Source organism: Luteimonas sp. A534, assembly GCF_054072805.1.
In genome coordinates this window covers 113539-228442 of the sequence record NZ_JBSVRR010000001.1, presented here as the reverse complement: position 1 = coordinate 228442, position 114904 = coordinate 113539, and the positions used below count along the sequence as shown (strand labels likewise).

Here is a 114904-nt window from a genome sequence, read left to right as displayed (position 1 = left end):
CCGCGGAGTGGGAAGGCAAGCCGAACAAGCTGCCACTGCTCGAACGCTGAGCCGCCGGAGCGCGTCTGCGCGCAGGTTGCCCGCCCGCAAAAAAGGAACGCGGCCGTGTCCGGGCCGCGCTCCGGGGTCCTGCGCCCGCGACGCGCGTTACTGCGCCAGCCCTGCGCGCAGCGTTGCGATCACGCGCACCGCGTCCGCGCTGGTCGCGGGCACACCGCGCGGATCGACCGCGGACACGTAGGCGCCCTCCCCCGACTGTGACACCCGCACCAGGAACCGGCTGTCGCCGGCGTCGATGTCGTAGGTGCCCAGCAGCTGCGCCTTGCTGACCACGGTGACGCCCTCGATCCCGGCCAGCAGCGGCTCGACGCGCTGGAACACGTCGTCGCGCGGGGCCGCCACGTTGAAGCCGCTGTTCGAGGCCTGCGCCGCGGGCGCCGCTGCCCCCATGGTCGAGCGGGTCACGCTGGACGTGCCCGCCTCCGGCACGGCCATGGCCGAGCTGGTGTCGGGGCGGTCGAGGTCGGGCGGGACCTCGAGCGGGCGGTCCTGCGGGGCAGGCGCGTACAGCGCGCTGTCCTTGCGGAACCAGCTGCAGCCGGCGGTGGCGATCAGGGCGGTGACGATGGCGACCGCGATGGCCGGGCGGAGCATGGAACGGGAAGGCTGCATGGATGTCTCCTGGGAAAACGGTTCAGGCCGCAAGCGCGTCGCGACAGGTCTGTTCGAGTGATTCGAGGCCGGCGGCGATCGCGTCCGCCGCCGCCACGTGGGCCGCCGACAGCGGCAGCAGGGGCAGGCGGATGCCGTCACGGTGGCCGAAGCCGCGCCGCGCCAGCAGTGCCTTGACCGGGATCGGATTGGATTGGATGCCGCAGAAGTCGATCAGGTCGGCAAGCCGAGCGACAAGCGCATCGCAACCCACGGCGTCGCCGGCCCGGGCGAGATCGCACAGGCGCCGGAATGCGACCGGCGCCGCGTTCGAAGCCACCGACACCAGGCCGTCGGCCCCGGCCAGCATCGAGCGCGCCGCGGTGCCGTCGTCGCCGCTGAGAATCGAGAAGCCCGGCCCGCCCAGCGGCAGGAGCGCGCGCACGCGCGCTTCGTCGGCGACGGCCTCCTTGATGCCGACGATGGCGGCGTGGCCCGCCAGTTCCCCCACCGTGTCGGGCTGCATGTCGCAGCCGGTCCGCGGCGGCACGTTGTAAAGGATCACCGGAAGGGCGCCATCGTCGGCCACCGCACGGTAGTGCGCGAGCAGGCCGGCCTGCGTCGGGCGCACGTAGGGCGGCGTGACCACCAGGGCGGCGTCGGCACCGCAGGCGGCGGCCAGGCGGCTGCGCTCGATGGTGTGGGCGGTCCCCGACTGCCCGGTGCCCGCGATCACGGGCACGCGACCGGCAACGTGCTCGACGGCAGCGCGCAGCAGGGCTTCATATTCGGCCACGGTCAGCGCGGCGGCCTCTCCCGTGGAGCCGGCCACGACCAGGGCCTGGGTGCCGCCCGCAAGCTGGGCGTCGACCAGGCGCAGCCATGCGTCGGTATCGGGTGCGCCGGCGGCCGTGAACGGCGTCGCCAGCGCGGTGATGCTGCCGGAAAGGTGCAATCTGGGCCTGCTTGGGGGAGCCGTGTGGGAGGCCGCGCGAGGTCCGCGCAGCGCCATGATCTTACTTGCGGCCTCGAAGCACGGGCAAGTATGCTGGCTGCAGCCTCAGGGCGGCCACAGCACCCGCGTCCAGGGCCCGCACGGCAGCCGGACCCGGCTCCCCCGCCATCGCAGCACCTCCGTGGACCCCGCTTTGACCGACACCGATACAACCCGGCCCTCGCCGACCGAGAACCACCTCCTGATCAACGCCTATACGACGCATCCGCGCTCGCCCCTGCTGGCGGTGTCGCGGCGCATCGCCGACAGCGGCTGCAACCTGGTCGACACCCGCCTGTCCACCGTCGGCCGCGATGTTTCGGTCACCGCGCTGGCCACCGGCTCCTGGGATGCGGTCGCGAAGCTCGAAGCCATGCTCTCGCGCCTGGAGCGCGAAGAGGGCCTGAAGCTGGTCTGGTACCGCACCGGCGCCAAGCCCGTGCAGTCAAACCTGCTGCCCTACATCGTGGAAGTGGTGGCGTCGGACAAGCCCGGCATCCTCTACCAGCTGGCCGATTTCTTCGACCGCCAGGGCATCACCATCGAAAGCCTGCACTGCTCGCGCTACCGCGCGATGCAGACAGGCGCCGACATGTTCTCGGCCCAGGTCACGATCGGCGTGCCGGCAGACATGCACATCGCCGCGCTGCGCGACGATTTCCTCGAGTTCTGCGACCACCTCAACCTCGACGCGATCATGGACCCGATGAAGTTCTGAGCGCGCAGGGATGGACATGAACGAAGGCGACACGCTCGACCGCAATATCCTCAAGCTTCCGCTGCAGCTCTCCGGCGGCGCTACCGCCACGCTGGCCGACCACGCCGGCCGCTGGCTGGTCCTCTACTTCTATCCCAAGGATTCCACGCCCGGCTGCACTACCGAGGGCCTGGACTTCAACGCCCTGCTCCGGGAGTTCGAATCGCTCGACGCCGGGGTGTTGGGCGTGTCGCGTGACTCGGTGAAGTCGCACGACAACTTCTGCGCGAAGCAGGGCTTCGCGTTCCCGCTGGTGAGCGATACCGACGAAGCCCTCTGCCGCGCCTTCGACGTCATCCGCGAGAAGAACATGTACGGCCGCAAGGTGCTGGGCATCGAACGCAGCACCTTCCTCATCGACCCCGACGGACGCATCGCGCGCGCATGGCGCAAGGTGCGCGTCCCGGGGCATGCCGCAGCCGTGCTCGAGGCGCTGAAGGACATCCGCGCCCGGTGATCCCCTGCCACGCCATCCCGGACGGACCGACACCACGATGAACCACGGCAAGCGGATCTACGTGCTCGACACCAACGTGCTGATGCACGACCCCACGGCGCTGTTCAAATTCGAGGAGCACACCGTCTACCTGCCGATGCAGGTGATCGAAGAGCTCGACAACGGCAAGAAGGGCACCACGGAGGCGAGCCGAAATGCACGCCAGGTCAGCCGCTTCATCAACGAACTGATCGAGTCCCAGGGCGCCGACCGCATCGCCTCGGGACTGAGGCTGGAACGCCCGGGCGGCCTGCAGCTGCGTGGTGCCGGTGCCAGCGGAGTGCTCCGCTTCCAGACCACGGTGCCCAAGGAGGACAAGACCTCGTTCGGCGCGGTCGCGCCCGACAACCGGATCCTCGGCGCGATCCTGGACCTGAGCCGCGATGACTCCAACGACCCGGTGGTGTTCGTCTCCAAGGACATCAACCTCCGCATCAAGGCCGCGATTGCCGGCATCCCCAGCGAGGACTACGAGAACGACCGCGCGCTCGACGATTTCAGCCTGCTCTACACCGGCGCCACCGCGCTGCCGGAGGATTTCTGGCAGCGCCACGGCAAGGACCTCAAGTCCTGGACCGACAAGGGCCGCACCTATTACGAACTGCGCCACGAGGAAGACGACGACTGGCACCCCAACCAGTACCTCTACCTGCCGGGCGACGAGGAAGCCGAGTTCCGCGTGGCCTCGGTGGAAGGCGACCGCGCGGTGCTGCAGATCGTCGACGACTACCGCAGCCACCAGCACGCGGTCTGGGGCATCGTTGCCCGCAACCGCGAGCAGAACTTCGCGCTCAACGCGCTGATGGATCCCGAGATCGATTTCGTCACCCTGCTCGGCACCGCGGGCACCGGAAAGACCCTGCTCGCCTTGGCCGCGGGCCTTGCGCAGACCATGGACGCGCAGCGCTACCGCGAGATCATCATGACCCGCGCCACGATCAGCGTGGGCGAGGACATCGGCTTCCTGCCCGGCACGGAAGAAGAAAAGATGACGCCCTGGATGGGCGCGCTGACCGACAACCTCGAAGTACTGCTGCCGCACAACAAGGAAGGCGGCAGCTGGGGACGCGCCGCCACGAACGACCTGCTGGCATCGCGCATCAAGATCCGTTCGCTCAACTTCATGCGCGGCCGCACCCTGCTCGACCGCTGGCTGATCCTGGACGAAGCGCAGAACCTGACGCCCAAGCAGATGAAGACCCTGATCACGCGCGCGGGCCCCGGTACCAAGATCGTCTGCCTGGGCAACGTCGAACAGATCGACACGCCCTACCTGACCGAGACCACCTCGGGCCTGACCTACGCCGTCGACCGCTTCAAGCACTGGGCGCACAGCGCGCACGTGACCTTGCGGCGGGGGGAACGCTCGCGCCTGGCCGATTACGCGTCCGAGGTGCTTTAAGGGGCCCTGGCTGGGTGGGGGCGGAGAGTGTGTGGGTACTCCGCCGGCTGAGCACGTGGTGCTCTTTATGCCGGCTGCGTACCCACACACCCTCCGCTGCCATCGACACTGCGGGCTGGAGGGGAAGTCAAAAGCAAAGGCAAAAGCAAAAGCAAGAGCCAAGGGCAAACGCAAGGGCAAAGGCAAGGGCAAAGGCAAGAACAAGGGCGACAGCAACTGTGAACGTTCGCCTGGACCATGCCCTTGTGGGAGCGGCTATAGCCGCGATCGGCGAGCCGCGGCGATGAGTCGTACACCGCCAGCCCTGAGCCGCGGGTCGCGAACCGCAAAGCGCAAAGCGCGAGCCGTGAGCCGTGAGCCGTGAGCCGAAGCATTCGCCGCTATAGCGGCTCCCACAACAGCTGCCCTTACGACCGCGAAGGTGTACCCATGGCAGGTTGATGGGTACGGAGTGGGCATCAAGAGCAGCTTTGCTGCGACGCCCACGGAGTACCCATCGACCTGCCACGCCGCAGCGCACTGCTTGGCCGCCTGTTGCTCTCCTAACGGCGGACCGCGAACCGCGAACCAAAGCAATCGCCGCTATAGCGGCTCCCACAACAGCTGCCTCTGCGACCGTCCACGCCCTGAAGGCCAGCCAGTCAATCGTTGACCGCAGGCTCCACCGCGTCACGCCCGGCCTCGATGTGGAGCAACGCCTCCGACAGCGTCTTGAAGTAGCTGCCCGGATCATCCCGACCCACGATGTCGGCACGTACCAGCTTGCGCAACACTCCCATGCTGGCGCCGTTGAGCAGCACCGTCACGCCCCGCGCGCGCAGGCTCGCGATCGTCGACTCCAGGCGCTTGAGGCCCGTTGCATCGATGAACGGAACCCGCTCCAGGCGCAGCGCCACGTAGCGCGGCGGCGCCTCGCGTGACCATGACAGCGCGCGTTCGAGCGAATCGACCGAGCCGAAGAAGAACGGCCCGTCGATGGAATACACCGCCACGTCCTTCGGCAGGGCGGATAGCCCGGCCTCCTCGAGTTCCTGCCGCAGGCTGGCCTGGTGATGCTCGACCACCTCCACCGCCAGGCTCATCCGGCGCATGAACTGCATCATCGCCAGGATCACGCCGATGTTCACCGCCACCACCAGGTCGGTGAGGATCGTCAGGCCGAAGGTGATCAGCAGGATCGCAACGTCCGCCCGTGGCGCGCGGCGCACCATGCGCAGGAAGCGTGGCGCCTCGCTCATGTTCCAGGCGACGACGAACAGGATCGCGGCCAGTGCGCTCAGTGGAACCCTGCCGGCGTAGGGCGCGATCACGAGCAGGATCAGCACCAGCAGCAGCGCGTGCACGACGCCGGCGATCGGCGCGTTGCCGCCATTGCGGATGTTGGTCGCGGTGCGCGCGATCGCGCCGGTGGCGGCGATGCCGCCGAACAGCGGCGAGACGATGTTGGCGATGCCCTGGCCGATCAGCTCCTGGTTGGAGTCGTGCTTCGTGCCGGCCATGCCGTCGGCCACCACCGCCGACAGCAGCGATTCGATCGCGCCGAGCATGGCGATGGTGAACGCGGATGGCAGCAGCAGCATCACGGTATCGAAGCTCATCGATGGCACCGCGAAGGTCGGCAGCGCGCGCGGGATGGCGCCGAAGGTCGATTCGATGGTGGCGACGCCGGGCAGGTCGAATGCCGACACCACCAGGGTCGCCGCGATCATCGCCAGCAGCGGCCCCGGCACCCGTGACAGGCCGCGAATGCGCGGTCCGTAGAGCGCGAGCGCCAGGCTCCCGAGTCCAAGCAGGGTGGTCGCCAGGTGCAGTTGCGTGAACGAGCGCAGCAGCTGCCAGGCCTTGAGGTAGAACGGGCCCTCGCCCGGCAGCGGCAGGCCGAAGAAGTACTGCCACTGCCCCACCCAGATGATCATTGCGATGCCGGCGGTGAAGCCGACGATGACGGGATCCGGGATGAAGCGGATCACCGCGCCCAGGCGCGCAAGGCCCATCACGACCAGGATGACGCCGGCCATCAGCGTCGCCACCAGCAGGCCGCTGACGCCGAACTGGGCGACCACGCCGGCGAGGATGACGATGAAGGCGCCGGTCGGGCCAGCGATCTGCACCCGCGAGCCCCCGAACAGCGACACCGCGATGCCGGCGATGATCGCCGTGTACAGCCCCTGCTCCGGCTTCACGCCCGAAGCGATCGCGAAGGCCATTGCCAGCGGCAGCGCGACCACGCCGACGATCAGGCCGGCGACGATGTTGCGCGGCCAGTTGCCGGGACGCAGCAGGCCGGCGCGCCTGGCTTCCAACAGGGCGATCACGCGTCGCCCTCCGCCTTCAGGCGCACCCCGCGGCCGCCGGCGGGGCTCGGGCTGTTATCACCGATCAGCTCGACACCGGCGCTCTCGAGCGCCCCGACCACTTTCGTCAGCGAACCGATGACGCCGCGCACATCGCCGCTGCTCGCCTCCATGCGCTGGATGGTGGGCACGGACACGCCGGCCAGGCCCGCCAGGGTGCGCTGGTCGATGCCGAGCAGGGCCCGTGCGGCCCGCATCTGGGCAGAGGTGATCATCGGCTGACTCCAATCTGGAACATGCTTAATGATATCTACGATATCAACTGAGCTATATTGTACTGCAGCCTTGGTTCACAGGCCCTGGCAGCTCCCCACCGCTGCGTGCGCCCCCGTATCCTTGCCCACGACGTTCCAGGACACCGCTCCCATCACCATGACCCAGCCCATTTCCGCACTCGCCATCGCCGGCTCCGACTCCGGCGGCGGCGCCGGCATCCAGGCGGACCTCAAGACCTTCGCCGCCCACGGCGTCCACGGCCTGTCGGCGATCACCGCGCTCACCGCACAACACACCCGCGGCGTGACCGCGGTGCACGTGCCGCCGGTGCGGTTCCTGCGCGCGCAGATCGACGCCTGTTTCGACGACTTCGCGATCGGCGCGGTCAAGCTCGGCATGCTGGCCTCGGCCGAGGTGATCCACGCGGTTGCCGACGCGCTCGAGGTGCATCGTCCCGCACAGCTGGTGGTCGACCCGGTGATGGTGGCGACCTCCGGTGCGCGGCTCCTGGAAGAAGACGCCCTCGAGGCACTCCGCACGCGCCTGTTGCCGATGGCGGGCATCCTCACCCCCAATATCCCCGAGGCCGAACTACTGCTTGGCTGTCGCATCACCGATGCCGCGGACGCGGACGCGGCGCTGGACGCGCTGCTCGCACTGGGCGCCGGCGCGGTGCTGCTCAAGGGCGGTCACCTGGACGAGGGCGCCGAGGTGGTCGACCGCTATGCCGATGCGGGCACGCGCACCGCCTTCCGCGGCCCGCGCATGCGGGTGGACGGACACGGCACCGGCTGCACCCTGGCGTCGGCCATTGCCGCCAACCTCTGCCGCGGCCGCGGCATGCGCGAGGCCTGCAGCGAAGGCGTGGACTACATCCGCGACGCACTGCGCCAAGGCGTGCGCCCGGGGCGCAGCGACGTGCTCGTGCTCGGGCACTTCGCCGCGCGCCGACCGGCATGACGTCCGGCACCGAGGCGCGCGCCGAAGACGCGACGGGCCTGGCCGACACCACCATCGCGCTGGAGACCAGCGACGGCCACCACTACGAACTGCTGGCCTGCATTCCCGACGCCCCGCAGCGCAGCCTGCTCTGGCTGCCGGCACTGGGCGTTGCCGCGCGCCACTACCAACCGTTCGCGCAGGCGCTGGCACGGCGCGGCGTGGCCGTGTTCCTGCATGAGTGGCGCGGCCACGGCAGCAGCAGCCTGCGTGCCGGCCGCACGTGCGACTGGGGCTATCGCGAGCTGCTCACGCGCGACATTCCCGCCAGTGAAGCCGCAGTCGCCGCCGCAACGCCCGGGCTACCCCGCATCGCCGGCGGGCACAGCCTGGGCGGGCAGCTCGCGTGCTGCCGCCTTGGCCTGGATCCCGATGCCTTCGAAGCACTGTGGCTCGTCGGCAGTGGCGCGCCGTACTGGCGTGCGTTCCCTTTGCGGCACAGGCTGTGGCTACCGCTGGTCTACCGCCTGCTGCCGTGGCTGGCCGAACGCGCCGGCAGCCTGCCCGGCCGACGCCTCGGCTTTGGCGGCAACGAAGCACGCGGCGTGATGCGCGACTGGGCCGGCACCGCCACCAGCGGTCGCTACGCCGCGGTGGGCCTGGGCGACCTGGAGCCCGGGATGGCGGAGACCGATGCACATGTGCGCGCGGCGCTGCTCGAGCATGACTGGTTCGCGCCGGCCTCCTCGTTCGACCAGCTGCTGTCGAAGCTTCCACGTGCCGGCGCCGACGTCGTGACCCTGGGCAGCGACGCGCTGGGCGTGCCCGCCGATCACTTCGAATGGATGAAGTCACCCGCAAGCGTGGCCGACTGGCTCAGCCAGTAGCGCCGCGACGCCACGCGCTCCGCCCTCACGGGCGCGCGACCACCTCGGCCCTACCCTGCGCCGGCATGGATACCCGGATCATCATCTGTCTCGATCGCCTGCGGGGAACTGCGGGGAGAAGCGGGCGCCGTGGCCGCTGAAGGCGACAGCGCGCAGGCGATCTGGACGATCGGCCACTCCACGCGCCCCTTCGAAGAATTCCTTGCCCTGCTTGCGGAGCATCGCGTCGGGGCGATCGCCGACGTGCGCCGCTTCCCCGGCTCACGTCGCCATCCCTGGTTCGCCAGCGAAGCACTGGCCACCAGCCTGCCTGCCGCCGGGATCGAGTACGCATGGATCCCGCAGCTTGGCGGACGCCGCCGCGTCGTGCCGGGTTCGATCAACACCGGCTGGCGCAATGCGTCCTTCCAGGGCTATGCCGATCATCTCGAGAGTCCGGAATTCGCCGAAGGCCTGGGCACCGCCCTGGCCCTGGCCGCCCGGAAGCGCACGGCCCTGATGTGCGCCGAAGCGGTCTGGTGGCGCTGCCACCGCGCGCTGATCTCGGACGTGCTGAAACTGCGCGGCCTGGAGGTGTTGCACATCCTCGCGGCCGGCAAGGCGTCGCCGCACCCGTACTCCTCCGCGGCGCGGGTGGTCGACGGGCGCCTGGACTACGGTCCGACGCAGGGCAGCCTGCTCTAAACGGCGGGAGGCGCCGGAGTGTCGTCCTCGTAACCGCGCGGGTTGCGCGACTGCCAGCGCCACGCATCGCGGCACATGGCATCGATATCATGCTCCGCCCGCCAGCCCAGCAGCTCTTGCGCCAGCGACGGATCGGCGTAGACCTCGGCCACGTCGCCGGTCCGGCGCGCGACGATGTCGCAGGGCACGGAGCGCCCGGACGCGCGCTCGAATGCCTGCACCAGCTGCAGCACGCTCACGCCCCGCCCCGTGCCGAGATTGACGGTGAAGCCGTGCTCCCGGCGCTCCAGCGCGTCGATCGCGTCGGCGTGCGCACGCGCCAGGTCCATGACATGGATGTAGTCGCGCACGCCGGTGCCGTCCACCGTCGGCCAGTCGCCGCCGAACACGCTGAGCTTCGGGCGCAGCCCCACCGCCACTTGGCAGATGTAGGGCATCAGGTTGTTGGGGACGCCACGCGGGTCCTCGCCGATCAGCCCGGACTCATGGGAACCAACGGGATTGAAGTAGCGCAGGAGCGCGGCCCTGAATGCGGGCTCGGCCGTGCACAGGTCCCCGATCAGCTGCTCCATCACCAGCTTCGTGCGCCCGTAGGGGTTGGTGACGTCGAGCGCGGCGTCTTCGCGTACCGGGACCTGCTCGGGATCGCCATAGACCGTGGCGGATGAACTGAACACCAGCCTGTTCACACCAGCCGCCTGCATCGCCTGCAGCAGGTGGATGGTGCCGGCGATGTTGTTGTCAAAGTAGTCCAGCGGCCGCTCGCAGGATTCGCCCACGGCCTTCAGCGCCGCGAAGTGCACGACCGCGTCGAAGCGCCCCCCGGCCAGCAGCCTGTGCACGTCCTCGCGACTGCGCAGGTCCACCTGCTGGAATTCCACCGGCGCGCCGATGATGCGCTGCAGCCGTCCAAGCACACCCGGCGAACTGTTGCTGAAGTTGTCGGCAACCACCAGCTCGTGCCCGCGCCCGGCCAGCACCACGCAGGTATGGCTGCCGATGTAGCCGGTACCGCCGAAGACCAGAATGCGCATGCGAGTCCCGCCCCCGGATGAGGGCTCCATTATCCATCACCCGAGGCCACTGCCGCGGACATCGATGATCGTTCCGCGTGACCCATGCGACGACCGTTCTACGTTGTACATGGCATCGTCAACAAACGGGGACCCCAGATGCGCATGTTCAGGCAAGTGATCGCGGTGCTGCTTTTTGTCGCGCTGGCCGCATGCGCCAGCGGTGGCGGGCTGGCCGAGGCGCCACCGGCGCCGCAGCAGGCCTCGGTACAGGACTACGCGATCGGCGTCGACGATGTGGTGCAGGTCACCGTCTGGCGCAACCCGGAACTCGGGATCGTCGTGCCGGTGCGACCGGACGGCAAGATTTCAGTCCCGCTGGTCGGCGACGTGATGGCGGGCGGACTCACGCCGAGCCAGGTGGCGACCGACATCCAGGAGAAGCTGGGCACCTTCGTCCGTGATCCCCAGGTCGCGGTCATCCTCACCGACCTTCGCAGCCACGAGTACCTCTCGCGGGTGCGGGTGACGGGGGCCGTGCGCCAGCCGGTCTCGATCCCCCACCGGCAGGGCATGACCGTGCTCGACGCGGTCCTGGCGGCGGGCGGCGTCAACGAGTTCGCAGCGTCGGACCGCTCCAGCCTGTACCGGAAGACCGACGGCGAAACCCGGAGCTATGCCATCCGCCTGGACCGGATCATCAACCGCGGTGACCTGTCGACCAACTTCACGGTCGCACCCGGCGACGTCATCACCGTGCCGGAGCGCGCGTTCTGATGCAGCCGAACACACTGCCCGTTCCACAGCGGTCCCCCAGCCAGGGGGCCGCCACCCCGGATGTCCTTCCGATCGACTATGCCAGGCTCCTGTTCAAGGAAGGACGCCGGCGCGTCATTCCCCTGTCGCTCATTTTCACCGTGATCGCGGTGCTGACGTTCCTGCTGGGCATGTTCGTCATCCGGAGCCAGTACCAGGTCTCGGTCACGATCCTCGCGCAGGAAAGCGACATCATCGGGCCGCTGCTCGAAGGCCGTGCCGTCCCGACCGGCGTGACCGATCGCGTCGGCATGGCGCGCCAGATCATCTACAGCCGGAAGGTCCTGTCGGAAGTCGTCGCGATCGGCGGCTGGGACAGCGAGGGCGAGCTGAGCCCGGTGCAGAGGGACCGCCTGTTGGAAGAAATCCGCGGACGCACCCTGGTCACCAGCCCGCGCCCCGACCTGGTCCAGATCACCTATCGCGACAACGAACCGGAGCGCGCGTATCAAGTAGCCGATGCCATGGGTTCGCTGTTCATGAGGGAAACACTGGCCACCAAGGAACGCGAGAGCCGGGAGGCCTACGAGTTCATCGACAAGCAGGTGCAGGCATACCACCGCAAGCTCACCGATGCCGAAGACAACCTGCAGGAGTACCGGGCCAACGACATCGATGCGCAGCCCGGCAGTGCGGTCGACGCCAACTCGCGGATTTCCGCCCTGCGCACGCAAGTGGAACAGACGCGCATGGCGCTGCTCGAGCAGGAGTCGCGCGAATCCTCCATCACCTCGCAGCTGTCGGGTGAATCCGCGGTCACCTCGGTACAGACGCGCGAGACCCTGCATCGGAGCCGCCTCATCGAACTCCAGGCCGAACTCGATCGGCTGCTGCTGACCTTCACCGACCGCCACCCCGACGTCGTCCGTGTGCGGCACCAGATGGAAGACGTGCAGCGCCAGCTCGAGCAGGAGCGCCGTCGCGCCGCGTCGGGGGTGGCCAGCTCCGCCAGCGAGGACTCCCGTGCAAACCCGCTGTACCAGGAGCTGCGCAGCCAGCTCGCGCAGGCACAGCGCGACGTGGTGGCGACGCGCTCGCGGATGGCCGTCGCGGAAAGCCTGCTCAGCGGCGAGCTCGACCGCAGCCGCCGGATCGCCGCATCGGAAAGCGCGCTCGCGGAGCTGACCCGGGACTACGAGGTCAATCGCGAGATCTACCAGGACCTGCTGCGCCGCCGCGAGAACGCCCGCGTCTCGATGGGGCTCGACCAGGCGAACCGCGGCCTGACGCTGCGCGTGCAGGATCCGGCGACGATGCCGCTGCTGCCGACCGGCCTGCGCTTCATGCATATCGCCGGCGCCGGGTTGCTGATGGCGATCGCCGTGCCGCTGGGCCTGCTCTGGCTGCTGGTGCGCTTCGATCCGCGCGTGCGCAACCCCCGGCTGCTTGAATCGAAGATCCGCTACCCGCTGCTGGCGACTATTCCGGCCTACCCGTCGCCGCGCGAGCGCCGCAGGCAGCTGCTCAACGTCGGCATCGGCACCATGCTGGTGCTGTCGGTACTGCTGCTGTACCTGCTGACCTATGTCCAGAAGATGTCCCACGGATGAGCGACACCAGAGCCACCACACCCAATGCCATGGAGCAGATCGTGAATGCACGTCGTGATGCGCTGGACACTCCGGCGCCGGATGAAGCGGGCTCCCGCTCCATCATCCGCACCGACTCGGGCCTTCAGCCGCTGACATCGCGCGCGCTCGAGGATCGCAAGCTGATCCACCGCAACGATTCCGTGCGCTCGCAGGCGGACGCCTTCCGCGGCCTGCGCACCAAGCTGCTCGCGCTCGGCCAGGATCGCAACTTCATCACCCTGGTCGCACCCGTGCAGCCCGGCTGCGGCGGCAGCTTCGTCGCGCGCAACCTCGCGGCGGCGTTCGCCTTCGACGACACCAAGTCCGCGCTGCTCGTCGACTGCGACGCCCTGCATCCGACGCAACACACGGCGCTGGGCGTCGATGTCGCCAGCGGCGGGATGATGGACTACCTCGATGGCAGCATCACCGACCTCGGCGCCATCCAGTACGACACGAGGCTGCCGAGGCTGTGCCTGGTTCCGAGCGGCACGCCGCGCGAAACGACAGGCGAGTATTTCAGCTCCGGCAACATGCGCATGATGATCGACTCCCTGCGCGGCACCCAGTCCAACCGGTATGTGATCCTGGACGGCCCGCCGACGCTGGACTCGCCCGATGCCAGGATCCTGTCCGACCTCGCCGACCTGATCATCGTGGTGGCCGGGTACGGGCAGGTCACGGTGGACCGCATCGAGGACGCCGCCTCGAACTTCGATCCCGACAAGCTCGCGGGCGTCGTGTTCAACAACATCTACTGACCGGTCCCGCGTGACGGAGGCGACACCATGAGAACCCGCAGGACCCGCCTTTCAGCCTTGTGCGCGGCGATCCTTGCCACGGCGTCCTTCCATGCGCACGCGGTCCGCATCGACTATTCGCTCGATGCCGGCGTCGAGCGCAATGACAATATCCTCATGTCATCCACCGACCCCGAGGAATCGAGCGCACTGCGCGCGGGCTTCGGATTCGTGGTCACGCAGGAGAGCTCGACCGTCCAGGCCAATTTCGGTGGCCGCCTCGAATACTGGAACTACATCGACGGCCCCCAGTCCAACGCCTTCGAATCCACTCTCTCCGGCCGCCTGAACTGGTCCATCCTTCCTGAAACGCTCAGCTTCACGGTCGAGAACAGCCTCGAGATGCGGCCGATCGACCGGTTCGCGGCCGACACGGTCGACAACCGCCAGCGGGTGAACGTGCTGGCGCTTGGGCCCAACGTGGATTTCAACTGGAACCAGGCGGTTCGCGGGCGGGCCGAGCTGCGCTGGATCGACAGCCAGGCCGAGGAAGCCGATGCGCTCGAGTCGCAGCGGGTCAGCGCCGCACTGCACGCCATCCGCACCCTGGATCCGACCAGCAGCCTGACGCTGAGCCTGCGCGGCCAGGACGTCGACTTCAGGAACGACACGATGGCCCGCGACTATCGTCGTTATGACGGCTACATGCGCTACGACAGGCAGCTCTCGCGCCTGGGTTTCGGCTTGATCGCGGGCTACACATGGGTCGATTACGCAGACGGCGATTCCACCTCGCATCCGCTCTTCCGCGCCCATGCCGAGTGGGCGATCAGCGCGCGTACCGCCCTGTCGCTCAGCGCCGAACACCAGCTGACGGATGCGTCGGATTCGGCGATCGGAGGTATCTCCGTTGCCTCGACCGTGCCAGACAGCCTGTCCGGCGGATCCTTCGTGGTCGATCCATCGATCTATGAAGAAGACCGGATCGAGCTCACGTGGGCCTACCGCCACGACCGGGTCGGATTCACCGTAGGACCCTATTACGAGCGCGTCGATTTCATCGATGCGCCTTCCGTCGACGAGACCCGTCGCGGCGTGGTGATGCAGCTGACTTACCGACTCGCGCCGACCTGGGACCTGCGCACGTTCGCGGATGCCGCGCGTACGGAATTCCCGGACCTGGGCCAGCGAACGGAAGACAGGCGCTTCGGCCTCGGCGTGGGCAAGACGTGGTCGCGCCACTGGAGCAGTGCACTGGACTATGTGCACTACGCGCGGCGCGATGACGGGCCGGTCGGGAACAGCCGCCAGAACGTGTGGTACCTGACCGTGACCTATCGCAACCGCTGAGGCACGCCGGCGTCATCGTCGCCCACGGGATGATGCGACTGCCCGGACCGGGTCGTGGCGTGTCCGAACCCACCCCGCTCGACACGGTGTTTCCCGAGGCCACATCACGATATTCCCACCCAGCGCTTGACTCCCGGGCCGCATTCAGCGTGTAGTTCGCGGGACGACGCTCCTGTCGCCCATGCTCCGCGCCGTCTTGTCAGGGGAAAGACGACACGTTCGAGGGAGTCCACCCGCGCCGCGACCACGGCCCGGGCCGGCCACTTTCGATCGGGAGGAAGACAGGGACGCCGCCGACTTATCTCCGCGCAGGCGGCCCCAGGCGTTCCGGAAGGACTTCCCCATGACACCCGTTTTCCGCGTTTTATGCCTGCCGGCACTGGCCGGCCTGCTCTTAACCCTGGCCGGCTGTTCGGCCCAACTCCAACCAGACACCGCATCATCCGATGAACCGCCGCAAGCCGGCGTGACCCGAGCCACGGCTCCCGCGCCACCTCCACCTTCGATGGCAGGCGCCCCCGTCATCACCAGTGCCGTCACGAACCCCATCCTGTTCGTCACCCAGGTTCCCACGCTGGGCGGCGACCCGTTCGCCAGCCGACTGTCCACGTTTGCGAACCACCTGCCGACCATGAACTCGACGCTGCGCGGCGGCGACCTGATGATCCGCTACGCCAACGGCACGCTGCGCAACCTGACCCGGGATGCCGGCTACGGCATGGAAGGCCTGCAGGGTGCGAACGCCATCGCAGTGCGCGAGCCGACGGTCCACTGGAGCGGCACCCGCGCCATCTTCAGCATGGTGATCGGCGCGCCCACGCAGCGCTACGGGTCGACCAGCGGGAAGTGGCAGCTGTACGAGGTCACCGGCCTCGGGCAGAACCAGACGGCCAGCGTTACCAAGGTCGCCGGGCAGCCGGCCAACTACAACAACGTTTCGCCGCTCTATACGAGCGACGGCGCCATCCTGTTCACGTCGGACCGCCCACGCCTCGGGGAAGCCCACCTTTATCCGAACCTGGACGAATACGAAAGCACGCCGACCATCACCGGCATCTTCCGCCTCGATCCGTCCACGGGCAGCCTGACCATCCTCAACCACGCCCCCAGCGGGGTCTTCAGCCCGACCATCGACAGCTACGGCCGCGTCATCTCCACGCGCTGGGACCACCTGCAGCATGACCAGCAGCAGGATGGCTCGATCGACCTCGGCTACACCTTCGACCCGTTCAACTATTCCAGCGAGGCATCCAACGCCACCAGGCTCGGCCTGTTCCGCGACACGTTCCCGGAACGCAGGCAGCAGAACAACGGCCCATACGGGCGGGTCACGGGGCATACCTACAACCTTTTCACGCCCTGGCAGATGATGCAGGACGGCACTCACGAGCTGACGCTCAACCACATCGGTCGCCACGAGCTGGTGGGTGACTACACCTACCTGCCGCGCGCATTCATGGACGACAGCGCGCTGTCGGACAACGTCAACCTCGCCAACTTCGCCAACCGCAAGCACATCCGCATGGACGGCGGCATCTATCACATCCGCGAAGACCCGCTTTCGCCCGGCACCTACTACGGCATCTACGCCCGTGAATTCGCGGAGGGCAGCACCAACCAGATCGTGCGCTTCAACGGCGCACCGACGCTCAACGCCGAGCAGATGGTGATCACCAACGCCAGCCCCGCGCCCGTCACCGGCGGCCTGCCGGGAGGCCGCTTCCGCAACCCCTTGCCGCTGACCTCGGGGGACATGGTGGCCAGCTACACGCCGGACGCGACGTTCGGCGGCTCCTCGTCGCTGCGGCTGCACCAGCTCCAGGCCAACGCAGCGGGCATGTTCGTCGCCGGCACCGCGCTGACGCCCGGGATCAACAAGACGGTCTCGTGGTGGACGGACAGTGCGTCGCCACGCGTGTACAGCGGCCACCTCTGGGAGATCGAGGCCGTAGAGGTGGTGGCGCGGACGCCTCCGCCGGCGACGGCCCTCCCCGAGATCCCCGCGCCCGAGCGCGCGGTCCTCGCCGCCGAGGGCATCAACGTGGAAGCCTTGCGCGCCTGGCTGCTGAACAACGACCTGGCCCTGATCGTGACCCGCAACCAGACCAGCCGCGACCGCGCTGATACCCAGCAGCCATACAACCTGCGGGTCCCCGGGGGTGAAAGCACGACCCGCGGCAGCGGCCGGGTCTACGACATCGCGCACTACCAGATCGTGCAGGCGAACCTGGTGCGCGCCTACGGCAACAACATCAACGGGCGCCGCCCGGTCGCGCAGCCGATGTCGGTGCCGGGCAACCTGGCGAATCCCGGAGGCCCGGCGGGCAGCGTCAGGATCGCCGCCGACGGGTCCACCGCCGCCTTCGTGCCCGCACGGCGCGCACTGAGCTGGCAGACGGTCGATCCCGATGGAGAGCCGGTCGTGCGCGAGCGCGTGTGGCTCACCATGCAACCTGGCGAGATCCGGACCTGTGCCGGCTGCCACGGGGAGAACAGCCGCAACCAGGCCGGCGAGCCGGCCCCGGTCAACCAGCCGCAGGCCCTGCACGCGCTCATGCGCCACTGGAAGCAGACCCATGGCAACGGGCCCGACATCCGCCACGGATCAAGGCCGCTCCTTCCTCCGCCGACCTAGGGGCTCACGCAACCAGCCCGGGCCACCACGCCTGGGCTTTCTTGTCCGTGCCACGCCTCCGCCTTCCGGAATCCCGGCGGGGCCGGTCCGGATTGGACAGCAGTTCGCGTTCGATATGGACGAGGGACGAAATGGGCTGCACACGCAGTGCAGGCCGAGCGTCCCCGTTCATCCGGTTCCGGTTCGACGCAGGGGGGGAAATGGCCAGGGGAGAATCCAAGAGTCTGCCGCACACCATGCCGCTGGCAGAGGGTGCCCAGGCTGGCCGCATGCCGCGGCTGATGCGCGGCACCGCCGCACGCTTGCGCACGCTGATCGTGCTGTCCGAAGCGACGCTGCTCATCTGTGCGGTCTTCCTGGCCGTGTACCTGCGCTACATCGCGCACCCCGATCCATTGCAGACCTACGCCACGCTCTCCCTGCAGGCCGTGCGGGCAGGCGTGTTCGCCGCAATGATGATGCTCGGCATGACCGCCATGGGCATGTACCAGACCCATCTGCGGGACACCTGGTTCGGTGCGGTCGCACGCCAGGCGGTCGCATTCCTGCTGGGTACGCTGGCCCTGCTGGTGCTCTACTACATCGTCCCGACGGTGCAGATAGGCCGCGGTGTCCTGGCGCTGGCACTGACCCTCGGCTTCCTGCTGATCACCGCATTCCGCTTCCTGTCCGCACGCCTGGTCGATGTCGAGACGCTGAAACAGCGCGTGCTGGTGATCGGTGCAGGACAGCGGGCCGCGCTGATCGAGCAGCGCTTGCGCCGCCGCGCCGACCGCCGTGGCTTCAGTCTCATCGGCTACGTGCCCTACGGACCCGAAAGCCCTGCAGTGGATGCCGACAAGATACTCACGATCGGCGTCCCCCTGTCGCAATGGGCGGTGGCCCACCAGATCGACGAAATCGTGTTCGGCCCGGATGACCGGCGCGGCTCCCTGCCCATGGAAGACCTGCTGCAATGCAGGCAGGTCGGCATCAAGATCATCGACCTGGTGTCATTCTTCGAACGCGAAGCGGGCAAGATCAAGCTCGCCCTCGCGGATCCGTCCTGGCTGGTATTTTCAGGTGGTTTCAACGGCTCCCCGTTACGCATGCTCAGCAAGCGCGCGTTCGACATCTTCGTCGCGGTCGCGATGTTCGCGGTGATCTGGCCGCTCCTGCTCCTCACGGCGGCCGCCATCTGGATCGACTCCGGCCCGGGACAGCCGATCCTGTACCGCCAGGAGCGGGTGGGCCTGCTCGGCACCGCGTTCCAGCTGGTCAAGTTCCGCAGCATGCGCACCGACGCGGAGAAGGACGGCGTCGCCCGGTGGGCGGGCAAGGGCGACAATCGCATCACGCGCGTTGGACGGTTCATCCGGCGCACGCGGCTGGATGAGCTGCCGCAGCTGTGGAACATCCTCAGGGGCGACATGAGCATCGTCGGCCCGCGGCCCGAGCGGCCCGAGTTCGTGTCGGAGCTCGACGACTCGGTGCGCTACTACCGCCTGCGCCACTGCGTGCGTCCCGGGCTCGCGGGCTGGGCGCAGCTGCGCTACGCCTACGGGGCGTCGAAGCAGGATGCGGAAGAGAAGCTGAAGTACGACCTGTTCTACGTCAAGAACCACAACCTGCTGTTCGATCTGCTGATCCTCGTGCAGACGTTTGAAGTGGTGATCTTCGGGCGAGGAGTGCGCTGAGGCGGACCACGGGCCCGCGGCGTGGTCACCGCGGTAGCAGCGAGCGCAGCGTCCGCTTGCCGGCGCTCGGCAACAGGCGGAACAGTCGTCGCCGCAGCGCGCCGTCCGGCCCCAGCGCCCACGCCTTGCGTACAAGCGACCAGCCATCACGATAGCACCCGCGCCAGACGCAGCTCTCCGCGTTCTTGATGTAGGCGGTCGCCAGCGCCTGCCTGCGCAGGTCTTCGGGAACCCGACCGATGGCGGCCTCGGCCGCACGCTCCATCACCCGGATGTAGTCGACTTCCGTGGACGGCAGCGAAGAGAGTCCATCATGTCCCCGCAGTGCCCGGGCCAGCGGCGCGGCGACAACGCCGATCGGCCAGCGCGCGGCAACGCGCAGATGGAAGTCCAGGTCTTCGGCGGTGCGCAGGCCCTCGTCGAAGCCGCCGACGGTGTCGTACACCTCGCGCCGCATCAACACCGAGAGCGGAGCCAGCGCAGGGTCGCGCAGCACCCAGCGCAGCGCCGGTCCGTCGTCGGGAATCTGCCGTCGCCGGTCGAACACGTCGATGAGCGAGCCGTCCGGATTCACGCGGAGGACATTGCACAGCACCATGCCGATGTCCGGATGGGCCTCGAGGAATTCAACCTGGCGCTGCGTCTTTTCCGGCAGCCATTCGTCGTCGCTGTCGAGCAGTGCCAGGTAGCGTCCGCGTGCAAGTGCGAGGCCGCGGTTGCGGGCCGCCGAGACCCCTGCGTTGTCCTGGTACACGTAGACGATGCGTTTCCCGTAGCGATCGGCGAGGTATTCGCGCGTGCCGTCGCTGGAGCCGTCGTCGACGACGATGATCTCCTCGACCGCACGCGTCTGCGCAAGCACCGAATCGATGGCCCGTGCGATCAGGTCGCGCCGGTTCCAGGTCGGTATGATGACGGAGGTTTCGGGGATGTCGGCCATGGCGACGGATCTGGTCAAGCGTGCACTCTATCGCAGCGGCCTGCTGGGGTTGTACCACCGGCTGCGCAACCGCCGTGCGCTGACGGTGATCATGTTCCATCGCGTGCTGACCGAGCAGGATCCGCGCTGGGCATCCTGCGACCCCGACTACACCCTGGAAGCCGGCCTGCTCGAGCGCTGCCTGGCCTTCTTCGGCCGGCACTACAACGTGGTCTCCGCAGACGAGGTGCTGGCGTCGCGGCGCGACGGCACGCCGCTGCCCGACCGCGCCCTGCTGATCACCTTCGACGACGGCTGGGCCGACAACCACGCGCACGCCCTGCCCCGCCTCCGCGCGGCCGGCCTGCCGGCGCTGCTGTTCGCGGTGGCCGACGTCATCGACCGCAACGAACCCTTCTTCCAGGAGCGGCTGGTCGCCGCCTTCCGACTCGGGCGCGTCCGCGTGCCGGCCCTGCTGTCGGCGCTGGCCGATGCCGGACATCGTCTGTCTCCGGCTCCCGTGGATTCGATCGACGGCCTGCGCAAAGTCATCGCCGCCCTTGAAGCGCTGTCGCCGTCGGAGCGGACGCAGGTGCTCGCACCGTTCGCCGATGCCATGGATGACGGCGTGCGCCAGATGGTGACGGCTGACGAGTTGCGCGAGCTGGCGGCCGGTGGCGTCGCCATCGGCGTGCACGGCAAGACCCACACGCCCATGCCGCGCGCCGAGGACCTCGATGCCGAACTCGCGACCGCGCGCCTCGTGGTCGGCGATCACCTCGGCACCGGGGCACCGGTGACGATGTCCTATCCGCACGGCCGCTACGACGACGCCGTGCTGGCGCGAACGCAGGCCGCCGGCTATGAACTCGCCTTCACCAGCAACCCGGTGATGAACGCCATCGACGACAGGCCGTCATGGCTGCTCGGCCGCCTCGGCTTCGAGCAGTCGGGCATCATCGATCGCCTGGGGCGCTTCCGTCCGGACTGGCTGGCGCTGCACCTGTTCCGCGCGCCGCGACGACGGCTCGCCGCCTGAGTCCGGCCGCGACGTTCAGTCCGCGCCGCGGATGCGGTACAACCCCCCGTTCTCGTGGTTGACGAACCACACCTCGTTGTCCTCGCCCTCGCCAAACGACGCCACGGTGCCGTAACCGGGCGCGATGCCGCTGGCGATGGATTCAACCTCGAGCGTGCCGCCCTCGGACATCCTGCCGACCAGGAGTTCGCTCGAGCACGAATCCGAGAACACGTACGCCCCCTTGAGACCCGGAAGCGCGCCGCGGTACACGAGGCCGCCCGTGACCGCACAGCGGTCGTTGACGCCGCGATCGTAGTCGTACACCGGCGCGATGGTCCCTGTTTTCTCCGGACAGTCGGATGCGCCCGTTGAGGGATAGGCATGACTGCCCTGGCACGCGGGATAGCCCAGGTTCCCGCCGGCGGCCGCGGGGACCAGGCTGATCTCTTCGCGATCCTTGCCGACATCGCCGATCCACAGGTTGCCGTTGGATGCGTCTATGCCGAAGCGCCACGGGTTGCGCAGGCCATGGACCAGGATTTCCCCGCACTCGCCCCGCTGTCCGGCAAACGGATTGTCAGCGGGCACCGCATAAGGCGCGCGGCCCTTCTCGCCGCAGGCGTTCCCTGCCCCGGCAGCGCCATCGCGCACGTCGATCCGCAGGATCTTGCCGAGCAGGTTGTCGGTCTTCGATGCGTGGACATGATCCGCCGGTTCGCCGGTACCGGCGCCGATCGCCCAGTACAGCATGCCGTCGGGGCCAAAGTGGATGTCGCCGCCATTGTGGTTGCCGACCAGCCCCCCCACCCGCATCAGCAGATGCTCCTTGCCGTCGAAGCGGTTGGCGGACGGATCGGATGCCTGCAGCCTGTGCAGCACCAGGCCGTAGCGTTCACCCTCGATCGCGCCGCTGTAGGCGATGTACATCCGGCCGTTATCGCGGAACGCCGGATCGAAGGCGAGCCCGAGCAGCCCCTCCTCGATGTCTTCGGTTCTCACGGCACGCGTGTAGTACGGATCCGGCAGGAGAGTGCCGTCGCGGTCGAGCACGCGGATGCGGCCTTCGCGCTCGAGCACGAACATGCGCCCGCTGCCGTCGCGCGGGCTGGCCACCGCAGTGGGAAACCGCAGGCCTTCCCTGACGACCTGTTCGATCCGGATGCCGCCTCCACCGCCACCGACTGTGGCCCCGATGGCCGCGTGGCCCGTGGCCGTTACGGTCGTCGGCGGCGGGGCGGATTCGGCGCAGCCGGGCGACAGTGCGGTGAACACAAGCAAGGCGGCAAGTCTCGCGTCCATGGGTCCTCTCCGTGCGGCACTGCGGATAGCCGCTCCATCATTGCATCATGTGGGTGCCAACCTGGCCGCTACTCGTCTTCGTCGGCCGCGGTCAGCCACAGCTGGTCCGCCGTGACCGTCTCCAGCGACGCTCCGGACGGGCGCCAGAACACCGGTCGCGCCTCGCGTGCGGCAAACCCCTCCGCATGCCAGCCGCCGCCGGCGGCCGCGGCACCGAGCTCGATCGAAACCGACGCGTGGCCCGCCGTGCGTGCGCTGCGCAGCAGCGTTGCGACTTCCGCCGTGGACGGGCCGGCCACGCCGCGGCGCGACCAGAAGTCCTGCACATACAGGACGTTCCCGCGCGACTCGCAGGCGAACCAGGCCAATACAGCTCCATCGGCATCGCGCAACACCAGATAACGCACATCGATCAAGGGCGACTGGTCGAAACGCCAGCTCAGGAACGTCAGGTCGCGTATCGCCACCGGACCGTCGCCGGCATGGTCGGGAGACCACAGCGCGGCCAGCTCGGCGTCCGCACGCTCCTGCCACTGCGCGCGCAGCCCTGCGCCACGCGCCCGCAAGCGCAGGCGATCGAAGGCATCCAGCATCCATCCCGCGGGCGCAGCAAGCAGCGCCGGCACCCGCCGGCGCGCATAGTCGCCATGGCGCAGCATGCGCGCGTGCCGCACCAGTTTGCAAAGCGGTATATAGCCGACGCGCTTGAACACGGCGGCAGCCTTGGGATTGGGGAATCCATAGAGCAGCTCGAAGCGCTTCGCGCCCGCCTCCATCAGCGCCATCTGCAGCGACAGTGCCGGCCACAGGGAACGGTGCGCGGGCAGCACGGTGAGGTCGACCAACACGCCCGCGCGCACCTCGCGGCCGCCCAGCAGCAGGTGTCTCGGCGCGGCGCTGGCAACGCCGACCCATGCGCCGCTCTGCTCGTGGCGCAGCAAGAGCGTCAAGGGCGCGCCGTAGGGACAATGGCGATAGAACCAGTCGTACTTGCGTGCCATCCGCGCCTCGTCGCCGAGGTTGCCGCGCCACAGGCCGAGGATGAGCTCGCGATCGCGCTCGACGTCGGCTTCGTGGACGCTGTAGGCAGGCTCCGTGGCCATGCATCAGTGCCCGTGGGGTTCGGGCACCGGGTCGACCAGCACCGGTGGCCGGTGCAGGTACGCGGTGGTCCGGCGCTTGGCGCGGATATCGTCGTAGATCGCCTGCGCCTGCGCTTCGCCCAGGCCAAGCGCCTCAGCGAGTTCCCCCGCGGGGCGGTCGTGGTTGAGCGCCCACAGCGCTAGGTCCATCTGCGCATAGGGCAGCGCGAAGTAAAACTCGTCCTGCCCCTGCGCCAGCGAGTAGGTATCGGTGGTGGGCGTGGCCGAGGTCACGCGCTCCGGCAGGCCGAGGAACCGTGCCATGCCATACACCTGGCTCTTGTAGAGGTGCGCGATCGGCTTGACGTCGGCCGCACCGTCGCCATTCTTGACGAAGAACCCCTGGTCGTACTCGAGCCGGTTGGGCGTACCGGTCACCGCGTAGTTGAGCCGGTCGGCATGGAAGTATTCGAGGGTCTTGCGGATGCGCTGCTTGAAGTTGGTGGCGGCCACGATGGTCAGGTAGGCGTCGAGCGGCAGGTCCTGCTCGTGGCGCGTGCCGGCCGGATCCTCGGCGACGATGCGGAAGCGGTTGATGAGGCCCTGCGTGCCTCCGGCGATGGCGATCTTGAACTTCCATCCCTCGCCATAGGCCGGCAGCACCGCGCGCACGGCGGCGTCGCGCGCTTCGTAGCAGCCGATCGCGGCCAGCGCCGGCGCGATGTCATGGGTCTGCACCCGCACGCCGAGGTGCTGCGCCAGCAGGTTCGCGCGCACGGCACTGTCATCGCTGGAATCGCGCTCGGGCAGGATCAGGCAGAAGACCCGCTCGGGCCCGAGCGCACGCACCGCCAGCGCCGCGCAGGTGGTGCTGTCGATGCCGCCGGAGATGGCCACCACCAGTCCCCGCCGGTGCAGGTCGCGCGCGACGATGTGGCGCAGGCGCTGCGCGATGCGATCGGCCTCGGTCGCGTAGTCGAGGTCCAGCACGGTCGAATCAAGCGTGGTCATCATGTTCCCTGTGTCAATGCCGTGCGCCGGATCTTTCCGGACGCGGTCTTCGGCAGCTCCGCCACGAAGGCGACCTGCCTGGGGATCTTGTAGCCTGCCAGCCGCTTCCGGCAGTGCGCCTTGACCGCCATCTCGTTGGGCGCATCCCCGTCCCTGACGAGGAACGCGGCGACCACCTGGCCCAGCAGCGCATCGTCGAGCCCGGTGACCGCCACCTCGCGCACGCCCGGGAGTTCGGCGATCACCTCCTCCACGTCTTGCGGATGCACGCGGTGGGCACCGGTCTTGATCATGTCGCTGCGGCGGCCGGCAAGCCAGAGGAAGCCCTCGGCATCGAGGTGCCCGAGGTCGCCGGTGCGCAGCCAGCCGTCGACCAGGACGGCGGCGCTTGCCTCGGGGGCGTTCCAGTAGCCGGTCATGACGTTGTCGCCGCGGGCCCAGACCTCGCCGCCTTCGCCCGACGCGGCGTCGCTGCCATCCTCGCGCCGGACCCGGATTTCGACGCCGGCGATCGGCGTGCCAACGGAGCCCAGCTTGTCATCCAGCCGCTCGGGCGCGAGCCGGGTCAACCGCGCACTGGCCTCGGTCTGCCCATACATCACGAACAGCCGCGCCTGCGGGAAGGCTGCACGCACCTGCCGGGTGAGAGCCGGCGCCATGGCGCCTCCGGCCTGGGTCAGGTAGCGCAGCGACGACAGGTCATGCTCATCCATGCGGCCGCGATCGAGCAGCAGCGCGAACGTCGAGGGCACGCCGGCGAAGCCGGTGGCACGTTCGCGCGCGAGCGCTTCGACGATGAGATGCGGGAACACGAGGTTGTCCTCGAGCACCACCCTGGCGCCGACCGCGAGGTGCGTATGCAGCACCGACGCGCCATAGGCGTAATGGAACGGCAGCGCGCTGACCGTGCTGTCGTGCGCGGCCAGCTGCAGGTAGTCGATGATCGCGGCCGTGTTGGCGGCGAGGTTGCGATGGCTCAGCGCCACGCCCTTGGGTGCGCCGCTGGTGCCGGAGGTGTAGAGGATCGCAGCAAGCATGTCGGCGTCGGGCATGGGGACATCCACGCCCGCGCCGCTTTCCGCGGCGGCAAACGCGTCGGCCGCCGGCGCCGCAGCCGACGCGGGGACCAGCGTGGCGACGCCGGCGTCGCGCGCCGCGTGCTCGGCGTCGGCATGTCCCTGTGCGTGCACCAGCAGTCCCGCGCCGCTGTGCCGGAGCCAGGACGCGAAGTCGCGTTCGCGCGCCTGGAGGTTCAGGGGCACGACCGCTGCGCCCGCGCGCCAGATGCCGTACCACGCAATGACGGCCTCGATCCCGTTGGGGAGGGCCAGCGCGACGCGATCACCCGGCCGCACGCCACGCGCGCGCAGCGCACCGGCGAACCGCAGCGCCTTGGCGTGCAGCTCGCGGTAGTCGATCCGGCGCGGGCCGTGCTGGATCGCCGTGCGCGCCGGCATTGCCGCCGCGGTGTCCTCCAGGCGTGCGACCAGGACCTGCATCGTGGCCCGCTCAGGCAGCCAACTGGCCGTCGAGATAGCGATCGATGGCCCCGAGGCTGTCGAAGTTGGACGGAGTCATGTCCTCCGGAGGAACCCGCACCGGCCAGCTCTCCTCGATGAAGCCGATCAGCTCGAGGATGCCGGTGGAGTCGACGATGCCCTCCCGGATCAGGGAGGTATCATCGCTGAACGCGGATTCGTCGTCGGTGAAAAGGAAATTACCGAGGATGAACTGCTTGATCTTTTGCCGCCGGCCCATGTGTATCGATTCCCTCGTTCGAGCAGATTGATGAAGCTTCCAGATCCGCGCGCCAAGCATCTTGGCTCCACGCGCGCCCTGCGTGCCGGCATCGCCGTCGGAGGCGCTTGCCTCCTGCTTGCTCTTGCCGCATGTGGAATTGAACGGGATCCGCAGAGTGGTGAGGACATCGTGTCCGCGCCGCGCAGCCTCGGCGATGCGAAAACCGAGGTCCTGGAAGGCGAGCACGGCAGCTTTTCCGTGCGCGTGCTGGCCGAAGGTTTCGTGCATCCGTGGTCGCTCGCCTTCCTGCCCGATGGCGACATGCTGGTGACCGAACGCCCCGGCCGGCTGCGACGGATCAGCCCGGACGGCGTGATCTCCGCCCCGCTGGCGGGCGTGCCCGGCGTGTTCCTGCAGGGCCAGAGCGGCCTGCTCGACGTGGTGCCCTCGCCCGGCTTTGCCGAAGACCGCCTCGTCTACCTGAGCTACGGGGAGCCGAACTGGCGCGGCAACAAGGGCGGCACCACGGTCGCGCGCGGGCGGCTTGGCGAGCGCAAACTCGAGGGCCTGGACGTCGTGTTCCGGCAGGAACCGAAGCTGTCGAGCGGAAGCCACCTGGGCTCGCGGATCGTGTTCGACGACCAGGGTTTCATGTACGTCGGCACCGGCGACCATCGCTCCAGCAGCACCGCGCAGCTGCTTGACCACCTGCAGGGCAAGGTGGTGCGGCTGCGCCCGGACGGCGGCATCCCGGACGACAACCCCTTCGCCGGGCAGCCAGGCGCGCGGCCGGAAATCTGGAGCTACGGCCACCGCAACATCCAGGGCATGGCCCTGCACCCGGTCACGCGCGCGCTGTGGATCCACGAGCACGGCCCCATGGGCGGCGACGAGATCAACGTTCCGCTGCCGGGCCGCAACTACGGCTGGCCGCTGGCGACCCATGGCCTCGACTATTCGGGCCAACCGGTGGACGGGGCGATCGGCGCCACCGCCGAAGGCACCGAGCCGCCACTTCACTACTGGCAGGTCTCTCCTGCGATCAGCGGCATGGCGTTCTACAGCGGTGACGCGTTCCCGCAGTGGCAGGGCAACCTCTTCGTCGGCGCGCTGGCCGGACAGGCGCTGATCCGCCTGGAGCTCGACGGCGACCGCGTGGTGCACGAGGAACGCCTGCTGCAGGGCCGCCACCGCATCCGCGACGTGCGCACCGGGCCGGACGGCTTCATCTACCTGCTGACCGACGGCACCGACGGCAAGCTGTTGCGGCTGGAGCCCGCCGAGCCTCCCGCCACCCTGTAGGAGCGGCTATAGCCGCGATGGCCGGCAGTCCCGATCGCAGCTGTAGCTGCTCCTACACGGCTCGCGGGCGGTTGCGCAGCAACAGCAGCGTCGACAGCACGCCGACGAAGGCCTGGTTGTCGGCGAACCCCACGACCTTGCCCGCGCGCGCCTTGGCGAACAGCCGCGTAATCGCCTTGACGTCGAACAGGCCGCTGGAGCGCAGGTTGTCCTCGGCGAACAGGTCCGCCACGTAGTCCAGCGGCTTTCCATCGACGAAGAAGCTGGCGCTGTCCGGCGCGCGGTAGGGCTGCTTGGTGCGCCGCGCGATGTCGTCGGGCAGCAGGTCCGCGAGCGCAAGGCGCAGGATGTGCTTCTCCGTCAGGCCACGGATCTTCCACGAAGGCGGCAGCGTGTTGGCGAACTCGATCAGGGTGTGGTCCAGATAGGGATAGCGTCCCTCGATGGAACCGGCCATGGCGGCCCGATCACCCTGCGCGGCAAGCAGGTAGCCAGCCATCAGTGTCTTGGCTTCGACGTACTGGTCGCGCGCCAGCGGCGACCAGTCGAGGATGTTCGCCGGCAGGCGCGACTCGGCGAACGCCAGCGCGTCCCAGCCCGCGGCCTGCGCGCGCAGCTCCGGCGACAGGAAGGCGAAGGCGCGCTGCGACGTGGTCCAGCGCGGCACGTGCGCAAAAATCGCGCGGTCGATGTGCTCCCTGCCCTGGCCGAAGAACGAGGCGGCGAACGCCGGATTCGCCGCCGGCGAGTTCTCCAGGTAGCCATACAGCCGCGACAGCAGCTTCGGGCGCAGCGTCGAGTCCGGCTGGCGCGCCCAGAAGCGCCGGACCTTGGCTTCCTTGAACAGGTCGTAGCCGCCGAATACCTCGTCGGCACCCTCGCCGGTCAGGACCACGGTGTAGCCGTGGGCGCGCACGGAATCGGCCAGCAGCATCAGTGGCACGGCCGCAGTGCGCAGCACGGGCGTCTCCGCGTGCGCGACCAGGCGGGGGAAGGCCTCGCCGATGTCCCTGGTCGAGATGCGCAGCATGGAGTGGTCGGTGCCCAGGTGCCGGACCATGGCCAGCTGGTGCTCGCTCTCGTCGAACTCCGGCTGGTCGAACGCGACCGAGAAGGTGCGCACCGGGGTTGTCGTGAAGCCCCGGGCCAGCGCGACGATGCCCGAGGAGTCCAGTCCACCGCTGAGGTAAGCCCCGACCGGCACGTCGGAGCGCAGCTGCAGCCGCACCGCGTCGATGAGCCGTTCGCGCAGCTCGCCAGCCGCCTGCTCCACGCTGACGAAGCGTTCCGGCCGCGTGGCAGATGCATCCGGGAAGGTCCAGTCCCAATAGCGGCTCAGGGTTTCGCGACCGTCGGACTCGACGGCCAGCACGTGGCCGGGCGGCAGGCTCTGGACGTCCTCCCATGCGGTATCGGGATCCAGTGGCGCCCAATATGTAAACGCCTGCAGCAGTCCGCGCACCGACAGCCGCGCGCGCTCCGGCACGGCCGCGAACAGGGCCTTCGCCTCCGACGCGAACCACAGTGCGCCATCCGCCCTGGTCCAGTACAGCGGCCGGATGCCCGCACGATCGCGCGCCAGCACCAGCCGCCGGCGCGCGCCATCCCACAGTGCGATCGCGAACTGACCGTTGAGGTGTTCCACGAAGCGGTCACCGTAGCGGTCGTACAGGTGCACGATCACCTCGGTGTCCGAGCGCGTGTAGAACACGTGCCCGCGGGCCTCGAGGTCGGCCCGCAGCTCGACGTAATTGAATATCTCGCCGTTGAAGACCGTCCACACCGTCCGCGCCGGGTTGTGGATCGGCTGGTCGCCGGTGGCCAGGTCGATGATCGACAGACGCGCATGCGCAAGGCCCACGCCGGGCGCGACATGGAAGCCGTAGCCGTCCGGCCCCCGGTGCGCGAGGGTGTGGATCATCCGCTGCAGCAACTCGCGTTCGTCGCCGCCCCGCACCGGTTGGCCCAGGTAACCCGCCAGCCCGCACATGCGTCAGCCCCTCCTGCGCGCGAGGCCCGCGCGTGGCAACGGAGCAGTCATTCCGGGTTTCGCCACCAGCACACCAGCCAGGTCTCGCCGCGGTGCTGCACCCAGTCCTTGTGCAGCCCCGGAATCTCTTCCAGGTGCGGGCCGACACGCGCCAGCGCGGGGGCGAAGAAGGTGACCAGGCAAGCGCGGCCAAGGTGGTTCATGCGCGCCAGCGTCGCCGGGATGTCCTTGATGTAGTACAGCACTTCGCAGGCGACCACGAGGTCGAAGCGCCCCGGCTGTTCGCCCCAGGGCTGGTGGTGGATGTCGGCCACCGCGAACTGCGCGTCCGGGGCGCGCACGCGCGCGCGCTCGATCGCGATCGGGCTGACGTCGATGCCGTGCACCTCGTCGGCCAGTTCGCGCAGGGCCAGCGTCTGGTGGCCCTCGCCGCAGCCCACTTCCAGCAGCGTCCGCACGCGTCCGAACGTGCGCATGGCCAGGGCATTGGTCGCGGCGAACCGCGCCTGCTCCAACTCGGATTCCATGCCCCAGGGATCGCCGAGCCGGTAGGCCAGGTCGAGGCGCCCGTAATCGTCGGCGCCACCGACGCCGCGCATCGCGTATTTCATCCACGTGCGGCGGACGGCCTTCCTCAGCTTCGCGTTGAACCGGTTCATGTGACTCACCACTGGCTGCTCGACGCGCCGACGACCTGCGGGCAACGGCGCGTGCCGGCGTTCGTCCCCGAGGCCGCCGCGTCGGAGGGGCGGGACCGGGACGCTTTCAGCGGACGCAGCGGCGAACTGTACCAGTCAACGACCTCCGCACATTCGAAGCGCACCCACGACGACCCGTAGTGCCAGTGGGTGTCTCCGAGTTCGCGGCTGACCGGATCGCCCAGGATCGCGACCACGTCATGCGCGGGCATTCCCAGTCGCAAGGCCATGGCCGTGGGGTGCGTCATTTTCCGTTTGTCTACGGCAACACCATCAGGAAATCCCGGCAGTGGAGCGTCGGTGCGCGAAAGCCACCAGACGAGCAACGCCGCCAGCAACAAGATGCCGTACACGACCATCCTCGGCGGCCTGCGCGTCTCCGGCTCCGGCTGCACCACATCCTCTTCCATCCATTGCTGCGGCCCGACAGGATCGCGGCGGCGCTGCGTTGAAGGCGCCGGCGGCGCACCGGGCAGGCGCCCGTAATGGCGATGGAAATCGAGTGCGGCGGCGTAGCCGTGGTTCAGGGCCTTGAGTTCGTCCTCGCCCGAATCACCGCTTCTATCGGGATGCAGGTCGGCAACCCTGCGCCTGTAGGCCAGCCTCAGACCGTCCAGCGAGCAGTCGGGTCCGATGCCCAGCTCGCGGTACAGGACGATGAAGTCTGTCTGGTCGGTCATCGCATGGCTCAAGGGGCGATTGATTCTTGGCAGCGTACGCGAAAGCAGCCGCCTGCCGGCCACCCGGCACCACGTCGCGCGATGGCGGCACTTCCGCCGACAGCCTATATTCCCACGCAGCGTTCGCGCCACGACGGCGGGGGAACGGACGCTCGCACGATGATCCGGATCCTGTCCGCAATCGCCACCAGAGGGAGCCACGTGCGCCGCGCCCGGCGCGGGCAGCGGCTTGCCAGCGTCCGGGTTCGCCCGTCGACCCATGTCGAGTGATCCCGCCACCGCCGCGGTACCCGATCCGCACGCGGCAACGGGCCAACGCCAGCGGCTTGCGGCCCGCGTCCGCGCCTGGCGGCTGCTGCCCGCCCTGCAGACGGTGCGCCGCCTGTTCCGGCGTGACCTGCGGGTGCTTGCCTACCATCGTGTCCGCGACATCGACCACGGCTTCGCATTCGACCCCGCCCTGGTCAGCGCATCGCCAGTCGACTTCCGCAAGCAGATGCGGCACGTGCGCGACCGGTTCCACCCGGTCACCTGCCGCGACGTGGTCGCCGCGCTCGACGGTGGTCCGGCACTGCCGCGCGATGCGGTGCTGGTGACGTTCGACGACGGCTACGACGACAACCATGCGATCGCCTTCCCGATCCTGCGCGAACTCGGCGTCCCCGCGACGTTCTTCGTCGCCACCGGCCACATCGACACCGGCCTGCCCTACGCCTATGACTGGCTGGCGCACCTGGTGGTGACGATGGCGGCCGACCGGCTGCGCCTGCCGGGACTGGGAATCGATCTTCCGCTGCCGCCGGACCTCGACGCGCGGCGCGCGGCCGCCGGCACGCTGCTCGACCGGCTGAAGTATCTCGACGATGCCGGCCAGCAGGCCGTGATCGGCGGGCTCGAGCGCGACTGCGGTCGTCCGCGGACATCCGGGCACCTCGACTGCCGCCCGATGACCTGGGACCAGCTGCGCGAAATGCAGGCGGGCGGCATGGAGATCGGTGGCCACGGCGTGCACCACCGCATGCTCGCGAAGCTGCCCGACGCAGCGCTGCGCGACGAGGTGGCCGAATGCCAGGCCCGGCTGACCGCCGAGCTGGGCGTGCCTGCGATCGCGATTTCCTATCCGGTCGGCGGTCCCGACACCTTCGATGCGCGGGTCATCGACGCGGTCCGCGCGCAGGGGTTCCGGGTCGCCTTCAGCTACGTCAACGGCGTCAGCGTGCCGCAGGCCGGCAACCGCTACCAGCTGCTGCGCACGGCCGTGGAAACCCATATCGACCCGGCCTGGTTCGAAGGCATTCTCGCCGCGCCAGAGCTGTTTTCGCATTCGTCCAAGCTGAGGAAGTACCCGAGGTGATGCTGTTCCTGTTGACCTGGCTTGGCCTGGTGCTGATCCGCCCCCAAGAGTACCCCGCGCTGGTCGATCTCGGGATCCCGATCCTGCCGATCGCGATGCTGGGCGCGCTCGGCACCTGGGTGATCAGCAACGAGCGGAGGAGGTTCAACCAGCCGACCTACCTGCTGTTCGCGGCGTTCATCGTCGTGGCCCTGTTCACGGTGGTTGTCAATGGCTGGGCCGGCGGCGCCGTGGTCCGCTTCTTCCAGTTCCTACCGACCCTGCTTGCCCTGGTGCTGATAGCGCAGGCCAGCTACCTGCAGAAGAACTGCTTCCGGATCATGTGGGTCATCGCGCTGTGCGCGGTCGTGTTGACGATCCACGGCATCGAACAGGTGAAGCTCGGCCAGGGGTGGACCGGCATGCCGACCGTGCAGGACGGGCGCATCCAGTACGTCGGCATCTTCAGCGATCCCAACGACCTGGCCATGTTGTTCATCATCGCAATCCCGATGGCGCTGCTGATGGCCGGTCGCGGCGGGGCACTCGGAATGCGACGCCTGTTCTGGTGGTCGGTGGCGCTGCTGCTGCTGTACGGCGTGTACCTCACCGACTCGCGCGGCTCGTTCCTCGCCGTGATGGCCATGGCGGGCGTGTGGCTGTGGCTGCGTCGCGGCCTGGTCGTCGCCGGCACCCTGGGTGCGGCGGGCATGGCGGGCCTGATGATGCTGCCCACCCGCATGCAGGAACTCGACGCCGGGGAATCGTCCGCCTACGGCCGCATCGAAAGCTGGTACGACGGCATCCAGATGTTCACCGCCAACCCGCTGTTTGGCGTCGGCATCGGCAACTTCACCGAGCACACCTTGCTGACGGCGCACAACTCGTTCGTGCTGGTGCTGGCTGAAACCGGGATCATCGGCTACACGATCTGGCTGGCGATGGTGGGCTACTGCTTCCTGATGCCGGTCATGGTGCTGCGGCTGCCCGCGACCATGGCCGATCCCGAACACCAGCGCCTGTGGACGGAAGAGCGGCGCATGGCGATGACGATGCTGATCGCAATGGTCGGCTTCTTCGCCTGCGCCTTCTTCCTGAGCCGCAGCTACGTGATCCTGCTCTACATCCTGCTGGGCCTGGTGACGGGCTGGTATGGCGGCGCGCAGGAGCGCTGGGCCGGCCTGCCGGTCTTCGACGTGAAACGCGACTGGGTGAAGTGGTGCGTGTTGTCGGTTGCCAGCGCGGTCGCACTGTGGGTGCTGGTCAAGGTCCTGTTCGTCATGGCGGCGTCATGAGCACGCGCAGCCAGGTCATCCGCAACACCCTGTATTCGTCGGTAGGCATCTATACCGAGTACTTCCTCGGCATGCTGACGTCGATCATCATCGCGCGGCACCTGGGGCCCGCGGACTTCGGCGCCTACAGCCTGGTGATCTGGCTGGTGGCCACCGGCGTGGTGGTCACCAACTCGGGGGTGTCCAGCGCGGTCATCAAGTTCGTCGCCGAGTTGCGCGGCGCCGGCCGCGATGGAGAGATCCGCGCACTGCTGTCTTGGGCCAGGCGCGTGCAGGCGGGCTTCCTGGCGGTGGTGCTGGTGACCGGAGCGGCGCTGTTCATGCTGCAGGGCCAGCGGCTGATGCCCGGCTTCAGCCATGGCGTGCTGCTCGCGATCCTGCTCGCAACGACCGTGTTGCGCGCGATGTACATGTTCAACATCAGCACCGCGAAGGGTTACGAGAACTTCCGCGTAACCGCCGCGATCGCGGTCATCGTGGCGCCGCTCAACCTGCTGATGATCCTCGTGGTCTGGTGGCTGGACGGACCGATGGAATGGTTTCTGGGGTCGTTCACCGCGTCGAGCTTCCTGTTCTGGTGGATCTCGCGCCGACAGGTCGCGCCCCTGCTCCCGCCTCCCGGGGCGCGGGAGCCGCTCGACGCAGCGACCCGCAAGCGCTTGCGGAGCTACACGTCGCTGGTCGCGGTCACCGTGGCGGTCAGTTTCATCACCGCCAGCGAAGTCGAAGTCCTGTTCCTGACCCTGTTCGATTCCACGGCCTCGGCCGGCCAGTTCAAGGTCGCGTTCCAGCTGTCGAACGGCGCGCTGCTGCTGGTCCCCGGCGTGTTCGGCGCGCTGCTGCTGCCGATGATGGCCAAGGCCTTGGCCCAGGGTCGAGAGATCGCGGGCCGGCGCCTGTCGATGTCGACCACCTACCTCACTGCGCTGGCGGCGCCGCTGGTCGCCTACGGCATGGTCTTCGCGCACGAGATCATCGGCCTGCTGTACGGCCCCGCGTTCTCGCCCGCCGCCCCCATGTTCGCCGTCTGCCTCCTCGGAGGCGCGGTGGGCGTGGTGTGCCAGGGCGCGTCCAGCTACCTCCTGGGCGCGGACCGGCAACGCACGCTCATGATCGCCGTCATCGCCTGTTCAATGGTCAAGGTCGGGCTCGACGTGGCCCTGATCCGCCAGTTCGGCCTGGCGGGCGCGGTGGCCGCCTTCGCCGCGACCAGCACGCTGATGGGCGCGCTGCTGGTCATCCTTGCGCTGCGTTACAGCGGCGCAACCCTGCAATGGGGGCGCATCGCACGGGTCGTGGCCGCGGCCGCGATCGCGGGCGGCGCGGCCTGGCCCCTACGGGGCCACCTTGCGGACCTGCCTACGCTGTTGATCGGCGGCGCTATGCTTTCCGCGCTGTACGCAGCCGGGACCGTATTGCTCGGTTTCTGGAGCGCGGCGGACCTGCATCATTTCCAACACCTGCACGCGCGCCTGGGCAAGGGCCGGCCGGCGTTCGTCGGCCGCCTCCTGGGCTGGGCCGTGCGCCGCGCGGAGACCGCCGCATGAGCCTTTACGAACACGCGTTCCGCCATGCCCTCCTTCCCTCGTACGAGGCGGTGCGGGGACGCCACACGCTGCGCTACCTGGGCGAGTACGAAGCCAACCAGTGGCGCTCCCCGGAAGAGATCGCGGCCATCCAGTGGACCAAGCTCAAGGCACTGGTCGCGCACTGCTGGGACGACGTGCCCTTCTACCGCGAGCGCTGGCGCGCGGAGGGGTTCGAGCCGGGCGACCTCGGGTCGATGGATGATTTCGCACGCCTGCCGGTGCTCACCAAGGCCGACATCCGCACCCACAACGACGACCTGAAGGCGCGCCGGTTCCGCGATGGTCTGCTGTACAAGGCCACCGGCGGCTCCACCGGCGAGCCGCTGCGCTTTGGCTTCACCCGCGAAAGCAACGACCGCCGCACCGCGGTGATGTGGCGCGGCTATCGATGGGCAGGCGCGCGGATGGGCCGGCGCACGCTTTACCTGTGGGGCGGCGCGGTCGGCGATCCAGGCCGTGCCACGCAGCTGAAGGAACGGCTGTACCACGCCGCCTTCCATCGCCGCATGCTCAACAGCTTCCTGATGCGCGAGGACAACATGGCGGCCTATGCGGACGCGATCGCGGCCTGGCGACCGGACGTGATCGTGGCCTATGTCGATCCGATTTTCCGTCTTTCAAAGTGGCTGCTTGCGCAGGGCCGCAGCATCCCGGGGGTGGTTTCGGTGCTGGGCGCCGCGGAGGCGCTGCACGACTACCAGCGACAGGTCATCGAAGCCGCGTTTCCAGGCGCGAAGGCCTACAACACCTACGGGTGCCGGGAATTCATGCTGATCGCCTGCGAAGCGGAGGATCGCGACGGGCTGCTGGTCAACGCCGACCACCTGGTGGTCGAGCTGGTGAACGCGGCACGGGGCGACGACGGCAACGAGACCGGGGAACTCGCCATTACCGACCTGCACAACATGGGCATGCCCTTCATCCGCTACGTCAACGGCGACATCGCCAGCCGCAAGGATCCCTGGCACGCCACCGGACGGCGCGGACTGCCGCGCCTGAGCCGGATCGACGGACGGCGCCTGGATGCCATCCGCACCACCGACGGCCGCGTGCTGCCGGGCGAATTCTTTCCGCACATGCTCAAGGATGTCGCCGGCGTGCGCCGCTTCCAGGTCGTGCAGGAAAGCCTCGAGCGCTTCACGCTCAGCGTGGTGCCCGGCCCCGAATTCGGCGCGGAGCAGGAAGCCTATGTGAGGCGCGAGGTCTCGAAGGTGCTTGGCAACGATGCCAGCCTCGACCTCCAGCGCGTCGACGACATCCCGCTCACCGCCAGCGGCAAGTTCCGCGTGACCGTGTCGAGGCTGCCGTGAGGATCAGCCATATCGTCGACAACCTGAATCGCGGTGGCCTCGAGCGCGTCGTCATCGATCTCGCGCGCTCGCAGGCGGCCGCGGGGCATGACTGTCAGGTCGTCTGCCTGTTCGAGGCGGGTTCGCTGGCAGGGGAACTCGCCCCGCACGGCATACCGGTGATCGCATGCGGAAAGCGCAAGGGCGCCGACCCGCGCGCACTCTGGCGACTGCGGCGGGCACTGGCGTCGCAGCGCACCGAAGTCCTGCACAGCCACAACGGTGTCCCGCACTACTACGCGATGGTCGCCGCGCTCGGCCTCGGCCTGCACCGTGTGGTGAACACGCGCCACGGCATGGGCGATGCCAGCGCGGCCAGTCGCAGGGAGTGGCTGTTCCGGCAGTCGATGCGCAGGACCGACGTCGCGGTCGCGGTGTCGCATGCGGCCGGGCAGCGGCTTGCCGACAATGGTCTGGTCCCGCCGCACAAGCTGCACGTGTTGCCCAACGGCATCCACGCCCACGCCTTCCACGAGCGCGATGCCGGGCTGCGCGCGCAGCTGGCCGCACGCCTGGGGCTGGCCCCCGACACGCAGCTGGTGGGCTTCGTGGGCCGCCTCAACTGGGCCAAGGACCTGGGGACCATGGTCGCCGCCTTCGCCCAGGTCCATGCCAGGCACCGCGACGTGGCCCTGGTGCTGGTCGGGGAAGGCGACGACCGGGCCCTCGTGGAAGCCGCGATCGCCCAGGCCGGCATCGGCGACCGCGTCTTCCTGCTGGGCGACCGCAACGACGTGCCCGAGCTGCTTCCGGCGTTTTCGATGTTCGCGATGTCGTCGATCTCGGAGGGCTACTCGATCGCGCTGCTTGAAGCCTGTGCCTGCGCGCTGCCCATCGTGGCGACGCGGGTCGGGGGCAACGGCGAGATCGTCACCGACGGCGTCAACGGCCTGCTCGTGCCCGCACGCGACCCGGGAGCGCTGGCCAACGCGATCGACAGCCTCCTGGGCGATCCGGAGCGCGCCGCGGAGATGGGCCGCGCGGGCCGCGACTGGCTGCTGTCGAATGCGACCTTCGACGTGATGGCGTCGCGCTACCTCGATGTGTACGCGAACGGGCGCGCATGAAGATCCTTGCGCTGACCAACCTGTTCCCCAGCGCGTGGGATCCGCTGCGCGCCAGCTTCAACCGCCAGCAGTTCGACAGGCTTGCCCGGTTGCACAGCCTCGAGGTCATGGTCGCGGTCGACTTCCGCGAGCGCCGACGGGGTCCGCGCGGCGTGGCGCCCGTGCTGGAGCACGCGCGGACCTCGGACTTCACGTTCTGGTATCCGCCGCGCATCGGCCGCTGCCTGCACGGGATGGCCTGGTATGCCTCGCTGATGGCGCAGCATGGCGCAAGGCTGCGACGCGAGCGCTACGACCTGCTCTTCGCCAGCTGGGGCTACCCCGACGCGGTGGGCACGGCGCGGCTGGCCGGGACGCTGGGGCTGCCGTACGTCGTGAAGGTGCATGGCAGCGACCTCAACGTGCAGGCCAACTATCGCCTGCGTCGGCCGCAGATCGCAGCTGCGCTGCGTGGCGCGCGGGCGGTGGTGGCGGTCAGCAGCGCGCTTGCCGACAAGGCGCGCGCCCTGGGCGCCGCGAAGGATCGCGTCCACCTGCTCTACAACGGCGTCGACGGTGCGTGCTTCCGCCCCGGGGACCAGGCCACGGCACGCGATGCGCTGGGCCTCCAGTCCGACGCGCGGCTCGTCCTCTACGTCGGCAACCTCAAGCAGAGCAAGGGCTGCCTCGACCTGCTCGAAGCGTTCCCCGCGGTCCTTGCGCGGCACCCCCGGGCGCGACTCGCCTTCGTCGGGAGCGGTCCGGCCGGCCCGGTGCTCGAACGGCGCGCGCGCCAGCTTGGCGTCGCCGACCGGGTGCAGCTTGCGGGCGCACGCCCGCACGAAGAGCTGCCGGCCTGGATGCAGGCGGCGGACCTGCTCAGCCTGCCCAGCCACAACGAAGGCGTGCCCAACGTCGTGCTTGAAGCGATGGCCTGCGGCCTGCCCGTGGTCGCGAGCGACGTGGGTGGCATCCCGGAAGTGCTGCCCGCGCATGCCGGCGTGCTGGTGCCCGCGCACGACCCGGCGGCACTCGCCCTTGCCCTCGCCGATGCGCTGCAGCGCGACTGGCAGCGCGACGCGATCATCGAACATGCCGGCACGTTCCGCTGGGACGACAATGTCCAACGCCTCGACCGCATCCTGCGCGATGCGGCCAGCGCCCCCCTCCCCGGATGAGCCCACCCGTGCAGCCCCGATCCCGCAAGACACGCCTGCTCGGCCTCCTGCCCGCGCGCCTGGTGACCACGCGCGCGCCGGCCCGTGGCAGGACGCTCCACCTGACCTTCGACGACGGCCCGCATCCGGAGTTCACACCGCCCGTGCTCGACCTGCTCAAGGCACACGGCGCGACCGCAACCTTCTTCCTGATCGGCGAACGCATCGACCGGCATCCCGAGCTCGTGCGCCGGATCCTCGACGAGGGCCACGCCCTGGGCAACCACTCCTGGAGCCACCCGCGGATGGGCGAGCTGCAGCTGTCCGCCCAGATCGACGAGATCGCACGCACCGACGCCGCACTGTCCGCATTCGACGGTCGTCCGACGCATCCTTTCCGCCCCCCCTGCGGCGCGCTGCCGGCGAACCTGCTGCTCCACTTCGCCCGCGTCGGCCGCACCATCGCGTTCTGGTCCTACGACAGCCTCGACTACCGGCTGCTGCCAGCGCCGACCCTGCTGGCGCAGATCCGCAGCGATCCGCCACGGCCGGGCGACACCGTGCTGATGCATGACGACACCGCCGCGACGGTGGAGCTGCTGGCCGATCTCCTGCCACAGTGGCACGCAGACGGTTTCGCGGTCCGCGCCATGCCGGAGGGCCGCGGATGAAGGTCCTCTACCACCACCGCACCCAGGGCCGGCGGGTCGAAGGCGTCCACATCCGCGGCGTGGCCAACGCGCTGCGCGAGCTGGGCTGCGAGGTCAGCGTGCTGTCGTTCCCCGGTGCCGATCCGGAGGTCGCGCCGGGAAGCGAAACGGTTCCAGCCACGGCGGCCGGAGCCACCGCGGCGCCGGCAGAGGACAAGGGCCGCCTCGCCGGCCTGGTCAGCCGCCTTCCGGGCGTGCTGTTCGAGTTCGCCGAGCTCGGCTACAACCTCGTCACCTGGTGGCGCATCCGCAGGGAGGTTTCGCGTGATCCGCCCGACTTCATCTACGAGCGCTACTCCCTGTTCCTCTTCATGACGGTGTGGATCGCGCGACGGCGCGGCATCCCGGTCATCCTCGAGATCAATGACTCGGCCGTGGTCCAGCGCCTGCGTCCGCTATGGCTGAAGCCGCTGGCCCGGCGCATCGAAGCCTGGTGCATGACCCGCGCCACGGGCATCGTCTTCATCTCCACCTATTTCAAGGATCTGCTCACCACGCAATACGGGCAGCTGCCGCCGTCGGTGGTGTCGCCCAACGCGGTCGATGCCCGTTTCGACCCTGCGTGCCACGACCGCGACGCGCTGCGCCGCCGGCACGGCCTCGAGGATCGCGTCGTCTGCGGCCACATGGGCGTGTTCGCCCGCTGGCACGGCGTGCCGGCGTTCGTCGAGGCGATCATCGACCGGCTGCACGAGGCGCCCGCGCTGACCCTGCTCATCATCGGCGACGGCGCCGACCTGCCGGCCGTGCGCCGCGAAGTGGAAGCACGCGGACTCGGCGACCGCGTTCGCCTGCCCGGCCGTGTGCCGCACCACCAGATCCCCGAATGGATTGCCTGCATGGACTACGCCTTCCTGCCCGACTCCAACGAGTACGGATCGCCGATGAAGCTGTTCGAACTGATGGCGATGGGCGTGGCCGTGGTCGCGCCCGACTACGAGCCCATCGGCGAAGTCATCGACTCCGGCGCAACCGGCTGGCTGTTTCCCCGCAAGGACGTGCAGGCCTGCGTCGACCAGGTAATCGATCTGTGCGACCGCGCGGACGAACGGCGGCGCGTGGGCGCAGCGGCGCGCGCCTATATCGAGCATGAGCGACGTTGGCGCAACAACGCCACGCAGCTGTTGTCGCTGGTACCGGGAGCCGGACGGTGATGGACATGACCCCGTTGTCCTGGATGGCCGCGGCGTTGCTTGCCACCGTGCTGGTCGCTGTCCTGGTGGCCGGGCTGGTGGTGGCGCGCTTCATCCGCGCGCGCAACATGCAGATCTGGCTGCCGGCCTATCTGCGCCGCAGGGCGCGGCCAGCGCACGCCGGCCCGACCCACGTGATGTTCTGCTTCGTCGACCATTACGAACCGATGCACGGCAATCCCGACCTCGAGACCCAGCGCGCGCGGGTCGACCGCTGGTGCCGCGACTACCGCACGCTCGCCGACCGCCACCGCGACGCCGATGGCCGCCCTCCGCAGCACGGCTTCTTCTACCCGGAAGAGGAGTACCTCGAGGAACACCTGGCCAAGCTGGAAGCGCTGTGCCGCGACGGCTATGGCGAGCTCGAGGTGCACCTGCACCACGACAACGACACCGAAGCCAACTTCCGCGAGTCGATCACGCGCTTCAAGCAGCTCCTGCACGATCGCCACGGTGCCCTGCCCCGGCATCCCGGCACCGGTGAACTCATGTTCGGGTTCATCCACGGCAACTGGTGCCTGGACAACTCGCGCCCCGACGGCCGCTGGTGCGGGATCGACAACGAACTGATCCTGCTGCGCGAGCTGGGCTGCTACGCCGACTTCACCATGCCCTCGGCGCCCAGCGACACGCAGACCAGCACGATCAACTCGATCTACTACGCCACCGACGATCCGCTGCGGCCGAAGTCGCACGATCGTGGCGTGCCCGTGCGCGCCGGAGGAACCCCCTCGGGCGACCTGCTGTTGGTGCAGGGCCCGGTCGGACTGAACTGGCGCGACCGCCGGCACGGCGTCGTGCCGCGGGTCGAGAACGCGGACATCCGCGCCAACTACCCGCCCACGCCGGCGCGCGTCGACGGTTGGGTCGAGACCGGCATCCACGTCGAAGGCCGTCCCGAGTGGATCTTCATCAAGATCCACACCCATGGCGCGCCCGAGAAAGAGGCGGACGTCGTGCTCGGTCCGGCGGTGGACGCGATGTTCAGCCACCTCGGGAAGCACTACAACGACGGTGAACGTTTCGTCCTGCACTACGTCAACGCCCGCGAGGTGTTCAATATCGTCAAGGCGGCGGAAGCCGGCCATGGCGGCAACCCGAACGATTGGCGCGACTTCATCCTGCCGCCTCCGCCCAACCGGCGCGTGTCCGCGGCGGCCGGTCCGGACGCCCCATGAGCACGCGCCCGTCCTCGTTGGCGAACCACGGAAGACACTCGCCTTGAGGGTCGCGAGCCTCATGTACCACGACGTGGTCGACGCGGGCGCGGACGACGCAAGCGGTTTCCCGGGTCCTTCCGCGGCCTCGTACAAGCTGCCGTGGCCCGAGTTCGAAGCACAGGTCGCTCGCCTCGCCGCCAGCGGACTCGCCTTCCCGCGCGTGGACGCCGCCGACGCGTTCGAGCCGGGCGCCTGCCTGCTGACCTTCGACGACGGCGGCGCCAGCAGCCTGGCCGCGGCGCGGCTGCTCGACGCACACGCGATGACCGGGCACTTCCTCATCACCAGCACGCGCATCGGCACGCCCGGCTTCGTCAGTGAAGCCGACCTGCGCGCCCTGGCCGCGGCCGGGCACGTGGTCGGCAGCCATTCGCACACCCATCCGGCCGACATCTCGCGCCTTCCCGCCGCGGCGATGTCGGCCGAGTGGCGTGACAGCGTGGATCGCCTCGCCGATGTCCTTGGCGTGCCCATTGAAGTCGCATCGATTCCCGGCGGCTTCTATTCGCCGGCGGTCGCGGCGTCCGCCCTTGCCTGCGGAATCCGTTATCTCTTCACATCGGAACCCACCACTGTCGTGGCCAAACGGGGACAGGGGCTGCTCATTGGCCGCTATGCGCTCCAGCGCGGCATGGACGCGGAAACCGTCGCTGCGCTCGCGCAGGGCACCGGTACCGCACGACAGCGGCAGTGGCTGCTGTGGAACATGAAGAAGCCTGCGAAGCGCTGGGCCGGGCCCGCGTACCGTTGGCTGAGGCGACGCAACTTCGGGGGAGCCTGACGCCCTGACTCACACAGGAAGCAAACGGATGAACCAGGACGTCACCATCATCATCACGCCCCGCGACCGCTACTCGGGGCTCGACGAGTGCGTCGATGCGGTCTACCGCCACACGCCGCAGCCGTTCCGGCTGTGGATCATGGACCTCGACTACCCCGCCTCGATCATGGATCCGGTGCGCAAGCGCCTGCAGGGGCGACCGGAAGTACGCTTCTTCGCGCTCGGGCTGCGCACGCCGATGGACGCGCTGCGCGAGGTTCAGCCACTGATCGATACCCCTGCCGTGGTCCTGCTCGACAACGATTCGCGCGTCACCGAGGGCTGGCTGCCGCCGCTGCTCGACGCCATGGCCGACGGCCATGCCGTGGTCACGCCACTGATCCTCGAACGCGAAGGCGTCGACCGCGGCGCCCCGCTGCGCAACCACCTCTATACCGGCGAACTGCGCGTGGTCGACGTCGAGGGCACGCCCTACCTCATCGAGCACAAGCACTTCCGCCGCACCGAGGTACCCGACCTGCCGGACGAACGTACGGGGACCGGCACCTTCGAGCTGCATTGCGTGCTGTTCGAAGGCGACGTCTTCAAGCGCATCGAGCTGCCGTCGATGGTGATCCGCGAGCACCTCGACATTTCGCTGCAGGTCGCGGCGATGGATCGGAGCATGGTGGTCGAACCGAAGTCGGTGATCCACTTCGACAACCTCGGCACGCGCATGGCGCTGTCGGACATGCGCTTCTTCTTCTACCGCTGGGGCCGGAAGCTGACCAGCCCGTCGTCGCGCCTGTTCGAGCGGCGCTGGGGCTACAACTTCTATTCCGAGCAGTCGATGTACAACTGGGTCGTGCGGCGCAAGGCCTTCCTGGTCGCGCGCTGGCTGGGCGCGCCGATCGGCATCGCCAACCGCGCCACCCAGGTCGCAAAGAAGCTGTTCTGCAAGGACTGGGATCCGCTGCCCGATCCCGATGCCGCCTCACGTCCGTTGCTTGTCACCGGCGTCCCGCTCCAGCGCAGCCACGACCTGCACTGAACTCCGGGCGCCCCGGCACGCCGGGGCGCGCCTCACCACAGGTGCAGCCTACGGTTCCCGATCCAGGTGAAGAACGCCTGTGCGGCATAGAGGTTCATGTGCGCGAACGCGGACGCGACCCGCACCGGCAGCAGGGCCGCCATCGAAGGAACGGCGCGCGCCAGCACCACCAGCGTGGCGAACAGTGCGAGACCCGCGGCCGCCAGCAGGTAGACGCCGTGGAGGCCGGCCAGCGAAACACTGGCGACCGCCGATGCCAGCAACAGCCATGGCGACAGCAGGCGCAGCAGCTTGTGGCTGACGAATCGCAGCCACGCCGGATTGACGCCGGGCACCAGCAGCCACGGCGCCAGCGACACCAGCTGGAAGTTGCCGGCCAGCGTGCGCAGCTTCCGTCCGCGTTCCTGGGCGCTGCTTTGCGAAGGCCGGTCCCAGGCCACGGCGCCGGCCTCGAGCACCACGCGATGACCCGCGCGCAGGACCTGCATGGGCACGAAGACATCATCGAGCACGGTGCCCGGCGGCACCACCGGGAAGAGCCCGCGGCGCACCGCGTACAGCGCGCCGCTGACCCCGATCGCCGACCCGGAAGCGCTTTCGGCCAGGCGGATCGCCTTCTCGTACCGCCAGTACGCGTCCACGCTGGCGGCGAAGCCCGTCGCCGCCTCCTCGAAGCGCAGCTCGCCCGCCGCCACACCGACGGCCGGGTCGCCGAGGCAGGCCACCAGCCGCCGCAGCACGTCGATCTCCAGGCGCTGGCGGACGTCCACCATCAACAGCAGCTCGCCGGTGGCCGCCACGACCGCATCGTTGAGGCAGGCCGCCTTGCCGCGCCGTTCGGCGAACTCGAGCACCGTCACCGCGCGTCCGACATGGGCGCGGGCGATCGCCGCCGACGCATCGCTGCAGCCATCGCATGCCACCACGATATCCAGCCGATCGGCCAGGTAGTCGAGCGCTTCCAGGTTCGCGAGCTTGATGCCGAGATCGGCGGCGCCGTTGTGCACCGTCATCACCACCGTCACGGTCGGCAGTGCACTGCCGCGCACCACCGGCCTGGGGCGCACGCGGGCCAGCACAAGGACCAGGGCGGGATAACCGACATAGGTGTAGCCGAGCAGCAGCGCGGCAACCCAGAACACGATGGTGGCGATCATGGCATCCCGCGCGGCACCCGCTGAGGTTGGACGCAGGCGGATCGGTGATGACGACCGGGATCCGCCCCGTACCTGCTACAAACGGAAACCGCCCGGGAATGCGGACCCGGGTTCAATCCCGGGCCACGGTGCCAAGTGCGCGGGAACGCCGTCCGGCTACTGCAGTTCGGTCAGGACGTTGCGCAGCCAGAGCTGGAAGCCCCGCCACCAGACAAGCGCCCTCGGCGTGATCCACAGCACGCGACCGGCCATCGCCGCGCCATCCTGCACGGCACCCGACGGCGCCGCAGTACCCGTAGCGGTGTCGACGATGGCTGGAGCCGTCGCAGACGCCGGTGCGGGGCCGGGCCCCATGGTGCCTTGCGGCGCGATCCCCGGGATGAGCGGCGCCGAGCCGTGCAGCGGCTTCAGTGCAGGCGGCGGCGGAGGGGGTGGAGCGAGGCTGCAGTTCTGCGGCGCCTGCAGCGGCCAGCCATGTCCCGGCTGCCATCCGGTGAGCATGCAGCCGTTGCGGTAGACGATGACTTCCTGGTTGCTGGCGACATTGGGGAAGCGATGGACCGGCCCGCCGTTCGGGAAGCGGACCTCCAGGTCGGCGGCCTGCAGTGCGCCGAGGCCCGTATGCAGGTGGGTCTGCGGATTCTGCTCCGCGGCCACCACATGCAGGTGCGACAGCAGCTGGGTGGTCCCCGGCCGATACCAGCGCACGCTCGCGCCGACGCCGTCGCTGTTGCCGCCGCCGCCACGCACGCGCACCTTCATCCAGCGGTTGCCGTCCGTGCTGGTGCCGTTCCTCCACAGCCCGATGTTGCTCTGGAACTGCGTCTTGATGATGTCCAGGCGGCCATCGTTGTCGAAATCGGCGACGTCGGCACGCGGCTTGCCGGACTGCCAGCCCCCGGGGCCATCGCCGGACGAGGTCCCGAAGTTGGTGGTGGTGGACGCAGTGAACGTCATGTTGCCGTTGTTGCGATACAGCCTGACCGAGTCGCCCACGCCGGCGACCATCAGGTCCTGGTGGCCATCGTTGTCGAAGTCGGCGGCGATGATGTTGCCGTAGTCGCTTGCCGACACGCTGGCCAGGCCCGACCCTGCCGACACGTCGGCGAAGCCGCCGGAGCCGTTGTTGCGGAAAAGAACGCCGCGGGTGCTGTTGCTGAACTGCGGACCGTCCAGGTAGAACAGGTCGAGGTGTCCGTCATTGTTGAAGTCGGCCAGCAGGATCTGCATGTTCTGGCCGCCGGAGAACGCCGGTACGGCCACCCAGCTCAGCACGCCGCCGTCGTTGCGCCAGTAGCCGCCGTTCGCCGGCTGCACGATGTCCGGCCAGCCATTGCCGGTGACGTCACCGACGACCTGGTAGGCGCTGTTGCCCGTCGCCGGCCGCAGTTGGGCGCCCGTCGCGATGTTCGACACGTGCCGTTTGTCGGTGATCAGTTCGAGGTTGCCGCTCCCGGTGATGTCCGCGAACGCGCAGTAGCCTTCGCAGCCGTTCTCCTTCGCGGCGAAGCGCGGCAGGAAGGCGCCGGCCGTCGAACCGTTCCGGTAGCGGGCGCCCATCGCGCCGCCATGGCGGCCCCAGAAATCCTGCTTGCCGTCGCCGTTGAAGTCGAGTCGCGTGACCCAGCCCGAGATGAGGGGCTGGCCTTCGATGTAGTACCTGGCGTCGCTGTTCTGGACGTACTGGAAGGTGCCGCTGCCGTCGCAGCGATTGTTCCAGAGCCGGGTGGTCGCGCCCCAGTCGCTGTGCGACACGATGAACGCATCAGGACAGCCATCGCTGTTGAAGTCGACGAACAGCGCGTCGAAGCGGTAGTTCGAATCGTGCAGCGTGTCGATCCGCTGCGACGCTTCATTGGTGAATGTCAGTGGTCCCGCGGCCCTCGCATCCGTACTGGCGCCGATGACGCCAAACAGCAGCGAAGCCGCGATCGGTAAGAGGTGGCGTTGATTCAATGCACTAGCAACCATGTGGACTCCGGGTTTCGATTTTGCCAATTGAATGCGCGTGCGGTGTGCGAGACCGATGCGCAAGCGGGGTTGAGATATCGGGAAAGCTGTTCGGCCCGCAGCGACAGCGCGCGCTGCCACTCCGGGTCCGTCTCGAAGTGGCGCGCCGCGGCGATCGCCATCAGAAGCTCGGGATTGTGTGCATCGGATCCATAGCCTTCGCTGTCCTGGATCCGGACGATCGTCTCTTCCGGCGCGGTGCCCGACGAGAAGTACCAGCCGACGATGCCGCCGACGTTGCACGTCGAACGCCAGTTGCCGGCCAGCGTGTCAGGCGCGAAGCCATGGCGGTCAAGGTAGCGGCCGAAATCGCGCAGCATCACCGGGATGCGCTCGTCCTGCGTCACCAGCCAGGCGCGCCACAGTCCGCCAACGATGTTCGCGCTCATCCAGGGCGAAGCCCCGCGGACATCCGTCGCCGGGTCGTAGGTGCTGCCTTCATGCGCCTGCCAGGAATGGGTCCAGGCGCCGGTGACCGGATCGCCTTCGGGCGGCGCCTGCTGGTGGTCGTGCAGCCAGTCCAGCACGTCGACGATGTGCTGCTTCGTCGCCGGCGAGCCCGTGAGCTCGTAGGCCGACACCAGATGCTCCAGCGCCAGGCCGGTGTTCCGCTCGGTCCATGGCTGGCCGGCGCCCTTGTAGGGGCCCAGCGGCTGCCCCCATCCGCCCTTCACCTGGTTGTCGACCATGTGCTGCACGGTGGCGGCGCCGAGCCGGGTATCGTCGCCCGCCAGCGCCACCAGCAGCAGGTGGGGGGTGATGTAGCTGTACTTGGTGTCGCAGGCGTTGACGCCGTCCAGCTCCCAGCCACCCGTGCAGTCGGGCCAGCCGCCACCGCGCCCTGCGGTCTTGATCCCGGACAGGTAGAACGTCGCCGAGTTGTAGAACTCGGCGAAGACCTCCGGACGCCCGTTGCGCACGTACTGCAAGCCGATCACCGACGCGCGATCGAACAAAAATCCGTGGGTCCCGGTATAGGCGACATCCTTCGCCCACTGCCATTGGCGGTCGATGTAGCGGTCATAGGGCTGCTTGCGGTCGTACGCCAGCTGATGCCCGGCGATACGCGAGCGCACCAGCCACTGCGGGTCCAGCGTGGCGATCACGCGCGGAACGGGCGCGCCCATCTTGCCGGGCCGCGTGCCCCGGTCATACGGCTCCTCGTCGATCGACGCCGTGCGCCGCTGGTCGGTGCGGAACGCGTAGTTCCGCCGCGGGTCGGCGAAGAACTGCACCTTGACCGCGCGGATGCTGTCGTCCAGCCAGTACCAGCGCAGCGTCGGCTTCACGAACGCCGGGACTTCCGCGCCGTCGGCGTCGATGATGCGCACCAGCGCAGCGTCACCCAGCTCGCCGGGCGCGAACGGAATTCCAAGGCTCACCAGTTCGCGGTCGAGAACCTTCGCGTTGGGCGTCAGCTCGATCGTGCGTGGCAAGGCCTGCGGTGACCCGGCCACGGACGTCGCCGCGCCGGCCCTGATGGTCGTGGACTCCGTGACCTGACAGCTCGCAAGCGCTGGCAGCGCCACGAGCGCGCACAGCCAGAGTGCGCGGATGACTGCGCGACTGATGCCATGGCTATGGTGGAACGACCGCATGTGGGTAGGTGTCTCCAGCCGTCGCGTGCCTCACGGCCCACGGCAGTACGGTGATGGAACCAGTTCCCCAAGCGGCCAGTATATGAATGCAACGGCTGCCGCAAGCAAATGCAATCCCCATCCCGTGATGGGGATCACAGTTGGAAGTCAGGAATTCGACAGGCGGGGCAGATGAAGGGGCGCAGCGCGACCCCGACACGCTGGCGTCAGACAGCCGGCGGAACAGCCCCCCGGGGCTCGGGACAGGGGACGCCTGAGAGCCGCACGTAGGTCTGCAGGTAATCCTGTGCGTAGCGCCGCTGGCTGAACTGACGATGCGCGTGCTCGATCGCCTCGCGGGCGAACGCCTGCCGCCGTGGCTCGTCGGCCGCCAGTTCCTCGAGCGCATCGGTCAGCGCTTCCAGCGTTGCGGTCGGCGCCAGCACTCCGGTCCGGTAGTCCACCACCACTTCCGGAATGCCACCGACCCGCGCCGCCACGACCGGCACCCCGCAGGCCTGGGCTTCGGCAAGCACCAGGCCGAAGGCTTCGCGGCGCGCACCGTGAATCAGCACGTCGAATCCCGGGAACCAGCATTCGGGATCGGTCTGGAAGCCGAAGAAGGCGATGCGCCCGGCGAACTCCGGCGCGACCAGCGAACGGATGTGCGATTCCTGGGCGGCGTCGCCGCTGCCCAGCACCGCCAGCCGCGCATCGCGCCCGGGATTGCGCCGCAGGAACTCCTGGAACGCGCCAATCGCGAGATCGACGCCCTTGTCGGCGCCGAAATGCCCCACGGCGCCGAGCAGCAGCGTGTCCTCCGTCGCGCCCGCCAGCCGGCGGGTGCGCTCGCGCAGGGCGGGATCGGGCTTGAACCGGGCGAGATCGATGCCGAGCGGGATGCACGACACCTTGCCTGCACCGAAATAGTTGTTGTCGATGTAGTGCTGCCGCCGTTCCCGGGATGCCGCGACCACGGCGCCCACGCGCAGGCCCACGAAGGCATTGCGCAGGCGGTCCCGCAGGCGCGCCGACTCGAATCCGCGGGTCCGATGGAAGGTCATCAGCAGCACGGGACCACGACACGGCATCGCCAGCGCGGCCATCGCCTCGCTGGCAGCGTCGTGCGCATGCACCACGTCGATGGCGTGCTCGCGGCAATAGTCCGCCAGGCGGCGGAGCGCAGCGATGTCGAACACGCCCTTTCGATCCAGGCTGAAGCTGTTCTTGAACAGGGCGCGCTCGGACGGTCCGGAGCCGAACTCGTCCAGGCATCCAAGATGGCTGCTGACGCCCAGTTCCTGGAGCCCCCGCGCCAGCGCCGCGATCGCCTCGCGCCTGCCGCCGTTGTTGTAGGACAGGGTCAGGTGCAGGACATTCATCGCGGCGACCGCCGGCAGCGTCCATCCGCCAGGGAGGGCGCAGGGAGGATGGGGTTTGCGGGGGATCGGAATGAAGCGCAGCTCATACAGGGGCGAAGCCGCCTTGTCTTCTCGATTCGTTCACGCGCGAAATTCCGGCTTGGCAGGTCACACCCTGATCGAACGCGAAGCGGCGCCGGGACCGGCCCGCCTTCATCGCTCGACGGCCGCATTTCCCCGCCGATCGCGTGCATGTAGATGGCCCCCACCCGGCCTTGGAAAGGATCACCCATGACACCCGACTACGCCTGCGGCGGATTGGCCGACGTCCCGGCGCACTTCCACCGCGACGCGCCACTGGACCCGCACCAGCGCAGGCGCCATGACGCCGTGCTGGCCCTGCTCCGCGAACTCCCGCCCGGGCGCGTGCTCGACTACGGCTTTGGCTGGGGCGACATCGCCTGGCAGGCAGCGAAAACGCACCCCGACATCCACGCTGTCGACGTCGAGTCTCGTCGCGTCGACTTCGCGCGTGGGCAATACGCCCCGATCCCATTCGACCTGTGTCGTCCCGATGGCCTCGACTTCCCCGACGCCAGCTTCGACATCGTGCTGTCGATCGTGGTGCTGCCCTTCGTGCCCGACGACGCGGCGTACATGGCCGAGATCCGTCGCGTGCTCCGGCCGGGCGGCCAGCTGATCCTGGCCACCAAGACCTCGCAGTTCCTGCCGCGCCTGTGGAAGCGCATGAGCGGACGGCGCGAACTCGACCGCCACCCTGCCCCGGGGATCCGCCATCACGACGCCGCTGACGCCGCCGCACTGCTTGAGCGCCATGGTTTCGCGATCCTGCAGCGGGGCGCCTTCTACGACCCGCCGTTCGAAGCCCGCAGGAACATCGCCGACCTGGTCAATGGCGTGTTCGAAGTGGCCGGCAGGGCGCTGGACATCGTGGACGTCGCGCCCTACCCGCTGTTCCTCGCGCAGCGCGGGGACTGAGGCGCCCACCACCATCCCGGAGCAGCAGCACGGGCTCAGCGTGCTGCCGTGGCATCCGCTTCGGACAGATCGTGGATCCAGCGGCTGAACCTTCGCCACAGCTTCACGATGGGCGGGGTGATCCTGACTGCCCCGTTGCGCACGGCGGGGTTCCTCGCAATCCGTGCGCCGGCTGCGGCACTGGCGTCAGCCCTGGCAACTCCAGCCGCATTGGCTGGCGACAGCTGCACGCTGGAACTCCGCTCCATCGGCGCGCGGACGGGAGCCGAGGCGCCGTTCAGCGGGGGCGGTATCAACGGGGCCGAGCCGTTGCGAGGCGTGAGCATCGGGGCACTGTTCGCATTCTCCAGCGCACCGATATCGATCCGGGTACCAGGCAGACGCGCCACTTCCGCACCGATGGCCATCTTGGCGCGCACGGGCGGGTCGAACAGCGGCAGGGTCAGCGGTGACGGGAAGGGGAACCCGGGAGGCGTCGCCGGCGATGCATTACCTGCAGAGACCAACGGGCTGTTGGCCGCAGGACGCAGCTGGAACTGGGCGATATTCGCCAGCAGGGGATCCGCGCCGCGGAGCGTGCTGCTCAACTCGGCCGGCACCAGGGTCGCCGACGACTGGACCCAGTTGTTCGATCCCGCAACCTTGCGGCCGCTCGACCATGGTTCCCGGCTGGTCGGCGCACAGTAAGGCGTCTCGACTTCCGACGCCTCATGCACGCGCAGGACGTTCGGTGCGGCCCCCGCGCCCGTCTGGAAGATCACGTTGTTGTGCATTTCCAGCGATTCCTGCCCCAGCTGCACCAGGACCGCATTGGCGATGCCCGGGCGGGTGAACAGGATCGTGTTGTTGACCATCCGCAGCCGGCCGGAGCTGCGGCCGTTGAGGTCGCCGCCAGTGCGGATGGCATTGCGCCAGGACGACGTATGGATGATGACGTTGCCGACCAGGTCGACATCCTCGCGGCGCAGCCCCGGTGACCATCCGGCCTGTTGCGTCTCGCAGTCCGGACCGATCAGCTCGAGCTCCTGGTAGGCCGAACCTTCGAACCAGTTGTAATAGATCAACGCGCGTTCGTGCCGGTTCTTCAGCAGGCTGCCGCCGTTGCCGCTGTGGACATGGTTGAAGCGCATCGTGAACACCGAACCGGGGTAGGCCACCTGGTCGGACTGCATGTAGATCGGGTGCCGGTGCGTGCCCGCGCCCGAATTGAAGACCTCGCTGTATTCCAGCGTGAACGAGCCCGAATTGGTGTCGGCACCAAGGATGCCGTGGGATGGGCAGTCGCGGATGATGGTGTCGCGGACGACCACGTCGTGGGCTTCGCTGAACAGGCATGAGGACGTACCGCCCCTGACGTCGAACCCTTCGAAGACGACATGGTTGGACTGCTGGAACTTGATGGTGTGGCTGCCGCCTTGCAGCACCGGGCGCGTCGCCCCAACCGACCGGTTCCAGCGGAATGTCACCGGGTTGCCCTGCGCGCCACGATCCGCGCTGCGGACCACGATGTTGCCGTTGTAGGTCGTACCGCCGTCGACCAGGACGATGTCGCCGGGCCCGAGATCCACGCTGTCGACCAAGGTGGACAACTGCGTGTATTGCCGCCCCGGTCCGACGTTGTAGGTCGCGGCAAGCGCCACGGACGGCAACACCAATCCGGCGCAAGCCAGGGCGAGGGCGGTGGATAATCGGTGCATCGTTCGGCTCCAGGAAGCGGTTGTTCTAGGCGACCCCCTGTCCCCTCTCGACACCATGGATACCTGGCCGCGATGGACCAGGGCATCGACGTGGCCCAAGCCGGCCAACTATTGCACGGCCTGACTTAACCCGAAGGCGCATGCTAGTCCCCTTGATCCACCAAGTGCAAAAATGCAGCCTTGGATCACCGGGGAACCGCGAGGGCACGCACGTCGGGAGCTGGCTCGGCGCCTGCGGGAGCCGCCGCCATCGGATGGAACCCGGTCAGAAGCCGGGCGTGGGCGTGGACCTGCCGGGCCTATGCGTCCGCAAACAAAAAAGGCCAACGGGCATTCACCCGTTGACCCATTTGCTTTACAGATGGTGCGCCCGGAAGGATTCGAACCTCCGACCCCCAAGTTCGTAGCCTGGTGCTCTATCCAGCTGAGCTACGGGCGCGTTTGCGCAGAAGCGGAATTATGCAGGGGCTGCTTTGCCCCGTCAATCCTGTTCCGCCTTGGAACTGGCGGAGAGTGAGGGATTCGAACCCTCGATAGAGCTATAAACCCTATACTCCCTTAGCAGGGGAGCCCCTTCAGCCACTCGGGCAACTCTCCGGGTGATGCGGTTACCGCGAGACTTGTGGGCCGGCGCGGTGCGTAAGAATACCGGCTCGACCCGCAGCCGGCAAACCCCGCGTGCTACTCCCCTTCGCGTTCACCGGCAGGTGCCGCCGGTTCGTTGCGCTGGATGCGCTGGTAGATCTCCTCGCGGTGGACCGAGACATCCTTCGGCGCGGTGATACCGACACGCACCTGGTTGCCCTTGACGCCGAGCACGGTCACGGTGACCGAGTCTCCGATCATGAGCGTCTCGCCAACCCGCCTGGTCAAAATCAACATTTAAGGAACTCCTGGGGCCGGGTCTTGCGCCCGGTCTCGCGTGAAAGGCCCCGGCCGGCGGCTTTTCGTGATGGTTCACACAAGTGAACCATGATAGCGATCCACTGGCCCGCGGTGTGTATGCAGAAAGTAACGGAAGCCACCCGGCTTCAGGACAGGCGTGCGGCGACCCAGGCCGGTACGGCCGCCAGCGCGGCCTCAAGCGCGGGACCGTCGTCGCCGCCACCCTGCGCCATGTCTGGTCGCCCGCCGCCCTTTCCGCCCACCTGGGAGGCGACATGGGACAGCAGTTCGCCGGCCTTGACCCGCCCCAGCGCCGAACCGCTGACGCCAGCCACCAGGGCCGCACGCCCGTCGTTGGCCCCGGCCAGCAGCACCACGGCGTCGCCGAGCTGCTGCTTGAAGCGGTCCAGGGCATCGCGCAGCGCACGGGCATCGAGGCCTTCGATGCGGGCCGCGAGCACCTTGATCCCGCCCACGTCCACCGCGCCCGAGGAGAGGTCGGCCGTGGCACTGCTGGCGGCACGGGCCTTCATGGCCTCGAGCTCGCGCTCGAGCTTCTTCTGGCGGTCCAGCAGCGCCCGCAGCTTGTCGGTGACTTCCGCCGTGGTGCCACCCAGCAGGCGCGCGGCTTCGGACAGGCGCGCTTCCTCCGCCGCGACATGATCGAGCGCGGCCCGGCCGGTCAGCGCTTCGACACGGCGCACTCCGGAAGAGACGCCGCCTTCGGACACCAGTTTGAACAGGCCGATCTCACCCGTGCGACCCACGTGGGTGCCGCCGCAGAGCTCGACCGAGTCGCCCATCTTCACCACCCGCACGCGCTCGCCGTACTTCTCGCCGAACAGCGCGATGGCACCGGCGTCGATCGCCTCCTGCATCGCCATCTCACGGGTCTCGACGCCGTGGTCGGCGCGGACTTCGTCATTGACCTGGAGTTCGATGGCGCGCAGCGCGTCGGCGGTGATCGGTTCGAAGTGGGAGAAATCGAAGCGCAGGCGGTCGGGCGCCACCAGCGAACCCTTCTGCGCCACGTGCGTGCCCAGCTGCCCGCGCAGCGCGCCGTGCAGGAGATGGGTGGCACTGTGGTTGAGCACGGTGGACGTGCGACGCCTGCCGTCGACGCTGGCGAGCACGCGGTCGCCCACCGCCAACACGCCGGCGCGCAGGTGGCCGATGTGGCCGTGGAACTGGCCGGCGAACTTGCGCGTGTCCTCGACGGTGAATGACACGTCCTTCTCGTCGAGTTCGCCCGTATCGCCCACCTGCCCGCCGGATTCGGCGTAGAACGGCGTGCGATCGAGGAACACGATGGCGTCCTCGCCCGCCTCGATGCGCTGCACCGGACGGCCTTGGCTCAGCAGCGCGATTACCTCGAGGCCACCGGCCTGCAGGCTGTCGTAACCGAGGAAGTCCGTCGGTGCCATGCGCGCGACGAGTTCGGCGGACAGCGTGGTGCCGCCGCCAAACTTGCCGGCTGCGCGCGCGGTTTCGCGCTGTTGCTCCATGGCGGCATCGAAGCCGGCGGTGTCAACGTCCATGCCGCGCTCGCGCGCCATGTCGGCGGTCAGGTCCAGCGGGAAGCCATAGGTGTCGTACAGCCGGAAGGCGTCGGCGCCGGGGATCGTGCCGGTGCTGCGCGCGGCCACGTCGTCGAAGATGCGCATGCCGCTGTCGAGGGTTTCGGCAAAGCGCTCCTCTTCCGCGAGCAGCGCGCGCTCGACCAGGGCGCGCTGTGCGCGCAGCTCCGGATAGGCATCGCCCATCAGTGCGTCCAGGGTCGGCACCAGGCGGTGGAAGAACGGCTTGCGCACGCCCAGCATCCAGCCATGGCGCAATGCGCGGCGGATGATCCGGCGCAGCACGTAGCCACGTCCCTCGTTCGAGGGCAGCACGCCGTCGACGATGAGGAAGCTGCAGGCACGGATGTGGTCGGCAATCACGCGCAGCGACTTGTTGCCGGTATCCGCGGTGCCGGTCAGCGCGGCCGCTTCGCGGATCAGCGCCTGGAACAGGTCGATCTCGTAATTGCCGTGCACGCCCTGCAGCACCGCTGCCAGGCGCTCCAGGCCCATGCCGGTGTCCACGCAGGGCGCAGGCAGCGGGTCGAGGCGACCATCGGGCTGGCGGTCGAACTGCATGAACACCAGGTTCCAGATCTCGATGAAGCGATCGCCGTCTTCGTCGGGCGAACCCGGGGGACCGCCGGGGATATGGGCGCCGTGGTCGTAGAAGATCTCGGTGCAGGGACCGCAGGGGCCGGTGTCGGCCATCTGCCAGAAGTTGTCGGAGGCGAAGGGCGCGCCCTTGTTGTCGCCGATGCGGATGATGCGGTCTTCCGGCACACCGATGACGTCACGCCAGATGGCGTGGGCCTCGTCATCGGTGTGGTAGACGGTGACCACCAGGCGCTCGGCGGGAATCTTCCACACGCCGGTCAGCAGTTCCCAGGCCCAGGCGATGGCGTCGCGCTTGAAGTAGTCGCCGAACGACCAGTTGCCCAGCATCTCGAAGAAGGTGTGGTGGCGCGCGGTGTAGCCGACCTGGTCGAGGTCGTTGTGCTTGCCGCCCGCCCGCAGGCAGCGCTGCACGTCGGCCGCGCGCACGTAGCCGGGCTTTTCGGCGCCAAGGAACACGTCCTTGAACTGGACCATCCCCGAGTTGGTGAACAGCAGGGTCGGGTCGTTGCCCGGCACAAGCGACGCCGAGGGCACGATGGTGTGGCCGCGGCTGCTGAAGAAGTCGAGGAAATCGCGGCGGATGTCGGCCGTGGTGGGCCGGGTGGAGGTCTGTTCGGGGGCTGGCATCTGGGGGCTTGCTGGAGAGTGGGAGGCGGCGATGCACCGGCATCCAGACGCCCGGGGCGGGCGATGGGTGCCGGGCGCTACGCTCGGATTCCACTAGGTTAGCAGGACGCGGCAGGCTGGAAGCACCCTGCCCCCGGCGGTCAGTCCTCGTCGATATCGAAGGCGGTGGCCGCCCGGACGGTGTCACCGCCAAAGCCGCGCCGGAACAGGAAATCCGCGGCCTTGCGGCGCAGCGCCATGTCGTCGGCCACGCCCGGACCGTAGCGCCGCCGGACCAGGTCACGGGCCACGGCCCGCCAATCGTCGTCACCGGCCTCGGCCAGTGACTCGAAAGCGGCCCGGATGGCGTCGTCGCCAAGCCCGTGTGTGGACAGCTCCGCGCGGATGCGCAGCGGGCCGTAGCCGGCCTGCGAACGCATGCGGGCAAGGCCGACGGAGAAACGACCATCGTCCTGCCAGCCGGCCTCGGCCAGGCGTTCGACCGTGGCCTCGGCCTCGTCCCCATCGACTCCGCGCGCCTCGAGCTTTCGTGCGAGCTCCTTGCGCGAATGCTCGCGCCGCACCAGCAGGCCCATCGCGCGCTGCGCAGGCGTCAGCTCCGGCCGCCGCCTGCGCTGCTTCTCAGCGCCCTGCCCGCCCGGCTCCGCGGCTCCCTCGCGGGACCCCTCGTCATGCCCGGCGCCGCCGGCACGCCGCCGCGCCATGCTCAGGCCTTGGCGTCCTTCGCGGCCTTGCCGCCCTTGGCCGGGGCTTCATCGGCCTCGGGCGCGTCCTCGGCCTTGGCCTTGGCAACCACCACCGGCGCCATCTTCGCGCGCAGTTCGGCTTCGATGCGCTGCGCCACCGCGACGTTCTCCTTGAGGTACTGGCGGGCGTTTTCCTTGCCCTGGCCGATGCGTTCCTCGCCGTAGCTGTACCAGGCGCCGGCCTTCTCGATGATCTTGGCCTCCACCGCCATGTCGATCACCTCGCCCTCGCGGCTGATGCCCTCGCCGTAGAGGATCTCGGTGATGACCTGCTTGAACGGCGGCGCCATCTTGTTCTTGACCACCTTGATGCGGGTCTGGTTGCCGATGATCTCGTCGCCCTTCTTGATCGCGCCGATGCGGCGGATGTCCAGGCGCACGGAGGCGTAGAACTTGAGCGCGTTGCCGCCGGTGGTGGTCTCCGGGCTCTGGCCCGGCATCATGATGCCGATCTTGTGGCGCAGCTGGTTGATGAAGAACACCATGCAGTTGCTGCGCTTGATGTTGCCGGTCAGCTTGCGCAGGGCCTGGCTCATGAGCCGCGCCTGCAGGCCGGGCAGCTGGTCGCCCATCTCGCCCTCGATCTCGGCGCGCGGGGTGAGCGCGGCGACCGAGTCGATCACCACCATGTCGACCGCGTTGGAGCGCACCAGCATGTCGGCGATCTCCAGCGCCTGCTCGCCGGTATCGGGCTGCGACACCAGCAGGTCGTCGACGTTGACGCCAAGTTTCTGCGCGTAGGTGGGGTCGAGCGCGTGCTCCGCGTCGATGAACGCCGCCACGCCGCCAAGTTTCTGGCACTCGGCGATCGTCTGCAGGGTGAGCGTGGTCTTGCCCGAGGACTCCGGACCGTAGATCTCGATCACGCGGCCACGCGGCAGGCCGCCGATGCCCAGCGCGATGTCGAGCTGCAGCGAGCCGGTGGGGATCACCGGCACCACTTCGGCGACGCGGTCGCCCATGCGCATCACCGAGCCTTTGCCGTACTGCTTCTCGATCTGGCCCAGGGCCGCTGCAAGCGCGCGCTTCTTGTTCTCGTCCATCGTTGTGTCCTCAGCTCGTGTATCCGGGAATGTGTGCAGTGTGTCCGTCGGGGGTCGCAGGGGCTGCGACTCCGCGGCGGGCACTTGAAACTAGTGCTGCCGGCGCGCCCACGGCAGCGGTTGACGCCGCAGGTGCCGGTGGGGAATTCCCGCGCACCGGGTTCGGCCCGCGGGCCATCCGGGGAAGGCGGCCAGGCCTGCCGCAACAGGCGAACATCCCGCCCTCACCGGTTCGGCCTCACCAGCCCGCAGTACAGGCCTTCGATGGCGAAGTCCTGCCCGGGCGCGACCTCGATCGGTGCGTAGTCGGGATTGCGCGGCAGCAGACGGATGCGGTCCTTGCCGAGCTTCAGCAGCTTGACGGTGACCTCGTCGTCGATGCGGGCGATGACGATCTGGCCCGAGCGCGCATCGGCAGTGCGGTGCACGCCGATCAGGTCGCCGTCGAAGATGCCCTCGTCGCGCATGGAGTCACCGCGCACGCGCAGCAGGTAGTCCGGCGCCGGAGAAAAGAACGCGCGGTCCATCAGCACCATCTGGTCGCTGCCGATGTCGGCACCGATGGGGACGCCGGCGGCCACCTGGCCGAGGACGGGGAGCTCGAGAATGTCGTGTGGGGGTGCCGGCGCGGCCGGGACATTCGCAGCTGCAGCTGCTCCCACAAGAGCGAATGCTCCCTGTGGCGGCTCCGGTGCCCGCAGTACTCGGATCCCTCGCGCGCGCCCCGGAACCCGCTCGATGGCGCCCGCGGCTTCCAGCGCCTCCAAGTGGTATTGCGCGGCCCGTACGCTGCTGAAACCGAAGGCGCGGGCGATTTCCGCCTGTGAAGGGGGCATGCCCTCCTCCGCGATGCGCTCGGCGATCAAGGCAAGGACGGCCTGCTGGGTGTCGGTGAGATCCATGGTTAGTAGTAATACTACTAACGGCACCGGGAATCAACGCCTGTGTGCGCCCTTCCAGATCGAGTACACGATCCACACGCCCAGGGCCGCGGCCCCGATGAAGCCAGCCACGCCCAGCGCCATCAACCAGGTATTGCGGGCGCCGCCGCCCACGCTGTTCATCACGATCGACGAACCGATGATCAGCGCCGCGGTGATCACGCCCATGGTCAGCCGGCTGGCCGCGCGATCGACCTGGTCGCCAAACGCCTGCAGCGTGGGGATTTCGATGCGCGCGCCCAATCGGCCGCCGCGTGCCGCGCGTATCAGCCGGCGCAGGTCGCGCGGCAGTTCCGCCCCGAATTCGAGCATCCCGGCCAGTCCGCGGCGCCCGCGGCGGGCCAGCGCGGACGGCGCGAACCGGCGTCGCATCACCCGCTCCAGCCACGGCCGCGCCTCGGTGGCCATGTCGAAGCCGGGATCGAGCTGGCGGCCGAACCCTTCCAGCGTCAGGAAGGCCTTGATCACCAGCGCCAGGTCCGGCGGCAGCACCAGGCCGTGGCTGCGCAGCAGGCCGGCGGCATCGGACAGCATCGTGCCCATGCGCAGGTCCTTCAGCGGCACGCCGCGGTAGCGGTCGACCACCCCCGCCGTGTCGGCCTCCAGACGCTCTTCGTCGACGTCGCCGCCGATGCTCCAGTCCAGCAGGATGTCGGCCACCGCCTCGGCGTCCTGCACCACCATGCCGTGCAGCAGGCGCGCCATCTCGATCCGCCGGCGCTCGCCCAGGTGGCCGACCATGCCGAAGTCGATCAGCGCGATGCGCCCGTCGCGGAGGAAGAAGACGTTGCCGGGATGCGGGTCGGCGTGGAACAGGCCGTCTTCGAGCACCATCTTGAGCACGATGCCGGTACCCGCGCGCGCCAGTGCGGAGCGGTCCAGCCCCGCTGCGTCGACCGCGGCCAGATCGCCGGCGGGGATGCCGTCGACGAAGTCCTGCACGTTGAGCCGCTCCGAGGTCCACTGCCAATGCACCTGCGGCACCACCACCCGGTCGTCGTCGGCGAAGTTGGCCCCGATGCGTTCGGCGCTGCGACACTCCGCCGCGAAGTCGAGTTCGCGCCGCAGCGACGTGCGGAACTGGCGCACCACCTCCACCAGGCGATAGCGGCGCAGGTCGGCCAGCTGCGACTCCACCACTTCCGCCAGCCGCGCCATCAGCCGCAGGTCGGCTTCGACCACGTCGACGATCCCGGGTCGCCGTACCTTCAGGATGACCGGCGTGCCGTCATGCAGCCAGGCGCGGTGGGCCTGCGCCAGCGACGCCGCCGCCACCGGCACCGTCACCACCCGGGCGAAGGCGATTTCCGGGTCGACGCCGAGATCCTCCACCAGCTGCGGCCGCACGTCCTCCCACGGCAGCGCGGGCACGGCGTTCTGAAGCAGGCTCAGCTCGGCGATCCACTCGGGTGGCAACAGGTCCACGCGTGTGGCCAGGACTTGGCCGAGCTTGACGAAGGTCGGTCCGAGCTCCTGCAGCGCGCGGCGCAGGCGCTGCGGCGGCTTCAGCTCACGCCGCTCCACGGCCTGCTCCCAATGCAGCAGCCGGCCGGCGCGCTCCAGCACGCCCGCCATGCCGCTGCGGCGCACCAGGTCGCCGAAGCCGTGGCGCACGAACACGCTGGCGATTTCCTGGAGCCGGCCGAGATCCCTGACGCTGGCCAGGGCGTCGAGCATGCTCATCGCGTGTCGCTCACAGCAGCTGTTCCAGGCCGCGCAGCGCTTCCACCACCGTCTGCCGGCGTACCGCATCGCGGTCACCGCCGAACGCGAATGCCTGCGCCCGCGGATAGCCGCCGCGCCGCTTCCACGCGATCCACACCGTGCCCACCGGCTTGTCCTCGGTACCGCCACCGGGACCGGCGATGCCGGTCACCGCCACCGCCAACGTGGCGCCGGAGTGCACCAGCGCGCCGGACACCATCTCGATCACCGTTTCCCGGCTGACGGCGCCGTGCTCCTCCAGGGTCTGCGGGCGCACGCCAAGCAGCGCCTGCTTGGCCTCGTAGCTGTAGACCGCCATGCCGCAGTCGAACCATTCCGACGACCCCGCGATGTCAGTGACGACCTTCGCGATCCAGCCGCCGGTGCAGCTCTCGGCCGTGACCAGCATGTGGTGGCTCTCGCGCAGCTGCGCGCCGGCAAGGACAGCGAGCTCGTGCAGCTCGTCATCGGAGGGAATCGGTGTGGGCATCGGGAGCGGCTGGGGGGAAAGCCGCCGTTGTACCGCAATCGCTCCGGCCTGTCGCGCCGGCACGCACTGAAAAGCCCGCGCATCCGGGGATGCGCGGGCTTCGGGTGCCGCGTGGATCAGTAGCGTACGCGCAGGGTCACGCCGTACATGCGGGGCGCGGCGGGGAACGCGTTGTAGGTGTTGAACGGATTACCCGGATCGGGGAACAGGGCCTGCAGCGGACCGTCGAAACCGACTTGCACGTAGTCGGTGTCGGTGAGGTTGGTGCTCCAGAACTCCACCATCCAGCGATTGTCGGCGCGACCGATGCCGAAGCGCGCGTTGACCACCGTGTACGAGTCCTGGTGCTTCTCCACGTCCAGGTCGGAACCGGTGTTGTAGTCGCCCATGTACTTGGCGCCGATATTGAAGCGGCCAACCAGGTTGCTGGAGAAGTCCCACTCGTAGGTCGCCGACAGCGAACCCGACCATTCCGGCGCGAACGGCATCGTGGCACCGGTCAGCTTGTACAGGGCCCCGGAGGTGCTCGCCGGCGTGCGCTCCTCGAAGTCCGGACCGGGGATGTTGTCCCCGAATTCGGTCTTCGCGTACATCAGGCCGCCCTGCAGCATCAGTCCCGGCACCGCGGTCGGCTGCCAGAGGATCTCGGCGTCCAGGCCCGTCGAGGTGACTTCCGGGATCGAGCGCACCACGAAGCTGGTCCCCAGGAAGCTGTTGAGCTGGAAATCCTCGTACTCCTGGTGGAACAGCGTGGCGTTCAGCAGCAGCGTGCCGCCGGCCCATGTGGTCTTGGCGCCGAGCTCGAAGCTGTCGACGAACTCACCGCCGAACGAGGTGTCGTTGACCGGAATGATACCGGCGCCGCTTTCGGAGAGGCCGTCAGAGGACTGCACGCGGTCGAGGTTGAAGCCGCCGCCCTTGTGGCCACGCGCGAACGAGCCGTAGGTCATCACGTTCTCGTTCCAGCGATACGCGGCCTTCAGCGTGCCCGACCACTCCTTCTCGTCGCTTTCCTGCAGCGTCGAACGCCCGTTGTGCAGCGCGTTGGCCCACGGCAGGCAGGAGTACCCGATGATCTGGGAGGCCGCGCCGCCGATGATCTGCGCCTGCAGCTCCGGCGGCAGCAGCGCCAGCCCCGGGATGCGCTGGTAGAGCGCGCCGCCGACGCGCGCCGCCGGATTGGCCAGCATCGAACCGCAGCCGATACTGCCGTTGGGGTTGCTGTAGTCGGAACTCAGCTCCTTCTTTTCACGCGTGTAGCGAAGCCCGAGGGTGAGATCGAGCGCGTCGGTCGCGTGCCAGGTGTTGTTCGTGAACAGCGCCAGGCTCTCCGCGTTCTGCTCGTAGCGGTCATTCGCGCCCAGCCCGGCGAAGTTCGTGCCGAAGGGCTGGCCGCTGACCTGCGACAGGAACAGCGCGGGATTCGTCATGTCGACCGGGATGCCCAGCGGCCCGAGCTGCTGTGCCAGCGCGCCAAGCACCAGGGTGCTGATCAGCGAGGACACGTAGGGCTCGTAGTGGGGGCCGAGGCGGTAGGTCTCGGTGCGGTCGAGGTCCTCGTCCGAGTAGAACAGGCCGAACATCCAGTCGACGCTGTCGGTCGACCCGGTCAGGCGGAACTCCTGGCTGAAGGTCTTGAAGCCGGTGAACGACTCGTCCTCGTTGGGGTTGCGGTAGAGGATGTCGGCCGTGCTGAAGTCGTAATCGAGGCCGTTGACGCTCTCCCACTCGCGCGAGGCGGTGATCGAGGTCAGGGTCGCGCCACCGAACCAGCCCGGATCCCAGTTGACCTCGGCACTCACGCCGCTGTCCTTGATCTTCTGCGTCGTGGGGCGATTGCTGTAGGCGACCCGGTCGAACGGATCGTCGCCAGGCGCGGCGACCGCCTGGTGGCCAGCCACGGCGTTGAGCACCAGGGCGCTCTGGCCGACCACCGTCTGCACCGCGGTACAGCAGTTCTCGTCGCGGCTGGTGAAGTCACCGGAGAACAGGATGTCGAGGTTCTCCGTCGGCTCGAACAGCAGCTTGCCGCGCAAGGTGTGGAAGTCCTGGTCGTAGTCCTGGTCTTCGGTGCGCGGGCCGTTGCCGGTCTCCACGTCCATCCAGCCGTCACGCTTGCGCTTGGCTGCGTAGACGCTGAAGGCGGCCGTTTCACTGAGCGCGTCGTTGTAGCTGCCGGCGATGCCGAGCGCGCCGTAGTTGCCCGCGGAGATCTCTCCTTCGGCACTCTGGGTGTAGCTCGGCCGGCGGGTCACGATGTTGATCACGCCTGCGGAGGTGTTCTTGCCGAACACCGTGCCCTGGGGGCCCTTCAGCACCTCGATGCGCTCCAGCTGGCCGAGGTCGCCGAAGCCCACGCTGTTGCGCGGACGGTAGACACCGTCGATCACCACGCCCACCGACGACTCGAGGCCGACGTTGTCGCCCACGGTGCCGATGCCGCGGATGCGCGCGGTGGTGATGGCTTCGTTCTGGGTGCTGGTCACGGTCAGGCCGGGCACCAGGATCTGCATGTCCTTGATGTCGCGGACGCCGGTGTCCTGGAGCAGCTGCTCGTCGAGCACGGTGACCGAGACCGGCACGTCCTGCAGCGCTTCTTCGCGCTTCTGGGCCGTGACCGTGATCCCGGCGAGCGTGGTCGGGCGTTCTTCGGCGGCTGGAGCGTCCTGGGCATGCGCCGTCGACACCAAGGCGGGGCTTGCGAGGATGGCAAGGAGTGCGGTTGCGAGCGCGTGGCGTTGCAGATGGCCTGAGACCATGGGTGTCCCCCTACTGATGTTGATTGCGCAGTCGTCGATATCGGCACGGACGCCGCCATGGAACACCATGGCGGCACGCACCGGGCCTGCGTGGGGGGACTGGCCCGGGCGGCGATTCCGCTGCCTTGAGGCGACGCTAGCACAATTCCGGACGCATGCGTATGTGCGCCGCTGGAGCCCCCTTCCGGGGCACGTTCAGCATTCGCATCGACCGGCGTAAGACAATAGCGGGATGACCTCATCCCCAACCACGGGTAGCGCCCTCCCGGGCCCCACCGCCCCACTTGACCCCCGCCTGAGCGCCGACTGGGTCCGCCGCCTCGAGGCCGTGACCGAGGACGTGCGCACCCTACTGGTCGCCGTGGCCGCCGACACGGGCCCCATCCTGGCAGACCACTTCTACGGACACATGCTTGAAGACGCGCGGGCATCGCGCTTCCTCAGTCCCGGCCAGGTCGCCGAACGCCTCAAGCCTTCGCTCCAGCGCTGGCTGCGCGAGCTGCTCGCCGCACGATCCACCGACGTCGCCACCCTCCAGGCCACGCAGGAACACGTGGGCCACGTGCATGCGCGCATCGACATCCCGGTCGACCTGGTGAGCCGTGGCGCACGCATGCTCAAGGACGATCTCCGCGCCAGAATCCGCGCCCGCGCCGCCAGCGATGCCCAGGCACTGGAGGCCGTCATCTGCGCCGACAGCCTGATCGACATCGCGCTGGAAACCATGACCCGGGCCTACGTCCGCTCCCGCGACGCCGCAGGCGCGCTGGACGGATCCTTCCGGCTGTTCTCGCTGATCCAGAACATCGGTGCCGAGCGCGAACGCCAGCGTGCGCTGCTGCTGGCCTGGGAAAACGCGCTGATCTACGCGCTGACCGACGAGAACCCCGGCCCGGCGCGGACGTTGCTGGTCTCGCGATCGGAATTTGGACTGTGGTTCCTGCACAAGGGCATGGCCAGCTTCGGTGATGGCGCCGAGACCCGCGAAGTGAACCTGCTCGCCGAACGCATCGACACCGCCCTGCGCGAGCGCCTGCCGCAGGCCGCCAGCGCCGCCGAGCGCCGCGCACTGCTCGACGACCTGCGCGCGGCCGCGGATTCGATCCGCAACCTGATCTCGATGATGTTCGACGGCATCGGCGACCTGGAGTCCGGTCGGGACACCCTGACCCGCCTGCTCAATCGCCGCTTCCTGCCCACGATCCTGCGCCGCGAAATCGCGCTGCAGGCCAATACCGGCCGCCAGTTCGCGCTGCTGATGATCGACCTGGACCACTTCAAGGCGATCAACGACAGCCACGGCCACGAGGCCGGCGACCGCGCCCTGCAGCACGTCGCTGCGCTGCTGGTCGAAAACACCCGTGGCAGCGACTACCTGTTCCGCTACGGCGGCGAGGAGTTCGTGGTGGTGCTCGGCTCGGTGGGCGAAGCCGAGGCGATCACCATCGCCGACGGCCTGCGCAAGGCGATCTCGGGTTCACCCGTGTCCCTGTCGGATGGCCGCAAGCTGCCGCTCAGCGCCAGCATCGGCGTCGCCCTGCAGGACGGCCATCCCGACTACGAGCGTGTGCTGGTCCGTGCGGACGCGGCCATGTACCAGGCCAAGCGCGGCGGTCGCGACCGTGTCAGCGTGGCCGGCGAAGCCACGCCGGAGACGCCGGGCGCCCGCGCACTGCAGCGCTGAACGCGCTGCCTGCCCGGCTACAATCCCGGGTCGGGCGCGTCCGTTGCGCGCCCCGCCCGCCGGACAGATGACGCTGGACAAGACGCCCGAACACACCCCTCTGATGAAGCAGTACTTCGCCGCCAAGGCGGAGCACCCCGACGTGCTGCTGTTCTTCCGCATGGGCGACTTCTACGAGCTGTTCCATGACGACGCGCGACGCGCGGCGAAGCTGCTCGACATCACCCTGACCCAGCGCGGCGCCTCGGGCGGGGCGCCGATCCCGATGGCGGGCGTGCCGCACCACGCGGCGGAGGGCTATCTGGCGCGGCTGGTGGCCCTGGGCGAGTCGGTGGCGATCTGCGAGCAGGTCGGCGACCCGGCCACGAGCAAGGGCCTGGTTGAGCGCAAAGTGGTGCGCATCGTCACCCCCGGCACGGTCACCGACGAGGCGCTGCTGAGTGAGCGCCGCGACACCCTGCTGCTGGCCGTCAGCCGCGGAAAGTCCGGCTACGGCCTCGCCTGGGCCGACCTGGCCGGAGGCCGGTTCCTGGCCAACGAAGTCACCAGCGACGATGCCCTGGAAGCCGAGCTGGCGCGCCTGGATCCCGCGGAGCTGCTGCTGCCCGACGAGGAAGGCTGGCCGGTGTTCGCGACCACACGCGGTGGCCTGCGCCGGCGCGCGCCCTGGCTGTTCGACGCCGACAGCGGCCGCCGCCAGCTGCTGCGCTTCTTCGGCCTGCACGACCTCACCGCCTTCGGCATCGACGACCGCCCGCTGGCCATCGCCGCGGCCGGCGCGCTCCTGGGCTACGTCGAGGAGACGCAGAAGCAGCGCCTGCCGCATCTGACCTCGATCGCCGTGGAGGCGAGCGACGGCGCCATCGCCATGAACGCCGCCACGCGACGCCACCTCGAGCTCGATACGCGCGTGGACGGTGAGCAGAAGCACACACTGCTTGGCGTGCTCGACAGCACCGTGACGCCGATGGGCGGGCGCCTGCTGCGCCGCTGGCTGCACCGCCCGTTGCGCGATCGCACCGTGGTGGCCCAGCGCCACCATGCCGTGGGCGCGCTGATCGACGATCGCGTCGAGCGCGACCTGCGCGAGCAGTTCCGTGCGCTGGGCGACGTCGAGCGCATCCTCTCGCGGATCGCGCTGCGTTCGGCGCGGCCGCGCGACCTGTCCACCCTGCGCGACGCGCTGGGCCTGCTGCCGGCGCTGCGCCGGCTGCTGGCGCCAGTGGATTCACCGCGGCTGCAGGCGCTGGTTGCCGGTCTGGGCGAACACGAGGCCCAGGCCCGGCTGCTCGCCGATGCGCTCGTCGAGCAGCCGCCAGTGCTGGCCCGCGATGGCGGCGTGTTCGCCGACGACTACGACGCCGAGCTAGCCGAGCTGCGCACGCTCTCCACCCACGCCGACCAGTTCCTCGTCGACCTCGAGGCGCGCGAGCGCGAAGCCAGCGGCATCGCCACGCTCAAGGTCGGCTACAACCGCGTGCATGGCTACTACCTGGAGATCAGCAAGGCGCACGTGGCGAAGGCGCCGACGCACTACACGCGCCGCCAGACGCTGACCAACGCCGAGCGCTACATCACCGAGGAGTTGAAGGGCTTCGAGGACAAGGTGCTGTCCGCCCGCGAACGCGCACTCGCCCGCGAACGCCTGCTCTACGAACAGCTGCTGGACGAGCTCAACCTGCACCTGGAATCACTCAGGCGCTGCGCCGGTGCGCTGGCCGAACTCGACGTTTTCGCCGGCCTGGCCGAGCGCGCGCAGGCGTTGGACTGGTCGCGCCCGGAACTGGTCGACGCGCCCTGCCTCGAGATCGAACGCGGCCGCCACCCGGTGGTCGAAGCGGTGCGCGACGAGCCCTTCGAGCCCAACGACCTGATGCTCGACGACGACCGCCGCATGCTGGTGATCACAGGCCCGAACATGGGCGGCAAGAGCACCTACATGCGCCAGAACGCGCTGATCGTGCTGCTCGCCCACATCGGCAGCTTCGTGCCGGCGTCGCGCGCGCGCATGGGCCCGATCGACCGCATCCTCACCCGGATCGGCGCCGGCGACGACCTCGCCCGCGGGCAGTCCACCTTCATGGTCGAGATGAGCGAGACCAGCCACATCCTGCATCACGCCACGGCGCAGTCGCTGGTACTGATGGACGAGATCGGCCGCGGCACGTCGACCTACGACGGCCTGGCCCTGGCCGAGGCCTGCGCCCGCCACCTCGCTGCGCACAACCGCTGCTACACGTTGTTCGCCACGCATTATTTCGAACTCACCGCGCTGGCGACGCCGGGCAGCGGCATCGCCAACGTGCACCTCGACGCGGTGGAGCACGGCGACGCGCTGGTGTTCATGCACGCGGTGAAGGACGGCCCCGCCAACCGCAGCTTCGGCCTGCAGGTGGCGGCCCTGGCCGGTTTGCCGAAACCCGTGCTCGGCCAGGCCCGCGCACGCCTCGCGGAGCTCGAGCAGCAGGGACCCGCGGCGTCGCCGCCGATGTCGGCGGAGATGCTGGATGCGCCGCAGCAGTTCGGCCTGTTCGCGCCGTCGTCCGCGGCGCTGGAGGCACTGGCCGGCATCGATCCAGACGAACTCACGCCGAAGCAGGCACTGGAAGCGCTGTACCGCCTGAAAGCACTGTCATGAGCGACCCCGGCGCCAGCGTTCGCGTGGACGCCCTGCTGACGGGCGTCGCCGTGCCCTACACGCGCCCCGGCAGCCGCAGCGGCATCGCCAAGACACCGCGCAGCGGGGCTGTGCGCATCGGCGAACTCGGCCTCGATGGCGACGAACAGGGCGACCTGCGCGTGCACGGCGGCATCGACAAGGCGGTGCACCACTATCCCTTCGAACACTACGCCGCCTGGCGCGCCGAACTGGGTGACCTGCCCCTGCTCGCCACGTCCGGCGCCTTCGGCGAGAACATCAGCAGCCGTGGTCTCGATGAGGGCACCGTCTGCATCGGTGACCGCTACGCGCTGGGCACCGCGATGCTGGAAGTCAGCCAGGGCCGGCAACCGTGCTGGAAGCTCAACGATCGCTTCGGCGTGCCGGACATGGCGCGTCGCGTCCAAGACACCGGACGCACCGGCTGGTACTACCGCGTGCTGCAAACGGGCCACGCGCAGGCCGGGGATGTGCTGACGCTGGTCGAACGGCCCTGGGCCGGCTGGCCGCTGCGACGACTCACGCATCTCCTTGCCGGGCGCGTGCTGGATCCTGCGCAGCTGGGCGAGGCACTCGACCTGCCGCTGGTGCCGTCGTGGCGGAAGCTGCTCGAACACCGCCTCGCTTCCCGCCAGGTCGAGGACTGGGGGCGACGCATCGACGGCCCGCCGCAGGACTGAGCCGCGCCACGCCGCCTCGCGCCGGCGCTACTATCAGGGGCCATCTGCAGGAGTCCGCCATGGCCACCCTCACCGACGACCTCGCCGCCCAGCTTCGCGGCGCGCCCGCCAGCCAGCTCGCCCAGCAACTCGGCATCAGCCAGGAACAATCGTCCGCGGCGATCAGCGCCGCGCTGCCCCTGATCATGGGCGCGCTCGGCAGGAACGCCAGCCAGCCGCAGGGCGCGCAGTCGCTGTTCGGCGCGCTGCAGAAGGACCACGCCGGCGCCGACATCGGCAACGTGCTGGGCGCGGTGCTCGGCGGCGGCGGCCAGGGCGGCGCCATCCTCGGCCACATCTTCGGAGGCAACCAGGCGCGGGCCGAAACCGGCGTGGCGCAGGCGACGGGACTTGGCGAGGGCCAGGCGGGCCAACTGCTGAAGATGCTGGCGCCCATCGTCATGGCCTACCTCGCCAAGCGCGCGATGGCCGGTGGTGGTGCCCGGGACGCGAACGGTGCCCAGGCACTGGGTGGCCTCCTTGGCCAGGAACAGCAAGAGATCCGCCAGCAGGGCGGGCTCGGCGGCGGCCTCCTCGGCGCGGTCCTGGACCAGGACGGCGACGGCCAGCTCGGCATCGGCGACCTGATGAAGCTCGGCGGACTCTTCGGCAAGAAATAAGACGATAGCCTTGCGCTATCAATCGAGTTCCTTAATTCGATTTCATATTTCTATCAGGGGGACGTAGAGTCGATTCCAGGCTCCGTCCACCTCCAAGCAAAGGGGAACCAGCACCATGAGCAATCCGTCCGACACCGGCAAGAAGTGCCCCGTCACCCATCTCACCACGCAGTTCGGCGCCCCGGTGCCCGACAACCAGAACAGCCTCACCGCCGGCCCCCGCGGTCCGCTGCTTTCGCAGGACGTGTGGCTGCACGAGAAGCTGGCCAACTTCGTGCGCGAGGTGATCCCGGAGCGGCGCATGCACGCCAAGGGCTCGGGTGCCTTCGGCACCTTCACCGTCACCAACGACATCACGAAGTACACCCGCGCCGCGATCTTCTCGCAGGTGGGCAAGAAGACGGAGATGTTCGCCCGCTTCACCACCGTCGCCGGCGAGCGCGGCGCGGCCGACGCCGAGCGCGACATCCGCGGCTTCGCGCTGAAGTTCTACACCGAGGAAGGCAACTGGGACATGGTGGGCAACAACACCCCCGTGTTCTTCATCCGCGACCCGCGCAAGTTCCCCGACCTCAACAAGGCGGTGAAACGCGACCCGCGCACCAACATGCGCTCGGCCACCAACAACTGGGACTGGTGGACGCTGCTGCCCGAGGCCCTTCACCAGGTCACGGTGGTGATGAGCGACCGCGGCATCCCGGCCAGCTACCGCCACATGCACGGCTTCGGCTCGCACACCTACAGCTTCTGGAACACGCAGGGCGAGCGCTACTGGGTGAAGTTCCACTTCCGCACCCAGCAGGGCATCAAGAACCTGACCGATGCCGAGGCCGCCGAGATCGTCGGCAATGATCGCGAAAGCCACCAGCGCGACCTGTATGACGCCATCGAGCGCGGCGACTTCCCGAAGTGGAAGCTGTATGTCCAGATCATGCCGGAAACCGAGGCCGACACCGTCCCGTACCACCCCTTCGACCTGACCAAGGTGTGGCCCAAGGGCGACTACCCGCTGATCGAGGTCGGCGAGTTCGAGCTCAACCGCAATCCGGAGAACTTCTTCGCCGACGTCGAGCAGGCCGCGTTCGCACCGGGCAATCTGGTGCCGGGCATCGCTCCTTCGCCGGACAAGATGCTGCAGTCGCGCCTGTTCAACTACGCCGACGCGCAGCGCTATCGACTGGGCGTGAACTACCACCAGATCCCGGTGAACGCCGCGCGCTGCCCGGTCAACAGCAACCACCGCGACGGCGCCGGGCGCATGGACGGCAACTACGGCAGCCTGCCCCACTACGAGCCCAACAGCTTCAACCAGTGGCAGGAGCAGCCGCAGTTCCGCGAGCCGCCGCTGAAGATCAGCGGCAACGTGGCCGACTGGTTCAACTTCCGCGAAGACGACGCCGACTATTACAAGCAGCCCGGCGACCTGTTCCGGTTGATGACGCCGGAGCAGCAGCAGGTCTTGTTCGACAACACCGCGCGCGCCATGGGCGATGCACCGGACTTCATCAAGCAGCGCCACGTCGGCAACTGCACGAAGGCCGACCCGGCCTACGGTGCAGGCGTCGCTGCCGCGCTGCGCAAGCTGGGCGCCTTCGCCGCGGAGCAGTCGCCGAACAGCCTCGGCCAGGAATAACGCTCCAGCGTCCTTCCCCGGCCGACCGGGGAAGGACGGTCCCAGCGTGCACCCAAGTACGGCCGCGTCCCTTCACGAAGGGATGCGGCTTTTCTTTTGGACGCTTCAGCTGGCGTCGATATCCCCCAGCGCGCGGATCAACCGCCGCGCCCGCTTGTCCGGACGATGTTCGGGCGCGCGATAGCCGTCACGCGCCGCGCGCCGGGCCAGCGCCGCCTCTTCGCGCGTGCTTCGCGAGGCGTCCGACTCGCGGTAGAGCCCGCGTGCAACCGGTGCCGGTCCACGATCGTCCGACAGGCCAAGCACCTCGACTTCGAACACCTCGTCCGCGCGGACCACGCGCAGCGCATCGCCCACGCGCACCGTTCGCGAGGCCTTGGGCCGCTGCCCGCCGACCTCGACCTTGCCGGTATCGACCGCCTGGCGTGCCAGCGTGCGCGTCCTGAAAAAGCGTGCGGCCCATAGCCACACATCGATGCGGACGCTGTCGAGCGCGCCCGGTTCGCCTGATCGCTCTGCCATGCGCGGATTCTAGCGCCGGCGCGGGACTTCCAAGGCTCGCAAACGCGGACGGCCGCCCTGGGGCGGCCGTCCGGCGAAACACATTGCGCGCGTGATGCGCGCGTGCCGCTTACTCGGCAGACGCAGCCGGTTCGGCGGCGGCGGCAGCGGCTTCGGCAGCCGCCTTCGCGCGGGCCTTGGCGTTGCCGGCGAGGTCTTCCTTGATGCGCGCCTTGCGGCCTTCGAGCTCACGCAGGTAGTACAGCTTGCCCGCGCGCACGGCGCCGCGGCGCTTGACCTCGACCGAGTCGATCGCGGCGCTGTGGCTCTGGAACACGCGCTCGACGCCGAAGCCGTGGGAAATCTTGCGCACGGTGAACGACGAGTTCAGGCCGGCGTTCTTCTTCGCGATGACCACGCCCTCATAGGCCTGGACGCGCTCGCGCGTGCCTTCCTTGACCTTGACGTTGACGATCACGGTGTCGCCGGGACCGAAGACGGGGAGCTGGCGCGTGACCTGCTCGGTCTCGAAGTTCTGCAGCAGCGTATTGAGCGAGGGCTTGTTCATGATGGTGGATGCCTGTTGGTAGTGCCCTGTGGGCTGTTGTAGCGCGAGTGCACGTGGACCCGCGTCTTGGCGTGGTTGTAGCTAGCCGCGCATTGTAGCGCGCTTTTTCCCTTGCGCGCTAGAGGCTTAGGCCTGCCCGGCGGGCGGCAAGCCGGCTTCGGCCAGCCAGGCATCGAGCAGGCGCCGGTCGGCGGGCGACAGGGCCTCCAGGTCGATCAGGTCCGGGCGACGCAGCCAGGTCCTCCCGAGCGCCTGCTGCCGGCGCCAGCGGGCGATCCCGGCGTGGTTGCCCGACAGGAGCACCGGCGGCACGGCCCCGAGCGCGTGCTCGACCGGTCGCGTGTAGTGCGGGCAATCCAGCAGCAGCGGCCCGTCCTCGCCGTCGGCGGGCGGCTCGAAGCTGTCCTGGGCCGCGGACTCCGCATCATTCAACGCCCCCGGGAGCAGCCGGGCGACGGCATCGACCACCACCGCCGCAGCCAGTTCGCCACCTGACAGCACGTAGTCGCCGATCGACAGCTCCTCGTCGACTTCAGCGACCAGCAATCGCTCGTCCACGCCTTCATAGCGTCCGCAGAGCAGCACCAGGCGCGGCAACGCGGCCAGCTCGCGGGCCTTGGCCTGGTCGAGCGGCCGCCCCTGCGGGCTCATGTAGACCACGCGCGCCGGGGCCGGATCGGCTTCGCGGGCGGCGGCCAGGGCCGCGCGCAGCGGATCGATCAGCATCACCATGCCGGGGCCGCCACCGAAGGGGCGGTCGTCGACCCTGCGGTAGTTGCCTTCGGCGTAATCGCGCGGGTTCCAGCCGTGCAGCGCCAGCAGGCCGCGCTCGCCGGCGCGCCCGACCACGCCGTGTCCGGCGACCTGGGCCACGAAGTCCGGGAACAGGCTGACGACGTCGATGCGCATCGCAGGCTGCGTGGCGCCTTCCGCGGCCATGCCTAGAAGTCCGGGTCCCAGTCGACGGTGACCAGGCCAGCCTCGAAATCGACCGACACCACGTAGTCGGGCGTCACGAAAGGAATCATGCGCTCGCGGTCGCCACGCGCCACCAACACGTCATTGGCGCCGGTGGAGAACAGGTGCGAGACGGTGCCGAATTCGACACCCTCCACGTTGACCACGCGCAGGCCCTCGAGGTCGACCCAGTAATACTCTCCCGGTGCGGGCGGCGGCAGCGCTGAACGCGGCACCCAGATCTCGCTGCCGCGCATCGCCTCGGCGGCGTCGCGGTCCTCGATGCCGGGCACCGTCGCCACCAGGCCCTTCGCGCCCTCGCGTCCGTTCACGTCGGACAGCGCGCGCTCACGACCCTGTGCGTCGCGCAGGATCCAGGGCTGGTAGCGGAAGATGGCCCGCGCCGGATCGGTGAACGATTCCAGCTTCAGTTCGCCACGCACGCCAAAGGCGCCGTGGACCCTGCCCAGCAGGATGCGGCGCCCGGAGGTGTCCATGAAGGAGATGGCCGCGCCCGGAGGCGCGGCCGGGCCGTCAGGCGGCGGCCGCCGCCGAGGCCTTGACCGCGTCCTTGTACAGGTCGCGGACCTTGTCGGTCAGCTGCGCGCCCTGCCCGACCCAATGGTCGACGCGGGCGGTGTCCAGCACCACGCGCTGCTCGCCGCCCTGCGCGACCGGGTTGTAGTAACCCACGCGCTCGATGTTGCGGCCGTCCCGCGCGCTGCGCGAGTCGGTGACGATGATGTGGTAGAAGGGGCGCTTCTTGGCGCCGCCGCGGGTGAGGCGGATCTTGACCATGGTGTTTTTCCGTATTGCCCAGTCGCCAGGGTGGCGAGGTAAGCCGCGAATTGTAGCGGAAGCCATGGCGCAGCGCGATACCCTCCCGGGATCGGCGGGCATTCACCGGCTCTCGTCCGTGCCTCCCTCCCCGCCGCGACCCGGCGGCGGCACGCCTGGATCCCGGCCTGCGGCCTGGCCGGCGCGCCGTGCCGCCTCGATTCGCCGCGCCGTCGACGGATGCGAGGCGACATAGCCCAGCACGCCATCGTCGGTGCCGGCCTCGCCGGCGATGCGGCCCAGGATCGTCGCGAACGCGCCGGGGTCGATACCGCGCCGCGCCAGCAGCTCAAGCGCGTAATCGTCGGCCTCCGTCTCGTGCCCACGCGAGAATGCGCTGCCCATCACCGTGGCCGGGATCGACACCGCGAGCGAGGATCCGGACGCGTCGCCGAAGGCCAGGCCCACCATCAGCATCACCGAGGCCCCTTCCAGCGCGCGCCGCATGCCGTGCCTGTGCACATGGTGGCCGGCCTCATGCGCGAGCACCGCGAGCACTTCGTCATCGCTCCCGGCCACTTCGACCAGGGCGTCGGTCACGTACAAGCGTCCATCCGGCAGTGCGAAGGCGTTGGCACCGATCACCGGCGCATGCACGAACGCGACCCGCATCTGCTCGCTGCGCGGCTCGCCGTCGACCAGCGCCTCGAAGCCCCGCAGCAGCCCCTCGCGCCGGGCCGCCGGCAGCCGGCTGTCGTCGAAGTACAAGCGCCCGAGCAGCGCGTCGGCCTGGTCGCTGGCGGCGCGCTCGACGGCCACCGGCACGCGCTCGGCCGCAAGCTTCGCCATCCACGGCACGCCGATGTTGAAGAACACCGCCACGAACGCGACCGCAACCAGGGCAGCCACCGCGATCGCCGCGCGCCGGCGCTCAAGCCAGTCCGCCATGGCTTCGATCCGACTGGACGGTCTCGGGAACCACGCTTCCAGCAAGGGGGAGTGCGCGCACTCCAGCTGCCCGTGTCCTGGGCGGCGCAGCACGCGCGGCGTCGAGCCCAGCCGCGGCGCGAGTGCCACCTCGACCAGCGGCCAGTCCACGCTGCCGCCGCCGTCGACATGCAGGCGCAGCAGCCCCGCACCCACGCGCTCGATGCGCACCGCTTGCGACGCGGTGCTCCGACCGTCATGCCACTGCGCAGGGATCGCGGTCACAGGCCGATGTCGAGACCCATGTCGAGCGCGTCCACCATCTCCGCGCCCACCGCCCCGCGCTCGCCACCAACCGCGGCGCTGAACGCCGCAAGTCCGCCATCGCTTTCCAGCATCAGATGGTCGGCCCGGTAGCGGGCCAGGCGGATCATCGCCCACGGCGTCGCCAGGCCGAGCGTGCACAGGATCGCGACCAGGTTGCTGAAGTAGAGCCAAGCCACGTCGCGTACGCGCAGGGTCGAAGTGAATCGCACCCCCGACAGCGTGCTGTGGTTCCAGAGCAGGTTGACCTGACGGGTGCGCAGGTAGGTCAGCAGTCCGAACAACCCGAGGTAGAACACCGCCATGGGAATCATGACCGCGGCCTGGACTGCCGCCACATCGGGTTCACTGCCTTCCTCGGCCCCCAAGCCTGCGAACACGACTCCAAAGACCACCGCCACCACCACGGCCAGCACGAAGCCCAGGCCCACCGCCACCAGCCACGGCCGGTAATAGGACTCATCGCGCCCGTCGTAGGCGAAGCGTGCGGAGCCGAATCGGTGGCCGCGAGCCAGCCACGCGTGCTGCTTGCGCTTGGCGATCGGAGACAGCACGCCCAGGGTGACGCCGGCCAGCACCACCCAGCCCAGGAACGGTCCGTATGCGCTGCCGACCGTGGCATCGAAACCGAAGCGGACCCCGCGCCAGGCCGAGTAGCGCGCGCGGAAGCGGACGGCGAGGCAAACGATCAACGGCGCGCACAGCCACAGCAGAAGGATCAGCACCATGTACAGCACCGGCATCGACTGTGAGCTCACCACCAGCGCCGCCACCACCGCGTACGCGACCAACCGCCCCTTGAGGATGCGGATCGGATCGGCGAGGTACTCGAACGAGGAGCCGTCGATGCGGGTATTCGCGTAGAAGTAGCGCTCGGTGCGCACCTTGGCCCAGGCCGAGTAGATGCCGAGCGTGAGGATGGTCAGTACGACATTGACGATCCAGATGCCGAAGTACTCACCGGCGGTGCCGGAGAACTGCGGACGATGGCAGACCGTTTCAGGCAAGTGCGTCGTCTCCGCGCCGTCTTCCGGCGCGGTCGGAATGATTTCGAGCATGTTGGTTTCCCCCTAAAACCGGGGCCATCCTAGCCGGGACCCGCCCTGCTTGCGAGCCGGCTCCCGCGGTCGCACTCAGGGCGCGTGTCGGGGGATGTCCGCAAGCAGCGTGCGCAGCGTGGAAACGAAGTGCGCGTCGCCGACGAGTGCATGGCGGTCGATCGACGCGATGTCCTGTACGCCACGGGAGTTGAGCGCCACCGCAGCGCGCATCCCGGAGATCGCATCCAGTGCCAAGGGTCGATGATGCTGCGGCACGCCTGCCGCCGTCAGCGCACCCTGCAGCAGGCGTCGGGTGACGCCGTCCAGGCTTGGCGCGTCCGGCCACGTCACCACGTTACCGTCCCAGAACGCGACATTCCAGAACGTGCCTTCGGCGATGCAGCCATCGGCAGCCACCAGCAGCGCGTCGTCGAAGCCCGCGGCCTGGGCGGCGCGGCGTGCGTCGAGCTGGGCACCGATGGCGAGGTGCTTGAGCCCCGGGCGCACGCGAAGTCCGCGATGCGCGCGCAGGCGCAGGGAGCTGGAGCGGGGTTCGCGCGAAGGTTCAATCTCCACGTCGACATCGATGCCGGCCTTGCCGTCGACCACGTCACCCCGGACCACCACACGCAGCGTGCACGCATCACCGCTGCCCGCCAGCGCCGCCCGCATGCGCGAACGCAGCGCGTCGCCATCAAGGGCGATGCCATACATGTCGAGGGTCGCATCGCGCAGCCGGGCCAGGTGCAGGGCAAGGCCCTGCACCGCGCCGTGGCGCACCTGCATCGTGGTGAAGTGGCCTGCGGCCGCGGGATCGCCCACGTCCATTGCGGCCACCATCGTGCTCAGCGGAACGGCATCGCGCCGCGGCCGCCCATCATGCCCTGCAGGCCGCGCATCATGCCTTTCATGCCGCCGCGGCCCAGCTTGCCCATCATTTTTTCCATCTGCTGGTACTGCTTCATCATCTTGTTGACGTCGGCCGGCGTGACGCCGGAGCCGGCGGCGATGCGCTTGCGCCGCGAACCGTTGAGCAGGGCCGGGTTGCGTCGCTCTTTCTTCGTCATCGAATTGATGATCGCGACCATGCGCGGCACTTCCTTGCCGGTGACCTGGTTCTTCACCGCATCGGGGATCTGGCCCATGCCCGGCAGCTTGTCCATCAGGCCATGGATGCCGCCCATGCCCTGCATCTGCTCGAGCTGGTCTCGCATGTCGTTCAGGTCGAACTTCTTGCCCTTGGCGACCTTTTCGGCAAGCTTCTGCGCCTTCTCCTTGTCGACCTGGCCCTCGACCTGCTCGACCAGCGACAGCACGTCGCCCATGTCGAGGATGCGGCTGGCGATGCGGTCGGGGTGGAAGACGTCGAGCCCGTCGACCTTCTCGCCGGTGCCGATGAACTTGATCGGGCGGCCGGTGATGTAGCGCACGCTGAGCGCCGCGCCACCGCGGGCGTCGCCGTCGGTCTTGGTCAGCACCACGCCGGTCAGCGGCAGCGCTTCGCTGAAGGCCTTGGCGGTGTTGGCCGCGTCCTGGCCGGTCATGGCGTCGACCACGAACAGGGTCTCGACCGGATTGACCGCGGCGTGCAGCGCCTTGATCTCGGCCATCATCGCTTCATCGATGGCGAGGCGGCCGGCGGTGTCGACCAGCAGCACGTCGATGAACGACTTGCGCGCGTCGGCAACCGCGGCGCGGACGATGTCCACCGGCTTCTGCGAGGCGTCGGATGCGAAGAAGCGCACGTCGACCTGTTCGGCCAGCGTCTTCAGCTGTTCGATGGCGGCCGGCCGGTAAACGTCGGCGCTGACCACCATCACCTTCTTCTTGCGCTTTTCCTTCAGCAGCTTCGCGAGCTTGCCGACGGTCGTGGTCTTGCCCGCGCCCTGCAGGCCGGCCATCAGGATGACGGCGGGCGCAGGCACGTTGAGATTGAGGTCCGCGGCGGCGGCGCCCATGACCGCGGTCAGCTCGTCGCGCACGACCTTGATGAGCGCCTGGCCCGGCGTCAGCGACTTCAGTACTTCCTGCCCGACCGCACGCACCTTGATGCGCTCGATCAGGGCCTGCACCACGGGCAGCGCGACGTCGGCCTCGAGCAGCGCGATGCGGACCTCGCGGGTGGCCTCGCGGATGTTTTCCTCGGTGAGCCGGCCGCGGCCGCGCAGGCGCTCGATGGTGCCGGAGAGTCGCTGGGTCAGTGATTCGAACATTCGGGAGCCTGGGAACGACGGGACTGCGGACCGGCAAGTATAGCTTTCGGGCCCACGGGACCGGGATGGCGAGGCTGGGCGGAAGGGTACATCCGCGCCGCGCCAACGTCGGCGGCGCACGTGGGGCGGGTCGTTCAGCCGGCGCGGGGCACGCGGCGCGCTGGCGGGCCGCGCCGGCGCACGCTGTCGCGCACGTCCACCTCAAAGGCCAGCTGCAGCGTCGCGTCCGCGCCCGGAAGCTCGAATTCCAGGGCGTCGCGGCAGGGCAAGCGGCCGACATAGTCGCGCACCGGCCCCTCGGGGAGGGCGAAGATCCAGTCACCGCCATCGCTGGACAGCGTGGGGGCTTCTTCGCCAGGCGCGATCCGCAGCAGCTGCCGCAGCGCCACGCCTGCGGCCCGCGTTTCGTTCGCGATGGTTTCGCCGTCCAGCAGGCGCGCCAGTTCGTCCTCGCCGATACGCAGGCGCAGCGATTGGCCCTGCAGTTGGACTTTCACCGCGTTGCGTCCGCGTGCGCGTGGTGGTCGCCGCACAGCGAGCAGCCTTCGCTCCAGACGCTGTCACCGTCCTCGTAGTGCTCCTGCTTCCAGATCGGGCTGGTGTGCTTGACCCGTTCGATCAGCTCGCGGCAGGCGCGAAAGGCCTCGTCGCGGTGCGGCGTGCCGGCGGCGATCACCACCGCCAGGTCGCCCACGGCCAGGCGGCCCTTGGCGTGTGCCACGTAGAGCTTCACCTTCGGGCCGAAGCGGGTGTCCATGTCCTCGCAAATCGCGCGGAAGCCGTTCAGCGCCAGCGGTTCGAACATGTCGTAGCTGACGCCGGTGACTACGCGGCCATGGTTGAGGTCGCGCACGCGGCCGGCGAACATCGCCATGCCGCCAAAGCCGGGATCGGAGACGAAGTCGATGGCGGCGGCCGGATCCAGCGGGCCATCGGCGATGTCGGTCACCGCGCAGTGGAAACGGTCCATGCTCAGCCTCCGCTGACCGGCGGCAGCACCGCCATCGGCACGCCCTCGGGCAGCGTCTCGGCATCGCGCAGCACCGTGGTTTCGCTGGCGAAGGCCGAGGCCTTGAGCAGCTCCGGCCGGTAGGCCGGCCAGCGTTCGCGGGCGTAGCGGTCCAGCGCCTCGCGCAGGTCGGCGACACGCGCACCCTCGGGCACTTCAAGTACCACCTGCGCGGCGGAATCATGGCTGCGGAACGCGCCGAACAGGCTCAACTCCACCTTCACTGCCTCACCTCGTCGATCTGCAGGGCCTCGGCGTGCCCCAGTGTGTAGACATCCACCATGCCGCCGGCATCGAGTTCCATCGTCTCCGCAGGCACCACGATCCAGGCGTTCGCCTGCAGCAGCGGCAGCACCTTGAACGACTCCTGGCCCGTCAGCACGCGCGCCTGCAGGCGATCGCCGTCCAGCTCAACGCGACCCTTGAGGTGGAAGCGCAGCGGCGCGCGCTTGCGGTACGCAGCGGCCAGCGGCAGGCGCAGCGGACGCTCCGGCGCCATGCCCGTGAGCGCGCGCATCGCCGGCTCGGCGAAGAAGCGCAGGCCTACCGCGGCCGAGACCGGGTTTCCCGGCAATCCGAAATACAGCTGCCCGCCCGCCAGGCGCGCGAACAGCAGCGGCCGGCCCGGACGGATCGCGACCTTGTGGAAACGGATGTCGGCACCGATCCCGCGCAGCGCGTCGGGCACGAAGTCGTGGCGGCCCATCGACACCGCGCCTGTGCTGAGCACGATGTCGGCGCCGGCCTGCAGCGCACGGCCCAGCGCCGCGAGGAAGACCTCGGGCTCGTCGCTGACGGTTTCCCTCAGCACCAGCTCCGCACCCGCGGCCGCGACGCGAGCGGCCAGGAACGGCCCATTGCTGTTGCGGATCTCGCCCGAGCCCAGCGGCTGGCGCGGATCGTCGACCAGTTCGCGGCCGGTGTTGAGCACCGCCACGCGCGGACGGCGCCGCACGGCCACGGTGCCGGCGCCCAGCGAGGCCAGCACCATCACCTGCGCCGCACCGATGCGCGTGCCCGGCTGCAGCACTTCCGTACCGTGGGCGACGTCCTCGCCGGCCAGGCGCACGTTGTCGCCGGGCCCGACCTCAAACGCCAGGCGAATCCGACGCGGACGGCCTTCGGCGTCCTGCGCCAGCACCTCCACGCGCTCCACCGGCACCACGCTGTCCAGGCCCTCGGGCATGCGCGCACCGGTCATGATTTCCCAGGCGCCGACGCCCGCGGTCGTGCCGTCGTCGCCCGCGACCTGCAGCCCGGCGACGTCGAACTCGGTGCCCGCCGCGATCGCTTTACCCGCGGCACGCAGCGCGAACCCGTCCATGGCCGAATTGTCGAAAGGCGGCAGGTCGGCATCGGCTACCACCGTTTCCGCCAGCACCAGCCCGGTCGCATCCGGCAGCGTGCGGCGTTCGATCGCGAACGGCGCAGCCTCGCGCAGGATCGCCGCCAGCGCGTCCGCGTAAGCCGTCACGGATGGCCCTCGCCGTCGACCATCGCCAGGGCGTGCGCCAGCAGCGGCGCGAGAATGTCCATCCCCTGCTGCGCAGCGCGACGGCTGCCCGGCAACGCGAACACCAGCATGCGTTCGACCTGCACCACTTCGGCGCGGCTGAGCCAGGCCAGCGGCGTGTGCTTCGCGCTTTCGCTGCGGAACATCTCGGCGAGGCCGTCGACGCTGCGGTCGGCGACCGAGCGCAGCGCCTCGGGCGTGACGTCGTCCGCGCCAAGACCGGTGCCTCCGGTGCACAGGCAGATGCGCACGCCTTCGGCGGCCAGCACGCGCAGACGGCCGGCCAGCGGTTCGATCCCGTCAGGCAACACTTCGGCATCCGGCACACGCGCGCCAAGGCGTCTCAGGCCGTCCACCAGCACGGGTCCGGAACGGTCTTCGTACTCGCCGCGGCTGGCGCGGTCGCTGAGCGTGAGCACGGCGCAGTCGACCTTGTCCAGGCGCACAAGATCGCGTGGCCGGTAGTGGGCGAGTTCGCTCTCGTCCATGCCTTCGGGATGCAGCCAAAGCCCGCTCTTGCCGCCCTCCTTGAACAGCAGGCGGATGCCACCAATGCCCAGCGCCGGCTCAACCGGCTTGGTCAGGTCGTACAGCGTCAGCAGCGCCGCGTTGGCGCCGGCCAGCGCCTCCATCTCCACGCCGGTGCGGGCTTCCGTGGCGCATTCGCAGTACACGCGGATCGCGTTGCGCTCCGGCACCGGCACGCAGCGCACCTGCACCAGCTCCAGCGGCAGCGGATGGCACAGCGGCATCAAGGCCGAAGCCATCTTCGCGCCCTGCAGCCCGGCCACTTCGGCCATCACCAGCGCATCGCCCTTGGGCAGGCGGCGTTCGACGATCAGCGGGAACGCGTCGGCCCCCGCCAGCAGTTCTCCCACCGCCACTGCGCGCCGGCGGGTGGGTCGCTTGTTGCGGATGTCGGCCATGTGGAAGGCCGCTGCGCGCTCGTGCGTCATCGTGTCGTTCATCCTCCGATGGATGCCAGGTGCGGGGTGAGCCCGGTCTCGCCCTGGTGCAGGCCGTGGCCGGCAGCCTTGAGTCCAAGCTGGGTACTGATGCGAGCGACCAGCGCATCGAAATCGTCGTCGGACTGCAGCAGCGGGCGCAGCCCGATGCCGAAGTCGCCGAACAGGCACAGCCGCAGGTCCCCGCGTGCGGTCACCCGCAGGCGATTGCAGCCGGCGCAGAAGTCCTTCGAATACGGGGCGATGATGCCGATGCGGCCGCGGTAGCCAGGGTGCGAATATTCGCGCGCGGGACCCGCCTCCGGTGCGCGCTGCCGCAGGGTCCAGCCACCGTCCACCAACTGCTCTTCCAAGGCTTCGGCGCGCACATGGTGCCGTTCGAAGAACTCAAGGTTGTCGCCGGTGCGCATCAGCTCGATGAAGCGGATGGCGATGTCGCGCTCGCGCAGGTAGTCGAACCACGCCGGCAGCTCGTCGTCGTTGCGGCCGCGCAGCAGCACGGCGTTGAGCTTCACGGAATCGAAGCCCATGCCCAGCGCCATCTCCACGCCTTCGGTGACCTCGGCGAAGCGGTCGTGGCCGGTGATGGCATGGAAACGCACGGGATCCAGGGTATCGAGGCTGACATTGAGCGCGGTCAGCCCGGCCTCGCGCCAGGCCCCGATGTGGCGCGGCAGCAGCGTGCCGTTGGTAGTGATCGCAATGCGTCGCACGCCGGGCACCGCCGACACCGCGGCGATGATCGGCACCAGGTCCTTGCGCAGGCTGGGCTCGCCACCGGTCAGGCGGATCTTGCTCATGCCCAGGGCGGCGAAGCCGCGGACCAGGCGCCGGATCTCGTCGAGTTCGAGGAAGCGCGCGCGCCCCTCGGCAAGATAGCCGTCCGGCAGGCAGTAGCTGCAACGGTAGTTGCACGCCTCCGTCAGGGAGAGGCGCAGGTACGGGAACGACCGCCCGAAACGGTCGACCAGGGACGCCATGTTGTGCTCCATTCCGATACAGGGAGGCCGACCCGTTTCCGGTCCGACCCGGTGGCCCGAAAGCCACGGCCCGGTTGCCATATCACTAGGACACAGGCGACCGGGCTTGGAGGTTCACGGGGCGCCGGAGCCCCGCTTGCCGCCAGCATAGCGGCTCGATGGGCGTGACGTCGCCCACCCGTTCAGGTCGATCACGCGCTATGCGACACTGCGCGGATGATTCCCGTCCTCGTTTCGATCGCGCTTTACCTCGTCGCCAGCGGCCTGCTGGTGGCCGGGATCCGGCGTGGCGGCGGCGGTCGCGCCTGGCTTGCGGCCGCGACGGTCGCCATGCTGCTGCATGCCCTGGAGCACGCCCTCGCCTGGCGCGAACTGGGCGGCGCGGACATGCACTTCTACGCCGCGCTGTCCCTGGTCATCCTGGGCATGGCGGCCCTGACCACGATCGTCGGCGCGCGCGGACGCATGGCTTCGCTCGGCGTGCTGGTGTTCCCGCTCGCCGGATTGGCCCTGCTGGCCAACCACCTGCGCGGCCACCTCCCGCCCGAGCCGCTCGACTGGCGCCTGCAGCTGCACGCCTGGATGGCCCTGCTCGCCTACGCCACCCTCGCCGTGGCCGCCCTGCTGGCGGTGATGCTGTGGCTGCAGGAACGCGCCCTGAGCCGGCGCGAGATCCACGGCTGGCTGCGCGCGCTGCCGCCGCTGGTCGAGCTGGAAACGCTGCTGTTCCGCACCATCGCCACCGGCTTCGTGCTGCTCACCGCCACCCTGCTGACCGGCGCCCTGTTCGTCGAGGACCTGCTGGCCCAGCACCTGCTGCACAAGACCGTGCTCAGCGTGCTGTCGTGGCTGGTGTTCGGCGTGCTGCTCATCGGCCGCTGGGGCCGCGGCTGGCGCGGGCGCGCCGCCGTGCACTGGACGCTGGCGGCGATGGCGCTGCTGGTGCTCGCGTTCTTCGGCAGCAAGTTCGTGCTGGAGCTGTTGCTGCAGCGGGTCTGACCGCTCCGATCGTGGGAGCGGCTATAGCCGCGATCCGGCAACACCTCGCAAGCGCGGCTGTAGCCGCTCCCACAGGGGCTGCGTACTAGCCCGCGGCTTCGATGGCGTCGGCCAGGCGCTCCACCGGGACCACTTCAAGCCCCTTGTAGGACCCGGACTTGGGCGCGTTCGCCTTGGGCACGATCGCCCGCCGGAAACCGTGGGTCGCGGCTTCCTTCAGCCGCTCCTCGCCGTTGGGCACCGGCCGGATCTCGCCCGACAGGCCGACCTCGCCGAAGGCCACCGTCTTCTCCGCCAGCGCCCGGTCCTGCAGCGACGACAGCACCGCCAGCAGCACCGGCAGGTCGGCAGCGGTTTCCTGCACGCGGATGCCGCCGACCACGTTCACGAACACGTCCTGGTCGCCCACCGCGATGCCACCATGGCGATGCAGCACCGCCAGCAGCATCGCCAGCCGGTTCTGTTCCATCCCCACCGCCACGCGGCGCGGGTTCGACAGCGGGGAGGAGTCCACCAGCGCCTGCACCTCGACCAGCAGCGGCCGCGTGCCCTCGCGGGTCACCATCACGCAGCTGCCAGGCTGGCGCGAACCGCCGGACAGGAAGATCGCCGAGGGATTGGGCACTTCCTTCAGGCCCTTGTCGCCCATCGCGAACACGCCGAGCTCGTTGACGGCGCCGAAGCGGTTCTTGAACGCGCGCAGCACGCGGAACCGGCTGCCGCTGTCCCCTTCGAAATACAGCACCGCGTCGACCATGTGCTCGAGCACGCGCGGACCTGCGATGCCGCCCTCCTTGGTGACATGTCCGACCAGGAACACCGCGGTGCCGGTTTCCTTGGCGTAGCGCACCAGCCGCGCGGCGGATTCACGCACCTGGCTGACCGAGCCCGGCGCCGCGGTCAGGGTTTCCGTCCACAGCGTCTGCACGGAGTCGGCCACGATCAGCTTGGGCCGGAGCTTGGCGGCATGGCCGAGGATGTTCTCGACGCCGGTTTCGGCCAGCGCGTTGAGTCCGTCCAGCGGAAGTCCCAGGCGGTTGCCGCGGCCGGCCACCTGCGCCAGCGATTCCTCGCCGGTCACGTAGAGTCCCGGCAGGGTCGGCGCCATGCTGGCCATGGCCTGGAGCAACAGGGTGGACTTGCCGATGCCGGGGTCGCCACCCACCAGCACCACCGCGCCCTCGACCAGGCCGCCGCCGAGCACGCGGTCGAACTCGCCGATGCCGGTGGACACGCGCATGTCGTCGGCCTGGCGCACGTCCTTCAGCGGCGTGACCTTGGGTGCTTCGACCTTTCCGGCCCAGCCGCCGCGGCGCGCTGGCGAGGCCGCCTTCACGGAAGCGGCGGACTCGAGCACGATTTCCGACAGCGTGTCCCAGGCCCCGCACGCGCCGCACTGGCCCTGCCATTTGCCGGAGTCGGCCCCGCATTCAGTGCAGACGTAGGCGGTGCGTGCTTTGGCCATGAAAGAGTCCCGGAAGGAAGAAACTCAGGATACCGGCCGCCCGTCGCGCGGGGCGAGACCCGTCGGCGGCGCGCATGCACATGTCCGTTGCCGGCAGGGCTCTCCGTTTCACTGATCGGTGCCCTCGCCACCTTCGGCGGGGCACCGTCGCGAAGGAGCCGCCTTGATCCTCGACTACCTCGATCCATCGGCGCCCAACGACTACCAGTGCCATCTCTGCGTCATTGGTGCCGGGCCCGCGGGCATCGCGATCGCAAGCGCCTTCGCCAACAGCCGCTTCAGCGTGTGCGTGGTGGAAAGCGGTGGGCTGGAGAGCGAACGCGAGACCCAGGCACTCAACGACGGCGAATCCATCGGCCCGGTCGACATCGATCCCGGCCTGTGCCGCCTGCGCGCGCTGGGCGGCAGTTCCAGGCTGTGGGGCGGTGGCTGCGTGCCGCTGACACGCCTTGACCTGGAACCTCGCGACTGGGTGCCTGGAAGCGGCTGGCCGATCGACTTCGACGAGCTCGCGGCGTGGGGCGACCACGCCGGGAACGTGTTCGGGATCGACCCGCGGCACGAGGCCGGCGATGGCGGTTTCAGCAACGCGGATTTCGTCAAGTCGCTGTCCCTCCGGGAAGAGCACACGGTCCAGCGCGTCTGTTTCCTGAGCCCGGTGCTGTTCCAGTCGCGGTACCGGACGCTGCTCGAGGATGCCGCCAACATCACCCTGCTGTTCCACGCCAACCTCACGGAGCTGGTGGCGGCATCCGGCGCCGACCACGTGGAGGCCGCGGAGATCGGCAGCCTGGCCGGCCGCCGCGGAACGGTGCATGCGCGCCACTACGTGCTCGCCACGGGCGGCATCGAGAACGCGCGCCTGCTGCTGCAGTCCGACCGCGTCGAGCCGCAGGGCCTGGGCAATCGACACGACCAGGTCGGGCGCTACTTCATGGACCATCCGCGCTGCGTCGCGGGCCGGGTCGTGGACGGCGACTTCAATACGCTGCTGCGCCCGTACGACAGCGGCGACCAGCGCAGGAACCGCTCGCTGTACCGTGAGTTCGCACTGGCCGATGCCGCGCAGCGCAAGCTCGGCCTGCTCAATGCGCGCGCGCGGCCGGTCCCGGTCGCCGGCGCGACTCCATCCGGGCTGCAGGCGCTGCGCGACCTGCGCGACACCTTCCGTCCCGCCGCCACCGGTGACGACGACGGCGTCGAGGACAGGGTGGAGCGCGCCCTGGCCACTGGCCTGCCGAAAGTGTTCCATCCCACGCCCCAGGGGGGCGTACACCGCGCCCGCCTCGCGCTGCGCGTGGGCATGAACGCCGGCCATGTCGCTGGTGCGGTCGTACGCAAGCTTCGCCACCGCCCGGTGGACACTTGCCGGCACCTGGACTTGATGGCCTTCTTCGAGCAGTCGCCCAATCCCGCCAGCAGGATCACCCTGTCCGACTCGGTCGATGCGATGGGCATGCGCAAGGTCCGCGTGGACTGGCGCTTCACCCAGCTCGACTACGCGTCCTACCGCGCTGCCGCGACCATCCTTGGCGACGAAGCGGCCCGCTGCTCCCGTGGCCGCTTCGAGCCCGAACCCTGGCTCGGCGACCCGACGCTGCGCCCCGCGCTGATGGGCACCGCCCACCACATCGGCACCACGCGCATGTCCGCGCGCCCGGAGGATGGCGTGGTCGATCGCGACTGCAAGGTGCATGGGATCGACAACATGCACGTGGCGGGAAGTTCCGTGTTCCCCACCGGCGGCTGGGCCTTCCCCACCTTCACCATCGTCGCGCTGGCCCTGCGCCTCGCCGATCGCCTGCGCACGCAGCTCGAGATGGTGGGCATCTGATGTTTTGACCGCAGAGCGGGCACGGCCCTACAATGCGCGGCCATGCCGGAATAGCTCAGTTGGTAGAGCGGCGCATTCGTAATGCGTAGGTCGTAGGTTCGATTCCTATTTCCGGCACCAAGGTAATCCAGCCCCGGGAAGCCCAGCTTCCCGGGGCTTTTTCCGTCCTGGCCTCCGGTGTCCAGCGAACGCGCCTGCCCTTCAGCGCGGGGATCTCGCCCTTGCGGGCTTGTACTGGCGCCCCTCGCCGGCCGGCTGTCCATCGGGATCGACGTTCACGCACACCCGGCCGCCACAGATCACCGCATCCGACGCGTAGAACGCTTGGACGACGGGAACCGCCTGTTCGTAGCGCCTGAGCTCGGCTTCGATGCCGGCCAGCTCGCGCCGGTGGTAGCCCAGCACCGCCCAGGCGGTGACCAGCACCAACAACAAGGTGGCGGCCAAGGCGCCAAACCACAGCCAGATCATCTGGCCGGCTCCGCGCAGGCGCGCCGATGTCGCGGAGACGGCACCGTCGTACCCGGCCACGAGCGGGCCCAGCGCCCCCTTGGCCTCCTCCGTGATGCGGTTGCCAGCGCCGCCGACGAGACCCTCGATGTCGCTGCGGAAATCCCGCGCCTCCTGCTGCAGCGCCTGGATGTGCCGGTCCAGCGCGGCGCTCATCCGCGCCTCGCGCTGCGTCATCTCCGAGCGCAGCATGAGGATGGCCTTCACCGCCTCCTGCAGGTCCGCTTGCGTCATCGCCCCGCCCCCTTCGCCTCAGCGCGCCTGGGCAAGTGCCTGCTCCTGCTGCTCCGGCTCCGCGGCCCGCTGCGCAAGCCGGTCGCCCTCACGCGCCATCTCCTGCCCCTCCTCGGAACGGGCGAAGGTCATGGCGATCCGGTCGAGCAGGTCGCTATTCCCGTCCCTCAGCGCCGCGTTCAGCGTGTCCAGACCCGGAAGTCCGGGCGTGCCCGCCGCGTCAGCGCGCTCGGGGGCGTCCTGCACCGGGAAGCGCTCGAGATCGATGCTTCCGGCATTGAAGCGTGCCTCGGTGAACTCGCCGGCATGCTCCGGGTACTGCTGCTGCAGGTGCTCCAGCAGCACGGTACGCGCAGGCTCCAGCGATTCCGAGAGGGTCTTGACGGAACCATAATCGGCCACGATCGCCGGATAGTCGCGATTGGCATGGGCAATGCGGTTGGACCGCGCCTCGTCGCCGTCAAGCGTGACCCCGAAGGCCGCTTCCACGCGCGTGATCTCCTCGCGGTTGGACTGGTACATGCGGTATACGTCGGCGGCTTCCTCGAGCCCGACGCTGTCGCGGTCATCGTAGAGGCCGAACACCTCCGACTCGGCGAAGCGGCGCTTGCGCAGGCCGCCCTCCATGTCCTCCCGGCTTCCCCAGCAGTTGTAGCGCATCTGGTACCAGGCTTCCGCTCGGTCGCCCTCGGCGATCGCATCGAGGACGGCATGGCCCTGCATGGCACCCACCCCTCGGTTGTAGGTCACCGAAACAAGCGCGATCCGCTCGTCCGACAGCGGCATGCCCGCCGCGATCGCATGGCCTTCGTACTCCTGGACCGAAGCCCGGAACAGGCTGTCGGCCTCGCCTTCGTCCAGCTCGCGAGTCAGGGTCAGGCCGATGCGCGTCTTCCCTGACAAGGTCGGCTCGGCGTCGACACGCCGGAGCGTGTCCCACTCAGCGTCGCTCAACTCGATGCCCGACCGCTCCCAGATCTCGACGTTGTTGTTCCGGTTGAGGGTGTATCCCCAGCCGATGGTGGCGCGGTTGTCCCCGACGTCCATCGCACGCTCGTGGAGGCCCTCGGTACCCACGATCACGGTGCGCAGCCGGGCGTCGTACTCGTCCTGGGTCAGCTCCCTGAAATCCATTCAGCCCCCCCGCGTCGCATCGGCCTGGCCGCCGCACCTGCGGGGCAGGTCCGAGCGCTCGGACTGGACCGCCGCCAGCGTGTCGTCGGTCGCAATGACCGCGGTATCGGTATCGCCCCGCCTGATGTTGTCCACTTCGCGCCAATGGAGCGCGCCGCCATGCAGTTCGGCGCGAACCAGGGCGATCATGCCGTTGCGTCCGCTCTCCACCGCCAGGACGGCGGTGTTGCCCACGACGGTGCCGACGATATCGCCTTCATCGACCTGTCTCTGGTTGACCAGCGCGCCACCGTAGTCACCGCAGAGCTTTTCGCCGTCCTGGACAAGGGTGACGTTGAAGCCGCCACAGTCCAGGTCCGGCTGCGACCGGTCGCACCACTCGACGGACCAGTTGCCGCCGAGATCCGCCGGGGCCGGTGTCGCCGCAAGGGTCGCCAAGGCCTTGGAGGCGTCGCGGGGTGTTTCGGTGTCCGCGGTCCGCTGCGCCGCGGACTGCGAACAGCCGCCCGCGATCAAGGCAAGCAGCAGCACGCCTGCCACGGGGATTCGTTTGGCCACTTCCATATGTCCTGCTCCTGTTTCGGGGTACGCCGCCGGGCCGACGCACCCGGCGTCCGAGGATAGGCCATCCCGGACCGCCCGCTTTGAGCACGGGATCAGGTTTTCAGCAGCCCGCAGCCCACGACCGGCCCGACGACGCGGATGGCTGGCGGCGGCCCCTACTCCACCAGCTGCAGCCGCAGCTCCTTGGGCAGCGCGAACACCATGCTTTCCGGCTCGCCCGACAGCTCGCGCACGCCGTCGGCCCCGAGTTCGCGCAGGCGTGCCAGCACGCCCTCCACCAGCACGTCCGGGGCCGAAGCGCCCGCGGTCACGCCAACATGGCGTCGGCCCGCGACCCAGGCCGGATCGATCTCTTCGGCGCCGTCGATCAGGTAGGCTTCCACCCCCTCGCGTTCGGCAAGTTCGCGCAAACGGTTGGAGTTGGAACTGTTGGGCGATCCCACCACCAGCACCAGGTCGCACTCGGCGGCGAGTTCGCGCACCGCATCCTGGCGGTTCTGGGTGGCGTAGCAGATGTCGTCGTTCTTCGGCCCCTGGATCGCGGGGAACCGCTCGCGCAGCGCCTGGATCACGCCGCGGGTGTCATCGACGGACAGCGTGGTCTGGGTGGTGTAGGCGAAGTTATCGGGCTGTCCGACCACGAGCGTCGCGACGTCCTCGACGTCTTCCACCAGGTAGATCGTGCCCCTGCCGCGCTCGCGGTTCCACTGCCCCATCGTGCCTTCGACCTCCGGATGCCCGGCGTGGCCGATCAGCACCACGTCACGGCCGGCGCGGCAATGGCGCGCGACCTCGAAGTGCACCTTGGTCACCAGCGGACAGGTCGCGTCGAAGACCTTCAGGCCGCGGCGGTCGGCTTCGCTGCGCACCGCCTGCGAGACGCCATGCGCGCTGAAGATCACCGTGTTGCCGTCAGGCACCTCGTCGAGTTCCTCGACGAAAATCGCGCCGCGCTGCTTGAGGTCGTCGACCACGTAGCGGTTGTGCACCACCTCGTGGCGGACGTAGATCGGCGCACCCAGGGTCTCGATGGCGCGCTTGACGATCTCGATCGCGCGGTCGACGCCGGCGCAGAAACCACGGGGATTGGCGAGGACGATATCCATGCCGGCCATTCTACCCCCGCCCGGGGGAACGGCAGCCGGACGGGCCTCGCTCGTGGGAGTGGCCATCCGCGCCAGCCGGCCCTGGCGTTGTGGGAGCGGCTATAGCCGCGATGGCTGTTGCCCGATCGCGGCTATAGCCGCTCCCACGGGGGAAGGCGCGGACAAGCCGGCTCCCAGGCCAGGGATCAGCCCTGCGGCTTCTTCGGCGCCAGGATGCCGAACAGGGCGATGCCGATGGCGCCGCCGACGATCGCGGCGTCGGCGATGTTGAACGCCGGCCAGTAGTGGTCGCGCCAGTGCCACTGGATGAAGTCGATCACGTGGCCGTGCAGCAGGCGGTCGATCACGTTGCCGATGGCGCCGCCGATCACCAGCGCGAAGGGCAGCGCGGTGCGCCAGTCGCTGCGCGGGGTGCGAGACAGCCAGGCCGCGAGCAGGCCGCTGATGCCGAAGGCCAGCGCGGTGAAGAACCACTTCTGCCAGCCGCCGGCGTCGGCCAGGAAGCTGAACGCAGCGCCGGTGTTGTAGGTGCGGTACCAGTTCCAGAAGCCCTCGATCACCGGGATCGCGGTGTATTCCGGAAGGCTGGTGAGCACCCATTGCTTGCTCAGCTGGTCGAGCACCAGCACCAGCAGCGACAGCAGCAGCCAGGACAAGGCGTTGGGGCTGGGCCTCAGAACCATTCGCGGTCCTCCCCGGGGCCATCGACGTTGGACACGCAGCGCGTGCACAGCCCCGGGTGCTCCGCCACCGCGCCGATGTCACCCCGGCGCTGCCAGCAGCGCACGCACTTGGGCTTGTCCGTGGCCGCGGCCGTGACCGTGATCGCCTCGGCGTCATCGTCGGCCACCAGTGCCACGTCGCCGCTGATGAAGAAGAAGCGCAGTTCATCGACCAGGCCCGACAACCAGTTCTGGTCGGCCACGCCGCAGGTGAGGGTGATCTCCGCATCCAGCGCAGCGCCGATCTCGCCGCTGGCGCGCATCGGCTCCAGCACCTTGGACACCTGCTCACGCAGGCGCAGCAGGTCGTCGAACTCGCGCGTCGACAAAGGTGCACCGTCGGCAAGCGGCGCCAGGCCCTCGTACCAGGTGGCGAACAGGACGTTGCCTTCGCGCTTGCCAGGCACGAATCCCCACATCTCGTCGGCCGTGAACGCCAGGATCGGCGCGATCCAGCGCACGAAGGCTTCGCTGATGCGGTACATGGCGCCCTGCGCGCTGCGGCGGCCGCGCGAGTCCTCGGGCATCGTGTACAGCCGGTCCTTGGTGACGTCGAGGTACAGCGAACCCAGGTCGACGCTGCAGAAATTCAGCAGCAGCTGCACGATCTCGGCGAAGTCGTAGCGCGCATAGGCAGCGACGATCTTCTCCTGGGTTTCCCAGGCGCGATGCACGATCCAGCGGTCGAGCGCGAGCATGTCGTCGAGCGCCGGCAGGTGCACGGCGGGATCGAAGCCGTGCAGGTTGCCGAGCAGGAAACGCGCGGTGTTGCGGATGCGGCGGTATGCGTCGGCGTTGCGTTTCAGGATCTCCTTCGACAGCGACATCTCGTTGCTGTAATCGGCCGAGGCGATCCACAGGCGCAGGATGTCGGCGCCGAGCGTCTTCATGATTTCCTGCGGCTCGATGCCGTTGCCCAGCGACTTCGACATCTTGCGGCCGTGCTCGTCCACGGTAAAACCGTGGGTCAGGCACTGCCGGTACGGCGCGGCCTTGTCGATCGCGATGCCGGTCAGCAGCGACGACTGGAACCAGCCGCGGTGCTGGTCGGAGCCTTCCAGGTACAGGTCGGCCGGCTTGCCGATGCCACGCGCGGCCAGCACGCATTCGTGGGTGACGCCGGAGTCGAACCAGACGTCGAGGATGTCGGTGACTTTCTCGTACTGCGACGCGTCATCACCCAAGAGCTCGGCGGCATCCAGCGCTTGCCAGGCGTCGATGCCGTCCTGTTCGACCCGGTCGGCCACGGCGCGCATCAGCTCGCTGGAGCGCGGGTGCGGCTCGCCGGTCTCGCGGTGGATGAACAGTGCGATCGGGACGCCCCAGGTGCGTTGGCGCGAGATCGTCCAGTCCGGGCGGCCCTCGACCATGCCGGCGATGCGCGCCTCGCCCCAGCCCGGGAACCACTCCACGCCCTCGATCGCGGCCAGCGCGTCGCGGCGCAGCCCGGCCTTGTCCATCGAGATGAACCACTGCGGCGTGGCGCGGAAGGCCACCGGCGTGCGGTGCCGCCAGCAGTGCGGATAGCTGTGTTCGAGCTTCGCCTGCGCCAGCAGCGCACCGCTGGCCTGCAGCACCTCGATGAGGGCGTCGTTGGCCTTCCAGATGTGCGTGCCGGCGAGTTCGACGCCATTGGCCGCCGGCGTGGACGGCAGGTAGACGCCGCGTCCGTCGACCGGGTTGAGCTGGCCGGCGGTGTAGCGGTCGTTGATGCCGTACTGCTGGGCGGCCGCGAAATCCTCCTGGCCGTGGCCGGGCGCGGTGTGCACGGCGCCGGTGCCGTCGTCATCGGTGACGTGGCCGCCCAGGATCAGCGGGATGTCGCGTTCGGCGTAGAAGGGATGCGCAAGCAGCATGTGCGCAAGCGCCGAGCCCTTGGCATGGCCGTGCACCACCACCCCGTCGACGCCATAGCGCGCCAGCACCTTTTCCACGAGCGACGCGGCAAGCACCAGCCAGCGCGGGCGCCCGTCGTGTTCCGGGCCCTCGACCAGCGAATACTCGATGTCGGGGCCCAGCGATACCGCGAGCGACGCCGGCAAGGTCCAGGGCGTGGTGGTCCAGATCGGCACCGCGACCTCGACGCCCTCGGGCAGCACCGCGCCAAAGGCGCGCGCCAGCGCCGCCGGATCGCGCGCGGGATAGGCCACGTCCACCGCCGGCGACACCTTGTCCTGGTATTCGATCTCGGCCTCGGCCAGCGCCGAGCCGCAGTCGAAGCACCAGTACACCGGCTTCGCGCCGCGCACCAGGTGGCCGTTGTCGATCACCTTGGCCAGCGCGCGCATCTCGTCGGCCTCGAAGCGCGGGTCCAGCGAGAGATAGGGATCGTCCCAGTCGCCAAGCACGCCCAGGCGCTTGAAGTCCGCCTTCTGCAGCTCGACCTGCGCCAGCGCGTACTCGCGGCAGGCCTGGCGGAATGCCGCGGCGTCGAGCTTCACGCCGACCTTGCCGTGCTTCTTCTCGATCGCGATCTCGATCGGCAGGCCGTGGCAGTCCCAGCCCGGGATATAGGGCGCGTCGAAGCCGGCGACCGTCTTCGAGCGGACGATGATGTCCTTGAGGATCTTGTTGACCGCGTGGCCGAGGTGGATGGCGCCGTTGGCGTACGGCGGACCGTCGTGCAGCACGAAGCGCGGGCGCCCCGCGGCGTGCGTGCGCAGTTGCTGGTACAGGCCGCCGGCCTCCCAGCGCGCAAGCGTGTCCGGCTCCCGCTTCGGCAGGTCGCCGCGCATCGGGAACGCGGTTTCGGGCAAGAGGATCGTCGGCTTGTAACGCTGGCTGTCGTCGGTCACGCGGTCGCTCGCTGCGGGGTGTGCATCAGAATGTGGCGCGCCTGGGCGGCGTCGCGGTCCATCTGCGCGACCAGGGTCGGCAGGTCGGGGTACTTCTCTTCGTCGCGCAGGCGCGCGACGAACTCCACTTCGATGCGGCGACCGTACAGGTCGCCGGAGAAATCGAACAGGTGGGCTTCGAGCAGCGGCTCGACGCCGTCCACCGTCGGCCGGGTGCCGAAGCTCGACACCGAGGGCCATGGCGCGGCGCCCACGCCGTGCACGCGCGTGGCGTAGATACCGCGCAGCGCCGGCGTCTTGCCGCCGAAGCGCAGGTTCGCCGTGGGATAGCCGAGCGTGCGCCCGAGCTGGCGGCCGCGCACCACGCGCCCGCCGATCGCATAGGGACGCCCGAGCAGGCGCGCGGCGACGTCGAAATCACCCGCCCCGAGGGCCGCGCGGATGCGGGTGCTGGACACGCGCTCACCGTCGAGCAGCACGGGCGCGATCTCGCCCGCCTGGAAGCCCATGGCCTCGCCGGATTCGCGAAGGGTGTCCAGGTCGCCCGCACGGCGATGGCCATACCGGAAGCCGGGGCCCACCCAGACCTCGCGCACCCGCAGGCGCGCGGACAGCACGCGCTCCGCGAACGCTTCCGGCGCCATGGCCGTGAAGCCGGCATCGAAGCGCAGCAGGCCCACCACATCCGCGCCCAGCGCACACAGGCCTTCGGCGCGGGCACGCGGCAGCATCAGGCGCGGGGGCGGCGTGCCATGGGCGAAGAATTCTCGCGGCAGCGGCTCGAAGCTGAGCGCCGCCAGCGGCAGGCCGAGCAGGCGCGCGCGCTCCGCCGCGTGGCGCACAAGCGCGCGATGGCCCAGGTGCAGGCCATCGAAGGCGCCGATGCAGGCCACGCTGCCTTCGGGGCACAGGGGCCCGCCGTCGACATCGCGGAACAGCTGCTTCATGGGATCCAGTTGGTGTGGCGCCGCCGGCGGCAGCGCGCCCATACAGGGTACGGCCGGCCAGTATAACGGCGCGCCGCGGCCCCAGGCCCGCTGGCCCAGGCTCAGTGGCGCAGGTCGCGCGGACGCAGCCCCAGCACCACCAGCGCGGCGCCGTAGGCCAGCGCACCGGCGGCCACGACCACCAGCAACAGGGCCGCGCGCCACAGCAGGCTTTCCATCGCCGTCCAGTCGCCGATCCAGACGCGCAGCGCCAGCACCGCAGCAGCCATCACCGCGCAGGCCACGAACAGGCGCAGCCAGAACCGGCCCCAGCCCGGCTGCGGCCGCATCAGCCCGGCACGTCTCAAGTACCGCCACAGCAACCACGCGTTGATGATCCCCGCCAGCCCGGTCGCCAGGGCGATGCCGCCGTGCGCGCCCTGCACGTCCCATAGCCACAGCGGGGTGGTGAAGGCGACGGTCATCACCACGTTCGCGACCACGGTGATGATCGCCGCGCGCATCGGCGTCTTCGTGTCCTGGCGGGCGTAGAAGGCCGGTGCCAGCACCTTGGTCAGCATGAAGGCCGGGATGCCGATGCTCATCGCCGCCAGGCTGATCGAGGCCATGCGCGTGTCGTGCGGCGTGAACCGTCCGCCCTGGTAGACCACGGCGGTCAGCGGCTCGGCCAGCAGGAGCAGCCCGATCGCCGCCGGCACGCCCGCCAGCAGCGCCATTCGCAGCGCCCAGTCCAGCGTCGCGCCGTAGCCCTCGCTGTCCGCGGCCGCATGCCGGCGCGACAGGTGCGGGAGGATGACCGTGCCGATGGCGACGCCGAAGAGACCCAGCGGGAACTCCACCAGGCGGTCGGACAGATACAGCCAGGTCTGGCTGCCGGTGACCAGCAGCGATGCGAACACCGTGCCCACCAGCAGGTTGAGCTGCGCCACCGAAGACGAGAACAGGGTCGGCACCATCAGCTTCGCGACCCGGCGCACATCGGGATGTCGGAAATCCGGCTTGAAGCTCGGCCGCAGCCCGAGCCGCCCGAGCGCCGGCCACAGCACCGCCAGCTGCAGCACGCCCGCCACCAGCACGCCCCAGGCCAGCGCCTTGACCGGCTCGGCGAACCAGCGCGAGACCCAGACGATGGCGACGATCATCACCACGTTGTGCAGCACCGGCGTCACCGCCGGCAGTGCGAAGCGGCCGAAGCTGTTGAGCACCGAAGCCACCAGCGCCATCAGCGAAATGGCCACCAGGTAGGGAAAGGTGATGCGCAGCATGTCGACGATGAGCGCCAGCTTCTCCGGCTCGTCGATGGCCCCTGGCGCGAACATCCGCGCCAGCAGCGGTGCGGCCAGCATTCCCACCGCGGCGAACACGAGCACCACCGCCAGCAGCGCGCCGGCCATGGCATCGAGGAAGTCCTTCAGTGCGCGCTCGTCGCCGCGCTCGCGCAGTTCGTTGAACACCGGCACGAAGGCCATCTGCACCGAGCCCTCGGCGAAGATCCGGCGCAGGTAATTCGGAATCCGGTAGGCAATGACGAAGGCGTCCATCGCCACCGAAACGCCGAACACGCGTGACTGCAGGGCGTCGCGCAGGAAGCCGGCGATCCGCGACAGCAGGGTCATGGAGCTGAAGACCGCGGTGGAGCGCAGCAGCCCGCCGCGACGGCCTCCTTGTGCCCCGCTCACGGGCCCCGCTCCACGAGCGGGTGATTCTTGACCCAAGCTCCTGATTCCCCCATACTTTCCTGCTCGCTCGACCCGAATTCCGTCTTTACACCCGCTCCCAGGATCCCATTGTGGCCAACATCAAGTCTTCCAAGAAGCGCGCCAAGCAGGCTGTCGTGCGCAACCTGCGCAACAACAGCCAGCGCTCGCAGCTGCGCACCGCCGTCAAGAAAGTGCTGAAGGCGCTCGACGCCAACGATGCCACCGGTGCCCAGGAGGCCTTCACCTCCGCACAGCCGCTGCTCGACCGTTTCAGCGCCCGCGGCCTGATCCACAAGAACAAGGCCGCCCGCCACAAGAGCCGCCTGGCCGCGCGCATCAAGGCGCTCGCCACCGCCGCCTGAGGCAAGCCGCAGCGCGTGACCTGAAAGCCCGGCCCTGGCCGGGCTTTTCGCGTGGGCGGGACCAGAAGCTCCAGCCACGGATTCTCGCTGATCTCTACGGATGGGCGCGGATAGGGCAAGAGCTTTCTTTGCCACGGATTTGCGCGGATACACGCGGATTGGTTCCAGGCAAGCGAAGGGACCACGCCTCCGGACCTGCTTTTTCTTCTGGTTTGGCTTTTGCCCCTGATCCGCGTCCATTCGCGCAAATCCGTGGCAAAAGATCGCTCCTGCCCTTTCCACCCCGCCCGCCTCAGCCCAGGGCGGCGTCAGCGGCATCGGCGGCGTCGCGGGCCTGCTCGTCGATGAAGGCCTGGACGCGGAGCATGACTTCGCGGGTGCCGTCGCTGGCGAGGCCAGAGACGACGAACCATGGCGCGGTCCAGCCCAATGCCGCCACCACGCGCTCGGCATGGGCGAGGGCGTCTTCGCGCGGCAGCAGGTCGGCCTTGTTGAACAGCAGCCAGCGCGGCTTGTCCATCAGGCCGGCGTCGAACTTCTCGAGCTCGTGCTCGATCGCGCGCACCTGGTCGGCGGCGTCGGAGCCGTCCAGCGGCTCGACCTCCACCAGGTGCAGCAGCAGGTGGGTGCGCTGGATGTGGCGCAGGAACAGCGCGCCCAGGCCGGCACCGTCGGCGGCGCCCTCGATCAGGCCCGGGATATCGGCGATCACGAAGCTGCGCGCAGGCTCCACGCTGACCACGCCCAGGTTCGGATACAGCGTGGTGAACGGATAGTCCGCGACCTTCGGCGTGGCCGCGGAGACCGCGCGGATGAGCGTCGACTTGCCCGCGTTGGGAAAGCCCAGCAAGCCGACATCGGCCAGCAGCTTCAGCTCCAGGCGCAGCGCGCGCTCCTCGCCGTCGCTGCCCGGCGTGGCCCTGCGGGGCGCGCGGTTCACCGATGTCTTGAAGTGCATGTTGCCCAGGCCACCCTGGCCACCGCGGGCCACCAGCAGGCGGTCGCCGTCGCCGACCAGGTCGCCGATCACCTCGTCGGTATCGATGTTCAGCACCTGGGTGCCCACCGGCACCATGATCACCGTGTCCTCGCCGCCCTTGCCGTAGCGCTGCTGGCCCATGCCGTCCTGGCCGCGCTGGGCGCGGAACATGCGCTGGTGGCGGAAGTCGACCAGGGTATTGAGGTTGCGGGTGGCTTCCAGCCAGACGTCGCCGCCGTTGCCGCCATCGCCGCCGTCGGGACCGCCCAGCGGGATGTACTTCTCGCGCCGGAAGCCCACGCAGCCGTTGCCGCCGTTGCCGGCGATCACGGTGATTTCGGCTTCATCTACGAGTTTCATTGGTTGGTGGCCTGGAGTCTGGGGCGGTTTTGGGCGATGCGGACACGGGCTCCGAAGCTGGTCCGGAACGCCGCCACCCGGAGCCCGGGCAGTGTAGCGGGTGCCGGGATCGATGCCCCGGCAAAGAAAAGCCCCGCCGGAGCGGGGCCCTTCGTGGAGCGTGGCGCGGGGCTCAGGCCTCGGCGACCACGTTCACGGTGCGGCGCTTCTTCGGACCCTTGGTCGTGAACTCGACCTTGCCGTCGATCAGCGCGAACAGGGTGTGGTCGCGGCCGAGGCCGACGCCCGAACCCGGGTGGAACTGGGTACCGCGCTGGCGGACGATGATGTTGCCGGCATCGATCGCCTGGCCACCATAGATCTTCACGCCGAGGTACTTCGGGTTGGAGTCGCGGCCGTTGCGCGAGGAACCTACGCCTTTTTTATGTGCCATGGCTGCTGCTCCTTACTTCTTGTCGCCACCGGCGATGCCGGTGATCTCGATTTCGGTGTAGTGCTGCCGGTGGCCCATCTGCTTGCGATGGTGCTTGCGGCGGCGGAACTTCACGATGCGCACCTTGTCGGCGCGGCCGTGGGCCTTGACGGTGGCGGTGACGGTGGCGCCGGCGAGGGCGTCGCCGATCTTGATGCCTTCGCCGTCGCCGAGCATGAGCACGTTGTCGAACGTGATCTCCTTGCCCGCCTCGACGTCAAGCAGCTCGACGCGGAGCGTCTCGCCTTGCATCACGCGGTATTGCTTTCCGCCTGTTACCAGGACTGCGTACATGACCAAGCTTCCTCTGTAGTTATTGTGGTCGCCTGCCGCCATCGAGGGCGGACAGGAGCGGAATTGTAATTGGATCAGTGGTTTCGGGTCAAACAAGGCTGAATGGGAGCTTTACTGTTGCGCACCGCACCCGGTATCCGGTAGGTTCGGCCTGGTCGGACGGGTCACAGGGGACCGTCCGCTGCAAGGACAGCAGTTGAGCTACCCGCATCGGCGCCGCTACCGCGCCGGGAGGGTCGTTGACGGTCTCTTACGGAGCGCCTCTGTACGTGCATTGCCTGGCACCAGGTACATCGCGCAAGGCCACGCCAGCCCCCGGGGCTGGCACCACGCCGTGCGGTCGCGCACCGGCTTCCCATCTTGATTTCCGGGCCCGTCGCGGCCCGGCTGCCGGCTTGGCGCATCGCGCCGCCGCATCGCATTTCGCCCGTTCGCCGGTCGCCGACCCAGGTCGCGCCGCGAACGCGCGTGCAGGTTCCACTGAAGTAGCGACAGCCACTGCGTGGATGGGGCCGACGCCCTAGGGCGTTCGGATCGACGAAAGGAGAGAGGACCGAAATGACAAGCAATATCCGGAACACCACTACAACCGCGCTCGCCGTGGCGATCACCGCCGCGCTCTTCGCGGCGCCGTCATATGCGGCATTGAAGTCGCCCGCAAGTGACAGCGTCGACGCAAGCAGGATCTCGGCCAGCCGGGTCGCACCGCCGCAGAGGGCGGCTGTGAAGAAGCCCGTGTTCGGCAAGCCTGCCCAGGCCTACGGCGCGAACCTCAAGGCCCCTGCCGACGACAGCTACCGGGAATTCATCGTCAGCTTCCAGAAGGGCGCGAAGCCCGCCGCGGACCTGCAGCGCCAGCTCGACGCCGTCGGCAAGCTGATCGGTGCCCGCATCAACATCGAGCGCACCCTGGGCACGGGCGCGCAGCTCATCCGCCTGGACCGCGAGATCGACGTCGTCGCCCGCAAGCAGCTCGAAGGCGTGCTGATGCAGCGTTCGGACATCCGCGCCGTCGAGCCCAACGGCTTCGCACATCGCCTGTTCGAGCCCAACGATCCGCTCTTCCCGCAGCAGTGGCACTACCAGCCCGGCCCGATGGGCATGAACGCCGTCGAAGCCTGGGACACCTATGACGGCACGGGCTCCATCGTCGCCGTGCTCGATACGGGACAGGTCGAACACGAAGACCTGACCGGCCAGTTCATCGCCGGCTACGACTTCATCACCGACCCGGAAAACGCCCGCGACGGCGACGGCCGCGACGCGGACCCGAACGACGAAGGCGACTGGGACAGCAAGTACGACAGCTCCTGGCACGGCACGCACGTGGCCGGCACCATCGCTGCACTGACCGACAACAACATCGGCGGTGCAGGCGTGGCTCACGGCGCCAAGGTCCAGCACGTCCGCGTGCTCGGCAACCTGGGCGGCGCCTGGACCGACGTCAGCGATGCGATCATCTGGGCGTCCGGCGGCACCGTCGACGGCGTGCCCGACAACGCGACCCCGGCCGACGTCATCAACCTGAGCCTGGGTGGCGGCGTTGCCTGCCAGACCTTCATGCAGGATGCGATCGACATCGCCGTTGGCAACGGCACCACGGTGGTCATCGCCGCGGGCAACTCCAACTCGGACGTGGGCAACTTCAGCCCCGCGAGCTGCAACGGCGCGATGGCGATCGCGGGCACCGGCCCCGACAACACCAAGTACAGCGCGTCCAACTACGGCCTGGGCATCAGCGTCGCCGCTCCCGCGGGCGCCGGCAGCGGTTTCCCGGAAACGTCGCAGGTGCTTTCGACGATCAACCTCGGCACCACGGTCCAGGCGGGTGACGGGTATGCCTGGTATGCGGGCACCTCGATGGCGGCCCCGCACGTGGCCGGCACCATCGCGCTGATGTTGGAAGCCGCCGAAGGCGACCTCGGCCCGACCGAGATCGAGACGATCCTGCAGAACACGGGCTATGCGTCCAACGGCACGGTCACCAACTGCGATACGAGCTCGCGCTGGTGCGCTTGGCTGATCGACGCCCGCTACGCGGCCGCAGTCGCTGCGGGTAACGAGGACCTGCCGCCGACCCCGCCGGGCCCGCCGCCGCCGCCGCCGCCGGTCGAACTCGAGAACGGCGTCACGGTCGAGCTCGGTTCGATGACCGCCACCAGCGAGAAGTTCTACGTCCTCAACGTGCCGGAGGGTGCGTCCCCGCTGACCTTCGCCATGGCTCCGGGCACCGACGCGACGGGTGACTCCGACCTGTACGTGCGTTTCGGCTCGGCCCCCACGGACAGCGATTATGACTGCCGTCCCTGGACGGGCGGTGTGGTTGCCGAGGACTGCAACTTCACCAGCCCCGCAGCGGGTGAATGGCATGTCCGCATCGTCGCGTACAGCGCCTCGAGCGGCTACAGCCTGACCGGCACCTACGGTGACGACCCGCCGCCGCCGCCGCCGCCGGGCGCCGTCGAACTCGAGAACGGCGTCACGGTGACCGGCATCGACGTCGGCACGACCGAACAGGCGATGTTCTACATCGACGTGCCCGAGGGCGCGACCGATCTGAGCTTCGACATGTCCGGTGGTACCGGCGATGCCGACCTCTACGTGCTGATGGGCCAGGAGCCGACCGACACCAACTGGAATTGCCGCCCGTGGGATGTCGGCAACGAGGAAACGTGCTCGTACCCAACGCCGGATGCCGGCCGCTGGTACGCCCGCATCTACGGCTACGAGGCTGCGACCGGCGTCACGCTGACCGCCAGCTTCGTGGATGTGGGCGGCGGCGTTGCTCCGCAGGACCTGGCTGCCCGCCACGTGTTCCCGCTCAAGGGCCAGCGCATCCGTACGCAGCTCGAGTGGGTCGGTGGCGAGGGTGAACAGGTCGACGTGAAGTTCAACGGTGAGGTCGCGGCGACCGCGGTGAACAGCGGCTTGTTCACCCACACCTTCACCGCCGCCTCGACCGGTGCCGGCAGCGCGACCTACCAGGTCTGCAACGCGGGTACCACCGAGTGCTCGGAGACCATCACGGTGAACTACTCCGCGCGTCGCTGATCCAGGGCGCAGGTGTCTGACGAGGGGCCCGGTTCGCCGGGCCCCTTTTCTTTGCCCGCGGCGTGGTGGAAATCCGGTGGATTGCCCCCATCCATGGGGCTGGGTAGGCTGGTTGATCGTCCACCCTCCCCTCCCCTTCCTCCGGACCCCACCCGATGGCGTTGGACCTCATCCGCATCCGCGGAGCGCGCACCCACAACCTCAAGAACATCAGCCTCGACCTGCCCCGCGACCGCCTGATCGTGGTTACCGGCCTGTCGGGCTCCGGCAAGTCCTCGCTCGCCTTCGACACCATCTATGCCGAAGGCCAGCGTCGCTATGTCGAGTCGCTGTCGGCGTACGCACGGCAGTTCCTGAGCGTGATGGACAAGCCCGACGTCGACCAGATCGAAGGCCTGTCGCCGGCGATCGCGATCGAGCAGAAATCGACCTCGCACAACCCGCGCTCGACCGTGGGCACGATCACCGAGATCTACGACTACCTGCGCCTGCTGTACGCCCGCGTCGGCCAGCCGCGCTGCCCCGACCACCAGTACCCGCTTGAAGCGCAGACCGTCAGCCAGATGGTCGACCAGGTGATGGCGCTCGCCGGCGATCCCGCGAACGCCGAACGCCGCTGGATGCTGCTGGCGCCGGTGGTGCGCGAGCGCAAGGGCGAGCACGCCCAGGTGTTCGAACAGCTGCGTGCGCAGGGCTACGTGCGCGTGCGCGTGGACGGCGAGGTGCATGAAATCGACGCCGTGCCGCCGCTGGCGCTGCGCCAGAAGCACACCATCGAAGCCGTGATCGACCGCTTCCGCGTGCGCGAGGACATGCAGCAGCGCCTGGCGGAATCCTTCGAGACCGCCCTCAAGCTGGGCGACGGCATGGCCGAGGTGCGCGCGCTCGACGGCGACGCGGCCGAGCCGCTGCTGTTCTCGTCGCGCTACAGCTGCCCGGTCTGCGATTACGCGCTGCCCGAACTCGAGCCGCGCCTGTTCTCGTTCAACGCCCCGGCCGGCGCCTGCCCGACCTGCGACGGCCTGGGCGTCAGCCAATTCTTCGACCCGACACGGGTGGTGGTCCACCCGGAGCTGTCACTGGCCGCGGGCGCGGTGCGCGGCTGGGACCGACGGAACCACTACTACTTCCAGCTCATCGCATCGCTGGCGCGCCACTTCGGCTTCGACGTCGACACCCGCTGGCAGGAGCTCGGCGAGGACGTCCGCCAAGCCGTGCTCTACGGCAGCGGCGACGAGATGATCGCCTTCACCTACGTGACCGAAAGCGGCGTGCGCAGCAAGCGCCGGCACCGCTTCGAAGGCATCGTGCCCAACCTCGAGCGCCGCTACCGCGAGACCGAATCCGCGGCCGTGCGCGAGGAACTGGCCAAGTACATCAGCGAGCAACCCTGCCCCGACTGCGGCGGCGCGCGCCTGAACCGCTCCGCGCGCAACGTGTTCGTGGCCGAGCGCGCGATGCCGTCGATCGTGGTGCTGCCGATCGGCGAGGCGCTGCGCTTCTTCAGCGAGCTCGTGCTTCCCGGCTGGCGCGGCGAGGTAGCCGAGCGCATCGTGAAGGAGATCCGCGAGCGCCTGGGCTTCCTGGTCGACGTCGGCCTCGATTACCTGACGCTGGAACGCAAGGCCGACTCGCTGTCCGGTGGCGAGGCCCAGCGCATCCGCCTCGCAAGCCAGATCGGCGCCGGCCTGGTTGGCGTGATGTACGTGCTCGACGAACCCTCGATCGGCCTGCACCAGCGCGACAACGAGCGCCTGCTGGGTACGCTCACCCGGCTGCGCGACCTCGGCAACACCGTGATCGTCGTCGAGCACGACGAGGACGCGATCCGCCTGGCCGACCACATCATCGACATCGGGCCGGGAGCCGGCGTGCACGGCGGCGAAGTCGTCGCCCAGGGCAGCTACGAGGACATCCTGGCCGCACCGCGATCGCTGACCGGCCAGTACCTGTCGGGCCAGCGCAGCATCGCCATCCCGGCGACGCGCCACGCGCCGAACCCGAAGCTGGAACTGCGCCTGCTCGGCGCCACCGGCAACAACCTGAAGGATGTCGACCTGGTCATCCCCAACGGGCTGTTCACCGTGGTCACCGGCGTTTCCGGATCCGGCAAATCGACGCTGATCAACGACACCCTGTATGCGCTGGCCGCCAACGAGATCAATGGCGCCTCGCACAAGCCGGCGCCGTTCCGTTCGGTCGAAGGCCTGGACCTGTTCGACAAGGTGGTCGACATCGACCAGTCGCCGATCGGGCGCACGCCGCGCTCCAACCCGGCGACCTACACCGGGCTGTTCACGCCGCTGCGCGAGCTGTTCGCGCAGGTGCCGGAGTCGCGCGCCCGCGGCTACGGGCCGGGACGCTTCAGCTTCAACGTCCGCGGCGGCCGCTGCGAGGCCTGCCAGGGTGATGGCCTGATCAAGGTCGAGATGCACTTCCTGCCCGACATCTACGTGCCCTGCGACGTCTGCGGCGGCAAGCGCTACAACCGCGAGACGCTGGAGATCCGCTACAAGGGCCTGAACGTGCACGAGGTGCTGGACATGACGGTCGAGGCCGCGCTCGACCTGTTCCACGCTGTGCCGGCGCTGGCGCGCAAGCTCGAGACCCTGGCCGATGTCGGCCTGGGCTACATCCGCCTCGGGCAGTCGGCGACCACGCTCTCGGGCGGCGAGGCGCAGCGCGTGAAGCTGTCGAAGGAGCTGTCGCGCCGCGACACCGGCCGTACGCTGTACATCCTCGACGAACCCACCACCGGCTTGCACTTCCACGACATCGACCATCTGCTGGGCGTATTGCACAAGCTGCGCGACGACGGCAACACCGTGGTGGTGATCGAACACAACCTCGACGTCATCAAGACCGCCGACCGGGTCATCGACCTCGGTCCCGACGGCGGCCACCGCGGCGGCGAGATCATCGCCCAGGGCACGCCCGAAGAGGTCGCGGCGATGCCGCAGTCGCATACCGGGCGCTTCCTCGCGAAACTGCTCGCGGAACAGACGGCGCGCACGACCACGACTCCGGTGGCCGACGCACCACGCCCGCGCTCGCGCGGCAAGACCGGCACCCCCACCCGCCGCCGCAAGGCCAGGGACATCTCCTCATGAACCGCGAGCCCGCCGAGCACGGCAAGCTGCTCCACCGCATGCCCATCGCGCTGCGCTGGCGCGACCTCGATGCCTTCAACCACGTCAACAACTCCAACTTCATGACTTACCTCGAGGAGGCGCGGATCCGCTGGTTCGAGTCGCTGGACGAGCCTTGGGTGACCGATGAAACCGCTCCGCTGCTTGCGGCGGTGCAGATGAACTACCGGCATCCGATCCCCTACCCGGGCGCGATCGTGGTGGAGCTCACCGCCGACCGCGTGGGCACCAGCAGCGTCACCATCGGCCACCGCATCACCAGCGCCGACGGCACCGTGCTGCACGCCGACGGCCACGTGGTCATGGTCTGGATCGACCGCCGCAGCGGCCGCCCGACCCCGCTGCCCGACGCCGTCCGCAGGATCGCCGGCGACTGAAGGCGCGCGGCTCAGCCCGTCCCCACCCCGTCGGCCTGGCCACGCAGGCCATGGCGGTTCATCAGCCTGTACAGCGTGACCCGCGAGATGCCGAGCTCCCGCGCCGCAGCCTGCAGTCGGCGGCCGTTGCGGGCCAGGGCGCGCTCGATGGCCACGCGCTCACCCTCCAACCGTGCTTCGCCCAGTGTCTGCGTCACGGGCGGAGCATCCTCGAGCCGCAGGTCGCGGGCGGTGATGCGGGATCCCTCGGCCATCACCAGCGCCTGGCGCACGCGATTGACCACCTCGCGGACGTTTCCCGGCCATGGATGGTCATGCAGTGCCCGCCGGGCTTCGGGGGTGAATCCGCGCACGCGGCCACCGCCCTCGCCAGCATGCCGCGCCAGCGCCCAGTCGGCCAGCAGCGCGATGTCGCCGTCGCGCTCGCGCAGCGGCGGCATCCACAGCTCGATCACCCGCAGCCGGTGGTAGAGATCCTCGCGGAAGCGGCCGCGTTCCATCGCCTCCCCCAGGTCGACGTGGGTCGCGCAGATGATGCGCGCATCCACGGCGATGTCATCGTGGCCGCCCAGGCGCTGGATCGTGCCCTGCTCGAGGAATCGCAGCAGCGAGGCCTGCGATTCCAAGGGCAGGTCGCCGATTTCGTCGAGGAACAGGGTGCCGCCGTCGGCATGCTCGAAGCGGCCGCGCTTGCGCTGGATCGCGCCGGTGAAGGCCCCGCGTTCGAAACCGAACAGCTCTGACTGCAGCAGGCTGCCGGGGATCGCGCCGCAGTTGATCACCACCAGCGCTCCGTTCCGGCGCGTGGAGTGGCGATGGATCGCCGCGGCCGCCAGTTCCTTGCCGGTGCCGGTTTCCCCACCGATGCAAACCGGCGCGCCGGTCAGGGCCACGCGCCGCAGCTGCCGGTACAGCAGGCGCATCGCGGGGCTGTCCCCGATCATCCCGTCCAGCGAAGGCGGTGGTGGCACAAGGACGTCCTCGTGCCTGCCCAGGCGCGCCATGCCGTGGGCGTGGCCGAGCACCGTGGCCAGCAGGCCATCCTCGCAGGGCAGGACGACGTAATCGTGGCAGAGATCGCGGACCAGGTTGCGCACGACGTCCAGCCGCACCTGGCCTGGCGACAGTCCCGCGACCCAGGCGCGCTCGCCGCGGCCCAGCACCTCGCGGATGCACTGCAGCGCCGCCGGCGCCGGCTCATGGCAGCCCCGCAAGTCGACCAGTCCGGCACAGCAGTGGCGGCCGCCATCGGCGAAGAGCTGCGGCACCGCCTGCGCGCCCGAGATCATCAGGGGCTGCCAGCCGCGCTGGCCGAGGCTCGATGGCAGGGTCGCATCCGTGCGATCACCCGCCACCACCCAGTGGATGAAATCGCGCACTCCGCTGCATCCCGGCATTCGCCTGCGCTGCACCCGCCCCCTGCGGATGGCCTCCGTCCCGTGTCCACCCCAAGCAACGCGGGGCCGCGAAGCGGCCGGACACCGGCGTGCCTGAACAGGGCTCAGGCGCTTAGAAGCGGATCGGAAGCCGCGCCACCAGGGTGACGTCCGGGGTATCGCGGGTCATGCCCGCCCCCAGTGCGATGTTGATGCTGGTGCGATCGCTGATGCGATAGGTGCCGCCAAGCATCAGCGTGCCCAGCACCAAGCGCACCGAGCCCGGCAGGTCGCTGCCGTTCTGCCGCGAGCGCTGGACCATGCTGTGGTCGTAGCCGATGCTGATCGCGGCGCGGTCGTTGAGCGACAGGCCGACACCGAGATTGAAGCCGAGGATGTCGCCGGCGTCGATTTCGCCTATGAACTCGGTGGTGGTCTGCGGGAAGCCTTCGGGTGCCCCGCTGAGCGTGGTGCGCGAGACGTCCTCGCGGGCGAAATTGTGCAGATAGCTCAGGCTGCCGAAGAACACCACCGGGTCGGATGCGTACATCCAGGTGACCCCCGGCTGCAGCGAGGCGAAGCCGCTGCCGGTGGGCAACTCCAGCGGCAGCCCCGTGCCGGTGGCGTTGGCGACGCAGCGCGTGACGCAGTCGGTGACGACCTCGAACAGGTCCTTGCCGGTGCGCGTCTTGTAGCGCAGCCAGGCCACGTAGAACGGCCGGTCCGCGCCCTTGTTCGGCAGCTGCCAGCGCGCGGTCAGCTCGAGGTCGCCCACGCCACTGCCGTCGGCGCTGAACACGCTGTCCTGCGCCGACCCGGTGAAAATCTCGCGACTCACCGTGTCGCTGCGGATGTACATGTACGGCACCCTGAGCTCGAGTTCAAACCGGTTGCCGACGCCATAGCGCGCGGCCAGCCCCGCGGTCGCGCTGGTGATCTTGACCTGGCGGACGTCGATCAAGCCGATCAGGATCGCCGGGATCACGGTGTAGCCGATCAGTGCCACACGGTCGTTGGAGTAGTAGCCGGTCTGCAGCGACGGCTCCAGGATGAACGTGCCGCGCGGCGTCAGCACGCCGGGCTGGTCGAAGATCTGCGCCACCTCCGGAGGCCGCGTCGATTCCTCCGGTGCCTGCCCGACCGGCACCGCCTCGCCGGCCTGCTGCGCCACGGCCACGGCCACCGCGGCGGGCGCAGCGGCGGGCAGCGCGCCCGCGACCCCGCCCCGCGCACGCAGCCCATCGAGACGCCAGGCATCGACGCCCGCGTCGCCGCCCTCCCAATCGGCCTGTTGGCCCTCGAGGTAACTGCGCAGGGCTTCAATCTCGCGCGCCTGCGCGTCCAGGCGCGCCTCCAGTGCGCTGATGCGGCCTTCCGTGTCCGCCGCTGGCGCCGCCTGCGACCACGCGGGCAGGGGCACGGCCAGGGCCGCGGCGACGAGTGCGATCCCCTTCCATCCCCCGGCACGCATCATGGCGTCCCGGTCGCGGCCAGGCCCGAACGGCCGAGGGCGTCGCTGAAGTTGATGGCCTGCAGCAGGCCCAGGGTATTGCTGGCCGCATCGATCGTGGTGGAGACGCGGATATGCACGCCGTCGAGGGTGTTCTGGAGGACCAGCCCCGCGCCGCCGCCGGCGGCATCGAAGGCATTGCCGGGCCCCACCTGCACGACCTGCAGCTGGCGCAGGTGCTCGAGTTCGCGCGCCTGCGCGGGCGTGATGCGCGCGATGTCGGGAATGTCGATCCGCAGCGATGCGACCAGTTGGCCGTCAACCCAGGCCATGCGTTCGAAGCCGAACGAGACCACCAGCCCCGACGGCAGCGCGAAACCACCGCGCATCGCGTCGAGCGTGGCCGCATCCAGCGGCGTCCATCCTGCCGGCGGCCCGCTTTCAGCGGCCCGGCCGTGCGACGGCCAGCCCACGGCCGCCAGTGCCAGCAGCGCGGTGACGATGACCTGCCACCCGATCCGGATCGTGGTTGGACTCTTCATGTCAGATGTCCCCGGGCCCGCGACGGCGCATGACCACGTCCTGCAGTCCCTGCCGCTGGACCGCGCTGGCCAGTGGCGCCAGAGGTGCCAGGCGCCAGTCGCGCGGATGATTGAAGGCCGCCAGTGCACGGCGGTTGTGGACGACGAACAGCACCCGGTTGTCCCACAGGCGATCGAAGTCGCGCCGTGTCAGCAGCCGCGTCCCGCGCGCCGGATCGCCGATGAGCACGCGCCCGTGGCGCATGCCTTTCACCACGACGAAGTGCCGGTAGCCGCGATCGTTGAGCAGGACGATCGCCGGAAGCCCTTCGGCGAGCAGGCGGTCGAGCGGCACTTCGAAACCATCGGCCGCGTAGCCCTGCGCTTCGAGATACGCACGCATGTCCAGCAGCGAGAAGCCCTCGCGGCGGATGCGGGCCTGGTCACCGCGCAGGTACATGTGCTGGAACACGTCCGCCTCGCTGACCGCTTGCCCGTACTGGAATGTCAGCAGCGTGGCCACCGCGGCGGAGCCGCAGCTGTAGTCGTACTGCTGCGGGATCGTGGTGCGGTAGCGCGCCGCCTTCAGGCTGGTGACCTGCAGCGAGTAGCTGCCGCCGTAGGGCACGTGCACTTCTGCCCGCCCTGCCAGCGCCACGGCGGGAACCGCCGCCAGCCCCGCCATGCAGGCGGCCACCAGGCAGGTCCCGAGCGCGGCGCGGGCGCGGGTCACGGGCCCGGTCCGCCGAACTGCACGTTGACCGCGGTGCCGTTCTGGATCAGCACGTTGGCACCGCTGTTCTGGATGACGGTGTTGATGCCCGCGGCGTTGCCGAAGGCGCCGCCGGTGATGGTGTTGGGGCCGCCGACGGTCCCGACGGCGGTGTTGCCGTCGACCTGGCCCTGGTTGTCGACGTCGACCACGGTGATGGCCGTGGATTCGCCACCCCGCATGGCCTCCAGCGCCGGGACGGCCACCGCCGGTCCGAAGCCTTCGACGGCTGCCGGTTCAACGGGCGGGGATGCCAGCGCGAGCACGCTGGCGAGGACAGGAATCGCAATGGCAGGCATGGCGCCCTCCTTGACAGGATGAAGCGACGCACCGCGAGCATGCCGCGGTGCGCGCCCATGCCCGGATTACGGACCGCTGGTACCCAGGTTCAGGTTGGCCTGCACGGTCACGCCCTGCTGGATCAGCGAGGATGCGCCGCTGTTCTGCGCAAGCACCATGATGCCCGCCGCCGCGTTCGCCGAACCGTCCATCGAGTTGGACATGTCGAAGGCGCCGCCGTGGGCCCAACTGGTTCCGCCCGCGCCGCCAGCACCGCCCATCCCGTCGCCGCCGGTCGCGCTGCCGCCCGAGCCGTCGCCGCCGTCGCCGCCGGTCCCGGCCGTGGCCGTCGCGTCACCGCTGCTGCCGGAGTTGTCGGCGCTGCTGTCGCCGCCGGTGGCGCTGGCATCAGCTGCCGCGCTGCTGTCGCCCGACGTCGCGATCGCATCCCCGATGCCCTCGACGTATGCGTCTGCATCACCGGAGTCCGAGCCGGCAGCACCCAGCGCGCCTGCGAGGCCCGCTGCAGCGGCATCGCCGTCGCGCGCGCTGATCGCACCGGCATCGCCGCCGTCGCCACCGTCTCCACCGTCTCCACCACCGGCCAGGGCAAGGCCACCCAGGCCAGCACCACCGTCACCGCCATCGGCGCTGCCGCCGTTGAGCGCGACGTTGCCCAGCACCAGCACGCTGTTGCCGGTGACCGCGCCGAGGAGGTTGGTCTCGGCGACCGCCGTGGAGGTGTTGAACGAACTCGCGATGCTCGTGCTGGCGCTGCTGCCGTTGTTCGCGGATGCGTTCGACAGTCCGATGCCGGCCGCGCTGCCGGCGTTGTCGCGGCTGTCGCCGCTGCTGTTGTCTTCGGTATTGCTGGCGTTGTTGTCGCCGTCACCGGTTTCAGTCTGGTCCTGTGCCCATGCCGGGGCGGACAGGCCGATGCCGAGCAGCACTGCCGCGGCCAACATGCTCTTGTGGATGCGCATTGTCATTCTCCTAGGGGGATGTCGCGCCAGCGCACAAGGGGGAGGTACGGCACGCCGGTGCGAACCTGTCTATCGCAGGTTTGGTGCCAGACCGGGAAGGCGGGCGCATGTGCTTGATCGCGCAGAATTTTTTCAGCGCCGATCGAGCGACGAACCGGGCACCCCGTATTCACCGGCACCGTCGACGCCGAAAGTGTTGCAGCGCTGATACATGCGCCCGCACGCCGGGGCGCAGGAACCGCGTGGCAGCGGCGCCGGATCCGCACGGAACGTGGCGCAGCGCGCCCACGAGGCGCCCTGCCACGATGTTTCATTCCTGGGAATCGAGCCCCCGGCCGCTGCGCGCGGCCGTCCCGGGAGCCCTCAGCGCGCGTCGGCGGCGCGCACCTCGAAGTCAGCCCCGACGCTGCGGCCGTCGGCCAGGGTGAATTCGATGCGCGCGATGTCGCCCGCCGCCAGCGGCGAGACCGGCCGCATCAGCATCAGGTGCAGTCCGCCAGGACGCAGCACGACATCGCCGCCGGCGACCACCGGCAGCTCCGCCACCTCGCGCATCCGGCTCACGCCGTCCCCCACCCGCGTTTCGTGCAGTTCGACGCTGGCGAACGCATCGCTGCGCGCGCCGGTGACGATGGCCTCCGCCGCGCAGGGGTTATCGATGCGGGCGAAGCCCGCCATCATCGGCATCGGCATCGGCGGCGAACGCAGCCAGCCGTCGATCACCCGCGGCATGCAGGTGGCATCGGCGCCGGCGCTCGCCGGTTCCGAAGCGGACGCCCCCGCAGTCGCTGCACACAGCGCCACGGCGGGAAGGACGACGCGAAGAAAGATGCCCATGCACCTATGATAACCGTCCACCCAGGCGCGGACGCGACGACGCATGACTGCACTCATCGACACCATCGCGCATGGCGCGATTACCGAACTCAGGCTCGCGCGCGCGCCGGTCAACGCGCTCAACCCGGAGCTTTGCAGGGCGCTGGCAGAGGCGGTGCCGGCGGCCATCGTGGCGGGTGCGGAAGGCATCGTGCTGTCGGGCGGCGAGAAAGCCTTTTCCGCCGGGCTGGACGTGCCGCACCTGCTGTCGCTGCAGTCGCGCGATGGGATCGGCGCGGCGTGGTCCGACTTCTTCTCGGCAGCGCGCGCGCTGGCGGCATCCACGGTCCCCGTGGTGGCGGCGATCACCGGCCACTCGCCCGCCGGCGGCTGCGTGCTCGCACTGTGCTGCGACTACCGGGTGATGGCCGAGGGGCCGTTCCGCATCGGCCTCAACGAAACCCAGGTCGGACTGGTCGCGCCGGACGGCATCCAGCACCTGATGCGGCGGACCGTCGGCATCCACCGCGCCGAGCGCCTGCTGGTCGGCGGCGAGCTCGTGGAAAGCGCGCGCGCGTTCGAGATCGGCCTGGTCGATGAACTCGCGCCGCACGCCGCGGTGGTGGCGCGCGCGGTCGCCTGGCTTGAAGCGCTGCTGGCGCTGCCGCGGAAGCCCGTGCTGCGCACCCGCGCGATCGCGCGCGCCGACCTGCACGCGGCGCTGGCGCCGGAGCGCATCGACATCGACACCTTCGTCGATGCCTGGAATGACCCGGACACCCAGGCCGGGCTGCGCGCACTGGTGGCGCGACTGGGCAAATAGACGGGGCTCAGCCGGGACCGGTGGCCACCGGGCGCGCCGGATCCTCGATCCAGCCGCTCCACGAGCCGGTGTAAAGCCCGGCGCCTTCGAGCCCGGCGTGCGCCATCGCCAGCAGGTGGTGGCAGGCGGTCACGCCCGAGCCGCACATGGCGACCGCGTCGGATGGGGAGCGCGCGTCCAGCACCCCCGCGAATTCGTGCGCCAGCGCCTCGCGCGACTTGAAGCGGCCATCGGCGATATTGAGCGCGTATGGGCGCGACACCGCACCCGGCACATGGCCCGCGCGCGCATCGATCGGCTCGACATCGCCGATGAAGCGTTCGCGCCCGCGTGCGTCGAGCAGCAGGCCGCCGGCGTCAAGATGCGCCTGCACGCGTGCGCCGTCGTATAGCCGCGCGTGGTCGAATGCCACCGGATACGGTGCGGCCGGCTCCGCCACGGGGACGTCCACCTCGACGGGCAAGCCCTGTTCGCGCCAGCCGTCGAAGCCACCGTCCAGCACCGCCACCCTTGCGTGCCCGGCCAGCCGCAGCAGGCACCAGGCCCGTGCCGCGAAGGCGCCATCGGCTGCGTCGTAGGCGACGACCTGGTGTGCCGGAGTGATGCCGCGCGTGCCGAGCACGCGTCCGAAGTCCAAGGCGTCCGGCCACGGATGGCGCCCGGCGCCGGGCACGTGCGTGCCCGACAGCTCGCGGTCGAGATGCACGTAGTGCGCGCCGGGCACATGGCCGGCACGCCAGGCAGCTTCGCCGGCGGACGGATCTGCGAGCGAGAAGCGCGCGTCGAGCACCACCAGCAAGGGGTCGCCCAGGCGCGCGGCAAGGTCGGAGGGCGGGACCAGGGTGGTCCAGTCGGGGAATGTGTTCACGGCAGGCCTCCGGCGGCCAGCAGGCGCTGGCGCAGGTTGTAGAGGATCGAGGCGGTCGCACCCCAGACGCGCTGCCCGGGAGCGGCCTCATGGCGACGGTACTCGAACACCTCGCGGTCGCGGCCCTGGTAGCGCACCGCGATCCGCTCCAGGTTCTCCGGCGCCATCAGCCAGCGCAGCGGCAGGCTGAAGACCTCGGCCACTTCGCCGGCCCGTGGCCGCGGTACGAATCCCGACGGGACCCGCGCAACCACCGGCAGCACCTGGAAGCCCGTGATCGTGGCCAGCGGATCGAGGTAGCCGAGCACATGCGCATCGACCGGGCGCAGGCCGATCTCCTCTTCCGCTTCGCGCAGGGCCGCGGCCAGCGGGCCGGCATCCCCCGGATCCACGCGTCCACCCGGAAAGCTCACCTGTCCGCCGTGGTGGCGCAGCCCGTCGTCGCGGCGGGTCAGGATGACGCGGGTTTCGCGAAGGCCGACCAGCGGCACCAGCACCGCGGCATCGGCCAGCGCGGCGCGTCCTGGCAGCAGGTCGCGCAGCTCGTCCAGGTTCCAGGCCGGACCAGCGGGCACGGCGTTGAGCGGTTCCAGCGCGGCTTGCAGCGCAGCGTCGGCAGGCCGGGGGACCATCAGCCGCGACGGGCCTCGCGCGCGGGGAGTTCCGAATCCATCATCGCCTCGCGCTGGGCATCGTCCATCGCCAGCCAGCCGGCGATTTCGTCGCCGGTGCGCAGGCAGCCGTCGCAGAGGCCGTCGTCGTTGATCGTGCACACGCCGATGCAGGGACTCTGCACGGCGCGGAAATCGGTGCTCATCGCATCCACCGGATGATTGCGGGGGCTTGAAACGCGAACGCGCCGGCACTTGGCCGGCGCGTCCGTGGAGCAGTCGCGTGCGCGGCGGTGGCCGCGCGGTGGTGCAAGGGGCGCCGGCGGCGCCCCGGGGTCACTTGACGCTGACCAGCTTGACGTCGAACACCACGGCCTGGTTGGCCATGCGGCCGGCGCGGATGTCCGTGCCATAGGCCTTGTTGCCCGGCAGCACGACTTCCCAGCGCGAGCCGGCCGGCATC

At 69.2% G+C, this 114904-nt stretch carries 101 protein-coding genes, 3 tRNA genes, 2 pseudogenes and 1 riboswitch (2 of these 107 running past the window's edge); of the genes and pseudogenes, 40 read left to right on the top strand and 66 right to left on the bottom strand.

What is annotated here, in order from left to right:
* On the top strand, window positions 1–50 hold the final stretch of the coding sequence (gene fdxA / locus ACW5F0_RS01050; RefSeq protein ID WP_132986407.1) for a ferredoxin FdxA. 274 nt of this gene lie to the left of the window's left edge; only the last 50 of its 324 coding nucleotides appear in the window; the start codon falls outside the window, past its left edge; the stop codon is at window positions 48–50.
* A 97-nt stretch (window positions 51–147) separates the two neighbouring features.
* Here fdxA and ACW5F0_RS01045 read toward each other — a convergent pair whose 3' ends face one another.
* Both ACW5F0_RS01045 and dapA read right to left on the bottom strand, forming a co-directional pair.
* Window positions 148–672 (bottom strand): hypothetical protein, encoded by a 525-nt coding sequence (locus tag ACW5F0_RS01045; protein ID WP_456964188.1) that lies wholly within the window; start codon window positions 670–672, stop codon window positions 148–150.
* 22 nt (window positions 673–694) lie between these two features.
* The gene (dapA, locus tag ACW5F0_RS01040) at window positions 695–1606 is read right to left on the bottom strand and encodes a 4-hydroxy-tetrahydrodipicolinate synthase (protein WP_456964187.1); all 912 of its coding nucleotides are present in this window, start codon (window positions 1604–1606) and stop codon (window positions 695–697) included.
* 193 nt (window positions 1607–1799) lie between these two features.
* Here dapA and ACW5F0_RS01035 point away from each other — a divergent pair, with 193 nt between their 5' ends.
* The 3 genes from ACW5F0_RS01035 to ACW5F0_RS01025 are packed head-to-tail and all read left to right on the top strand — an operon-like array spanning window position 1800 to window position 4300.
* On the top strand, window positions 1800–2363 hold the full coding sequence (locus ACW5F0_RS01035; protein ID WP_456964186.1) for a glycine cleavage system protein R: 564 nt from the start codon (window positions 1800–1802) through the stop codon (window positions 2361–2363).
* Between the two features lie 16 nt (window positions 2364–2379).
* Window positions 2380–2859, top strand: coding sequence for a peroxiredoxin (locus ACW5F0_RS01030; RefSeq protein WP_456998850.1), 480 nt, complete (start codon window positions 2380–2382; stop codon window positions 2857–2859).
* 37 nt (window positions 2860–2896) lie between these two features.
* A complete protein-coding gene (locus tag ACW5F0_RS01025) occupies window positions 2897–4300 on the top strand; it encodes a PhoH family protein (protein ID WP_456964184.1) in 1404 nt (467 codons plus the stop codon).
* 641 nt (window positions 4301–4941) lie between these two features.
* Here ACW5F0_RS01025 and ACW5F0_RS01020 read toward each other — a convergent pair.
* A complete protein-coding gene (locus ACW5F0_RS01020) occupies window positions 4942–6615 on the bottom strand; it encodes a SulP family inorganic anion transporter (RefSeq protein WP_456998849.1) in 1674 nt (557 codons plus the stop codon).
* On the bottom strand, window positions 6612–6869 hold the full coding sequence (locus ACW5F0_RS01015; protein WP_456964182.1) for a helix-turn-helix domain-containing protein: 258 nt from the start codon (window positions 6867–6869) through the stop codon (window positions 6612–6614). The genes ACW5F0_RS01020 and ACW5F0_RS01015 overlap by 4 nt, the downstream gene beginning before the upstream one ends.
* A 151-nt stretch (window positions 6870–7020) precedes the next feature.
* Here ACW5F0_RS01015 and thiD point away from each other — a divergent pair, with 151 nt between their 5' ends.
* From thiD to ACW5F0_RS01000, 3 genes are all read left to right on the top strand, one after another.
* Complete coding sequence (gene thiD / locus ACW5F0_RS01010; protein WP_456965236.1) at window positions 7021–7830, top strand: bifunctional hydroxymethylpyrimidine kinase/phosphomethylpyrimidine kinase; 810 nt, start codon at window positions 7021–7023, stop codon at window positions 7828–7830.
* Entirely contained in the window at window positions 7827–8696 is an 870-nt protein-coding gene (locus tag ACW5F0_RS01005; protein ID WP_456964181.1) for an alpha/beta hydrolase family protein, read from the top strand. Before thiD ends, ACW5F0_RS01005 begins: the two co-directional genes overlap by 4 nt.
* 129 nt (window positions 8697–8825) lie before the next feature.
* Window positions 8826–9380: a DUF488 domain-containing protein gene (locus ACW5F0_RS01000; protein WP_456998847.1), complete on the top strand. Its 555-nt coding sequence runs from the start codon at window positions 8826–8828 to the stop codon at window positions 9378–9380.
* Here ACW5F0_RS01000 and galE read toward each other — a convergent pair.
* Window positions 9377–10414: a UDP-glucose 4-epimerase GalE gene (gene galE / locus ACW5F0_RS00995; RefSeq protein ID WP_456964179.1), complete on the bottom strand. Its 1038-nt coding sequence runs from the start codon at window positions 10412–10414 to the stop codon at window positions 9377–9379. The two genes, ACW5F0_RS01000 and galE, sit on opposite strands and share 4 nt — an antisense overlap.
* Window positions 10415–10552: 138 nt before the next feature.
* Between galE and ACW5F0_RS00990 the strand changes: the two genes are divergently transcribed.
* The 6 genes from ACW5F0_RS00990 (at window position 10553) to ACW5F0_RS00965 (ending at window position 19181) form a co-directional block, all read left to right on the top strand.
* Entirely contained in the window at window positions 10553–11170 is a 618-nt protein-coding gene (locus ACW5F0_RS00990; protein WP_456998846.1) for an XrtA/PEP-CTERM system exopolysaccharide export protein, read from the top strand.
* Window positions 11170–12759, top strand: coding sequence for an XrtA system polysaccharide chain length determinant (locus tag ACW5F0_RS00985; protein WP_456964177.1), 1590 nt, complete (start codon window positions 11170–11172; stop codon window positions 12757–12759). Before ACW5F0_RS00990 ends, ACW5F0_RS00985 begins: the two co-directional genes overlap by 1 nt.
* A complete protein-coding gene (locus ACW5F0_RS00980) occupies window positions 12756–13541 on the top strand; it encodes a polysaccharide biosynthesis protein (protein WP_456964176.1) in 786 nt (261 codons plus the stop codon). The genes ACW5F0_RS00985 and ACW5F0_RS00980 overlap by 4 nt, the downstream gene beginning before the upstream one ends.
* A gap of 27 nt (window positions 13542–13568) precedes the next feature.
* Complete coding sequence (locus tag ACW5F0_RS00975; protein WP_456964175.1) at window positions 13569–14870, top strand: hypothetical protein; 1302 nt, start codon at window positions 13569–13571, stop codon at window positions 14868–14870.
* A gap of 505 nt (window positions 14871–15375) precedes the next feature.
* Window positions 15376–17505 (top strand): HzsA-related protein, encoded by a 2130-nt coding sequence (locus tag ACW5F0_RS00970; protein WP_456964174.1) that lies wholly within the window; start codon window positions 15376–15378, stop codon window positions 17503–17505.
* 269 nt (window positions 17506–17774) lie between these two features.
* Window positions 17775–19181, top strand: a complete 1407-nt coding sequence (locus ACW5F0_RS00965) for a TIGR03013 family XrtA/PEP-CTERM system glycosyltransferase (RefSeq protein ID WP_456998845.1) — start codon at window positions 17775–17777, stop codon at window positions 19179–19181.
* A gap of 25 nt (window positions 19182–19206) precedes the next feature.
* On the opposite strand, the gene ACW5F0_RS00960 is transcribed toward ACW5F0_RS00965, so the two are convergent.
* Complete coding sequence (locus ACW5F0_RS00960; RefSeq protein ID WP_456964172.1) at window positions 19207–20139, bottom strand: glycosyltransferase; 933 nt, start codon at window positions 20137–20139, stop codon at window positions 19207–19209.
* On the opposite strand from ACW5F0_RS00960, the gene ACW5F0_RS00955 reads away from it, so the two are divergent.
* Entirely contained in the window at window positions 20120–21139 is a 1020-nt protein-coding gene (locus ACW5F0_RS00955) for a polysaccharide deacetylase family protein (protein ID WP_456998844.1), read from the top strand. The two genes, ACW5F0_RS00960 and ACW5F0_RS00955, sit on opposite strands and share 20 nt — an antisense overlap.
* Window positions 21140–21154: 15 nt before the next feature.
* Here the strand turns inward: ACW5F0_RS00955 and ACW5F0_RS00950 are convergent, their stop codons facing one another.
* From ACW5F0_RS00950 to ACW5F0_RS00930, 5 genes are all read right to left on the bottom strand, one after another.
* Window positions 21155–22420 (bottom strand): PQQ-dependent sugar dehydrogenase, encoded by a 1266-nt coding sequence (locus tag ACW5F0_RS00950; RefSeq protein ID WP_456964170.1) that lies wholly within the window; start codon window positions 22418–22420, stop codon window positions 21155–21157.
* A 68-nt stretch (window positions 22421–22488) separates the two neighbouring features.
* Complete coding sequence (locus ACW5F0_RS00945) at window positions 22489–23523, bottom strand: hypothetical protein (RefSeq protein WP_456998843.1); 1035 nt, start codon at window positions 23521–23523, stop codon at window positions 22489–22491.
* 3 nt (window positions 23524–23526) lie between these two features.
* Entirely contained in the window at window positions 23527–24513 is a 987-nt protein-coding gene (gene nadE, locus ACW5F0_RS00940) for an NAD(+) synthase (protein WP_456998842.1), read from the bottom strand.
* Window positions 24513–26012, bottom strand: coding sequence for a class I adenylate-forming enzyme family protein (locus tag ACW5F0_RS00935; RefSeq protein WP_456998841.1), 1500 nt, complete (start codon window positions 26010–26012; stop codon window positions 24513–24515). The genes nadE and ACW5F0_RS00935 overlap by 1 nt, the downstream gene beginning before the upstream one ends.
* Before the next feature lie 10 nt (window positions 26013–26022).
* Window positions 26023–26541: an acyl carrier protein gene (locus ACW5F0_RS00930; RefSeq protein WP_456998839.1), complete on the bottom strand. Its 519-nt coding sequence runs from the start codon at window positions 26539–26541 to the stop codon at window positions 26023–26025.
* On the opposite strand from ACW5F0_RS00930, the gene ACW5F0_RS00925 reads away from it, so the two are divergent.
* Window positions 26518–27555: a PQQ-dependent sugar dehydrogenase gene (locus ACW5F0_RS00925; RefSeq protein ID WP_456998837.1), complete on the top strand. Its 1038-nt coding sequence runs from the start codon at window positions 26518–26520 to the stop codon at window positions 27553–27555. The genes ACW5F0_RS00930 and ACW5F0_RS00925 overlap by 24 nt on opposite strands.
* A 52-nt stretch (window positions 27556–27607) precedes the next feature.
* On the opposite strand, the gene asnB is transcribed toward ACW5F0_RS00925, so the two are convergent.
* The 3 genes from asnB to ACW5F0_RS00910 are packed head-to-tail and all read right to left on the bottom strand — an operon-like array spanning window position 27608 to window position 30923.
* Window positions 27608–29545: an asparagine synthase (glutamine-hydrolyzing) gene (asnB, locus tag ACW5F0_RS00920; RefSeq protein WP_456998836.1), complete on the bottom strand. Its 1938-nt coding sequence runs from the start codon at window positions 29543–29545 to the stop codon at window positions 27608–27610.
* A 47-nt stretch (window positions 29546–29592) separates the two neighbouring features.
* Window positions 29593–30204, bottom strand: a complete 612-nt coding sequence (locus tag ACW5F0_RS00915) for a class I SAM-dependent methyltransferase (RefSeq protein ID WP_456964163.1) — start codon at window positions 30202–30204, stop codon at window positions 29593–29595.
* A gap of 5 nt (window positions 30205–30209) precedes the next feature.
* A complete protein-coding gene (locus tag ACW5F0_RS00910; protein ID WP_456998835.1) occupies window positions 30210–30923 on the bottom strand; it encodes a J domain-containing protein in 714 nt (237 codons plus the stop codon).
* A 259-nt stretch (window positions 30924–31182) separates the two neighbouring features.
* Here ACW5F0_RS00910 and ACW5F0_RS00905 point away from each other — a divergent pair, with 259 nt between their 5' ends.
* From ACW5F0_RS00905 to ACW5F0_RS00855, 11 genes are read left to right on the top strand one after another with little or no spacing between them, the layout of a single operon-like run.
* On the top strand, window positions 31183–32277 hold the full coding sequence (locus ACW5F0_RS00905) for a polysaccharide deacetylase family protein (protein ID WP_456998834.1): 1095 nt from the start codon (window positions 31183–31185) through the stop codon (window positions 32275–32277).
* Window positions 32277–33551: an O-antigen ligase family protein gene (locus tag ACW5F0_RS00900; protein WP_456998833.1), complete on the top strand. Its 1275-nt coding sequence runs from the start codon at window positions 32277–32279 to the stop codon at window positions 33549–33551. The genes ACW5F0_RS00905 and ACW5F0_RS00900 overlap by 1 nt, the downstream gene beginning before the upstream one ends.
* Window positions 33548–35098, top strand: coding sequence for an oligosaccharide flippase family protein (locus tag ACW5F0_RS00895; protein ID WP_456998832.1), 1551 nt, complete (start codon window positions 33548–33550; stop codon window positions 35096–35098). Before ACW5F0_RS00900 ends, ACW5F0_RS00895 begins: the two co-directional genes overlap by 4 nt.
* Window positions 35095–36450, top strand: a complete 1356-nt coding sequence (locus ACW5F0_RS00890) for a phenylacetate--CoA ligase family protein (RefSeq protein WP_456998831.1) — start codon at window positions 35095–35097, stop codon at window positions 36448–36450. Before ACW5F0_RS00895 ends, ACW5F0_RS00890 begins: the two co-directional genes overlap by 4 nt.
* The gene (locus ACW5F0_RS00885) at window positions 36447–37556 is read left to right on the top strand and encodes a glycosyltransferase (RefSeq protein WP_456964157.1); all 1110 of its coding nucleotides are present in this window, start codon (window positions 36447–36449) and stop codon (window positions 37554–37556) included. Before ACW5F0_RS00890 ends, ACW5F0_RS00885 begins: the two co-directional genes overlap by 4 nt.
* The gene (locus ACW5F0_RS00880; protein WP_456998830.1) at window positions 37553–38713 is read left to right on the top strand and encodes a glycosyltransferase family 4 protein; all 1161 of its coding nucleotides are present in this window, start codon (window positions 37553–37555) and stop codon (window positions 38711–38713) included. Before ACW5F0_RS00885 ends, ACW5F0_RS00880 begins: the two co-directional genes overlap by 4 nt.
* A gap of 8 nt (window positions 38714–38721) precedes the next feature.
* Window positions 38722–39363 (top strand): polysaccharide deacetylase family protein, encoded by a 642-nt coding sequence (locus ACW5F0_RS00875; RefSeq protein WP_456964155.1) that lies wholly within the window; start codon window positions 38722–38724, stop codon window positions 39361–39363.
* Window positions 39360–40556, top strand: a complete 1197-nt coding sequence (locus tag ACW5F0_RS00870) for a glycosyltransferase (RefSeq protein ID WP_456998829.1) — start codon at window positions 39360–39362, stop codon at window positions 40554–40556. Before ACW5F0_RS00875 ends, ACW5F0_RS00870 begins: the two co-directional genes overlap by 4 nt.
* Window positions 40557–40561: 5 nt before the next feature.
* On the top strand, window positions 40562–41773 hold the full coding sequence (locus ACW5F0_RS00865; RefSeq protein WP_456964153.1) for a hypothetical protein: 1212 nt from the start codon (window positions 40562–40564) through the stop codon (window positions 41771–41773).
* A 43-nt stretch (window positions 41774–41816) separates the two neighbouring features.
* Window positions 41817–42596 (top strand): polysaccharide deacetylase family protein, encoded by a 780-nt coding sequence (locus tag ACW5F0_RS00860; RefSeq protein ID WP_456998828.1) that lies wholly within the window; start codon window positions 41817–41819, stop codon window positions 42594–42596.
* A gap of 28 nt (window positions 42597–42624) precedes the next feature.
* Window positions 42625–43626 carry a glycosyltransferase family 2 protein gene (locus ACW5F0_RS00855; RefSeq protein WP_456998826.1) on the top strand — a complete coding sequence of 334 codons (1002 nt, stop codon included), beginning with the start codon at window positions 42625–42627 and terminating at the stop codon, window positions 43624–43626.
* 32 nt (window positions 43627–43658) lie between these two features.
* Here the strand turns inward: ACW5F0_RS00855 and ACW5F0_RS00850 are convergent, their stop codons facing one another.
* The 4 genes from ACW5F0_RS00850 to ACW5F0_RS00835 all read right to left on the bottom strand — a co-directional run bounded on the left by ACW5F0_RS00850 (window position 43659) and on the right by ACW5F0_RS00835 (window position 49752).
* Window positions 43659–44783 carry a glycosyltransferase family 2 protein gene (locus tag ACW5F0_RS00850; protein ID WP_456964150.1) on the bottom strand — a complete coding sequence of 375 codons (1125 nt, stop codon included), beginning with the start codon at window positions 44781–44783 and terminating at the stop codon, window positions 43659–43661.
* A gap of 156 nt (window positions 44784–44939) precedes the next feature.
* Window positions 44940–46739 (bottom strand): FG-GAP repeat domain-containing protein, encoded by a 1800-nt coding sequence (locus ACW5F0_RS00845; protein ID WP_456998825.1) that lies wholly within the window; start codon window positions 46737–46739, stop codon window positions 44940–44942.
* Window positions 46736–48391: a hypothetical protein gene (locus ACW5F0_RS00840; RefSeq protein ID WP_456964148.1), complete on the bottom strand. Its 1656-nt coding sequence runs from the start codon at window positions 48389–48391 to the stop codon at window positions 46736–46738. Before ACW5F0_RS00840 ends, ACW5F0_RS00845 begins: the two co-directional genes overlap by 4 nt.
* A 206-nt stretch (window positions 48392–48597) precedes the next feature.
* Complete coding sequence (locus ACW5F0_RS00835; protein WP_456964147.1) at window positions 48598–49752, bottom strand: glycosyltransferase family 4 protein; 1155 nt, start codon at window positions 49750–49752, stop codon at window positions 48598–48600.
* Window positions 49753–50022: 270 nt separating this feature from the next.
* Here ACW5F0_RS00835 and ACW5F0_RS00830 point away from each other — a divergent pair, with 270 nt between their 5' ends.
* Window positions 50023–50730, top strand: a complete 708-nt coding sequence (locus ACW5F0_RS00830; RefSeq protein WP_456964146.1) for a class I SAM-dependent methyltransferase — start codon at window positions 50023–50025, stop codon at window positions 50728–50730.
* Between the two features lie 35 nt (window positions 50731–50765).
* Here the strand turns inward: ACW5F0_RS00830 and ACW5F0_RS00825 are convergent, their stop codons facing one another.
* The 11 genes from ACW5F0_RS00825 to ACW5F0_RS00775 all read right to left on the bottom strand — a co-directional run bounded on the left by ACW5F0_RS00825 (window position 50766) and on the right by ACW5F0_RS00775 (window position 63799).
* Complete coding sequence (locus ACW5F0_RS00825) at window positions 50766–52370, bottom strand: hypothetical protein (protein ID WP_456964145.1); 1605 nt, start codon at window positions 52368–52370, stop codon at window positions 50766–50768.
* Window positions 52371–52789: 419 nt separating this feature from the next.
* Window positions 52790–52866, bottom strand: a tRNA-Arg gene (locus ACW5F0_RS00820).
* Window positions 52867–52931: 65 nt separating this feature from the next.
* Window positions 52932–53024: transfer RNA gene (locus tag ACW5F0_RS00815), tRNA-Ser, on the bottom strand.
* An 84-nt stretch (window positions 53025–53108) separates the two neighbouring features.
* Window positions 53109–53309, bottom strand: a complete 201-nt coding sequence (gene csrA, locus ACW5F0_RS00810; RefSeq protein WP_456964144.1) for a carbon storage regulator CsrA — start codon at window positions 53307–53309, stop codon at window positions 53109–53111.
* Window positions 53310–53458: 149 nt separating this feature from the next.
* Window positions 53459–56116, bottom strand: coding sequence for an alanine--tRNA ligase (alaS, locus tag ACW5F0_RS00805; protein WP_456998824.1), 2658 nt, complete (start codon window positions 56114–56116; stop codon window positions 53459–53461).
* 140 nt (window positions 56117–56256) lie between these two features.
* Window positions 56257–56691, bottom strand: a complete 435-nt coding sequence (locus ACW5F0_RS00800) for a regulatory protein RecX (protein WP_456965235.1) — start codon at window positions 56689–56691, stop codon at window positions 56257–56259.
* Between the two features lie 131 nt (window positions 56692–56822).
* Entirely contained in the window at window positions 56823–57905 is a 1083-nt protein-coding gene (recA, locus tag ACW5F0_RS00795; RefSeq protein WP_456964142.1) for a recombinase RecA, read from the bottom strand.
* 224 nt (window positions 57906–58129) lie between these two features.
* Window positions 58130–58807: a transcriptional repressor LexA gene (gene lexA / locus ACW5F0_RS00790; RefSeq protein ID WP_456964141.1), complete on the bottom strand. Its 678-nt coding sequence runs from the start codon at window positions 58805–58807 to the stop codon at window positions 58130–58132.
* A gap of 33 nt (window positions 58808–58840) precedes the next feature.
* Entirely contained in the window at window positions 58841–60523 is a 1683-nt protein-coding gene (locus ACW5F0_RS00785) for an ABC1 kinase family protein (RefSeq protein WP_456998823.1), read from the bottom strand.
* 16 nt (window positions 60524–60539) lie between these two features.
* A complete protein-coding gene (locus ACW5F0_RS00780; RefSeq protein WP_456964140.1) occupies window positions 60540–61040 on the bottom strand; it encodes a CinA family protein in 501 nt (166 codons plus the stop codon).
* 116 nt (window positions 61041–61156) lie between these two features.
* A complete protein-coding gene (locus tag ACW5F0_RS00775) occupies window positions 61157–63799 on the bottom strand; it encodes a TonB-dependent receptor (RefSeq protein WP_456964139.1) in 2643 nt (880 codons plus the stop codon).
* 232 nt (window positions 63800–64031) lie between these two features.
* Between ACW5F0_RS00775 and ACW5F0_RS00770 the strand changes: the two genes are divergently transcribed.
* The 5 genes and pseudogenes from ACW5F0_RS00770 to ACW5F0_RS00750 all read left to right on the top strand — a co-directional run.
* Window positions 64032–65483: a diguanylate cyclase gene (locus ACW5F0_RS00770; RefSeq protein WP_456998822.1), complete on the top strand. Its 1452-nt coding sequence runs from the start codon at window positions 64032–64034 to the stop codon at window positions 65481–65483.
* 67 nt (window positions 65484–65550) lie between these two features.
* Entirely contained in the window at window positions 65551–68121 is a 2571-nt protein-coding gene (gene mutS / locus ACW5F0_RS00765) for a DNA mismatch repair protein MutS (protein WP_456998821.1), read from the top strand.
* Window positions 68118–68822 (top strand): MOSC domain-containing protein, encoded by a 705-nt coding sequence (locus ACW5F0_RS00760; protein ID WP_456964137.1) that lies wholly within the window; start codon window positions 68118–68120, stop codon window positions 68820–68822. The genes mutS and ACW5F0_RS00760 overlap by 4 nt, the downstream gene beginning before the upstream one ends.
* 59 nt (window positions 68823–68881) lie before the next feature.
* Window positions 68882–69481 (top strand): DUF937 domain-containing protein, encoded by a 600-nt coding sequence (locus ACW5F0_RS00755; RefSeq protein WP_456964136.1) that lies wholly within the window; start codon window positions 68882–68884, stop codon window positions 69479–69481.
* A gap of 115 nt (window positions 69482–69596) precedes the next feature.
* Window positions 69597–71136 (top strand): annotated as a pseudogene (locus tag ACW5F0_RS00750) (catalase); the annotation flags it as partial.
* An 83-nt stretch (window positions 71137–71219) separates the two neighbouring features.
* Here the strand turns inward: ACW5F0_RS00750 and ACW5F0_RS00745 are convergent.
* The 15 genes from ACW5F0_RS00745 to moaA all read right to left on the bottom strand — a co-directional run bounded on the left by ACW5F0_RS00745 (window position 71220) and on the right by moaA (window position 82888).
* On the bottom strand, window positions 71220–71636 hold the full coding sequence (locus tag ACW5F0_RS00745) for an RNA-binding S4 domain-containing protein (protein ID WP_456964135.1): 417 nt from the start codon (window positions 71634–71636) through the stop codon (window positions 71220–71222).
* 109 nt (window positions 71637–71745) lie between these two features.
* A complete protein-coding gene (rplS, locus tag ACW5F0_RS00740; protein WP_456964134.1) occupies window positions 71746–72183 on the bottom strand; it encodes a 50S ribosomal protein L19 in 438 nt (145 codons plus the stop codon).
* Between the two features lie 126 nt (window positions 72184–72309).
* Window positions 72310–73092 (bottom strand): tRNA (guanosine(37)-N1)-methyltransferase TrmD, encoded by a 783-nt coding sequence (gene trmD / locus ACW5F0_RS00735; protein WP_456965232.1) that lies wholly within the window; start codon window positions 73090–73092, stop codon window positions 72310–72312.
* Window positions 73093–73124: 32 nt separating this feature from the next.
* On the bottom strand, window positions 73125–73637 hold the full coding sequence (rimM, locus tag ACW5F0_RS00730; RefSeq protein ID WP_456964133.1) for a ribosome maturation factor RimM: 513 nt from the start codon (window positions 73635–73637) through the stop codon (window positions 73125–73127).
* Window positions 73638–73674: 37 nt separating this feature from the next.
* Window positions 73675–73938: a 30S ribosomal protein S16 gene (gene rpsP / locus ACW5F0_RS00725; RefSeq protein WP_456964132.1), complete on the bottom strand. Its 264-nt coding sequence runs from the start codon at window positions 73936–73938 to the stop codon at window positions 73675–73677.
* A 102-nt stretch (window positions 73939–74040) separates the two neighbouring features.
* A complete protein-coding gene (locus ACW5F0_RS00720; RefSeq protein ID WP_456998820.1) occupies window positions 74041–75129 on the bottom strand; it encodes a M48 family metallopeptidase in 1089 nt (362 codons plus the stop codon).
* On the bottom strand, window positions 75126–76226 hold the full coding sequence (locus tag ACW5F0_RS00715; protein ID WP_456964130.1) for a YjgN family protein: 1101 nt from the start codon (window positions 76224–76226) through the stop codon (window positions 75126–75128). The genes ACW5F0_RS00720 and ACW5F0_RS00715 overlap by 4 nt, the downstream gene beginning before the upstream one ends.
* Before the next feature lie 75 nt (window positions 76227–76301).
* Window positions 76302–77048 carry an aminotransferase class IV gene (locus ACW5F0_RS00710; RefSeq protein WP_456964129.1) on the bottom strand — a complete coding sequence of 249 codons (747 nt, stop codon included), beginning with the start codon at window positions 77046–77048 and terminating at the stop codon, window positions 76302–76304.
* A gap of 5 nt (window positions 77049–77053) precedes the next feature.
* Window positions 77054–78421, bottom strand: a complete 1368-nt coding sequence (gene ffh / locus ACW5F0_RS00705) for a signal recognition particle protein (protein ID WP_456964128.1) — start codon at window positions 78419–78421, stop codon at window positions 77054–77056.
* Window positions 78422–78555: 134 nt separating this feature from the next.
* A complete protein-coding gene (locus ACW5F0_RS00700; protein WP_456964127.1) occupies window positions 78556–78918 on the bottom strand; it encodes a hypothetical protein in 363 nt (120 codons plus the stop codon).
* Entirely contained in the window at window positions 78915–79391 is a 477-nt protein-coding gene (locus tag ACW5F0_RS00695; protein WP_456998819.1) for a molybdenum cofactor biosynthesis protein MoaE, read from the bottom strand. The genes ACW5F0_RS00700 and ACW5F0_RS00695 overlap by 4 nt, the downstream gene beginning before the upstream one ends.
* Window positions 79392–79393: 2 nt before the next feature.
* Window positions 79394–79654 (bottom strand): MoaD/ThiS family protein, encoded by a 261-nt coding sequence (locus ACW5F0_RS00690; RefSeq protein WP_456998818.1) that lies wholly within the window; start codon window positions 79652–79654, stop codon window positions 79394–79396.
* On the bottom strand, window positions 79651–80904 hold the full coding sequence (locus tag ACW5F0_RS00685; protein ID WP_456998817.1) for a molybdopterin molybdotransferase MoeA: 1254 nt from the start codon (window positions 80902–80904) through the stop codon (window positions 79651–79653). Before ACW5F0_RS00685 ends, ACW5F0_RS00690 begins: the two co-directional genes overlap by 4 nt.
* Complete coding sequence (gene moaCB, locus ACW5F0_RS00680; protein ID WP_456999154.1) at window positions 80901–81899, bottom strand: bifunctional molybdenum cofactor biosynthesis protein MoaC/MoaB; 999 nt, start codon at window positions 81897–81899, stop codon at window positions 80901–80903. Before moaCB ends, ACW5F0_RS00685 begins: the two co-directional genes overlap by 4 nt.
* A gap of 8 nt (window positions 81900–81907) precedes the next feature.
* On the bottom strand, window positions 81908–82888 hold the full coding sequence (gene moaA, locus ACW5F0_RS00675) for a GTP 3',8-cyclase MoaA (protein WP_456998815.1): 981 nt from the start codon (window positions 82886–82888) through the stop codon (window positions 81908–81910).
* Window positions 82879–83012: riboswitch (molybdenum cofactor riboswitch) on the bottom strand. Its footprint overlaps the gene before it by 10 nt.
* 92 nt (window positions 83013–83104) lie before the next feature.
* Between moaA and ACW5F0_RS00670 the strand changes: the two genes are divergently transcribed.
* Complete coding sequence (locus tag ACW5F0_RS00670; RefSeq protein ID WP_456964121.1) at window positions 83105–83887, top strand: cytochrome C assembly family protein; 783 nt, start codon at window positions 83105–83107, stop codon at window positions 83885–83887.
* A gap of 85 nt (window positions 83888–83972) precedes the next feature.
* Here the strand turns inward: ACW5F0_RS00670 and radA are convergent, their stop codons facing one another.
* Window positions 83973–85352 (bottom strand): DNA repair protein RadA, encoded by a 1380-nt coding sequence (radA, locus tag ACW5F0_RS00665; protein WP_456998814.1) that lies wholly within the window; start codon window positions 85350–85352, stop codon window positions 83973–83975.
* A 163-nt stretch (window positions 85353–85515) separates the two neighbouring features.
* On the opposite strand from radA, the gene ACW5F0_RS00660 reads away from it, so the two are divergent.
* Window positions 85516–87186 (top strand): GMC oxidoreductase, encoded by a 1671-nt coding sequence (locus ACW5F0_RS00660; RefSeq protein ID WP_456998813.1) that lies wholly within the window; start codon window positions 85516–85518, stop codon window positions 87184–87186.
* Window positions 87187–87230: 44 nt separating this feature from the next.
* Window positions 87231–87306: transfer RNA gene (locus ACW5F0_RS00655), tRNA-Thr, on the top strand.
* An 81-nt stretch (window positions 87307–87387) separates the two neighbouring features.
* Here ACW5F0_RS00655 and ACW5F0_RS00650 read toward each other — a convergent pair.
* From ACW5F0_RS00650 to murJ, 8 genes are all read right to left on the bottom strand, one after another.
* Entirely contained in the window at window positions 87388–87930 is a 543-nt protein-coding gene (locus ACW5F0_RS00650) for a hypothetical protein (RefSeq protein ID WP_456964118.1), read from the bottom strand.
* 18 nt (window positions 87931–87948) lie between these two features.
* Window positions 87949–89064, bottom strand: coding sequence for a glycoside hydrolase family protein (locus ACW5F0_RS00645; RefSeq protein ID WP_456998812.1), 1116 nt, complete (start codon window positions 89062–89064; stop codon window positions 87949–87951).
* A complete protein-coding gene (locus ACW5F0_RS00640; RefSeq protein ID WP_456998811.1) occupies window positions 89065–89628 on the bottom strand; it encodes a hypothetical protein in 564 nt (187 codons plus the stop codon). It abuts the gene before it with no gap.
* Between the two features lie 155 nt (window positions 89629–89783).
* A complete protein-coding gene (ispH, locus tag ACW5F0_RS00635; protein WP_456998810.1) occupies window positions 89784–90734 on the bottom strand; it encodes a 4-hydroxy-3-methylbut-2-enyl diphosphate reductase in 951 nt (316 codons plus the stop codon).
* 185 nt (window positions 90735–90919) lie between these two features.
* The gene (gene lspA / locus ACW5F0_RS00630; protein ID WP_456964114.1) at window positions 90920–91417 is read right to left on the bottom strand and encodes a signal peptidase II; all 498 of its coding nucleotides are present in this window, start codon (window positions 91415–91417) and stop codon (window positions 90920–90922) included.
* Window positions 91408–94191, bottom strand: a complete 2784-nt coding sequence (gene ileS, locus ACW5F0_RS00625) for an isoleucine--tRNA ligase (protein ID WP_456999153.1) — start codon at window positions 94189–94191, stop codon at window positions 91408–91410. The genes lspA and ileS overlap by 10 nt, the downstream gene beginning before the upstream one ends.
* 56 nt (window positions 94192–94247) lie before the next feature.
* On the bottom strand, window positions 94248–95198 hold the full coding sequence (locus tag ACW5F0_RS00620; protein WP_456998809.1) for a bifunctional riboflavin kinase/FAD synthetase: 951 nt from the start codon (window positions 95196–95198) through the stop codon (window positions 94248–94250).
* Between the two features lie 101 nt (window positions 95199–95299).
* Window positions 95300–96877 (bottom strand): murein biosynthesis integral membrane protein MurJ, encoded by a 1578-nt coding sequence (murJ, locus tag ACW5F0_RS00615; RefSeq protein ID WP_456998808.1) that lies wholly within the window; start codon window positions 96875–96877, stop codon window positions 95300–95302.
* A 110-nt stretch (window positions 96878–96987) separates the two neighbouring features.
* On the opposite strand from murJ, the gene rpsT reads away from it, so the two are divergent.
* The gene (gene rpsT / locus ACW5F0_RS00610; RefSeq protein ID WP_456964111.1) at window positions 96988–97260 is read left to right on the top strand and encodes a 30S ribosomal protein S20; all 273 of its coding nucleotides are present in this window, start codon (window positions 96988–96990) and stop codon (window positions 97258–97260) included.
* Window positions 97261–97552: 292 nt separating this feature from the next.
* On the opposite strand, the gene cgtA is transcribed toward rpsT, so the two are convergent.
* The 3 genes from cgtA to rplU form a co-directional block, all read right to left on the bottom strand.
* Entirely contained in the window at window positions 97553–98599 is a 1047-nt protein-coding gene (gene cgtA, locus ACW5F0_RS00605) for an Obg family GTPase CgtA (protein WP_456964110.1), read from the bottom strand.
* 172 nt (window positions 98600–98771) lie between these two features.
* Complete coding sequence (gene rpmA / locus ACW5F0_RS00600; RefSeq protein ID WP_132984603.1) at window positions 98772–99032, bottom strand: 50S ribosomal protein L27; 261 nt, start codon at window positions 99030–99032, stop codon at window positions 98772–98774.
* Window positions 99033–99044: 12 nt separating this feature from the next.
* Entirely contained in the window at window positions 99045–99365 is a 321-nt protein-coding gene (rplU, locus tag ACW5F0_RS00595) for a 50S ribosomal protein L21 (RefSeq protein WP_456964109.1), read from the bottom strand.
* 558 nt (window positions 99366–99923) lie between these two features.
* Between rplU and ACW5F0_RS00590 the strand changes: the two genes are divergently transcribed.
* From ACW5F0_RS00590 to ACW5F0_RS00580, 3 genes are all read left to right on the top strand, one after another.
* Window positions 99924–102416 (top strand): S8 family serine peptidase, encoded by a 2493-nt coding sequence (locus ACW5F0_RS00590; RefSeq protein WP_456964108.1) that lies wholly within the window; start codon window positions 99924–99926, stop codon window positions 102414–102416.
* A gap of 155 nt (window positions 102417–102571) precedes the next feature.
* A complete protein-coding gene (gene uvrA / locus ACW5F0_RS00585; protein WP_456998807.1) occupies window positions 102572–105526 on the top strand; it encodes an excinuclease ABC subunit UvrA in 2955 nt (984 codons plus the stop codon).
* Window positions 105523–105942 (top strand): acyl-CoA thioesterase, encoded by a 420-nt coding sequence (locus ACW5F0_RS00580; RefSeq protein ID WP_456964106.1) that lies wholly within the window; start codon window positions 105523–105525, stop codon window positions 105940–105942. Before uvrA ends, ACW5F0_RS00580 begins: the two co-directional genes overlap by 4 nt.
* An 11-nt stretch (window positions 105943–105953) precedes the next feature.
* On the opposite strand, the gene ACW5F0_RS00575 is transcribed toward ACW5F0_RS00580, so the two are convergent.
* From ACW5F0_RS00575 to ACW5F0_RS00545, 7 genes are all read right to left on the bottom strand, one after another.
* Entirely contained in the window at window positions 105954–107321 is a 1368-nt protein-coding gene (locus ACW5F0_RS00575) for a sigma 54-interacting transcriptional regulator (protein WP_456998806.1), read from the bottom strand.
* A gap of 130 nt (window positions 107322–107451) precedes the next feature.
* A complete protein-coding gene (locus tag ACW5F0_RS00570; RefSeq protein ID WP_456998805.1) occupies window positions 107452–108789 on the bottom strand; it encodes an acetate kinase in 1338 nt (445 codons plus the stop codon).
* The gene (locus ACW5F0_RS00565) at window positions 108789–109310 is read right to left on the bottom strand and encodes a hypothetical protein (protein ID WP_456998804.1); all 522 of its coding nucleotides are present in this window, start codon (window positions 109308–109310) and stop codon (window positions 108789–108791) included. The genes ACW5F0_RS00570 and ACW5F0_RS00565 overlap by 1 nt, the downstream gene beginning before the upstream one ends.
* Window position 109311: 1 nt before the next feature.
* Window positions 109312–110022, bottom strand: a complete 711-nt coding sequence (locus ACW5F0_RS00560; protein WP_456998803.1) for a C39 family peptidase — start codon at window positions 110020–110022, stop codon at window positions 109312–109314.
* Entirely contained in the window at window positions 110019–110360 is a 342-nt protein-coding gene (locus ACW5F0_RS00555; RefSeq protein ID WP_456964101.1) for a hypothetical protein, read from the bottom strand. The genes ACW5F0_RS00560 and ACW5F0_RS00555 overlap by 4 nt, the downstream gene beginning before the upstream one ends.
* Before the next feature lie 66 nt (window positions 110361–110426).
* Window positions 110427–111323 carry a hypothetical protein gene (locus ACW5F0_RS00550; RefSeq protein WP_456964100.1) on the bottom strand — a complete coding sequence of 299 codons (897 nt, stop codon included), beginning with the start codon at window positions 111321–111323 and terminating at the stop codon, window positions 110427–110429.
* A gap of 363 nt (window positions 111324–111686) precedes the next feature.
* Window positions 111687–112160 carry a copper chaperone PCu(A)C gene (locus ACW5F0_RS00545; RefSeq protein WP_456964099.1) on the bottom strand — a complete coding sequence of 158 codons (474 nt, stop codon included), beginning with the start codon at window positions 112158–112160 and terminating at the stop codon, window positions 111687–111689.
* A gap of 43 nt (window positions 112161–112203) precedes the next feature.
* Between ACW5F0_RS00545 and ACW5F0_RS00540 the strand changes: the two genes are divergently transcribed.
* Window positions 112204–112962 carry an enoyl-CoA hydratase/isomerase family protein gene (locus tag ACW5F0_RS00540; RefSeq protein ID WP_456964098.1) on the top strand — a complete coding sequence of 253 codons (759 nt, stop codon included), beginning with the start codon at window positions 112204–112206 and terminating at the stop codon, window positions 112960–112962.
* Window positions 112963–112969: 7 nt separating this feature from the next.
* On the opposite strand, the gene ACW5F0_RS00535 is transcribed toward ACW5F0_RS00540, so the two are convergent.
* The 3 genes and pseudogenes from ACW5F0_RS00535 to ACW5F0_RS00525 form a co-directional block, all read right to left on the bottom strand.
* Complete coding sequence (locus ACW5F0_RS00535) at window positions 112970–113830, bottom strand: sulfurtransferase (RefSeq protein WP_456964097.1); 861 nt, start codon at window positions 113828–113830, stop codon at window positions 112970–112972.
* Window positions 113827–114647 (bottom strand): annotated as a pseudogene (locus ACW5F0_RS00530) (NUDIX hydrolase). Before ACW5F0_RS00530 ends, ACW5F0_RS00535 begins: the two are co-directional and overlap by 4 nt.
* A gap of 130 nt (window positions 114648–114777) precedes the next feature.
* Window positions 114778–114904 carry the end of an FKBP-type peptidyl-prolyl cis-trans isomerase N-terminal domain-containing protein gene (locus tag ACW5F0_RS00525; protein WP_456964096.1) on the bottom strand. 584 nt of this gene lie beyond the right edge of the window, so the window shows 127 of its 711 coding nt (coding positions 585–711); its start codon lies off the right edge, out of view; its stop codon occupies window positions 114778–114780.

Excerpts from the sequence above, each read along its gene's own strand:
- rplU (WP_456964109.1), bottom strand. The coding sequence starts at position 99,365 with ATGTACGCAGTCCTGGTAACAGGCGGAAAGCAATACCGCGTGATGCAA.
- lexA (WP_456964141.1), bottom strand. The coding sequence starts at position 58,807 with ATGGATCTCACCGACACCCAGCAGGCCGTCCTTGCCTTGATCGCCGAG.
- ACW5F0_RS00935 (WP_456998841.1), bottom strand. The coding sequence starts at position 26,012 with ATGCAGGTCCTGGTCGCACGCCTGGAGGACACCGCGGCGGCAATGCCG.
- ACW5F0_RS00565 (WP_456998804.1), bottom strand. The coding sequence starts at position 109,310 with ATGAAGAGTCCAACCACGATCCGGATCGGGTGGCAGGTCATCGTCACC.
- ACW5F0_RS00905 (WP_456998834.1), top strand. The coding sequence starts at position 31,183 with ATGTCGAGTGATCCCGCCACCGCCGCGGTACCCGATCCGCACGCGGCA.
- ACW5F0_RS00760 (WP_456964137.1), top strand. The coding sequence starts at position 68,118 with ATGAGCGACCCCGGCGCCAGCGTTCGCGTGGACGCCCTGCTGACGGGC.
- ACW5F0_RS00590 (WP_456964108.1), top strand. The coding sequence starts at position 99,924 with ATGACAAGCAATATCCGGAACACCACTACAACCGCGCTCGCCGTGGCG.
- ileS (WP_456999153.1), bottom strand. The coding sequence starts at position 94,191 with ATGCGCGGCGACCTGCCGAAGCGGGAGCCGGACACGCTTGCGCGCTGG.
- rpmA (WP_132984603.1), bottom strand. The coding sequence starts at position 99,032 with ATGGCACATAAAAAAGGCGTAGGTTCCTCGCGCAACGGCCGCGACTCC.
- ACW5F0_RS00910 (WP_456998835.1), bottom strand. The coding sequence starts at position 30,923 with ATGACCGACCAGACAGACTTCATCGTCCTGTACCGCGAGCTGGGCATC.
- ACW5F0_RS00780 (WP_456964140.1), bottom strand. The coding sequence starts at position 61,040 with ATGCCCACACCGATTCCCTCCGATGACGAGCTGCACGAGCTCGCTGTC.
- ACW5F0_RS00745 (WP_456964135.1), bottom strand. The coding sequence starts at position 71,636 with ATGGCAGAGCGATCAGGCGAACCGGGCGCGCTCGACAGCGTCCGCATC.
- ACW5F0_RS01015 (WP_456964182.1), bottom strand. The coding sequence starts at position 6,869 with ATGATCACCTCTGCCCAGATGCGGGCCGCACGGGCCCTGCTCGGCATC.
- ACW5F0_RS00840 (WP_456964148.1), bottom strand. The coding sequence starts at position 48,391 with ATGCGGTCGTTCCACCATAGCCATGGCATCAGTCGCGCAGTCATCCGC.
- ACW5F0_RS00620 (WP_456998809.1), bottom strand. The coding sequence starts at position 95,198 with ATGAAGCAGCTGTTCCGCGATGTCGACGGCGGGCCCCTGTGCCCCGAA.
- cgtA (WP_456964110.1), bottom strand. The coding sequence starts at position 98,599 with ATGAAACTCGTAGATGAAGCCGAAATCACCGTGATCGCCGGCAACGGC.
- ACW5F0_RS00670 (WP_456964121.1), top strand. The coding sequence starts at position 83,105 with ATGATTCCCGTCCTCGTTTCGATCGCGCTTTACCTCGTCGCCAGCGGC.
- ACW5F0_RS00755 (WP_456964136.1), top strand. The coding sequence starts at position 68,882 with ATGGCCACCCTCACCGACGACCTCGCCGCCCAGCTTCGCGGCGCGCCC.
- ACW5F0_RS00650 (WP_456964118.1), bottom strand. The coding sequence starts at position 87,930 with ATGACGCAAGCGGACCTGCAGGAGGCGGTGAAGGCCATCCTCATGCTG.
- ACW5F0_RS00955 (WP_456998844.1), top strand. The coding sequence starts at position 20,120 with ATGGCGACGGATCTGGTCAAGCGTGCACTCTATCGCAGCGGCCTGCTG.
- ACW5F0_RS00555 (WP_456964101.1), bottom strand. The coding sequence starts at position 110,360 with ATGCCTGCCATTGCGATTCCTGTCCTCGCCAGCGTGCTCGCGCTGGCA.
- ACW5F0_RS00915 (WP_456964163.1), bottom strand. The coding sequence starts at position 30,204 with ATGAACCGGTTCAACGCGAAGCTGAGGAAGGCCGTCCGCCGCACGTGG.
- rplS (WP_456964134.1), bottom strand. The coding sequence starts at position 72,183 with ATGAACAAGCCCTCGCTCAATACGCTGCTGCAGAACTTCGAGACCGAG.
- ACW5F0_RS00865 (WP_456964153.1), top strand. The coding sequence starts at position 40,562 with ATGACCCCGTTGTCCTGGATGGCCGCGGCGTTGCTTGCCACCGTGCTG.
- ACW5F0_RS00950 (WP_456964170.1), bottom strand. The coding sequence starts at position 22,420 with ATGGACGCGAGACTTGCCGCCTTGCTTGTGTTCACCGCACTGTCGCCC.
- ACW5F0_RS01025 (WP_456964184.1), top strand. The coding sequence starts at position 2,897 with ATGAACCACGGCAAGCGGATCTACGTGCTCGACACCAACGTGCTGATG.
- galE (WP_456964179.1), bottom strand. The coding sequence starts at position 10,414 with ATGCGCATTCTGGTCTTCGGCGGTACCGGCTACATCGGCAGCCATACC.
- ACW5F0_RS00800 (WP_456965235.1), bottom strand. The coding sequence starts at position 56,691 with ATGGGCCTGCTGGTGCGGCGCGAGCATTCGCGCAAGGAGCTCGCACGA.
- ACW5F0_RS00990 (WP_456998846.1), top strand. The coding sequence starts at position 10,553 with ATGCGCATGTTCAGGCAAGTGATCGCGGTGCTGCTTTTTGTCGCGCTG.
- alaS (WP_456998824.1), bottom strand. The coding sequence starts at position 56,116 with ATGCCAGCCCCCGAACAGACCTCCACCCGGCCCACCACGGCCGACATC.
- ACW5F0_RS00895 (WP_456998832.1), top strand. The coding sequence starts at position 33,548 with ATGAGCACGCGCAGCCAGGTCATCCGCAACACCCTGTATTCGTCGGTA.
- ACW5F0_RS00785 (WP_456998823.1), bottom strand. The coding sequence starts at position 60,523 with ATGCTCGACGCCCTGGCCAGCGTCAGGGATCTCGGCCGGCTCCAGGAA.
- ACW5F0_RS00830 (WP_456964146.1), top strand. The coding sequence starts at position 50,023 with ATGACACCCGACTACGCCTGCGGCGGATTGGCCGACGTCCCGGCGCAC.
- ACW5F0_RS00570 (WP_456998805.1), bottom strand. The coding sequence starts at position 108,789 with ATGCGTGCCGGGGGATGGAAGGGGATCGCACTCGTCGCCGCGGCCCTG.
- ACW5F0_RS01005 (WP_456964181.1), top strand. The coding sequence starts at position 7,827 with ATGACGTCCGGCACCGAGGCGCGCGCCGAAGACGCGACGGGCCTGGCC.
- ACW5F0_RS00855 (WP_456998826.1), top strand. The coding sequence starts at position 42,625 with ATGAACCAGGACGTCACCATCATCATCACGCCCCGCGACCGCTACTCG.
- ACW5F0_RS00900 (WP_456998833.1), top strand. The coding sequence starts at position 32,277 with ATGCTGTTCCTGTTGACCTGGCTTGGCCTGGTGCTGATCCGCCCCCAA.
- ffh (WP_456964128.1), bottom strand. The coding sequence starts at position 78,421 with ATGTTCGAATCACTGACCCAGCGACTCTCCGGCACCATCGAGCGCCTG.
- ACW5F0_RS00770 (WP_456998822.1), top strand. The coding sequence starts at position 64,032 with ATGACCTCATCCCCAACCACGGGTAGCGCCCTCCCGGGCCCCACCGCC.
- ACW5F0_RS00980 (WP_456964176.1), top strand. The coding sequence starts at position 12,756 with ATGAGCGACACCAGAGCCACCACACCCAATGCCATGGAGCAGATCGTG.
- ACW5F0_RS00710 (WP_456964129.1), bottom strand. The coding sequence starts at position 77,048 with ATGGTGGCCGCAATGGACGTGGGCGATCCCGCGGCCGCAGGCCACTTC.
- ACW5F0_RS00890 (WP_456998831.1), top strand. The coding sequence starts at position 35,095 with ATGAGCCTTTACGAACACGCGTTCCGCCATGCCCTCCTTCCCTCGTAC.
- radA (WP_456998814.1), bottom strand. The coding sequence starts at position 85,352 with ATGGCCAAAGCACGCACCGCCTACGTCTGCACTGAATGCGGGGCCGAC.
- rimM (WP_456964133.1), bottom strand. The coding sequence starts at position 73,637 with ATGGACACCTCCGGGCGCCGCATCCTGCTGGGCAGGGTCCACGGCGCC.
- ACW5F0_RS00870 (WP_456998829.1), top strand. The coding sequence starts at position 39,360 with ATGAAGGTCCTCTACCACCACCGCACCCAGGGCCGGCGGGTCGAAGGC.
- ACW5F0_RS00970 (WP_456964174.1), top strand. The coding sequence starts at position 15,376 with ATGGCAGGCGCCCCCGTCATCACCAGTGCCGTCACGAACCCCATCCTG.
- ACW5F0_RS00540 (WP_456964098.1), top strand. The coding sequence starts at position 112,204 with ATGACTGCACTCATCGACACCATCGCGCATGGCGCGATTACCGAACTC.
- uvrA (WP_456998807.1), top strand. The coding sequence starts at position 102,572 with ATGGCGTTGGACCTCATCCGCATCCGCGGAGCGCGCACCCACAACCTC.
- ACW5F0_RS01030 (WP_456998850.1), top strand. The coding sequence starts at position 2,380 with ATGAACGAAGGCGACACGCTCGACCGCAATATCCTCAAGCTTCCGCTG.
- ACW5F0_RS01045 (WP_456964188.1), bottom strand. The coding sequence starts at position 672 with ATGCAGCCTTCCCGTTCCATGCTCCGCCCGGCCATCGCGGTCGCCATC.
- ACW5F0_RS00930 (WP_456998839.1), bottom strand. The coding sequence starts at position 26,541 with ATGCACGAAACCTTCGGCCAGCACGCGCACGGAAAAGCTGCCGTGCTC.
- ispH (WP_456998810.1), bottom strand. The coding sequence starts at position 90,734 with ATGGATATCGTCCTCGCCAATCCCCGTGGTTTCTGCGCCGGCGTCGAC.
- ACW5F0_RS00945 (WP_456998843.1), bottom strand. The coding sequence starts at position 23,523 with ATGGCCACGGAGCCTGCCTACAGCGTCCACGAAGCCGACGTCGAGCGC.
- rpsP (WP_456964132.1), bottom strand. The coding sequence starts at position 73,938 with ATGGTCAAGATCCGCCTCACCCGCGGCGGCGCCAAGAAGCGCCCCTTC.
- asnB (WP_456998836.1), bottom strand. The coding sequence starts at position 29,545 with ATGTGCGGGCTGGCGGGTTACCTGGGCCAACCGGTGCGGGGCGGCGAC.
- ACW5F0_RS00985 (WP_456964177.1), top strand. The coding sequence starts at position 11,170 with ATGCAGCCGAACACACTGCCCGTTCCACAGCGGTCCCCCAGCCAGGGG.
- ACW5F0_RS00850 (WP_456964150.1), bottom strand. The coding sequence starts at position 44,783 with ATGATCGCCACCATCGTGTTCTGGGTTGCCGCGCTGCTGCTCGGCTAC.
- moaA (WP_456998815.1), bottom strand. The coding sequence starts at position 82,888 with ATGGCGTCCCTGGTCGACCGTTTCGGGCGGTCGTTCCCGTACCTGCGC.
- mutS (WP_456998821.1), top strand. The coding sequence starts at position 65,551 with ATGACGCTGGACAAGACGCCCGAACACACCCCTCTGATGAAGCAGTAC.
- ACW5F0_RS00645 (WP_456998812.1), bottom strand. The coding sequence starts at position 89,064 with ATGGATTTCAGGGAGCTGACCCAGGACGAGTACGACGCCCGGCTGCGC.
- ACW5F0_RS00545 (WP_456964099.1), bottom strand. The coding sequence starts at position 112,160 with ATGGGCATCTTTCTTCGCGTCGTCCTTCCCGCCGTGGCGCTGTGTGCA.
- ACW5F0_RS00580 (WP_456964106.1), top strand. The coding sequence starts at position 105,523 with ATGAACCGCGAGCCCGCCGAGCACGGCAAGCTGCTCCACCGCATGCCC.
- ACW5F0_RS00775 (WP_456964139.1), bottom strand. The coding sequence starts at position 63,799 with ATGGTCTCAGGCCATCTGCAACGCCACGCGCTCGCAACCGCACTCCTT.
- lspA (WP_456964114.1), bottom strand. The coding sequence starts at position 91,417 with ATGGTTCTGAGGCCCAGCCCCAACGCCTTGTCCTGGCTGCTGCTGTCG.
- ACW5F0_RS00975 (WP_456964175.1), top strand. The coding sequence starts at position 13,569 with ATGAGAACCCGCAGGACCCGCCTTTCAGCCTTGTGCGCGGCGATCCTT.
- ACW5F0_RS00835 (WP_456964147.1), bottom strand. The coding sequence starts at position 49,752 with ATGAATGTCCTGCACCTGACCCTGTCCTACAACAACGGCGGCAGGCGC.
- ACW5F0_RS00695 (WP_456998819.1), bottom strand. The coding sequence starts at position 79,391 with ATGGACCGTTTCCACTGCGCGGTGACCGACATCGCCGATGGCCCGCTG.
- nadE (WP_456998842.1), bottom strand. The coding sequence starts at position 24,513 with ATGACCACGCTTGATTCGACCGTGCTGGACCTCGACTACGCGACCGAG.
- ACW5F0_RS00880 (WP_456998830.1), top strand. The coding sequence starts at position 37,553 with ATGAAGATCCTTGCGCTGACCAACCTGTTCCCCAGCGCGTGGGATCCG.
- ACW5F0_RS00550 (WP_456964100.1), bottom strand. The coding sequence starts at position 111,323 with ATGCGCATCCACAAGAGCATGTTGGCCGCGGCAGTGCTGCTCGGCATC.
- ACW5F0_RS00715 (WP_456964130.1), bottom strand. The coding sequence starts at position 76,226 with ATGCTCGAAATCATTCCGACCGCGCCGGAAGACGGCGCGGAGACGACG.
- moaCB (WP_456999154.1), bottom strand. The coding sequence starts at position 81,899 with ATGACGCACGAGCGCGCAGCGGCCTTCCACATGGCCGACATCCGCAAC.
- trmD (WP_456965232.1), bottom strand. The coding sequence starts at position 73,092 with ATGCGCATCGACGTCGTCAGCCTGTTCCCGGACTTCGTGGCCCAGGTC.
- recA (WP_456964142.1), bottom strand. The coding sequence starts at position 57,905 with ATGGACGAGAACAAGAAGCGCGCGCTTGCAGCGGCCCTGGGCCAGATC.
- ACW5F0_RS00640 (WP_456998811.1), bottom strand. The coding sequence starts at position 89,628 with ATGGAAGTGGCCAAACGAATCCCCGTGGCAGGCGTGCTGCTGCTTGCC.
- csrA (WP_456964144.1), bottom strand. The coding sequence starts at position 53,309 with ATGTTGATTTTGACCAGGCGGGTTGGCGAGACGCTCATGATCGGAGAC.
- ACW5F0_RS00965 (WP_456998845.1), top strand. The coding sequence starts at position 17,775 with ATGCCGCGGCTGATGCGCGGCACCGCCGCACGCTTGCGCACGCTGATC.